This window comes from Bacillus cereus (assembly GCF_002561295.1).
Classification (GTDB): domain Bacteria; phylum Bacillota; class Bacilli; order Bacillales; family Bacillaceae_G; genus Bacillus_A; species Bacillus_A cereus_S.
In genome coordinates, this window is the sequence record NZ_NTUG01000002.1 from 57672 (window position 1) to 171987 (window position 114316).

Sequence of the window (114316 nt, forward strand, 5' to 3'; positions counted from 1 at the left end):
TTATGTAGAAGGGTTAGAAGACAATCAGTACAAAATTAAGCCAGAGCAGCTACGTGAGGCAATTACAGAGAAAACGAAAGCTGTTATTATTAATTCGCCAAGCAACCCGACAGGAATGATTTATAGCAAAGAAGAATTACAGCAGCTTGGAGAAGTATGTTTAGAGCACGACATTTTAATTGTTTCTGATGAAATTTATGAGAAATTGGTTTATGGTGGCGTGGAATATACTTCAATTGCCCAGCTTTCTAATGCATTAAAAGAACAAACACTTATTATTAATGGTGTATCTAAATCACATTCTATGACAGGATGGCGTATTGGCTATGCAGCAGGAAATAAGCAGCTTATTAAAGCGATGACAAACTTAGCAAGTCATAGTACGTCAAACCCTACTTCAATTGCTCAATACGGCGCAATTGCTGCATATGCTGGGTCACAAGAGCCTGTAGAAATGATGCGTCAAGCATTTGAAGAACGATTAAACATTATTTATAATAAATTAATTCAAATTCCTGGTTTCACTTGTATTAAACCACAAGGTGCATTTTATTTATTCCCAAACGTAAAAGAAGCTGTAACGTTAGCTGGATATACAACAGTAGATGAGTGGGCAACAGCGTTGTTAGAAGAAGAGAAAGTAGCTCTTGTTCCAGGAACAGGATTCGGCGCACCAAATAATGTTCGTTTATCCTATGCGACATCTCTTGAACAATTAGAGAAAGCGTTAGAGCGAATTCATACGTTTATGAAAAGTAAAGTACAGGCTTAAAAATTTTTTATGTATAAGTTACTTTAAACAAATGAAGATGACCTCCCTATCTATAGGGAGGTTTTTTGACGAATTGTGGCAAAAGGAAATTGCAGTAGGTGTGATATACTAGAAAGCGAGGTGTATGGTCATGAAGAAAAAAATGATGTTACAATGGTTTGAACAAGGAAGCATTGCAATTCCCAAATTACTTATGATGCAATATAAACAATTAGGATTAAATGAGACGGAATTTATGGTTGTACTCCATGTGCATACTTTTTTAGAATCGGGTAATTCTTTTCCGACTCCTTCAGAAATTGCGGAACGAATGACAATCACGGAAATGAAATGTATGGAAATCATTCAAGCGTTAATTCAAAAAGGTTTTTTAGCATTAGAAGGTAATCAAAAATCGGAAGCGATGATGTGTGAAAGTTATTCATTACAGCCACTTTGGGAAAAAATCTTGTATTTTTTAATGAATGAAACAATAGAGGAAGAAAAAGAAGAACAAAAACAACTTCAAGTAAATTTATATACAATTTTTGAACGGGAATTTGGTAGACCGTTATCGCCTTTTGAATGTGAAACGTTAGCGATGTGGCAAGATCAGGATCAACATCATCCAAATTTAATTCAAGCAGCCCTTCGAGAATCGGTAATGAGTGGGAAACTTAACTTTCGATATATTGATCGCATTCTCTTTGAATGGAAAAAGAACGGAATTAAGACGGTTGATCAAGCACAAGATCAGGGCCGAAAATTTAGAGCAAATCAAAACCGTTCACAGCAAGTAACAAAACAAGAGACAAAATATACAGGAAAAGTGCCCTTTTATAATTGGCTTGAGCAGTAATATAGGAGGAGAAGTATGTTAAATAAGACACAAATTCGTTATTGCTTAGATACAATGGCAGACATGTATCCAGAAGCACATTGTGAATTAAATCATGATAATCCATTTGAACTTGTAATTGCGGTTGCGTTATCTGCACAATGTACAGATGTCCTTGTAAATAAAGTAACGAAAAGTTTATTTCAAAAATATAAGACACCTGAAGATTATTTAAATGTGTCTTTAGAAGAGTTGCAACAAGATATTCGTTCGATTGGATTGTACCGAAACAAAGCAAAAAACATTCAAAAATTATGCCGAATGTTGCTTGAGGATTATAATGGAGAGGTACCACAAGATCGTGACGAACTAACAAAACTACCAGGAGTCGGTAGAAAAACTGCCAATGTAGTGGTTTCTGTAGCATTTGGTATCCCAGCTATCGCTGTTGATACACATGTAGAACGGGTAAGTAAACGCTTAGCGATTTGCCGCTGGAAAGATTCCGTACTAGAGGTAGAGAAAACATTAATGAAGAAAGTTCCGATGGAAGAGTGGGGAGTTACGCATCACCGAATGATTTTCTTCGGACGTTATCATTGCAAAGCGCAGCGACCACAATGTGAAGAATGCCGGCTACTAGAAGTGTGTCGCGAAGGTAAGAAGCGAATGAAGGGGAAATAATAAAGATGGAACAAGTTGTACAAATACCGAATGACTTTCGATGTATACCCTTTTTTGAAGGGGAGATAGATAAGATTATCTATCATAAAGATCAATCTTTTATCCAGTTGCTAAAAAATCATTATTTCTTATTTGATATAGAGAAACAATATGAACCGTGGAATGAGATAGAAGTAGGTATTCCAACTGTATTAGATATGTGGAAAGAAAAAAAAGAAGATATCTCGATACTTTTCCGGGATCGAAAACGAAAAGAAGCAAGAAACCCAATGATTCACTTTGCAGCTCATTTGTTATCGATTGTATATTGGCTAAATGGACAATCTGTGCCAGGGGTAAAGGGTATGAAGAATACGTTTGACGAGTTACAGGTAAAACCAATTAATTTTATAGAACGTTATTCATTTATTGTTGAGCAACCAAATCATTATCACTCTTATATTCAATTGGAGCAGTTGTATGTAGAAGTAGAGAAGTTATATGCAAAAGAAATAATTAAAAAAAAGAAGTCGCCATCTCGTTAGAGGAAGGTGACTTCTTTTTTTTATTATTGTGCTGGATTATCTTCAGGTGTTGGGCTCTCTGGTGTTGTATTAACCGTTTCACCATCAGTTGGTTGATCTGGTTTTGGTTTATTAGCTTCTTTTTCAGCCTTNNTCTTTAGCTTCTTTTTCAGCTTTGTTCTTAGCCTCTTCTTCAGCCTTTTTCTTAGCCTCTTCTTCGGCTTTCTTCTTAGCCTCTGCGTTTTCGCCAGGAACAGTGAAGGATACACCAGCTGCATCGCTTGTACCGGTTCCTTTTTTCGCTACAACGGAGAAGCTATAAGTTACACCAGGTTTCACTCCGCTAAGTGAAGCGCTTGTACCACTTACAGATAGGCTACCACTAGAACCGTCGTTTGCTTTATAGCTTGCAGAATAAGCAGAAACATCGGAAGGTCCAGACCAACTTAAGTTAATCGTATTAGATGCAGCATCATATGATGGTGTTACACCAGTTGGTGGATCAACTTTAATTTGCTTAATAGCATCTTTTTTCGCGCCTTTTACATACAATTCTTCATTTAGACGTTCTACAGAAGAAGGTTGTTCAAAGCGAGATGTATCTGTAGCGAACTTACTCATCATTTCTTTAAATATTTGCTGTGCAATTCGAACTGAAGATGACTTATCTGGAATATAGTTTTCTTCAGAATCTCTTTCATATCCTGTCCATACCGACATTGTATATTGCGGTGAATAACCCGCAAACCAACTATCTCTATTGGCGCTTTCTGGAATATTATATTTTTTTAATGTATCTGGATCAAAGTTTTGTGTTCCTGTTTTACCAGCTACATCAATTCCTGATACATAAGCTGTTGGACCTGTACCACCAGAACCTGGTTTTACAACGTCACGTAGAACATCCGTAATCATATATGCTGTGTAATCCTTCATTACTCGTTCTTCTTTAGGTTTAAAGTTCTTCTCTTTTCCATCAGGAAAAACAACTTTTGTTACAAAATGTGGCTTGTTATAATTCCCGTCGTTACCAAAAGCGGCATATGCACCAGCCACTTGTAATGGGGAAGCCTCATTACTACCAATTGCATCGGCTTCAACTGCCTTTCTAGAGAAAGGCATTCCAAGACCTTCAGCAAATGCTTGTGATTTGTCTAATCCAACTGCTTGTGCTGTTTTTAAAGCAGGGATGTTTAATGATTTTTTCAATGCCTCACGTAACGATACGTCACCTTTATAGCTATTAGTAGCGTTTCGGATTTTTTTACCGTTGGAATACGTATATTCTGAGTCATTTAATTGATGGTATGTTGACCATTGCATGTATTCAATAGCAGGACCATAGTCAAAAATTGGTTTCATAGTCGAACCGACTTGGCGCTGCAGATCAACGACCATATTATGTCCTTTAAATACAGTTTTATTTTCTTTACGACCAGCACCAATTGCACGAACTTCACCAGATTGTGTGTCCATGAATACGAAAGAGCCTTGGAAACGATCGTTTGGATAGTTAATAATATCTCCATCCAGTAATTGTTCAGCGTATTCCTGCGCGCCCTTATCAAGTGTCGTATAAATCTGTAATCCGTCAGATCCGATATTTACATCAGGCATTTCTTTTTCGATTTCTTTGAAAACTGCATCTAAAAAGGCTTGGTGAGGCATTTCGGTTACTTCTTTAGATTTTTGAAGCCCTTCTGTTACAGGGATTTTCATCGCTTCATCCATTTCTTGTTTTGAAATAAAGCCATGTCGATTCATTAATGATAAGACTGTATTACGACGTTTTGTTGCTCGGTCAATATTTTCTTCTTTTGTTGGATCATAAATATTTGGACCTTGAGGTAATCCAGCAAGCATCGCTGCTTCATGTAATTTTAACTCTTTTAAGTCTTTCGCATAGTAGTTTTGCGCTGCTGTTGCAACCCCATAAGAGCGATTACCAAGGTTGATTTTGTTCAAGTACATTTCTAAAATTTCATGTTTGGAATATTGTTGCTCTAATTTATAAGCTAAATACCATTCCTGTACTTTACGTTTAGATGTTTTTTCCATCGTTAAAAAATAGTTTTTAATGACCTGTTGGGTAATTGTACTACCACCTTGAGAACCAAAACCATCAGTGACATTTTCAAGAATTGCTTTTCCAGTACGTTTAAAATCGATGCCGTTATGTTGATAGAACCGAGCATCTTCTGTCGCTAGGAATGCACTTTCTACCACTTTAGGAACTTGGTCGTAAGTAATATTCGTTCGTTTTTCAGCACCATATTCATAAAAGAAGTTCTTGTCTTTATCATAAAATTTAGTTGATAGTGGATTGACAAGTTTTGCTTTATCTAGCTTCGGAGCATCCTTTACAATTACAAAAAAAGCGGAAACTCCAGCTATAAGACCAACAATGCCAAGAAGTAGGCAACCGATTAAAAACTTCTTGAAAAAGGAACCTTTTTTCTTTGGTTTCTCCGTTTGGTTGCTTTCCTGTTGTTGATGTTCTGCATGTTTTCGTTCTGTACGAGAACGATAATTTTCTGACATTATACTTTCTCCTACCTTTCATTTTCACCCCAAAAGTCGAAAAAAGAGCCTTATTGTTGACTCTATCACGAAAAATAAGCCATGTCTAGTACACGAATATAATCAATTCGGGGGTGATAACCGCATGATAACAAGTATCCGTGCTCTTCGATTTCTTGTTTCTTGATCGATTTGCGTCCACCAGCATCTTGGCGATTCCAAAATGAAATGACATGTTTTGCATCGAGTAAATAAAATTCATCATAAAGTGTAAATTTAATAATAACAAATGCGATTCCATGATGAGCTATTACTTGTTCCATATGCTTAATTTGATGAAGGTGGAAGTTTTGCAGTGGAAAACTTGTTTTATTTTTTGTTTCTTTCGCTTCAAAGTCAATGTATTTACCTTTGTATACACCGTTATAGTCTGTTGTGGAAGGTTGTTTAAAATAAGCTTCTTTCACAACTGCAGCACTTCGAGCTGGGTAATCTACTTTGACAATTTGAAGAGGTGTGGGTTTTTTATGTACACATGCGATATTATGGGTTAAATAATATTGATTTGTTTCATTTAATTCCTCTTCAAGAGACATCCCTCTATTGCCATAAGTATGATTTTTAAATTGTGTTTTTTGGGGCTGTAATGCTTGATTATACCTTTTTCCGTTTGGATAACGAATGGTCATAGTTTGTCCACTCCAACTTACCTAGAATTACTTACAAAGGTGATTATATCAAAAAAAACAAAAAAGATGCGATTTTTTTCAAGAGAGATGTGGTGATTCATGTATGCTTATGCAGAATGAGTATGAGGAAATCAATAGGGAGCGCAGAAAAGTTTCTTGTACAGTGGAAGAGAAGGACTTAATAGCGCATATTAAACAACAAACAGCTCTAGCGAATATAGATAATATTTCACGCACGTATACGTATCAAGAATATTACTTAAGAAATAAAGAGATTCGGTGGTCGTTTTTGGCAAGTATGGTTTCGCGGAATTCTGGATGGAACATGACAGATTTAGCAGGTGAATATTATAAAAATATTTTATCAGAAAGAATAAGAGCCCAAATCTTTCTTACATATGAAAGTGCAAATTGGCTTATTTTTTCAGATGCATACCCACAGTTGTTATTATATGAATACAGTAAGAATATGATGAAGCCTCTTTTTCATTTATTACAGTTTTTTAACGTATCTATTTTTATGGAGAAGGAATGGAAAAGTTTTTGGAATAATAGAGATCTTACTCGTCTTATTACAGCGCTTATTATTAATGAACAAAATAAGATTCAAAAACCAGTTATTGAGAACCCATATTTTCAAAAATACGTATTTCAAACTGTACTGTTTAAATTTCAAGAACTCTTTCATTTTAATGCTGTAATTTTCCCGACAACAAAAGGTAATCTATATGGTTTTTCGGTTTATCAATTTGAAAAGCTACAAAAACGTATAGAACTTGGGAAAAATTTGGCGTGGTTATTATTTCATCCTGAATATGAAGTATTATTTTATGATTTTTCCTTGCGAACATTTCCTACAGGATCAAGAATGGATTACGAGCAGTATTTTACACTGCAGAAAGAGAAGAGTACACCACGGTTAAGGGATGTTTTTTCAATTGTGTTGCACCAAAATAGCTTAGAAAAAGATTGGTTTCATCAAAAAATGGATATTGAGGCGTTGTTTTTGTTTCAGGAGCCGAAGGAAGAAGTTGAGATTACAGAATGGTTTCTACAAAAACAACATCAAGTATCTATTTTTTCCACATTGAATCGCTTTTTTAAAAGGAGTAATGACTTCATGATATAATAAGAAAAGTCCCGCCTTTTATTAGGAGGCGGGATTAATTGATTACATGAATGAATCGACATTATTTATATAGCTTCAGTTGAGACTGTATAAATAATGAAGGAAGCTAGGTGGAAGAACAAGAGTACCTCCGCTGATTAAAGTTTGGCTTTATGTAGCAGGAAAGTTTGGACCATCTAGCTTTGGGTTTCCGGTTTCAGGTTTATTTTGTTGTTTGTTTTGTTTTTTCTTCTTTTCGTTTTTATTTTTAGCCATGGAAAACACCTCCCTTTTGTATTGTTACCATTTCTATAAAACTCATACAAACCGATTTCTTTGCCGAATATCAACTAGTTTTGTCAGTCATGCAGGAGTGGTAAGTGAATCGTCGAAATAACATGACAAAGGAAAAGCAAAGAAGGAGGCGTTTTGTATATGGCGATGGTTCAGAAGGAAAATGTAATGAAAAAAATGGATCAAATGTTAAGTGCTCTTGATTTGCTGGAAATGAATGTTTCACTTAGAGTTAATCATTCTTTAAAAGATAAACGCGAAGATATATGTAATAGAGGAGAAATAACAGAAATGCACATGCAACATATGGAGGATAAATTAGTACATCATGAAGAAAAAGGAAGTTGGCTCCAAACGTTTCAAAACGTCATTGTGAGCGCATAAGAGGGTGGAAATAAATTGGATTATGGAACATTAATACAGTCTTCAATAAAATTAATACAGTACAACGATGAAACAATTATAAAAAAAAGAGAAGAGAAAGAATTTGATTTTTATCAAGATATGAAACCTTTTGTGGATATGGTTGATCAGGAGTTAGAAGTGTGGAAAGAATTAGCTTATCAATGGGTTAATTCTGAGAAGCCTAAGTATATACATGTGCAACAAATTGACCAAGTATATGAAAATTTACAAAATAATGCACTACAATGTTTTGTAAATAAGGGAAAAGGTAAACGGTTTTATGAAACACATCAAGCGATTTTATATACATTGCAAAATATAGTAGAACAATGTAAATGACAAGAGGGGAAACCCTCTTGTTTTTATGATTCTATAGCTGTATGAGTTGGTTTTGCCCCGTTTACTTCTAATTCACGTATTAGTGTTCGGTATTCTGAGATGCAGATTTTTCCTTCTAAATAGTGATGCCTAGCAAAATCAAGCAACTCATTCATATCTTCTGTAGCGTACCCCTTTTTTTGAGTGAAAGCTTGTTTTAAATCCCCTAATATCATGTTGATTCCTCCCCCATGAGAATCTTCTTCGTTACTATCGTAACATGAAAAGGCTTACTTTCTTATTTTTTTAAAAATTTAAACTTCCGACAAAAACAGACATTTATGAGGTTACACATTTTATTTTATAGGTACATATTCTATATGTAGAAACTTAGTTAGAGGGGGGAAATACATGTTTCAACAGCCAAATGGATATACACAACCAAATGGATACACTCAACCAAATGGGTATACACAACCAAATGGATACACACAACAAAATGCTTATCAATATAATGAGGATACATATTTACGTTATAATATGTATCCATTCGCTCCTTACTACGGAGATCAAATGAATTATTATCAGCCATTTGAAGTATCTTTTATGAATCAACAATCTTATGTACCGCAGCAACAGCAGCCTTTTATGAATCAGCAGTCAATGTTTTATCCACCAAAGCAGCCTTTTCAACCATATCCAACGATGAACAAACAAAAACAACAACAGCAGCCAAGTCAATTTTCTAGCTTTGTATCTCAATTTAAGACGTCAGATGGCAACTATGATGTCAATAAAATGATGAATACAGCTGGTCAAATGATGAATGCAATGAATCAGGTAACTGGAATTGTAAAACAAGTTGGGGGCTTTTTTGCTAAAGGATGATAGTTGTGTGTCCAAGTTATCGTATGTGAACAGCACCATATAGACAAATTTCCATTAAATAAATGGGTATATATAACAAGCGGCTTTTACCCCTTTCTCATATTGTAAAGTGTAGTCAGATTTTTTTAATGAGAGAGGAGAGAAAAAACTATGCATCATTGTCATCCTTGTTTTGGAGGGCATAAGCCTACAGGACCTATTTGTACAACGCCTCCTGTCGTTCATCCAACGAAGCAATGTGTAACACACACTTTTTCTACAACGGTGGTACCGCATATTCATCCAACTCATACAACACACGTTCATCATCAACAAGTTAAAAATCAACATTTCTTCCCACAAACAAATTCAAATGTGAATGTTGTAGACCCTGTTGATCCAGGATTCGGCGGAGTTGGTGGATTCGGAGGACNNCCTGGTTCAGTTGGTGGATTTGGAGGACCTGGTTCAGTTGGCGGGTTCGGCGGAGGGTGCGGGCCATGCGGTCACGGACCACAAGTATCCCCATTCGGACCAGGACCAAATGTAGGACCACAAGTATCTCCATTCGGACCAGGACCAAATGTAGGGCCACAAGTATCCCCATTCGGACCAGGACCAAATGTAGGACCAAACGTTGGTGGAATGTTTAAAAAGTAAATGTTATGTTAGAACTAGCAAAATGCTAGTTCTTTTTTTATGGAGTGTTGATATGAAAGTTGTAGCTATAACAGGTTATAAACCATTTGAACTTGGAATTTTTAAAGATGACCACCCAGGTGTTTTATGTATAAAAAAAGCAGTGCGCCGCAAATTACTCGCTTTTATAGAGGAAGGATTAGATTGGGTCATAATAAGTGGGCAGCTAGGAGTAGAGTTATGGGCTGCTGAAGTTGTTTTTGATTTACAGCTAGAATATCCAGATTTAAAGCTTGCTGTGTTTACTCCTTTTTTAGAACAGGAGAAAAATTGGAAAGAAGGAAACCGAGAACTATACGAGTTTATTTTAGGGCAAGCAGACCATGTGGATAGCATTACGAAAAGAAAATATGAAAGCCCAGAACAGTTTCGATTAAAAAATCAATTTTTTATTGAAAAAAGTGATGCCCTTTTAGCCGTATATGACGAAGAAAAACCAGGAAGTCCTAAATACATCGTAGAAGTAGCAAAGAAAAGAGGAGAAATAGAAAATTATCACAGTTATTTCATTCTTTTTTCTGATTTACAAGATATAATAGAAGAGGAACAGTGGAATAATGCTGAGTAATATGTCATATGGTTCACGTATATATGATTGACAAAAGACAATGTTTCTGAAAAAATTTAGTTAATGAAAGTTTTGGTAAAAATTTGAGGTGAAGAAAATGATTTCGGATAAAATTAAATTAACAGCGAAAGATATTTTGGAAAAAGAATTTAAAACGGGTATGAGAGGTTATCAGCAAGAAGAAGTAGATAAGTTTCTTGATATGATTATTAAAGACTATGAAGCATTCCACAAGGAGCTTGAGCAAGTGCAACAACAAAATGCTCGCTTGAAACGAGAATTAGAAGAACAAAAAATTGCAGCAGCGCAAGTTCCGCAGCAACCAGCTCCAACACCAGTTGCACAACCTGTATACAACAATACGAATACAGATATTTTAAAACGTTTATCTAATCTGGAAAAAGCTGTATTTGGAAGTAAGTTATACGAGTAATCTAAGGGAAGAAAAAGATTAAAGCATTCTACATATAAAAAAGCATTGCAAAATCTTTTTGTTTCCACTATACTAATGTTTGTCATAACGTTTGGGTAATCGCTGCAACGCCAACGTTGTAGAGGAAAGTCCATGCTCGCACGACCTGAGATGGTCGTAGTGTTCGTGCCTAGCCAATTCATAAGCTAGGGTATTCCGGCTGAGAGGCTGGTTTAACGGCAGGGAAAAAACCTAAGTCCTTTTTGGATATGGTTTGACTACCTTTAAAGTGCCACAGTGACGAAGTCCTTGAAGAAATGATAGGAGTGGAACGAGGTAAACCCCACGAGCGAGAAACCCAAATAATGGTAGGGGAATCTTTTCCAAGGAAATGAACGATGGAAAAGGACGGGCATTTCGCCCTGTAGATAGATGATTACCACCGGAGTACGAGGCGTGAGCCGTTTGCAGTACAAAGGAACAGAACATGGCTTACAGAACGTTATGAACCAATTATGGAATGACTCAGCTCTCCTTTGTAAGAGGAGGGCTTTTTATTTGTATGAAGTGATAGCTTGTGAGTTAAAATGGTAAATAAGAAAATACTTCGTAATATTTCATAATTAATAGACAGAAATGCTATTAATTATTGATTGATTATACATAAGAGGTGAATACAAATGGGAAAAGTTACTTTAATTGCAACAGCAGCAATGGGAATCGAAGCTTTAGTTGCAAGAGAAGTTCGCGATCTTGGTTATGAGTGCCAAGTAGAAAACGGAAAAGTAACGTTTGAAGCGGATGCAAAAGCAATTTGTCGTACGAATTTATGGTTACGAACTGCGGATCGTGTGAAAATTAAAGTTGGTGAATTTAAAGCAACGACATTTGATGAGTTATTTGAAAAGACGAAAGCGTTAAATTGGGGTGACTATATTCCAGAGAATGGTGAGTTCCCTGTTATCGGAAAATCATTAAAATCAACATTATTTAGTGTTTCAGATTGTCAACGTATTGTGAAAAAGGCAGTTGTTGAGAAGTTAAAGACAACGTATAGACGTACAACTTGGTTTGAAGAAGATGGTCCTCTATTCCGCATTGAGATTGCAATGTTAAAAGATATTGCAACACTAACAATTGATGCAAGTGGCGTTGGACTTCATAAACGTGGATACCGTGTTGATCAAGGGGAAGCGCCGTTGAAGGAAACACTAGCTGCGTCTTTAATTAAACTTACAAATTGGAAGCCAGATCGTCCGTTTGTAGATCCGTTTTGTGGTTCGGGAACAATTCCGATTGAAGCAGCATTAATTGGACAAAATATCGCGCCTGGTTTTAATCGTGAATTTGCATCTGATGGATGGGGCTGGATTGGTAAGCAAAATTGGAAAGAAGCTCGTCAAGAAGCTGAGGATTTAGCGAATTATGACCAACCATTACAAATTATCGGTTCAGATATCGACCACCGCATGATAAGAGTTGCGCAAGATAATGCGGATGAAGTTGGACTTGGCGACTTAATTTCATTTAAACAAATGCAAGTAAAAGATTTCACAACAAAAGAGGAATATGGTTATGTTGTAACGAATCCTCCATACGGAGAACGTTTAAGTGAAAAAGCGCTTGTTGAAAAATTATATAAAGAAATGGGCGAAGTGTTCCGTCCATTAGATACGTGGTCCATGTATTTATTAACAAGCTATGAGGCATTTGAAAAATGTTACGGAAAAGAAGCATCGAAAAAGCGTAAATTATTTAATGGTTTTATTCGTACAGATTATTATCAGTACTTCGGGAAACGTCCACCACGTAATTCATAGTATAAAACCTCTTTTCTGCGCATATACTGGCTATTATGTAATGTGCAAAAGGAGGAATCGATATGGATGGATTCCAAATGTCAATGATTCAAAAAGCGATTCATCATACGTATGATGAGCTTGGAAAAGAAATTGATCTTCACGGCGTGGCGGCAGATGGCATTTACAGAGCGCAGGAAGAGTATTTATCTGCCTTATCACATGAAACGCTAATTGATAAGCGTTACTTAAAGTCATTAATAGAGTAAAAAAGTTTTCCTTTAATAGAAAGGAAAACTTTTTTCACGCATTTCTATGTATTACAACAGGGGAAAGCAACTGCTATTTAGAGATAGCAGTTGCTATATCTTTTTATAGAAAAACTTTTTGGTTGGAGGCTGAGGATGTTTACTGAGAAGAGATTACCATTTGAAGTAGGGAAACAAGATAATTTTTATGATAAGTTGAATGAGTGGATTGGAGATGTATTTTACGATATCCTCCCGGAAAAAGGTTTTGAAGAACGTGATGAACAGATTTTTATGGCATTCCAATTAGAACGTGCGTTTCAAGAGAAAAAAGTAATGTTCGCAGAGGCTGGTGTAGGAACGGGTAAAACGATTGTGTATCTTTTATATGCAATTTGCTATGCGCGTTATACAGGGAAACCAGCTATTATTGCTTGTGCAGATGAAACATTAATCGAACAGCTTGTGAAAGAAGAAGGGGACATTGCGAAATTATCAGAAGCGTTAGGGTTATCTGTTGATGTACGTCTAGCAAAATCAATGGATAATTATTTATGTTTGCGTAAATTAGAAGATGTGATGAGTGGACGAGCTCCAGAAGTCATCGAAGACTTATATTATGAATTGCCTCAGTTTGTATTTGATCACGGAACAATGCAAAACTTTACACATTACGGTGATCGAAAAGAGTTCCCATTATTAAATGATGAAGAATGGTCAAAAGTATCATGGGATTATTTCCAAGATTGCTTCACATGTGATTCTCGTCATCGTTGTGGTCAAACACTTTCTCGTGAACATTATCGTAAAGCAGCAGATTTAATTATTTGCTCTCAAGATTTCTATATGGATCATATTTGGACATATGATGCTCGTAAGCGTGAAGGACAAATGCCACTTTTACCAGAAAGTAGCTGTGTTGTCTTTGATGAAGGACATCTTGTTGAGTATGCAGCGCAAAAGGCACTAACATACCGTTTAAAACAAACGATGATGGAACAACTCTTAACAAGATTATTACAAAATGATATTCGTGAAGAGTTTGCCCATTTAGTAGAAGAAACAATTTGGCAAACAGAGCGTTTCTTCGATGTATTAAAAGAAAGTAAAAAAGAAATTGCTGGATCAGATCGTTTAGAAATTACAGTAACAGAAAAAGTGACTACAGAAGCGAAACGACTTTATGCAAAAATTGCTGAAGTTGGTGACGCACTTGTTTTTGAAAGTGAAATGTATACAGTAAACACGTACGATTTAAATATCGTTGATGAGCATCTAGATGTATTAGAACATTCACTTCGTCTTTTCATGCATGAGAAAAATGTAATTACATGGGGAGAAGAGGCTGATGGTGCCTTCACGCTAGTTATTATGCCGCGTGCAGTAGAAGAAGTATTACAGGAGAAAGTATTCTCGAAAAAAATCCCGTATATTTTCTCTTCTGCTACACTATCTGAAAATGATTCATTCGCATTTACAGCAAATAGTCTAGGAGTAAAAGACTATTTATCATTCTCAGTAGCTTCTCCATTTGATTATGAAGAGCAAATGAAAGTGCACTTACCATCGTATAACGAGGAAAATGAATGGGAACGAAAATGTCAGTATACGCTTGAAAATATTCAAAAAACAAATGGACGTACACTTGTATTATTCCGTACAACAGGAGAGCTTGCGGCATTCAAAGAATATGTGAATAAAGAGCAAATGTCTGTGCCATTCTTATATGAAGGAGATCAAGAAATTAGCCAACTTGTTTCTCGTTTCCAAAATGAAGAGGAAACTGTACTTTGTGCGGTTCATTTATGGGAAGGTTTAGATATTCCTGGTTCTTCATTATCGCATGTTATTATTTGGTCACTTCCATTCCCTCCAAACGATCCTGTTTTTGAAGCGAAACGTAAGCACGTAAATGACCCGTTTTGGGATGTAGATGTACCATATATGATTTTACGTCTTCGTCAAGGAATTGGTCGTTTAATTCGTACAAGCGAAGATAATGGTGCTATTTCCTTATTCTTATCAGAAAATGAAAATGAAAAAGTTATTGAGGCTGTAAAAAAAGTGCTTCCAGTAGAAGGTAAGGTATTGTAAAAGCTTAGCGTTTGCTAAGCTTTTTTCTTTTTATCAGAAAAGGGTTTTATATCTTTATGTCGAAATATAGGTGAGATAGAAAAGGAGGCAATACAATATGACAATCACTACATATGAAGTAGAAAAAGAATTTTTAGCTCATGTGAAAAAGATAAATAATTATGGAGAGGCGCTAAGCCTTATATTTTGGGATTTACGTACAGGTGCACCGAAGCAAGGTGTGGATCAACGCTCTGAAGTAATCGGAATGCTGTCATCAGAGGTGTTCTCATTATCAACTTCTGATGAGATGGGAAGATATTTAACAGAATTAGAGCAACTAATAGCAGAGAATAAAATTTCTGAAAAGACAACGAAAATTGTAGAAGAGTGCCGAAAAGAATATGATCGAAATAAAAAAATCCCGCAAGATGAGTATGAAGAGTTTGTTAAGTTACAAGCAAAATCAGAAAGTGTTTGGGGAGAAGCACGTGAAAAATCTGACTTTGAAATGTTTAGACCTTACTTAGAAAAAATCGTTGAATATAAGAAGAAATTTATTACATATTGGGGTTATGAAACATATAAATATAATACACTTTTAGATATATATGAGCCAGGTATTACAGTGGAAGTGCTAGATCATGTTTTTGGTCAACTGCGTGAGCGTATCGTTCCACTTGTAAAAGAAATTTCTGAGTCTAATAAAGTGCTGAAAACCAATGCTTTATTTGAGCGCTTTTCAAAAGAACAGCAAAAGAATTTTACTTTAGAGTTACTGAAGCAATTGAATTATAACTTCGAGGCTGGTCGCCTAGATGAAACGATACATCCATTCGAAATTACATTAAATAGAGGCGATGTTCGTATTACAACTCGTTATGACGAGAAGGACTTCCGGATGGCGGTGTTTGGAACAATTCACGAATGTGGACATGCTGTATATGAGCAAAATGTTTCAGAAAAGTTAGAAGGGACACCGCTCTGCAGTGGGACATCAATGGGGATTCATGAATCGCAATCGCTATTCTTTGAAAACTTTATTGGACGTAATAAATCGTTCTGGAAGAAAAACTATGAACTATTAAAACAATTTAGCGACGGACAATTTGAAAATGTATCTGTAGACGAGTTCTATGATGCAATTAATGAATCGAAACCGTCCTTTATTCGTATTGAGGCAGACGAGCTTACATATCCATTGCATGTTATGGTTCGCTATGAATTAGAGAAAGAATTATTTGATGGAACATTAGAAGTAAAAGATTTGCCAGCAGCGTGGAATGATAAGATGGAAAGTTATTTAGGTATTCGTCCAGAAACGGATGCACAAGGAGTATTGCAAGATATCCATTGGTCAGATGGATCATTTGGTTACTTCCCGTCTTATGCGCTTGGTTATATGTATGCAGCGCAATTTAAAGATAAGATGCTAGAAGACATTCCGAACTTTGATGCATTGTTAGAAGCAGGGAATGTAACACCAATCCGTGAGTGGTTGACAAATAACATTCACCAATACGGTAAAACGAAAAAACCGTTAGACATTTTAAAAGATGTAACAGGTGAAGGGTTAAATGCAAACTATTTAGCAGATTATTTAGAAGCGAAATATAAAGAAATTTATGAGCTATAAAAAAAGAAAAAGGGCTGCCTGTATGCAGCTCTTTTTTACGAATAAAAGCCTTATCATACATGTGTTTAATGGGAGGAGATGCGGTGAAGTATACTTTTGGAGTGATGACACAAGAGCAAGCAGAAGAAATTGCGTATCATTGGCACTATGAGGGGAAGTATTCGTTTTATGATATGGAAGCTGATCAGGAAGATTTAGCTGAGTTTTTAGATTCGAATATACGTGGAGAAACGACTTTTGTAGTTTGTGAGGAGAAGAAAATCGTTGGCTTCTTTAGTTTTAATAGAGTAGATTTACATATAGTAGATATTGGACTTGGGATGAAGCCAAATTTGACTGGAAGGGGTTTTGGTGAAGCATTTATACGGAGTGGCTTAGAATTTTGTATGGAAAAATATCAACCGCGGTATATAACGCTTTCAGTAGCAACTTTCAATGAAAGAGCAATTAAAGTTTATAAAAAAGCTGGCTTTGAAGCGGTTGGAACGTTTGTTCAAGAGACAAATGGAAGTCGCTTTGAATTTTTAAAAATGATGTATCATACGGCTTGTAGGTAGTATAAGATCTAACTTGAAATTTGGTAAAAGGAAGTTAGCCGGATACTAGTTAACTGCAGAAGCGTTATTCGTAAAGGATCCTTTCAGCATATATAACGGGGAGGGGAATGGAAATGAGTAAATTAAGTGAAATAAATAGATTTGAAAATAGATTTACAAAAGAGATTATTGAGGTAGCAGCTGTTACAGGGGCATCGGGCGTTGGTGCTGGAAGAGCAGGTGACGCTATTTTGTGGGGGGCATCAATCCCTTTAATTGCATGGAAAGATTTATGTAGTGATGAGTTGATTATAGAAGAAAAGTTAAGGCTTGAATGGTTAGCTAATGATGCAGAATTGAAACAATCAAGAGAAATTTTACAAGAAAATACCGTTGTAAGATTGCTGGTACGTAGGGCGGAAAATGCGATGATGCTTGTTCAAGTTTTGGAGGACACATATAGAGATCATGAATTAGAAAAGATATTACAAGATTCAATGAAGCCAGTCTATTATCAAGATAAGATATTCGGCGAATTTATACTTGAGAAGAGTGTGGAGTTATTTGAAAAGCAAATTTCTTGGGCTGGTGAAACATGCAGTTTGTCTTTTGATTGGAATAAGGATGAGCGGATGATGACGGCGGCTTTAGAAACCGCATATGCACTTTTCGAGGAGAAAAATGAATGGAATAGAAAAATTAAACGGTTCGCAGCGACAGAATTAGTGGGGTTAGCAAATGAATGGTTACAGGATGATGATGAGGCAGAAATAGATGAGATTACACAGGAAATGTTTATTGATTTTATGGAATTAGAGAGTGTAAGTGTTTATTCAGACGGTGATTTTACAATATATTTTGCTGATGGGGATATGTTTTGGGGACATTGCATTGTTGTAGATGGAAATATTAATGGGACTCTTAATTCAGCTCATATTGCAGGGTAAATTTATTCCGCTATTTGCGGACAGTAAGACTCTCACTGATTAAAGTTTCACTTTATTTGGTGAAGCTAAGAGATTTCAAGATAACAAAAAGCAGAGGAGCTCCCTCTGCTTTTTAATTACCATAATTTAAATCCTTTTGAACCAGGCGGGGCATTTTGAATCATATCAATAAATGGAATTGTATAGGCGAATAAAATTAATAAAACTGTAATGCCAATCCATAGTTTCCAGTTATCAAAAACGACTGGTGTACGCTCAGATGCATCCGCTACTTCACCGATTGGGAATTCTGTTTGTCCTTTTGGTGCAAAGAAGACGAGATCTAAGTAGATGATAATTGCAATTAAAATTCCAACAAATAAAATCGCTCCACCAACTGCTTGCGCAATTTGATAGGGAATCCATTCAAGTGCTTGCTGTGAATTTCCATATGTAGAAAAAGCAGAGCGCCGAGGTGCGCCGAGTAATCCGGCAAAGTGCATACCAGCAGACATGAAGAACATACCAATCGCCCACACACAAGTTTGAATCATAGCAAGTCGATTCATTTCTTTTGTCATAACCCGTCCTGTTAAATGTGGGATGAGCCAATAACCAATTCCAAAGAACGTTAATACAACGGAAGTCGCTAATGTTAAATGGAAATGTCCAGTTACCCATACAGTGTTATGAACAACTTGGTTTAGCTGGTTACTTGCATTTACAAGACCACCGGCACCAGCTGGTATGAACATAAGCATACCGACAAATGGAGCGAAAAATCTCGCGTCTCCCCATGGGAGCATACGGAGCCAGCCAAATAGTCCGGTAGCGCCTTTTGAGCGTCCAAACTGTTCAAAAGTTGCAAATAAAGAGAAGGCAGTCATTAAAGATGGGATAACAACCATAAATGTTAAGACAACTTGTAAGTATTTCCATCCAGGGTCAATACCAGGTTCTGTTAATTGATGGTGAAATCCTACAGGCATAGAAAAGAGTAAAAATAAGATAAATGACAACCGCGCTAATGAGTCGCTGAAAATTTTTCCGCCAATAATTTTCGGTATAATGACATACCAAGCCATATAAGCAGGAAGGAGCCAGAAATAAACGAGTGGATGACCAAAGTACCAAAATAATGTTCGGCTCACAAGAACGTCAATTTTATCAGTGAGTCCTAAACTCCATGGAATAAATTGAATAAGTGCTGCAGCTGCAACACCAAGTGTCGCGACGAGCCAAAGTGCCATTGTTACAACAGCCATAAAGCTAAGTAAAGGACCAACTTTTCCTTTATTTTGTTTTTTCCATGTACGATATTGAGCGAACATTGCAAAGCCGCTAAACCAACTACCGACAATAACTAATGTAAGTCCAATATAGAATCCGGGGTGTGCTTGTAATGGGGCGTAGAATGTATAAAGAACAGTTGCTTTATTGAGTAAAATGAATATGGCGGTAATCGTTGTTCCGATCGTCATAAACCAAAAACCAATCCAACCTGTTTTTCGTACTCCTTTAGATAAAACACCGGTAGTTTTACTCATACAAGCAAATAAAAAGCCGATAATAAAGAAGGTTGTTAAGACAAGCCCTAGTAAAACGCCATGTGTAGTTAACACTTGGTAGTAGCCAATTCCAGCAGGTAAATTGAATTTTCCTGAGCGAACGAGAACTTGTAATAATCCACATAATCCACCTAAAAACAGAGAGATAAATGCGACATGTATGTGAGCCATTGCTAATTTTGCATCTCGTTTACTGATTTTATCTTGCAATGTAATCATTTTTCAGTCACCTCTACTTTCGCGCTCATCATATGATGGCCGGTACCACAGTATTCATTACAAACAATTAAATACTCCCCCGTTTTTTGGAAAACTTGTGAAGCGGTACTTACATATCCGGGCTCAACCATCATATTGACATTTGTCCCTGCGATTTCAAATCCATGAACAACATCTTTTGTTGCGACAACAAAATCTACTTTCGCTCCTTTTGGTACTTTAATTGTATTTGGTGTAAAAGAGAATGCTTGTGAAACGATAGTTACTTGATAATGATCCTTTCCAACTTGTTTCACGCCAGGTTGATCAAATGGTGCAGTTGCATGAACTTTTTCTGGATCAATTGTTGTTAAGCAACTAGGTGGCTTGTTACCCATATAAAAAGCACTAATTCCTAAAACAGCTAAAAATACGAACAGTGAACCAACACCGAAAATAAGCCAAATTTTTTCGTATTTATGTAAATGCATATCCCCATCTCCCTTTTTCAAAACAATATCTTATAGCCGATTAACAAAAATTTGATAGACACTAAACCATGTGAAAATAATGAAAAAGCCGACAAAAAAAACGGCGGTTAAAGTTCCTTTTAATGAACTTTTTTCATTCGTTTCGGATTCTGTTTGATGTAATTTATGTTCGCCCATGATACCCCTCCTTGGATAAATAAAAATCTTACATTTTTATAATACAAAAAATTTAGAAAATTTAACCGCATCCTAATATGCTTTCAAAAAGTGTTCATTAATACAATAAAAACTATGTCTATAATGAGAACTTGGAAGGTCGCGACTTCTTACAAGTTTTCGTATGTGAATTTGTGAAGAAAATGTGAAATGCTAACTCTTTTGAAATTCCTGGGAAGGTGTGTATGATTGAATTTGGATAACTTATACCGTGGGGAGCATAAAGCATGTGGATAGAAGAATATAATGAGGAGAGATGTAATGATTACGATAAAAACGAAAAAAGAAATCGATTTGATGCGTGAATCTGGGAAGTTGCTAGCTTCGTGTCATCAAGAACTTGCAAAGATGATAAAGCCGGGGATTACTACACTAGAAATTGATACATTTGTTGAAACGTATTTAGAAAAACATGGTGCATCGCCGGAGCAAAAAGGGTATAACGATTATCCATATGCAATATGTGCGTCTGTGAACGATGAAATGTGTCATGGTTTTCCTACTAATCAACCGTTGCATACAGGAGATATGATTACAATTGATATGGTAGTGAACTTAAATGGTGCGCTTGCTGATTCTGCATGGACTTATAAAGTGGGAGATCTTTCTACTGAGGCTGAAAAGTTACTGCTAGTAGCGGAAGATGCTTTATATAAAGGGATTGAGCAAGCGGTAGTTGGGAATTACGTAGGGGATATTGGGTATGCGATTGAAACGTATGTAGCTTCGAAAGGATTTTCTGTCGCAAGGGATTTTACAGGGCATGGAATTGGGAAGGAAATCCATGAAGAACCTGCAATTTTTCATTTTGGAAAGCCAGGTCAAGGCCCGGAACTGCAAGAAGGAATGGTTATAACGATTGAGCCTATTGTAAATGCAGGTATGCGATATTCAAAAGTAGATGTAAACGGCTGGACTGCAAGAACAATGGATGGAAAATTAGCAGCGCAATACGAGCATACGGTAGCCATTACAAAGAATGGACCATTTATTTTAACGAGTCTATAAGAGAGAAATACAAGATGTAAGAGTTTTCAAAACTCGAACGAAAAAGATGTTTTTATAAAATTTGTACGTGTTTTTTATGAGAAATGCTTTTCAAAATAAAAAAAGTGCGTTATAATCCATCTATAAAATAATAAGTTAGCTACACTCATATAATCGCGGGGATATGGCCTGCAAGTTTCTACCGAAGTACCGTAAATACTTTGACTATGAGTGAGGACGGATATATTTGCTAGTTTAGCATTCTTTTTTGCGAAACTCCAAAAACGCGTCTCTCACTTGTAACGAGTGGTGGCGACTTTTGGAGTTTTTTTATTGCATAAGAGGAGGAACAAACATGAAAGTATTACAAGAAAAGATTTTAAACGAAGGAACGGTTTTATCTGGTGATGTATTAAAGGTAGATGCCTTTTTAAATCATCAAATTGATCCAGTACTTATGCAAGAAATCGGAAAAGAGTTTGCACAGCGTTTTAAAGAAGAGAACATTACAAAAATCGTGACGATTGAATCTTCAGGAATTGCACCGGCAGTGATGGCAGCTTTAGAGCTTGGTGTAAAAGTAGTCTTTGCAAGGAAGCGTAAATCGTTAACGTTACAAGATAATATGTATGTTGCAAAAGTATACTCATTTACAAAACAAGAAACAAATGAAATTTCATTATCTAGAAATCACATCCATGAAAATGATCGCGTCTTAATCATTGATGACTTTTTAGCAAATGGCCAGGCAGCTTTAGGGTTAATGAGTTTAGTGGAGCAAGCCGGCGCAAGTATTGCAGGAATTGGAATTGTTATTGAAAAAGCATTTCAAGATGGGGGAAAGAAACTGCGTGAGAGCGGTGTTCGTGTAGAATCACTTGCAGAAATTGCATCACTTGATAACGGTACTGTTACATTTGTTCAGCATGAGACTGCGGAGGTGAAATAGTCATGAAGCAACACCCATTTAAAATCGCATCCCTTGGTATTCAGCATATGCTTGCGATGTATGCAGGAGCGATAATTGTTCCGCTTATCGTTGGTGGGGGACTTGGCTTAAATCAACGAGAATTAACATACTTAGTATCCATCGATTTATTAATGTGCGGTGTCGCAACAATTTTACAAGCTTTATCGAATCGATTTTTTGGAATTGGCCTTCCCGTTGTACTCGGTTGTACATTTACAGCAGTTGGACCGATGATTGCAATCGGTAAACAATACGGAGTTTCATCTATATATGGAGCAATTATTGCTGCTGGGTTATTCGTTGTTATTTTTGCGAAATTGTTTGGAAAGCTTGTAAAACTATTCCCGCCTGTTGTAACGGGCTCTGTTGTTACAGTTATTGGGGTTACATTAGTTCCGGCAGCGATTAATGATATGGCTGGGGGCGTAGGGAGTAAAGATTTCGGTAGCCTTGAAAACTTAGCGTTAGCATTTGGGGTTTTATTATTTATCATCATTATGTATCGTTTCTTTGACGGTTTTATTCGCTCTATTTCTATATTACTTGGTCTTTTGTTTGGTACAATCATTGCAGCATTTATGGGGAAAGTGAGCTTACAAGCGGTTGGAGAGGCTGATTGGTTCCATGGTATTCAGCCATTTTACTTCGGTACACCAACATTTGAGCTAACGCCAATTATTACGATGATTCTTGTTGCTTGCGTTGGTATTGTAGAAGCGACAGGTGTATACTTTGCCTTATCTGATATATGTAATAAAAAAATCGGTGAGAAAGAGTTAACAAAAGGTTACCGTGCAGAAGGATTAGCGATGGTTTTAGGCGGAATTTTCAATGCCTTTCCGTATACGACGTATTCTCAAAACGTAGGTCTTGTTCAATTAACAGGTGTACGAAACCGCGTTATCATTTATACGTGCGGTGGTATGTTAATCGCTCTTGGTTTTATTCCTAAAATTGCAGCTATCACAACGATTATTCCAAAACCGGTGCTTGGTGGTGCAATGTTAGCGATGTTTGGTATGGTAATGGCATATGGCATTAAAATGTTAAGCAGTGTAGACTTTGCAAAACAAGAAAATTTATTAATTGTAGCATGTTCTGTTGGTATTGGTCTTGGCGTAACTGTCGTTCCAACTTTATTCTCTCAGCTTCCAGAGAGCATTCGTATTTTAACAGATAACGGAATTGTACTTGGAAGCGCGTCAGCAGTGCTTCTGAATATCGTATTTAATATGGTTCCGCAGCGCAAAGCGAAAATAAAAGAAGAGCAAGTTCCCATGCAAAGTGCTGTAAGAGAAGCATAAGAAAAAGCAAGATCTCAGGAAGAGATCTTGCTTTTTTGTTTTAGTGGCATCAATTTTCCATAGGTACCTAATCGCCAAATGTATTCTAATGGACCATATCGATAATGAGAGAGCCACCAACGGCTAATAAAAATTTGTAGTGTATAAAATCCAATACAAAATAGTGGACCTACCCATAATGGAACCGGTAAATAATTTTTGAAAAATAGACCAAATACAATCAATGTTATTACTGTATGTGAAATGTAGTTAGTTAGTGCCATGCGTCCTACATATTGGAAAGGTTGCAATAATTTTTGCCATCTTTCTTTCTGTAGTAAACGCATAAGTGTAAAAATGTAAAAGATAAATAAAGTTTTACCACTAAACATTGTAAAACCAGTCATGTAGATTGGTTCATACGGTTGCTTTGTTACAAAGTAACGAAGCATAAAGAACCACATTGGAAGTGTTAAGAGAAACATAATGATTTGCCACTTTTTGAGTTTAGAATCTAATTCTTTTGCTCGGCGGAAAATGTCTTTTTTACCAGCGTATAGGCCGAGTAGGAATAACCCAACTGTTTCTGGAAGCATAGAAATATTTAACTCAATGGCTTCAGAATAAAAGGCATGCCAGCGATCTTGCACTTGTAAGCTCCAATTTTCTAATGGCATAATAGGTAGGGAAGAGGTTAATTCTTCTATTGGCACAAAAGCGATCATGATGCTAGCTAATAACATGAACAATTGGAAAAGACTTAATAGAATCAACGAGCATACTAAAATGGTATGTGGTTGTCTTTTGTAAAATAATAACAAGAAAAATCCTGCAATTGCATAACTATGTAAAATATCACCATCCCATAAAAGGACGTAATGCAAGAAGCCGAATAAGAATAAAATGAGAAGTCGACGGATGAATAATGTTTTTGGACGATCCGTTTTCGCTTCAGCACGCTGCATAAAAATGAAAAAGCCTAATCCAAACAAAAATGAAAAAATAGTATAAAATTTTGTTTGAATAAACATGTCATAAAACAGGCGGATATAACTGTTTATTCCTTCATAACTTCCTGTAATGTCACGAGCATCAACACCTGCAATAACGGGCCAGTTAACAAGAAAAATACCGAATACAGCAATTCCTCTAATAATATCAATAGAATGAATCCTCTCGCCCTGTGAAATATGTTGTGTCATTGTTTTCCTCCTTTAAGTCACTCACTTTTATTATACAATAATGGAAGGAAGAGGAGATGAGGGTATTTCCAATTTTTAAAACTGTTAAGATATTTATTATGAGATATAATAAAGGTGCACAGCAAGTTTTTCACTCCTTTAAAACAGGTAGTAAAGAAGCTCTTTATTTTCAAGGGGCTTCTTTTTTTAGAAAATAATATTGATAATGATTCTCTTTAATGATAAAATGTATGTAAAAGTGATAATCATTATCAAAAAGGCTGGTGTGTTAAATATGGTATATGCATTAGTTGCAGGAACGGTTGCTTTGTATGCTGTCGTTACAAAATATGTGTTAAATGGAGTCGAAGCAACAAAATGAACAAACTTACATAGAATCCCTTTCATTTGTAAAAAGAATGAAAGGGATTTTTTATTTTTAATGAGAATATCCTGAAAATTTAGTATGATAATAGGGTATATACATCTTGGAATAAAGGGGAACAAGGGGATGACAAACATAGTACAGACAAACAGTATGAAAAAACTTGTTTGTTTTTATGAAGAATGGCAAAAACATGAGGATACGGAGAATAGTTTGAAGTTGTTTGAAGTGATTCAAAAATATAAGCAAGAACAGCTTATGATTGCTTTTTGCGGTCATTTTTCTGCTGGAAAATCGACAATGATGAACCACTTATATAAAGCACAGCTATTACCAACAAGTCCGATTCCGACAAGTGCAAATGTTGTTAAAATTGAAAAGGGACCGGATCGTGTTGTTGTAACGGTGAAATCTGGAGAGCATTACGAATATGATGGTGCATACTCAGCAGAAGAGCTGAAGCAACTTTGTAAAAATGGAGACGAGGTAATAGGTGTTCACATTTATCGAAATGACGCACCGATTCCTGATGGTGTTATGCTTGTTGATACACCTGGAATTGATTCAACAGATGATGCACATCAATTAGCGACAGAATCAACACTCCATCTTGCAGATGTTATTTTTTACATGATGGACTATAACCATGTTCAATCTGAAGTGAATTTGCAATTTGTTAAAGAATTGAAGCAACGCAATAAAACGGTTTATCTTGTAATCAATCAAATCGATAAGCATAAAGAAAGAGAGCTATCATTTGAAGATTATAAGAAAAGTGTGAGCCAATCCTTCTCGAATTGGGATATTGAAGTAGACGGCATTTTTTATACTTCCTTACGAATGATGAACCATCCACATAACGAAATTCAAAGGTTAGAGAATTTACTTGCCTCTATTATGAAAGAGCGTGAGAAATATGTGGAAAATGGTATGGAGAGAGAAACAGAATACTTGTTACAAGAGCATTTTTTATTCATTCTTTCAGAAAATGAAAAACAATTAATGCCCTATCAAAAAGAACTAGCATCACCTTTATCGCTTGCAGACGTAATAGAAAAGAAAGAAGAACTTGCTGAAAATAAACGATGCGTTGCTAGTAAAGAATCGGATGTGAAAAATGAATTTATAAAAGGATTGCAAGCAATATTAGATAATGCTTACTTAATGCCATTTGAAATGAGGGAACTAGCAAATCAATATTTAGAAACAAAATTAACAAAATTTAAAGTTGGCTTGCTATTCGCGAAAGGAAAAACAGAGCAAGAAAAACAACGGCGTTTAGATGCATTTTATTCAGCGTTAGGAAAAACTGTTGAGACGCAGCTTGATTTTCATGTGAAAGAATTTATTGTAACTTTCTTAAAAAATAAAGAGATGTTTACAGAAGAAGTAGGGAAAGACATATATGCATTGCAAATTTCTTTCGGTCCAGAATTATTAGCAGAAGCTATTAAGCAAGGTGCAGGGTTTACAGGGGATTACTTGCTTCTTTATACAGCTGACGTTGCGAATGAGTTAAAGAAAAGATACTTTATGAAAGCACAGCAAATTTTCGAAAAAAGTGCGAGCGTTTTACAGCAACAGATGGTGAAAGAGATTGCTCATATTGAACAAGAAATTGAACAATATACGCTGCTACAAACAGCAAAAGAAACAAAATTACAATACATTGAGGCATACGATAAATACGAGAATTACTTACAAGCTGTTTGGAGCGAACATGTACCAGTACCAGATGGGTTGCAAGTAGAAAAAGTATTACAAGGTAAGAAGCAGGTTGTAAATGAGAAGTTTACGTTACAAGAACAAGAGATACAAAGCGAGAGCATTTCTTATCATGAAGAAAATATAAAAACAACGGCAACATTGAATATTCAGCGTATATTAGAACAAGTAAAAGATGCGGAAATGATACTAGAACCTCTTCCGACACTGAAACATTTACATCAAGAAGTCGTAGGGAAAAGAAAACGTGTTGAAACGAAGCAATTTACAGTAGCTTTATTTGGAGCTTTTAGTGCCGGGAAGTCGTCATTTGCAAATGCATTGCTTGGTGCGAATGTACTGCCAGTATCACCTAACCCAACAACGGCAACAATTAATCAGATTTTGCCGATTACAGAAGATAAACCTCACGGCACAGTAATGGTTCAGTTTAAATCGAAGCAGGCGCTATTAGAAGATATGAAAGCAGTTTATAAATTGTTTCATTATGAAATCGCGACATTTGAAGAAGCTCTATCACAAATAGACACAATCTTAAAATATCCATCACCAAGTGGAAAACAAAAAACAACGTTTAGTTTTTTACGTGCGGTACAAAGAGGATATCAAGCGGTTTCTAATCATTTAGGAGAACAAGTACAAGTGACGTTAGAAGCGTTCTCAGATTATGTAGCAAACGAAGAAAAATCGTGTTTTGTTGAATATATGGAACTGTACTATGATTGTGCTTTAACGAGACAAGGCGTTGCACTTGTTGATACACCAGGAGCAGATTCTATTAATGCTAGACATACAGACGTTGCATTCCAATATATTAAAAATGCTGATGCGATTTTATTTGTAACGTACTACAATCATGTCTTTTCAAGGGCGGATCGTGAATTTTTAATTCAGCTTGGTCGTGTAAAGGATACATTTGCGCTGGATAAAATGTTCTTCTTAATTAATGCTGCAGACTTAGCGCAGTCTGAGGATGAACTTGAAATGGTAAAAGGATATATTGCAGATCAACTTCTGCAATATGGTATCCGAAATCCACGTCTATTTGCAATTTCAAGTCTATGTGCACTTGAGGAGAAACAAGGAAAGCGTATAGAAAAAGAAAAGTGTGGGATTTTGAAAAATTCAGGGATTACAAAGTTTGAAGAAGCATTTACATCCTTTATGATGCGCGATTTAATGCTCGTATCTATCCATTCTTTATATAGTGCACTGCAGAGCGCAGATAAGCTTCTTACAAATATGATACAAGGAGCGAAGCAAGGAAATGATGAGAAAGAAAAACAAATAAAAAAATATGAAGCAGAACGTGAGCAGCTACTTCATATTATTTCATCGTATAGTGTACTTGCCGAAGAACAGGCAATGCAAAATGAAGTGAAAGAACTGTTATATTATGTAGAGCAGCGTCTCTTCTTACGTTATAACGATGTGTTTACTGAATTTATTAACCCAGCGTCCCTGCGAACAGATGGGAATGTGAAGGTTAAATTACAAGAATGTCTCATGGAACTTGTAGCGTTTATGCAACATGATTTATTACAAGAAATGCGAGCAACGTCGCTGCGTCTTGAAAAATGGATGGATGAAGCGATGCTGCGAGCAAGGGATGAAATTGCAGTGAAATGTAAGTTGGAGAATGAATCGGTTTCTATAAATGGCACAGCTGATTATGAATACAAAGTGATTATGCACAAAGAGCCGTTTCCTTCGATAGAGGTAAAGCATTTTAAAAAGGCATTATCTCATTTCAAAAATGAGAAAAGCTTTTTTGAAAAAAATGATAAAGCAGCAATGCAAGAAGATACGAAAGAGTCACTAGAGCCTGTCGTATCTCAATATATAGCAGATGAAGAAACATTATTTATTCATCATTATAAAGAGGAATGGGAAGTGAAATGGGACTTATTCCGAACAGTGATGCAGCAAGATGTTGGGCAGTATTATGAAAGTGTATTATTCGCTTTAGCAGAGACGATTGATGTGTCACTATATGAGAAAATTAAGGAACAATTGCAGAAACAGTTAACAGCAATCGAACAGGAAATGAAAATTTGATAAATCCTATGAAAAAAAGATACGCTCAATTTTCTTTTGGAGTACAGCATCTAGTGATTTTACGAATCCTGCAAATTCGTCTGTAGAAATCATATGGGTAAGAACTAAGCGTCTACCATCTGGTGTTTCACCGCATAAGACGAATGAAGAAAATTCATATGTTTTTCCATCTACAACTAATTTCGGATGGGAATATGTTCCGTTTTTCTTTTTCTTTCCATCAATTGAGATGACGTTGCACTTTTTCTCATTGTTGTCCATGGTGAATCCCTCCTTTGTATTACTTATGGTAGACAAGGAGGGTTTAGAACAAGAGAGAAAGGGGAATTTTTATGGGAATTGTAATAGAGCGTATTTCACAAGATAAGGCGCCAATGTCATTATTATTGCTTGCTGATCCAAGTGAACGTCAAATTAATTCATATTTACGTCGTGGTCATATCTATGCTGCGAAAAAGGAAGAAAACGTAATAGGAGTATATATATTACTTGAGACAAGGCCGCAAACAATGGAAATTATGAATATTGCTGTTTTGGAAGACATACAAGGAAAAGGCATTGGAAAACAATTGTTACAGCATGCGATTACAACTGCCAAAGAAAAACACATGCATAATCTTGAAGTAGGGACCGGGAATTCTAGTATTTCACAAATTGCTCTTTATCAAAAATGTGGTTTTCGTATTTTTTCTATTGATTTTGATTACTTTTCAAAGCATTATGAAGAAGAGATTATTGAAAATGGGATTGTATGCCGAGATATGATTCGGCTTACAATGGAACTCTAGTCATTTTCTTATGAAGCTACTTGGCAAGAAAGTATAAATTATTTAGGGGGAAGAGAAGATGGAAGTACATAAAGCAATTACAGCACATTCTCGTAAACAAAATGAAATTGTGACAACATTTTTACAACTAGAAGCACAGCGTGAAGCGGCAATTGAAGCGGCAGTAGCACTTGCGTCAAATGGAAAACATTTCTCAGTAGATGCGATTAACATGGTAACAAAGCAAATTAATGATCTTGCTAAACGAGGTGTCGCACCACAACGTAAAATTGTAACAGAAGATATGGTTATGGAGTATGTAGATCGTCTGCAAGAGAAAGAAGGTCGTTAAGTATGATTGTTACAATCGAATGGTTACGTGATCATATAGAAGATGAACATGTCCGAGTAGTCGATTGTCGTTTTGACTTAGCAGATCCAAAATGGGGTCGCAAGCAGTATGAACAAGAGCACATTCCGCATGCTTTATATTTTGACTTGAATCTTGATTTGTCGAGTTCTATTACAGAGCATGGGGGACGTCATCCACTTCCGGATATTGAGGAGTTTTCTGAAAAACTTTCTCAAGCTGGTATTGATGAAAATACAACAGTTGTCGCATATGATAGTCAAGCTGGTGCAATGGCCTCGCGCTTATGGTGGTTACTAACTTATGTAGGGCATGAAAAAGTATATGTATTAAATGGTGGTTTCCCAGCATGGAAAGAATACAATTTGCCTATTACAACGGAAGTGCCAACTATTGAACGGAAAAATTTTATTCCAAATGTACAAGATAACATGCTTGTAATGATGGAAGATGTAAAAGAAAAAATTCGTACAAATGTAGATATGACGTTAATTGATTCTAGAGAACCGAGACGTTATGCTGGAATTGAAGAGGCAGTAGACCATACAGCAGGTCACATTCCAACAGCAGAAAATTATTTTTGGAAAGATGGGATTACAGCAGAAGGAAAGTTTAACGACAAAACGAACCAAGAAAATCGTTTTCAACATTTGAACAAAGAGCAAGAAACGATTGTTTATTGTGGATCTGGTGTAACGGCATGTCCGAATATATTAGCGTTACAAATAGCTGGTTTTCGTAACGTGAAGTTATATGCGGGTAGCTGGAGTGATTGGATTTCTTATCCAGAAAATCAAATTGCAAAAGAGGACCAGTAATCTCTTGCATACAAAAATATTTTGTATTAAAATAAGGTCACAAGCAAGAAGTTCTTGCATAAACATTATATTTTACACATTGCAAACAATGTGATAAGATAACGACAAGTAAATAACACATCCTGCGGTGTGCGTAACTCATTTATGTCTAAAACCGATGTTAGTTATACGGAAGCTCAACATTTAGCAACCATCGTCAAGCCTTCCTTGTGGAGGAAGATGTACGGTAGCTGTGAGGGCATCCACCTGCGAGTAGCGGGTTTTTGGACATTTAAGAGGGACGGCACGTGCGGGGGTCTTATTTCAACTAATACTATATAAAATTCCTACGGTGTACGTAGCTTATGTATGTCTTAAACCAATGAGTATAATACGGAAGTTCAATATGTAAATGTAAACAGCATGCCATCTTTTTAAGAAGGAAACTGGAAGCATTTATGAGGACATCCACCTGTGAGAGCAGGTTTATGGACATCTAGAGAGAACGGCATGTGTGGGGCTATATAAAAAACCTTACGTTGTATACGTAAGGTTTTTATTTTTGTCATGATGAATGGGAAGCATAATTGTTTCCCTCAAAGCATAGATTTTGAAATATTATCTATGTTCACCTGTAAATTTTCCATAATAGACATAGCACTTTCGATCTTCGTCAATTTCTCTTGAATCTAAAATAAACTCCATGAATAACCCGTCTTTTTCAATATATATAATATCGGAATGGAGAGATGGTAAAATTTCTTCATGATTCCAAACTTCTTTACTTTTTATTACAGTCGAATCCTTTTCTTGTAGTTCTCTAATTTCAAAGCCTATATGGGAGTATACAATATCTGATGAATTACTAGGGAAACTTTCCTCTTCAACGTATAATACTGCTGTTCCGTCAGGGTCCATCGAGGTTGCTGTTACGACATATGTATCTCCTTCTTTCACGAAATACTCACAAGTCATTCTGGCGACGGTTTCGGAAACAGAAATATCTGCATAATTCCATAAGGCAGGGTAGTGCTTCTCTTCATCATTGAGTCGATATTCTAACCGCAATTGTAATCCCTCTTCCTTTTTCTTCTACTCTATCATGAATTCTTTTATAATAAAAATATAATATATAAAGGAGAGTTGGAAGGTGACGAAAACAAAATTGTTAGTAACAGGTGTTATTACTTCTTTAATGGCCAGTACTTTATCTGGTTGCGCACAAGATCTTCCTCCGAAACCAAAGGATAAAAGCTGTTCCGATTGGGATTGGGATGATGAGCTGGGTGTTTGGCGGTGTGATGATAATTATTCAAGTCGTGGTGGGCACTATTATTATGGTGGCAAATATTATCAAGATAAATCGTCCTTTAAAAACTCACCTGAGTTTAAGTCTTATCAATCTTCATCTAATTTTAAAGGGGGTATTGGCAGCGGTTCAAAAGGTGGATTTGGAGGTTAAATGATGTCTTCATACATAAAAGAAAGAAAAAGATTTTATTCAAGGTTCCCTCATTTTTGGTCTGATTTATACGGAGGTGAGTATAGCCTTTTTCATGTTTTTGAAATAGAAGAGCAAACCGTGCAAGAATTACAATTGGCAACAGAACGCATGGGGAAAGTATTTTTTAAAACTGCTAATCTTCTTCGGGATTTGTCTGATACTCAGCTTCTTGAACTTGGTTTTCCATCTTTAAGTTTGCCTTTTATTAGAATGGAGCAGTTCTCGCCAGAATCTATTATTTCGCGATTTGATTTTGCAATCACAAATGAAGGTATTAAAATGCTCGAGTTTAATAGTGATACGCCAACTTTTATTGTGGAATGTTTTCAAATGAACGAAGAAGTCTGCAAGAAATTAAATTATCATAACCCAAACAGCAATCAGGAGCGCCTTCTTGCCTCTGGAATCACAAAAGCTGTGATGGAAGCAACGAAAGGAATTGAAAAACCAAATGTCGTCTTTACCGCTCACCATGAACATATAGAAGATTGGAATACGACTAAGTATTTAAGTAAGTTATGCCGAGTCGAGAATAAAGTGGTGCCAATATCAGCGCTTAGAATTACGAAAGATGCTTTATTTGATAATGACGGTAAACCAATCGATATTTTATATCGACAAACATATCCGATTGAACATTTGGTTGAAGATCGTGATCCAAGTACTGGAGATTATGTTGGGATTGAATTGTTGCAACTTGTAAAAGAAGAAAAGTTATTCATTATAAATCCAATTTCTTCTTTTCTACTTCAGCCTAAATCGATTCAATGTCTAATTTGGGGGTTAGCTGAAGAAAACGCTTTTTATACGAATGAGGAATGCAAATGGATTAAAGAGTATCTGCTTCCAACTTATTTAGAAGCAGATACATTTTTAGGGGAAAGTTCCTTTGTTGAAAAGCCTTCATTTGGTAGAGAAGGTGACACGGTTACAATTCGTGACAAAGACACTAATATTGTAGTTAAAAATTCATACCAAACATATAAAAAAGAACTATCTATCTTTCAAAAATATACAAAGCTCCCTGTTATTTCTCTTGAAACTGAAAAAGGGCGTGAGGAGTTGTCATATGTGTTTGGTTCGTTTTTAATTGCAGGAAAGCCAAGTAGCATTGGTATACGTGCTGGTGAAAAAATTACGGGGAATGAATCTTATTATTTACCTGTAGGGATAAAAAAGGAGGATTAAAAATGATTAATTTCTTACTGTATTTAGCGGTCTCAATCGGTCTTTTATGTATTGGCCTTTTTCTTATGGAAGTTACGACGAAAGTGAAGGAATTTTCATTAATGGCGAAAGGGAATAAAGCAGCAAGTTACGCACTTGGAGGAAGAGTTCTTGGCCTTGCTATCGTTTTGTATTCGACGGCTGCTCACTCCGTTTCATTACTTGACATGGTTATATGGGGTGCAATTGGTGTTTTAGCACAAATTATTGTGTTTTATTTAGCTGAATGGTGCACACCACGCTTTAATATTAATCAAAGTATTGAAGATGATAACCAAGCTGTTGGCCTTTTTCTTATGTTTTTATCCATTTCGATTGGTGTTGTAATTGCTGGGTGTTTAACATATTAAAAAACCTTAAGCAGAAGGTGTTGACATCTATTTTAAATAGGAGTAACATTTTCTATGTAATAAAAAAATAAGTCTCTGTTAGGTGAGGCTCCTGTATAGAGAAATGCTACTGCCCAAAAATGTCGAGAGACGCCAATGGGTCAACAGGAATGATCGAATTAAGGTTTTTCTTAACGTAGCTGGTAATGTACCTATGCTATACAGTGCTAAAACTCGGCGAGGGAGAGGTTTGCAGATTTCTATGTTGATTAGGAATCGCTTATTTATGCATGTAATGACCTTTACTCGCTTATGAGTAGAGGTCTTTTTATTAACAAACTATGATGATTTTCATAGTATAAATACGAACTAAAAAATGAAAGAGGAGGTGAGGAGCATGTCAAATTCTGACTCGGTTCCGTTACCCATATACTGCAAAACAAAAATATATGATGTAGGCAGGAAACGACTTGTTCCTCCCTCTATATTTATCACAAGATAACGTTCAGCTATATTTGTTGTAAGTTGAGCGTGGGACACTTTAACAATACACGGTGTTTACAGACATGTATTGTTAAAGTGGGATAAATTGAGAAACAAAGCGTTTCTTCCTATGTTGTAAAGGAGGAGACGATAATATGTTATATGTAAATAAACTTGTGGGTAACATGTCACATAAACAAAGTAAAAGAATGATGAAAGAGCAATCTATGTTAAAACAAAATAAGGACTTGTTAATTGAAATTGCAACAAGAGATGTAAAGTCTGTATTTGCTTATTTTAAAACAACAAGAGACGGCCTTTCTATGAAAGAAGCACAAAAACGCATTCATGTTTACGGAAAAAATGAATTATCTGCAAAACGAGCGATTCTTTCTGATTTCATGATGAAATTAGGCGAAATCATTCCTATGTTTTCAAAGCAACGTATTCATAATGAAGCACAATGTGAAACAGTAACCGTTACAGTTTCTAGAGTAGAGGGATATGCAACTGCAGGAATGAATGGCGAATCAAAAATAATGAAACTTCCAGTTGAAGAGCTTGTTCCAGGAGATATGGTTTTCCTTTCAGCAGGTGATATAGTTCCAGCTGATGTACGTATTATTTATGCGGAAGATTTATTAGTAAACGAATCAATGTTAACAGGAAAAGAAACGAATATCGAGAAATTTGAAAGCTGTTACCATCTTGAGCGGAAACGTTTTATTCCGTTAAAACGCATGAAAGACTACAATCCACTTCAACTTGAAAATGTATGTTTTACAGGTACAAATATTGTAAGTGGAACTGCGAAAGCTGTAGTTGTTTCCACAGGTAAAAATACGTATTCTGGATTGCTTCATACATGCTGTAATCAAACATGTTGAACCGTTAATGATGCCAAATATACAAAAACATTGTATAATAGATAAAGTTGAACAGAAACGTAGAATGGTAATCTATTTATATAACCTTACGTATTAACGTGAGGTTATTATTTTTTGTTAGTAGGAGAGGAATTATGAAAAAAGTATTATTAGTTGATGGGATGGCACTATTATTTCGTGCTTTTTACGCAACAAGTGTTTATGGACAATTTATGAAACGACAAGATGGTACCCCAACAAATGGGATTCATGGTTATATGAAACATTTATTAACAGCAGCGCAAGCGATTGAACCGACGCATATTGTAACGTGCTGGGATATGGGAAGTACAACGTTCCGAACAGAATCGTTTTCAAACTATAAAGCAAACCGTGCGGCACCACCAGAAGAGTTAATTCCGCAATTTGATCTTGTGCAAGAGATGACTTCTAAGTTATCGATTCCTGTAATTGGGCTGAAAGGCTATGAGGCAGATGACTGTATTGGTACGTTAGCAAAAGAATATGCTAGTGAGGCGGAAGTGTATATTTTGACAGGCGATACAGATTTACTGCAACTTGTTGATACAAATGTTACGGTAATGCTTCTTCGTAAAGGAATCGGAAACTATGAGTATTATACACCAGAGAAGATTATGGAAGAAAAGGGTGTAGAGCCTTGGCAAATTGTCCATGCAAAAGCATTTATGGGTGATACAAGTGATAACTATCCAGGTGTAAAAGGAATTGGTGAAAAGACAGCATATAAACTAATTCAAGAACATGGAACAGTAGCGGCAGTGTTAGAAAATATGGCGGCTTTAACAAAAGCGCAGCGCACAAAAATTGAAAGTGATTTAGAAAATTTAAACATATCATTACAATTAGCAAAGATTCATTGCGAAGTTCCAATTTCCTGTTCGTTAGAGGAAGGTTTGCATACAATTGATGAAGAGAAAGTCCGTTTTGTTTGCGGAGAGATGAATTGGGGAAGACCTGAAATATTTATAAATATGTTATAAAAGTGAATTGCTAGAAAACGTGATTCATATGATCGTTAACGTCTAATCAAGTATGTGTTGATTAGACGTTATTTTTTGTACTCTCTTTCAAGTGAAGGAGTTGTCAGAAAAAATACTTAGTTTTCATTTGGAATTCAAATAGATTTCACACGAATCTTTTATTATAAAACTACACAGATAATTACTTATCTTTTATATAAATAATCCTTTGATAAGTTATTTGTAATCGTTAAGGAGGAAAAAACATGCGAAAAAAAATAAGAAAATCCTTTAAACAGTTATTGATAGAGAATAAACAATTATTATTAAGTGATAAAGAAAACATAAAAGAAATAGAAGAAAAAATTGAAAAGAGGCATGTGGCATATTCTGCATCAAATAATTGAATAAGATAAAGTGAAACTTTAATGAGTGGGGGAGGTCTTCCCCTCACTGATTTAGCCCTCACCTATCTTGCTTGGTACTTTTTGAATTTTGAGGTAGGGGTCTTACTGCCCGTTAATGCGGGATGAAAAATGATATAAAACCCCTTCATGTATAGTTCGAGGGGGTTTTATATATTGATCATGTTTAAGAACGGATTTGTATAGGGAAAGAAGGGGATGAAATGAGTGAGTTAATAGAAAAGATGGCGTTACAGTTAATACTTTCTATTCCATCAAAAAAACAAAGGATCGTTAACAAAAAGTTCAAGCTACTAAGACAACAAAAATGGTTTCAAGATAAATATGGTGCCATCGTTATGTTTCAACCAGAGATAAGAGAGTGTATTATGAACTACGATATTGAAAAGATGCTAAAAAGCGATTTAGAAATTATGATATTTCAGAAAGAATTGAATGGAATATTGATAAAGTAAATTGTTATGCTATTACATGTAAACAATAAATGTAAGTAGAAGATGAGGGGATAAAGCGAGAGGTACCGAGAAATTTCTAGTTATACGCAATATAATAAGTAGTGTGTGAATTTTAGAAATAAGGTTATCAGGATTAATAAATTCAGTTTATAGTAAAACAAAAGGTTCTTCATTTTATAGAAGAACCTTTTTCTATCTCTGTTTTAGTGGGGATTTTTATGGAAGCATGAACTACCTCTTTTGAAAAAAGGTTTTTAAAGAGTGTATGCTGTATATAGTTATTATTTACTTCATAAAAAAGTGAAATTTTAGGAGGGATAATAATGATTACAACAGAGAGAATTGAGGGGAAAGATATACCGTATCTTCTTCATTTATCCGAATCAGTTGGTTGGGACTATAGTTCAGAAGAAATTAAAACTATTTTTCAATCAGGAATTGTATATGGCGGAAAGAATATGAAAGGTGAAATTATTGCCAGTGCAGCTATCATCTTATATGGAGAGAAACTAGCATCTATTGGTATGGTTATTGTACATCCTTGGTATAAAGGAAAAGGGATTGGTAGAAAAATTACAGAGGCCTGTATAAGAAGTGTTTCAGAAAAGACATCGATTATGCTTATTGCTACAGAAGAAGGAAAACCTTTATATGAAAAATTAGGCTTTCAAGTGGTGAGTCATGTTTCGAAGTACATATGTAATCAGTATGTAACTCTTAAAGGTTACGATGGAAGTGAGCAATACATTTTTATGGACTATGATAAGGGAGATAGAAATAGAATTGTGGAGTTAGATGAAGCAGCTTTCGGTGTAAATAGGCACAATTTTATACAGAGAAGAATTGAACAATCTGAACAATTTGTAGTTGTAAAAGATAAAGAAAATTATATTGTGGGATATGGAATGAGCGTGCAAACTCCAGAAAATAGAATTATCGGACCAATCGTTGCCCTAAATGATAATATTGCAAGTGGGATTGTTCATCATTTGGCAAAAGATTATAATGGAAAACTTAGGGTTGATGTACCAGAAAGAAAAGAAATTTTTATGGAAGTACTCGAAAAGGCTGGATTTCAAAAGGTAAATCAACCACCAATTATGTTGAGAAACAGCAATCAATTTTTGAAACGAAACGGTGAATTATATGGAATTGCTGCACAGATATTTGGATGAAAAAAGATTCCCTTTAAAAAAGGAATCTTTTTTCATTTATAAATACCATTTTTCTATTCACGATATTGATTATGAATAGGGGAAAATAAATCTTCCTCGACATCTCTAACCATAGAAAAATGATCGACATTATAATGACCGTGTAGTGTTTTGTTGTGATGTTCAATAATTTGTTTGGCTGATAAAATTGTAGAATCGGTTGTGGAATGACCGTTTTTGATTAGGGTGACATCAAATCCTTGTACAGTTGCGGTCCTAACAGCGGTATCAATGCAATGCTCGGTTTTGCAACCGCCTATAACAAGATGACCAATTTCGTTCTCTTTTAAAATCGTATGTAAAGAGGTGTTATAAAATGAATTGGTTGCTTGCTTGTCTATGATTTGTACCACAGGTGGTATTTTAATTTCTTCATGTATTTGAAATCCTTTTCCTATACCCGAAGCAACATCAGTATCTCTAACGAAAATAATAAGAGCATTCGATTGAATCGCTTTTTGAATGGCTATGTTTATGTTCGTTAATAATTGATCTTTATGAAATACTGCAGATTCTTGCTCGTTACCGTCAATTAGTTCTTGTTGAGCATCAATAATTAATAGAGCTTGTTTCATTACATTTCTCCTTCTTATCTCATTATTTGTGGTAATAATATTTTTTCTCGATATGCAGAATAAATAAAGTTACACTTTATTTATTTCTTGATGCTGTAGATGAATCCTTTTTATATAATGGGATTATTTCATTTTCTTTATCTTCACATCATGTAACACCGTACAATGTAATTAAGGTAAGGGAAAGGAGGTGGAAATTTACGAATTAGCTATTGTTATTTTTAACTATTAGGAAATTAAGAAGTATATGAGCGATTGTCAAAGAAAATTCATTCTCATAAATCCTAAAAACGTGTATGATAGGAAGTGGAGAATTTTTTGGTAGGTGGGAACAACATGCAAACAGTACAAGATTATCTTTCATTCTTACACGCAAAAGGATTTAAACTATCGGAGGATGCACAAGGGTTTATTATGTTTGGTCAAGGGTATACGGGTGCATCTGATGGTCTTGTGAATGCGGCAATTGAGGCAACGATTAAGCATCAATTGCAATTTGATGGCAGTTATTTTATCGCTTTATTAGAACGTTTGAAAGAAGAAAAAATTACTGATAAAAAAAGCGCAAAGGCTTTTATGCGGACGTTACAAGCGTAACATCACGCAGCCTGCGCTTCTTTTTTTGTTTTTGAAGGAATCTCAACGAAGATCATTCCTAAGAAAATACAAAGACAACCAAGCACGGCAGAAATAGAAAGCTGTTCGTTTGCGAAAAGAACACCTGTTAATGCGGCGAAGACCGGCTCCATTGCGAAAATAATGGCAACTCTTGTTGGAGATGTATGCTTTTGTGCAGCTGTTTGAATAAAGAAAGCGATCGATGTTGCAAACACGGATGTTGCGAATAGAGCAAATAAAAAAGAATAATTCGTCCATAAGGAGATTGAGAATAATTTTTCCCAGTCTTCGAATAAAAAAGCGCAAATGGAAGAGAAAATTCCAACAGACAATACTTGAGATGTGCTTAATAATAAAGGCGATATCTTTTTAGAGAAGATGCCGTTAATGAGAATATGTGCTGCAAAGGCAATTGCGCAGCCGAGAACGAGTATATCTCCAATATTGAATTGAAGAGAGTCACCAGCGGTTAGTAAGTATAAGCCTCCTGTTGCAATAGTAATCCCCAGTAGGATGAAAGGTGTAGCCCTTTGTTTCAAAAAGAGAAATGAAAGAATGGGAACCATAACAATGCTAAGACCAGTTAAAAATCCTGCTTTAGAAGAAGTAGTATAGAGTAATCCGAATGTTTGTAATAAATAACCGACAAATAAGAAGAATCCGACAATTAAGCCGGCAATACTACTATGTTGTATTTCTTGTTTCGAAGTTTTTTTCGAAAAGATCAATTGAATCAATAATAAAATGATTCCAGCAAATAAAAAGCGAACACCATTAAACGTAAAGGGTCCAACAAATGACATAGCATTTTGAACGACGACAAACGTAGCCCCCCAAATAAAGGAGACAAATAATAAAGCGAGAGGAGCAATCCAACTTTTATTCACATGTAAACCTCCATTAATTTTGTAAAATGGCTTTTCTTGCTAATTCATCGGCAACTTTGTTTTGACTACTTGGAATCCACTTTATAAAGAAAAGGTCAAATTTTTTGATGTAAGCTAGTGCTTCTTCTAAAAGTGGTGCATATGTTTTGTTTTTTGCATATTCCTTTTCTACAGCGCGTTCAACAAGCTGTGAATCTGTACGAAAAGATACAGTGTTATAATTATGTTCTGTGCAATATTTTAATGCAGCGAGTAATGCATGATATTCTGCCTCATGGTTAGACATGATTCCGAGTGGTAGTGATAATTGCACAGGTGGCTGCACACCTTTAATAAAAACTCCAGCACCAGAAGGACCTGGATTTCCTTTTGATGCACCATCGATATATACTTCAATCAAAATTAATCCCCCATTGTTATATAGCGTTAATTGATAGTAATCCCCCGCCTAAAACATATATAGAGGTGGGGGATAGGAAAATATATTTTATCCTATTGTAATGCTATAGCGGCATGTGAATGTTTCGTTTGCTTGTAAGGATTGTACGCCTTTTTTCTCTTTGAAAGCTTTTGCTGGTTCTACCTCATCGGCAATGCCGTACCAAGGTTCAATACATAAGAAAGGAGCGTCGTTACCTGGTGTCCAAACACCAACAAATGGGAAACCTTCAAATGCTACTTTTACAAATTTATTATGTTTATGAGATCGAATAGCGATTTCATTTGTATTCATATTTTCAAAAATAAGGGCATCATTTTTGAATAAATCATATGTAAGTGGTAATTCTGCTTTGTTTTCAACGATTAGTTGTTTTTCTTTTGAAAGAAATGGTCCTTTTAAAATGCTTGTTTCTAAGTGTTCAAGGCCATTAAATGACAAATGGTAATCTGTAAATGATTCACCTTCTACTAAAGGGCAGTTGAAGCCTGGGTGTGCACCGATTGAGAAGAACATTTCTGTTGAATTAGAGTTATGAACTTCATACGTAACATGTATATTTTGTTCGTCTAGTTCATATGAAACACGTAACTCGAATTCGTAAGGATAGTTTTGTAGAGTTTCTGAGTTGCTCGTTACAGTATATGTAATTTTTGTTTCACTTTGTTCTGTCACTGCAAATGTAAGATCGCGAGCGAAACCATGTTGTGTTAATGAATATGGTTTATCATCTACATAATATGTATTATTCACTAATCTGCCGACAATTGGGAATAAAATTGGTGCACGGCGTCCCCAATACTTTTTATCACCTTGCCATAAATACTCAGTATTATCTTCTTTTAAGCGAATGCTTTGTAGCTCTGCACCTTGTTCAGAGATAGAAACGATCACTTTTTCATTTTGAATTGTTGTAGTCATGAAGTGGAACCTCCTAAATCTTTCATATTCCTTATTATACGTTGTCTATAAGAAAAAAGGTAGTGAATGAGAAGAATCTATTGACGAATGACTATCTATTGCGTACAATATAAAATTGTTGTTTAAAAACGAATCACGTGGTTCGAAACCATCCCACGTAAAAAAACTAAGGAGATTATGTTATGAATATAAAAACGTTAGTTGGTAATGGTATTTTAGCAGCGTTATATATTGCTGTTTCTGCACTTATTCAGCCATTTGGCTTTACAAATGTACAATTTCGTATTTCAGAGATGTTTAATCATTTGGTTGTATTTAATAAGAAGTCAATTTATGGAATTGTCTTGGGTGTATTTTTAACAAATCTCTTTTTTTCACCTATGGTTGCATATGATCTAGTATTTGGAGTGGGGCAATCCGTTCTTGCACTTCTTGCTACGATTATTTCTATGCGTTTTATTAAGGGTGTTTGGGCACGTATGATCTTTAATACAGTAATCTTTACAATTACAATGTTTATGATCGCGATTGAGCTTCACCTTGCACTTGGTTTTCCATTTTTATTAACATGGCTTACATGTGCAGCTGGTGAATTTGTTGTAATGGCGATTGGTATACCTGTTATGTATTGGATTAATAAACGCGTGCAATTTCAGAGATTTATGTAATATGGATAGGAAGAGCTGCTTACAATAGGAAGCAGCTCTTTTTGTATTTTAAGAGTTGACACTTGTTCAATTCGATTCGAATATAATACTATGACTATTGGTAAAATATAATAAAAAATACGAAGTCTTATATAAGGGGAATGAGAATGAAATATAAAATACATTGGCTATATAAAACAAAATCAAGTCTTCAAACAGAATTAACAACAGATTATATGAACATAGAAGAGGTGCTTCAGTTTGCAGAGGATTTTGAGAAAACCGGAAGAGTAAAAGAACTCGTATTTTATGATGAAATGGGCGTGGAATGGACGCAGAAAGAGTTAAAAAAGCTTAGCAAACAAGTAGAAGAAGAGCCGCAGGATATTCGCGTGTATTTTGATGGAGGGTTTGATATTGAAACGAAAGAAGCGGGAATTGGCATATGTGTTTACTATAAAAAAAATCAGAAAATGTACCGAGTTCGTCGAAATGCTTACATAGACGGTATACATGATAATAATGAAGCGGAATATGCAGCACTATTATATGGAATGAATGCACTTGAGGAATTGAGAATTAAATACGAATCCGTTACACTACATGGTGATTCTCAAGTTGTACTTCAGCAATTAGCTGGAGAATGGCCGTGCTATGATGAACATTTGAACCATTATTTAGATCAAATTGAGCAAAAAGCAAAACAAATGAAATTGAAGCTTGTCTGTGAGCCAGTAACAAGAAAACAAAATAAAGAAGCGCATCAATTAGCAACGCAAGCATTGGAAGGCACTGCAATTGATAGCCATAAAGAAATTACGGAATAGAGAGGTGCAGGGGTGAATAAGAAGCAGCTCATTATAGAAGTAAATGATTTATTAGAAGCGTATTGTGAAGGATGTTTTTTGCAGGAACATCATCGGAAAGCGCATAGTAAATATCATGCGCATTCTTTTTGTATTCGGCAATGTACTGTGGGAGAGAAATTAAAAGAATATGGAGAGCGATTATCGTAAAAAAACATCCAGAGACAACTCTGGATGTTTTTTTAATGTTTAGCTTCCTTCAATTGATGTTCACATAAACTTAATTTTTTTTCTTCATTCATTAAAAAAGGTTCATCTAAATCTGTAGCAACAGATTTCATTGTTTCAAGTTGAGAGCGTGCAGATTCGACTGCCGTTGTCGCATGCTCTAGTGATTCAGGATCCATTGTAATTGTTGCGGAACCTACCATCTTTTGTGCTGTTTCAACGCGGAATTTCACTTCTTCAAAATCATTTACATGTGAACCCATTATTGATTCCTCCTTTGTATTCTGACGCATTTCACATAGTTTTTACTCTGCAAAAAGGAAATATACAAAGGAATAGCAAAGGAGGTTACCAAGTTAGGTAACCTCCTGTTATAAGTTGAATTAAAGTTTTACTACGTTAGCAGCTTGAGGTCCACGGTTTCCTTCAACGATATCGAAAGATACTTCTTGACCTTCTTCTAAAGCTTTGTAGCCATCGCCTTGAATAGCTGAGAAGTGTACGAATACATCGTCAGCGCCTTCAATTTCGATAAATCCAAAACCTTTTTCGTTGTTAAACCATTTTACTTTTCCTTGCATGTTACAATTCCTCCTAGAAAACGATTACTTTTTCATTTAGTGAAATGTAGTTGAAAATAATTTGCGAATTCATAAAACTGAAAATGCGATATTATCGAATATTCTGCTAAATGACATTTTAAATATACACGAAATAGTAGATTTTAGTCAAGTAAGTGGTTTTATTTTTTTTTGTATTTTCAAATAATTTTTTATGGTATAGGACAAGCTCTTTTTTTAATATGTTTAAGTGAACGCTGTACATAATGAGGTGAGAGAATGAATCAGTCTTATTTATTGGATAATGAAGGAATGAAAAATAGGATAGATATACCAAGGTGGGTTTCGCAAGAATTTGCAAATTTTTCTAATGTTGTATTGGATCCAACTTTTCCTTGTTATTTTGGTTTAACGGCTTTAAAGAAAAATGAACTTCGCTACTCATTCTTGTCTCATGATGACTGGAGTCATTTACCGCAGACAATGCAATCATTTTTAGAATTGATGAAAGAACGACCTGTTGTAAGAAGAGGTTTTTTTCTTTTTGTTGAGCCAGAACGTGAAGAATGCTCAATCGAACATTATAGAGCGTATTTTTGGAGAGTACTACAATATTTACATGAAAAAGATGAACAATTATGGCCAAAGCAGATTCCAAAAAATCCAGATCATCATTTATGGGAATTTTCATTTGGTAGGGAGCCAATGTTTGCATTTGGGAATGCTCCAGCTTATAAACAAAGAAAAACGAGACATTTAGGAAGTTCACTCATTATAGGATTTCAGCCGAGAATTATATTTGACGGTTTAGAAGGAGATCGACCAAAAGGTGCTTATTCGCGGCAAATGGTCAGAGAAAGAGTAGAAAGGTGGGATCAATTGCCGAAACATCCGAATATTAGTCATTATGGCGACCCGAATCACCGTGAATGGAAGCAATATTTTATTGGAGATGACATTGAACCAATTGAAGGAAAATGTCCATTTCATCATAAAATAGAGAAATGAAAGCTGCTTTGTGGCAGCTTTTTTACATGTTTTGGATAAAAAAGGGCATTATATATGTATATTTTTCATAAAATCTAGTCTATTTTTAATCATCTTCTCATTAGTTAATAATAAAAAGATAATAGAAAGGATATAGCGATGTTTGGAGCGATCATACAGCAATTTATACTAGGAATTTCATTAGCTGCACCAGTAGGGCCGATTAATATTGAAATGTTAAAAAGAGGGATTGAACGCGGCTTTTGGCATGCTTGGCTTGTTGGAATAGGGGGGATGAGTGCAGATATTTTATTTATGCTTTTGATTTACTTTGGATTATCTTCTATATTTATGTATACATATGTACAAGCGTTTATGTACTGCATCGGATTTTTCTTATTGTTTTATTTAGGATTTCAAAGTGTAAAACAAGGAATTTTACATTCAAATATGGAATATAAAGAAGAAGAGATAGGTGGGCTTCGTCAATCTTTTATGGCAGGATTTTTAATTGCGATATCGAACCCATTAAATCTAGTCTTTTGGTTTGGTATATATGGGAGTACACTTAGCTCGCTACTTACGAAGGTAACGAAACAAGAAGCATTTTTATATAGCCTTTGCATCATTGGAGGTATTATTTTATGGAATTTAAATATTGCCTTTTCTGTTCATTTTGGACGAACATTGCTTAAGAAAAGGGCACTTGGTTATATTACAGCGGGAGCTGGATTGATTTTAGTTGGGTACTCAATTCATTTTGCGTATAAAGCATTACAGTTGTTCATATAAGACCGAAGGGGAGATTTCTATGTATCGAACCACAGTTAATGGAAAAGAAATTATTATTACATTAGCACCTAAAATTAGAAAAGAAGTAACGGATAGAAATCCTTTATATGAAGCCGTTCTTCAAACTATTGAAAGATTACTTCAAACAAAGCAACCAACATTTGCTGTAAATCATGAAACATTTGGACTTATTATTGGAGAGGTACAGAGGGGTGAAGTAACTGTTTTCGCAGTGGAACATATTATACCGAAACAAAATATATTTGGTTCACAAACTTTCTTCTCTACAATAGAACGGCGAGCAAATTTGTAATGAAAGAAGTATAATTATAGATAAAGTAGAAACAGTCGTAACGATATGTTACGGCTGTTTCTTTGAAATATGATTTTTTATTTGGCATGTATAAAGATGTTGAACTAAGTAGTACGGCACGTAACTTAGGAAACGAGAAAAATAAGGAAGTGGTGCGATGAGCGCTACTTCCTTATTTTACGAAAATATATTAGAAAATTGGGAAAATATGACGAAAAATGTCTATCGAAAAATCTTTGCAGAAGGGAAGAGATTGTCTAAAATTAAGTATAAGTTTCTGAATATTTATAAAATTTAGTTTTTATGTATGCGAAGGGATTGGGTTTAAAAGAATGAGGGAGAGGGGAGAGGCAAGTGAAAAGCGATAGTTCAGCGCATAAATTGCAAAGTGAGGTAAATTACACAGAAGTCGTTCAGTCAGCAGAATTTCAGTCATTGTTAGAACAGAAACGGAAATTTATTGTCCCGATGAGTATTTTCTTTCTAAGCTTTTTTATTACGTTGCCACTTTTGACGTCGTATTCAAAAGTATTGAATACACCTGTGTTTGGAGATGTTACGTGGGCATGGGTTTTTGCTTTTGCACAATTTGTTATGACGTGGGCGCTATGTATGATCTATAGCAAAAAAGCGGAATCATTTGATAAGGCTTCACAAAAAATTCTGCAAGATATGCAAAAAGGGAGAGGGTAAATTTGAACGTAACGGCGTTTGCACTATTTTTGATTATCGTTCTTGGTACGCTCGTCATTACATATTTTGCATCGAAAAAGACAAAAAATGCGAGCGAGTTTTATACAGCGGGAGGAGGCTTGACTGGGTGGCAAAATGGTTTGGCCATTGCAGGAGATTATATGTCGGCTGCTTCTTTTCTAGGAATTGCAGGAGCAATTGCGTTAACTGGATTTGATGGCTTCTTTTATAGCATAGGCTTTCTTGTTGCTTATTTAGTTGTATTATATCTTGTTGCTGAACCGCTTAGAAACTTAGGGAAATATACATTAGCTGATATGATTGCAGCTCGCTTTGATGCGAAAAAGGTGCGCGGAGTTGCAGCTTTAAATACGATGACAATTTCAATTTTCTATATGATTGCACAACTTGTAGGGGCAGGGGCACTTATTAAATTATTACTAGGAATTGAATACACGACGTCAGTTTTAATTGTTGGAACGTTAATGACTGTGTATGTAATTTTTGGAGGTATGACAGCGACAAGTTGGGTGCAAATTGTAAAAGCTGTCTTATTAATGGCAGGAACATTTATTATTTCGGTAATTGTATTTGCAAAATTTAATTTTAGCGTAACAGAAATGTTTGCACAGATGAAAACAGCGACACCATTAAAGGAAGCATTTTTAAATCCAGGTGTGAAGTATAAGGATGGATTGGATACGCTTTCTTTAAATTTAGGTCTCGTTCTCGGTACAGCAGGTTTACCCCATATTCTTGTTCGTTTTTTCACGGTTCGTGATGCGAAAACGGCGCGTCAATCGGTTGTATATGCAACATGGCTAATTGGTGCGTTTTACATTATGACAATTTTCCTAGGTTTTGGTGCCGCTGCATTCGTGGGGAATGCGGCAATTATTCAAGCAAACCCAGCTGGTAATATGGCAGCACCTTTATTAGCGAAGGCACTTGGTGGAGATTTCTTATTTGCTTTCGTTTCTGCAATTGCATTTGCAACGATTTTAGCAGTTGTGGCGGGGCTTGTTTTAACAGCAGCCTCTGCATTTGCACATGATTTTTATAATGAGATTATTCGTAAAGGTAAGTCCACAGAAAAAGAACAAGTATCAATGGCGCGTTATGCATCAATTGGAGTAGCGGTAGTGTCTATTATTTTAGCGTTATTCGCTCAAACATTAAATGTGGCGTTCCTTGTGTCGCTAGCATTTGCCGTTGCTGCAAGTGCGAACTTACCGGTTATTTTGTTTACAATTTATTGGAAACGATTTAATACAACAGGAGCGATTTGCGGAATGGTGGTTGGTTTAGTTTCAGCTATTGTATTAGTTGCACTAAGCCCGAATGTTTGGAGTCCTGAGGCTGGGAAAGCAATCTTTGTTGGAGAAGCATTATTCCCTTATACAACACCTGGAATTATTTCTATCCCACTTGGATTTTTGGCAGCATATTTAGGGACAATCTTCTCAAGTAAGAAGGAAGATGCAGCAAAATTTGATGAAATTCTTGTTAAATCTAATACAGGTCATGGTGTTAGTGACGTGTCTGCGCATTAAAAAGAGAAAGGGCTTTCTAGTTTTTGGGGAGCTCTTTTATTTTGGGATTTTGCTTAAAAATATTACGTTGCAGTTGGTAGGATTTGGCCCGTTCGTGTGGAATGAAAATAAATAGAGAAAAAGTTTGAGCTCATCATGGCACCAGCGCAGCTTGAAGAAATATAAGTTGGTTTGGAAGGTGGAATGTATGATGAAAACGAAGCAAACTGATGCGTTATTAGCAAAGGACGAAAAGTATGTGTGGCATGGAATGCGCCCGTTTAGTCCAAATAGTACGATGGTTGGGGCAAAAGCAGAAGGATGTTGGGTCGAAGATATAGAAGGGAAACGATACTTAGATGGTATGAGTGGGCTTTGGTGTGTGAATAGTGGATATGGGAGAAAAGAACTTGCTGACGCAGCATATGAGCAATTGCAAACATTATCCTATTTTCCAATGTCCCAATCACATGGACCGGCAATTCAGCTTGCTGAAAAGTTGAATGAATGGCTTGGAGGAGAATATGTTATCTTCTTCTCTAATAGTGGATCAGAAGCGAATGAAACAGCATTTAAAATTGCACGTCAATATTATGCAAATAAGGGTGAGCCACACCGTTATAAATTTATATCCCGTTATCGTGGCTATCATGGAAATACGATGGCAACGATGGCAGCAACTGGGCAGGCACAGCGAAGATATCAATATGAACCGTTTGCTTCAGGCTTCTTACATGTGACGCCGCCAGATTGTTACCGAATGCCAGAGATTGCAACGCAACATATTTATGATGTAGAGTGTGTGAAAGAAATTGATCGTGTGATGAAGTGGGAATTAAGTGAAACGATAGCTGGATTTATTATGGAGCCAATTATTACAGGTGGAGGTATCTTGATGCCACCGCAAGATTATATGAAAACAGTTCATGAGATATGTCAAAAGCACGGTGCATTACTCATTAGCGATGAAGTTATTTGTGGTTTTGGGCGTACGGGAAAAGCGTTCGGTTTTATGAATTACGATGTAAAACCAGATATCGTTACAATGGCAAAAGGGATTACAAGTGCATACTTACCTTTATCAGCAACAGCAGTGAGAAAAGAAATTTATGAAACATTTAAAGGAACAGGAGAATATGAATTTTTCCGGCATATTAACACATTTGGTGGCAATCCAGCTGCTTGTGCGTTAGCGCTTAAAAACTTAGAAATTATGGAAAATGAGAATTTAATTGAGCGTTCTGCACAAATGGGATCACTTTTATTAGAGCAGTTAAAAGAAGAGATTGGAGATCATGCGTTTGTTGGAGATATTAGAGGGAAAGGTTTACTAGTTGGTATTGAGATGGTAAGGGATAAAACAACAAAGGACCCGCTTGATAATGATACCATTACAAGTGTAGTGAACACTTGTAAAGAAAAAGGACTTATCATTGGGCGTAATGGAATGACAACAGCAGGTTATAACAATGTTTTAACTTTAGCACCGCCTCTTATTATTTCAAGTGAAGAAATTGCCTTTGTTGTTGGGACATTGAAGACAGCAATGGAACGGATTTTATAGTAAAAAAGCAAGCCGTATAATGGCTTGCTTTTTTGTGCTGCAATTATTTTATGCAGTTTGTTTTAATTGCTTATCTTTTAAACCGAACGTATATTTTAACATTGGCGGTGTAATCATTGTTGTTAAAATAACGACAATGACAATTGCTGTAAAGTAATCTTGTGCTAGTAGTCCAGAAGTAAGTCCCTGACCTGCAATGATAAGAGCGACTTCACCGCGTGAAACCATACCAGAGCCAATGATTGTAGAAGATTGTAAATCAAATCCTGTCATTCGTGCACCGAAGCCACAACCAATTAGTTTTGTTAACACAGCTATGATTGTTAATGCTAAGATAAACCATACTTTATCTCCGATACCTGCAAACGTAATGTTCATACCGATACTTACGAAGAAAATCGGAACGAACATGGCATAAGCAATTGGTTCTACTTTCTTTTCTACTTCATGTTTATAGTCTGTTTGAGAAATTGCAATACCTGCTGCGAATGCACCGATAATTCCAGCGATTCCTAGAATTTCACCAAAGTATGCGAAAGCGAAACAAATGATAAGAGCTGCACTAATGATAGATTCTGATACACGCAGTGGTGATAACCAGCGCATAATCATTGGAACGCCTTTCCAACCAATTAAGATAATAGATGCGAAGAAGACAACTTTCTTCAAAATCATTACAGTTAAGCTTATATCAGCTGATCCTAGGAAACTCATAGCGAAGGCTAGTAAAATAACAACGAGAATATCATCAAATACAGCAGCACCTAGCATCGTTGTACTTTCACGGGTCTTCATTTTTCCTAAATCACGAAGTGTTTGTACAGAAATACTAACACTTGTTGCACATAGAAGTAATCCTAAAAAGACTGCATTTGCTTGTTCCATTCCCATTACAAGACCTGCAAGGTAACCACCTGCAAATGGAAGGACAATACCGCCAACCGCAACTGCTAATGAAGAATTACGATTTTCATTTAGTTCTTTTAAGTCTGTTTCTAATCCGGCCATAAACATAAGGAGAATAACCCCAACTTCACTTAACTGTGTAAGTAAATCTGAATTGTTTACCCATCCTAGTACAGCAGGACCAATGACAATACCAACGATTAATTTTCCAAGTACAGAAGGTTGACCGAGTCTAACACTAATGTCACCAGCAATTTTTGTACTTAATAAAATTAAAGCAATTTGAAAGAAAAATTCCATCTCATCTCCCCTTTTCTTTTTTGTTTTTATGATACGATTTCTCGGAATTTGCTTAATGTAAAACTATGTAACACACATTAAACAAGAGGTCTTTATACGAGTTCTTTTGAACTTGTAATTTGAACCTGTAATAAATATATAATACATTTTAAGAAAAATCAATGTTAAATTGGCAGATTTTCATTGAGATCATTCATTTTGAATGAGGAATATATGTCTATATAATGAAAAGAAAGAAAATAAATTTGTTTAAAGAAATAAAATGAAACTTTAATCAGTGGGGGTTTTCCTTATCCCCACTGATTATCAGCCCGCGCACCCGACAGAGAGGCGCTTTTTGCCTCGTCCGAGGGGCGAAACGACCGGAGATTCTAGCCGCTAGAGCTGGACATTGCTTGTACCAAATTTTGAGGTGGGAGTATTACTGCCCGTTAGTGCGGGATAAATCTATTTGAAAGAAAAGGAGAAGGAAAGATGTTATTCAATCAACGTTTTACTATTGGTGAAATGGCAAAAATGCATAAGATTGCGGAGTCAACTTTACGTTATTACGATGAAAAAGGTATTTTTCATCCATCCATTGTTGATCCACAAACAAATTATCGCTATTATACAATCGACCAATTTTCACTTTTAGATACAATTAAATTTTTGCGGCAGCTAAATATTTCTTTAAAAGAAATTAAGACGTATATTGATGAGAGAAATCCATCTTATGCTTTAAATTTATTGGAAAAACAACAGGAAATGATGTTGAAGAAACAAAGGGAAATTGAATATACATTGGCAAAAATGAATCATAAAATTGAAATGATGAAAGAAGCTACTGCTTCAAAAGCGAATCATGTGACATTTAAGAAATTACCAAAGAGAAAAATTACAGCGTTAGCGATCGCACCGAATATAACAGATGATATGTTTGAGTACTATATCCACTCACTTCAAAAAAATATGAAGCAAATAGATGATAGTTTATTTTCAGGGGATTTAGGTGTGACGGTATCAAAAGAAGGGTTACTTCAAAATGAATTTCAATCTTATAATAGTGTTTTTATTCTTCTTGATTATATGCCGTTTCAAACTACTACTTCAGAGGAATTTAAAGAAGGGATGTTCGCTTGCTCTTTTCACCATGGACCATATGAAGAAACGGATGGAACTTATAAGAAGCTGTTAGGGGGTATTAAGGAGAAAGGATATGAAGTGTCTGGAGATGCAATTGAGCTTGCTTTAATTGACTGGTCTGTGACGGAAAATCCAAACGAGCAAGTTACAGAAATCCAAATTCCAGTAATAAAAAAGAAGTAAAAGGTTGTATAACAAAAATGCATGTTAAATTCTCACTTGACCTTCAAGTAACTTTAAGGTTTAAAATGTGAACAGAGAATTGTAAAGGAGCGTTTTGTTATGGAAACAACTGAGAAATTAAGAGAAAAACCAATCAAAAGTTTATTTATATCTTATTTAATACCAGCGGTTCTTGGAATGGTATTAATGTCAGTGAATATTGTAATCGATGCAGTGATGATTAGCAGAGGCGTTGGAGCGAATGGTTTAGCTGGAGTGAACGTTGCTGTACCGGCCTTTTCTATTTTCTTCTCTATATCATTGTGGATTGGAATGGGCGGGGCTACACTATACTCTATTGCACTAGGGGAAAATAAAATAGAGAGAGCACGGTCTGTTTTTACGCAATCGATGACAGTGGCTGTTGTAATTGTTGGTATATTAATGGCTATTTGTTTGTGGAGAATAGAGGATTTAGCTTATTTATTTGGAGCGAATGAAGTAATTCTGCCGTACGCATTAGACTATTTAACTGTACTATTAACATTTGGAATGATATACGTATTAGAAAACATTTTAAGCACGTTTATAAGAAATGATGGAAATCCAAATTTAGCGATGGCAGGACTTGTTGTAACAGCGCTATTAAATATTGTTTTTGATTATGTCTTTATTTATATATTTGGTTGGGGCGTAACAGGAGCAGCAGCTGCAACTATCCTGTCAGCAGCAATTGGTTTTCTTGTTTTGTTAAGTCATTTCTTTAGAAAAAGTAGTATTTTAAAATGGACGAAATTCCATTTTGAATGGGAGACAGTTAAACAAATTATGGTGATAGGTTTCCCAAGTTTTACAACAGAAATAACAGTAGCAATTGTAACAATTGGCTTCAATATAGCTTTTATGCAATATGCTGGAGAATTAGGAGTTGCTTCTTATGCGATGGTCAATAGCATTCATTCGATGACTCTGTTATTGTTCTTTGGTGTTGGAGCAGCTTTGCAACCAATTGCAAGCTTCCATTATGGTGCAAATTTACCCGAACGATTAAAAGAAGGACTACAATTAGCAGTGAAAATAGCTGTTGCACTTGGTTGTGTAGCAATTGTGATCGGGTTATTCTTTGGGAAATATATTATCGGTTTGTTTGATGTTCAGTCGACAGAATTATTAACGCTAACTGTAACAGGAATTAGCTTGTTCTTTATTCAATATGTATTTTTAGGTTATAACATCGTATACGGAGAATATTTTCAGTCAGTAAGGCAAACGACAAAATCCGTTTTTATTATTTTAAGTCGAGGATTATTGTTTATCATTCCACTGCTTTGGATTATGCCAAAACTGTTTGGAGTGAATGGAATTTGGCTTGTTATGCCAGCTGCGGAATTATTAACAGCAATTATTGTATTTGGAATGAATCGTATTGTCCATCCTGTATCCGTACGGAATATTGAAAGAGAACATGCAGTTTGATAGTAAATCCCCTTCATATATTAAGGGGATTTTTTATGTTTTAGGCTAACTGCAAAAGAACCGTCAATTTCTTGAACAGAAGCGAAAGCAATATTTTTTATGTTTGAAAATCCTTTTTCTAACAGCTCTTTACGGAGCCATTTTTCATTTTTATGGATTAATTTTAAATTATCATATTGGATTTGTGCATCAACGATAAGGGCAATTGGTAAACCTGCATATTTCACATCTATATGCATATCTTTCGGAGTGAGAGGAACAAGTTCTCTTTTAGGTAAAATACTAATCGCACCGTTGGCTTCTAAAATAGCATATTCAATTTCATATACGCTAGGATATCCTGCTACACGAAGGTTGGATAGCAACTCAGCAATTGGATATCTACTTTTCTTTAGGTTTTCGAAAACAATATCCCCATGTTTAATTAAAATAATAGGATGTCCAAGGATGAAACGATTTAGTTTATTTAGTAGGCTTAATTTTGTTATCAAAAGGTGAAGGCATGTGATTACAATCATCCCTGCAATAGCTTGCAAAGCACCATCAACAGGTATTGCTCGAAAAGCTAAATAGGATAAAAAGATAATCGCTCCAAAATCGTGTGGTGTAAGCTGTGCCAGTGCAGATTTTCCTAGCAGTTTTAGTGATATAAGAAATAATAAAAAGAAGAATGATACATTACATAAAAAAATAAACAATGTTTACACCCCTTAATGCGAATTCCTAGTATACTTTATCCAATATTCCATCGTTTCATACAAATATTACCTTTTGAGGTTAATTTAGGGTGCGTTAGGGATTTTATCTATGAAAATAAACGTAAGGATATTATGATGAGAGAAAAATAGGAGTAAATGTACATGATAAAGAAGAAAATTATAAAGTATAGTGTCATTGTGATGATCATGATAGTAAGTTATATGGGCGTTTTACAATATAACATTTATAAGCATGGTCACATGAAAGCACCAGATGATGCAGATTACATGATTCTTTTAGGGGCAAAGGTGAAAGGAACAGAGCCTTCTTATTCCCTGCAATATCGCATTGATAAAGCCGCGGAATATTTAAAGACACACGAACAAACCATTGTGATTGTATCTGGTGGTAAGGGAAAAGGTGAGGATATTTCAGAAGCTTTGGCTATGAAACAAGGATTAATGAAGCAAAATATTGCAGAACAAAGAATTATAATGGAAGATCGTTCAACAAATACAGATGAAAATATTGAATTCTCAAAGGCACTTATTCCGGCAGATAAGAAAAAAGGGATGATTGTTACGAATGATTTTCATATGTTCCGTGCAAAAAAAATTGCTAAAAAACAAGGACTAAAGGTAGATGGACTTTCTGCTAAAACGCCAAAGCCTATTATCGTTCAGTCTAATGTTAGGGAATACTTTGCAATTACACAGTATTGGTTAATGAATCGTATATAGTGATAAATCTTACAAAAGTGTAATCTGATTGAAAGGTAAAGCGATAGTTTCTAAAGTAGTAGCATGACATAATGAAGGTAACAAAACAACGGAACTTTAGGAGTGAATCGTATGAAAGGCAATAATATTTTATCTTCTCTTTGCTATCTTAGTATTTTCTTTGCACCATTTATATTCCCAATCATCGTCTACTTTATTGCAGAAGATGATGTGAAATATCATGCGAAAAAAGCATTGTGGACACACGTTTTCCCATTTGTAATTTTGTTTGGTGGACTGGCGCTTTCGGGTGTATTTGGTTTAAGTTTCGGAGAATCAGCAAGTGTTGGAATTGGTATGGTTATAACATATGTAACTTTTGCTGTTGTAGGAATATATTATTTCGTTTGGAATATTGTTAAAGGTGTTAGAGTACTGAGAACAGCTTAATATGTAAAAAAGGATCAATCGTAAAGATTGGTCCTTTTGTATGATTATTTCCCGATGAGCATATCCTTTGTATGTAGGAAAAGAATGTGTTACTTATTGAGTATTCAGATGATAAAGGGTGGGGTAAGTATGAATGAAATGATACATAAGATGGAACAACATGCATCAGTGCGGAAATATAAAAATGAATCAATTCCAAAGAATATAGTTGAAAGAATGGTACAAGCAGCGCAGCATGCAGCATCATCACATTTTGTTCAAGCGTATTCAGTTATGTATATTACAAATGAGAATTTAAAAGCGCAACTAGCAGAGCTATCGGGAAATCGTCATGTGAAGGATTGTGCAGCATTCTTTGTTTGTTGTGCGGATTTAAAACGTTTAGAAAAAGCATGTGAGAAACATGGAGCAGAGATAAAGAGTGATACTGTAGAGGACTTTATTGTAGCAACAGTAGATGTATCGTTATTTGCACAAAACTTAGCACTTGCTGCAGAATCACTAGGATACGGTATTTGTTATATTGGTGGAATTCGTAACAATCCAGAAGAAGTGAGTCAGTTGCTTCATCTACCAGATAAAGTGTATCCGGTGTTTGGAATGACAGTTGGAGTACCTAATGAAAGTCATGCAGTGAAACCTCGTTTACCAGTTGAAGCGATTTTACATGAAAACACATATGACGAAAATAAATATGATGAATTACTAGAAGAATATGATAGAACAACGAATGAATATTATAAGGGAAGAACTACGAATCAAAAAGATGTAACATGGACAGGATCAATGAGCGCTTTCATGTCAAAAGAGAAGCGAATGCATATGAAGGAGTTTTTGAATAAAAAAGGGTTTAATAAACGATAAGCTGAAATCATCAAACAACTTAATTTGTTTGACGAGGGGGAGGAGGAAGAAACACTTCTATATTTTAAAAACATAAAAAATCTTAGTGAAAAGACCTTTGCGTAAGCTTAGGTCTTCTTTTTTGTGAAAAATACTGATTTTCCATTGACGTTTACATCGTAAGTTGTTAATATACTGAATAATTTTGCAAAATTATAAAACTGATTCGTTAGAAAACGAATCAAAGAGGGGAGAAATTATGTCACAAGTTACATCATGGTTTCAACGACATGTCAAAGTTGTATATTCACCATTTCGCGAAATGCTAGTAAGTTTACATGTTCTATGTAATCCGGCTCATCATATGAAACGATTAGAGTGGGCGGAAAATGTATTACATCAAATGAAAGAAGAAGAAAGAGCGCTTATGCACGAAATTAATAATGCGAGTGATGATTGGTTTCGTTTTATAGATTGGTGCTCTGAGTTTCAGCAAGAAGCTTATGTAGAAGAAGGAATTGAAAAATTACGAGTAGCAGATAGAAAAAAGTTTCAGGAAATGTTCCCGAATTTAGAAAAAGAAATCGTTTGTGATTTTTTACTTCAATATCATCAACGTTATTTTGCACGCGAGTTGTTTCGGATTGAACCGTGGTTAGAACAATCTGTATACGATGTGAAAGAAATATTTAAGAGAAATCCGATGTCTCTTTCTAGAAAGCTGCATCCGAGGTGTTTAATTGATGAAAAGGAAATAACCTTTTTGAAAGCTCGTACGTGGCAGTATCGTTATGAGGATTTATCAGCAATTACGTTATATCCATCAACTTTTGTTGCGCCGCATTTACTAATAGATAACCTTATTTCAACACATATAAAAGTATATTATGAGGTGCAAATTGCATCGTCATTTGCAGATGAGGTACCAAAGGATCTTTTAGGAATTTTACAAGCGATATCAGATGAAACGAGATTAAAAATGTTAAGAGATTTATCTTTTCAATCTTTTTGTACACAGCAATTAACAGAGCGATATAGTCTTACAAAATCAACAGTTTCCAATCATTTGAAAACGTTAGAGTCTACAGGCCTTATACAAAAAGAACGAAAAGGTTACTACGTATTTTACAAAACAAATCGAGAACGATTAGAGCAAATTCGTGTTGATTTAGACCAATTTATGGATTTCCCAATTGTTCAAAAATCAGAGGAGGGAAGAACATGTGGTTAACGTTTAAAGCTACATTTCGCCGTGATTTCTATACGATGCGTAGAGCATACCCATGGTCATTTTTTCTAGGACATATTTTAACTGGTGTGTATATCGTATTGTTTGCTTATTTAACATATCATTTTATGTTTCAAGGAAAGTTAGATGCAAATTTTGCAAAGCTAGGAAAGACGGATGATTATCTTTCTTACGTTATATTAGGAGCTGTTTTTTATTCATTTGCTGTTTCTTTACTAATGATTGTGAGTCGGACGTTGATTACGGAACTGCGAGAAGGAACGCTGGATATTTTATTGCTAACGCCATCGTCTCGGCAAGGGTATTTTCTAGGAGCGGCAGCACAAGGTGTATTACGATTGGGACTTGAATTTCTCGCAATTTTTATTTTTGGTTTATTTTTTGGATTACATTTTCGAGAAGTGGACATGACCTCAATATTACTTTTATTCGTTATTTTCTTTTTTTCTATCTTTGCTCAAGCGTTAGTACTTGGCGCTTTTATGCTATATTTCCGTGATACGTATTTAACACAAAATACATTGTTTATTTTTATGAGCCTTGTAAGTGGTGTGTTTTTTCCAGTAGGTTATTTGCCTGCATTTTTACAGCCTATGAGTGTGTTGATGCCGTTATCACATGGTTTATCAGCATTTCGATTGTGCGTAATTGAGGGAGGGAATGTAGCTTCTATACAAATGGAACTGATGTGGTTATTGGGATTAGGAGCGGCGTATTTTATTGTTGGTGTATGGACGATGAAACGAATGGAGAAGTATGTAATTGAAAAACATTTTGCATAGGGGGAGAATTCGTATGATACAAGCAAAGCAACTTGTGAAGCGGTATGAGTTGAAAGAGAAAGTAGGTTTTTTTCGTAAAAAGAAAAGAGTGGTTGAAGCGGTGAATGGATTGGATTTAACCATTCAAAAAGGAGAGATTGTAGGATTATTAGGTGTGAATGGTGCTGGGAAGACAACAACGATAAAAATGCTAGCGACGCTTCTAGAACCAACTTCAGGTACGATTGAAATTGATGGGATGGATAGCATGAAGCAAGATTTACTTATAAAGAAAAAGATTAATATGATTGCAGGTGGAGAACGCATGTTATATTGGCGTTTAACAGGATATGAAAACCTGCAGTATTTTGGAAGTTTGTATGGATTAAAAGGAATTGAATTAGAAGAGCGTATTCAGTTTCTTCTGCAGCAAGTAGAGCTAAAAGAAGCAGCCCATACACCTGTAGAACGATATTCAAAAGGGATGAAGCAACGCCTGCAAATTGCCAGAGGCCTTATTAATGACCCGGACTATTTATTTCTTGATGAACCAACATTAGGGCTAGATGCACCTGTAGCAAAGAAGCTGAGAGAAATGGTCTATCGTTTGGCAAAGGAACAAAATAAAGGGATTTTATTAACAAGTCATTATCTTGAAGAAGTAGAGGAGCTTTGCGATCGTCTTTATATTATTGAAAAGGGGAAGTTATTGTACGAAGGAACCCCAGAGAATATTATTCAATCGATTGTTCGTGAATATCGTTTAGAAATTGTAATTCCAGAAATAAAGAGTGAAACTATAGAGCGATTTGAACATTCGTTAGGAATGAAAGAAATTCAATATGAGAAAGAATGTATGGGAGAACATATACGTTATCAATTGAAAGCATCTTTTGATATGACAGCAACGGTACTATCATTATTAACAAAATATCAAATTCGTATATTGCAGCTAGAAACACATAAAGCAAGATTAGAAGATGCAATATTACAAATTGCAAATGAGGTGAGTGCATGAATATGTTTTTGGCAGAATGGAAAAAGAGTCATCGCAATCATTTTCATAGTAAGATGGTCTATTTTTCTTTATTCATTTGGCCGGTATTACTCTTTGCAACTGCTTATTTTTCGGTAAAGCCATTCGATACATCAAGTAGTAGTCCACTTGCCAAATGGATGGATCCAACGCAGATTACCTTTTTTCTTCTTACAGGCTATATTGGATATGTTTTCTTTTGGAGCCTCGTGCAATCTGCATGGCAAATGTCATGGGAGCGTCAAAATGGCACACTTGAACTCATCTTTTTGACACCAGCATCACGCGTATGGATGATGTACTGCAGGGCCGGGGCGAATTTAATAGAAGGTGTTTGGATGTTCACGTTTTTTTCTATTCTCATTGCATTGTTTCTAAATGATAGTCCGGTGCCGCCGGTTGAAAATATGCTATTTGCCTTTCTCATTTTATGCATTTCAGCTGTTGTTTGGGGTGGTTGTTTAAATACGATTTTCTTGTTTTCACGAGATGCTAGCATTCTATTTACAATACTAGAGGAACCGATGCAGTTTTTTGCTGGTGTACGAATACCGATTGTTGTTTTACCACTATGGGGAAAAATACTAGCAGCACTCTTTCCATTAACATACGTACTTCAAATTTTTCGTTCATTATTAATGGAAGGGAAAAGTATTATAGATGTACTTCCAGAGTTAGGTTTATTAGCTGTCTTATTAATTGTTTTAGTTGGCGTATCATATGTGCTTGTTCGAAAAGCAGAAAAGCATGCGAAACGAACAGGAAATATGGTTTTATTTTAAGGGGGAAGAGAAATGGGGATATTTCAAGGGGCAGCGGCATTATGTAAAACTGATGATGGGAAATTGTTAATGGTATTGCAAGGGCGTCCAAATGTAAAAGAAGCAGAACTAAAATGGTCTGTTCCATCTGGTGGGAAATTAGAAGAGGAAACATTTGAGGAGTGTTGTATACGAGAGGTTAAAGAAGAAACGGGATATGATGTGCGTATCATTAAAAGTATGTACGAAAAGAAGGGAAATAGTAATGGATACGATGTTCACATTGTGTATTATGAGGTAGAAGTAATTGGAGGAAATAAAGAAATATATGATCCAGATGGATTGACTTATGAAGTAGATTGGAAAAGCAGTAAAGAAATAGAAGGTATTACCCTTTCTTTTCCAGAAGATAGAAAGTTATTGCAGAGATTCATAGAGTATACAGTAGGTGATGAAATGTAGGCTCTGATAAAGTGAAACTTTAATCAGTGGGGGTTTTCTTCATCCCTCACTGATTATTAGTTGAACCAATCAGACTTTTACGGGCAGTCTATCTCTCATCTATCTTCTTTGCTTTCGCTGAATTTTGAGGTGGGAGTACTACTGCTCGCAAATAGCGGGATAAATAGGAAGGGAAAGAAAAAGATGATATACGAATTGCAGAAAGATCAGTTTATAAATTGTAAACATCTTCTAAATAAGGAAAGACATATTGAAGTGCCAGCGATCATTGAAGGGAATAATTCCGGCCGTATATTTGTTGATAATGTAAGTGAACCACGGTCTGCTTTAGTTTGGCTAGGAAATTTAGACGGTTTTGTATTTATTGGTGATGCAAATCATACAATGTTTAACCTTGAAATAAAAAAGGTTTTAACGGAACAAATTGCACAAGAAGCAGCCCGCTTGGACTTGAAGTGGTTTGAAGGCTTTGGTTACCAAGTAGGATGGGATAATGCAATTAGAGAAATATTGTGTGAACAATCATACGAGGAATCCAATCAAAAAGTATACAAATTATATGAAAGTACGTATAAAACATATAATGAACCAGCGATTGATGCGACATATACAGTATTAAAAGTAACGAAGGAAAATATTGTGATATACTCTCTGCTCGAACAATCATTTTTCGTTTCACAAATTACATCATTTTGGGATTCGGTGGAATCATTTTTTGAAAAAGGAATTGGGCATGTGATTTTGCATGAGAATCAAGTGGTGAGTCTTTGTTTTTCAGGATTTGTAAGTGGGAATACACATACGGCAAATATTGAGACTATTCCGGAACATAGAGGGAAGAATCTTGCCAAGAAAGTCGCGCATGCTTTTGTTCAAGAATGTTTTAAACAAGGGTATGAGCCCTATTGGGACTGTATGGAAGTGAATAAACCTTCCATTGCTATCGCAGAGAGCTTAGGGTTTACAAACATTTTTGATTACACTGTATATGAGTATCAATTTTAATTTGACTTAAGAAAATAAAAATATACTATCATTTACAGCGACTTGAATAGAACAACTAAAAAGCTAGCATATGTATCATTTATGCTAGCTTTTTGGTTGCTTTTGTAAAAGCCCATCCCATTCTTCTAAAGAAAGTTTCTCTGTAATATGCTTTAATTCATCTGAAACATGAACGAAGCTGATAAACTCAATACTATTATCATCCGGATCTTTAAAATAGACGGAAGCATTGCCTTGGTTAGGGCGAACGAAAGGTTCGGTGGTTGTTCGATTACCAAATGGAACTGGCTCAATATTTCGATCTTTCAGCCACTGAATAGATGTATGAAGAAAATCGAAATCCACTTGAAATGCGATATGGCGAAGAGAAGGATGATACGGCGTTTTATATTCTTCTCCTTCCCAAAGTCCGAGCCAACTTTGCTCTTCTACGATCCAAAAGAAGGCAGTATCTTCATATCGTTTAAATAGTTTTAGGCCTAATGATTCATAGAATGGTATGGATGTTTCTAAATTGTGAACGGGTAGATGCGCTTCGTATAATCCTTTAATCATAAATATTCCTCCTTGTATGTTCTTGTGCTTTTATTTTAATCTATATATTTCTATATAAAATCGGTAAAAAGGATGGCATTTTTTCATACTTTTGTATGAAAAAAACAGCTCATTCTAAATGAGCTGTTCAAAGAGTCTAGAAATAAATTCATATTTTTGTGTCGTTATTTGACGAATAATCGCCGATAAAATTTCATTTATCATATTTATAATCATCTAGCTATATGACATTTCACATCATAGAGTGATTGTTTACTATTTACATGCCTCAACGTCAATGCCGGCAGCGATTAGTTTCTTTTCGCCTTCTTGTTCAATTATTTTTTGTAATTTGGATAGGAATGAATCAAAGTCTGTATGTTTAGCAACCTGGAATGTCATTTTATGTTCGATTGGAAGCCATGTATCGATGTCAGCTTCGTTATGCTGAATTTTAACTTCTAATTTATCAAGAGCGTTTGCCACTTTCGCTTCATATGTTTCTTTTGCTTCAAATTCCATCCATAAATCATACAGTTCATTCCCAAGAGGACCTTCTAATGTATGTTTAATATTTAAAATCGCTTTTTGTTCATTTTCTTGTTTTTGCAATTGTAATTGTTCGCTGTTCATTGTGTCAAAAGCAGGAATATCTCCAGCTTCTGCCTCTACAAGATCATGGATAATGACCATTTTTAAAAGTTTTTCCATATTTACTTTCTCATCTAAATAAGGTTGAACTAATACAGCCATAAGTGACATGCGCCACGTATGTTCGGCAACACTTTCTTGACGACCGTTTGAAAGCCAGCTATGTCTCATTTCATATTTTAGCTTTTCAGCTAATCCAATTACTTTTAAAATATTATGTTCCATGTAAATCCCCCTCACATTGCCATACAACAATCTTAATATAAAAATAGAATGTGTCAATTGCAGAAAGACATGAAAGTCTAAACTGAAATTTCATGAACAAACATTGATAAACAGTTATTATCTCAAACTTTGTAGGTACTTTCTTGTCGTAGTAAAGGGCATGAAACTCTAAACTATTTGTATCAGAACCTTAATGTTTCAGAGCCTTACCGCCTGCGAATAGCGAGGTAATATTAATTATAATATTTATATATTGACATTAAAAAGTTTTCAGCTTTCTACTTTTGAAAAAAATATTTTTATAAAAAAATATTTTTTTGACCCCCATAAAATTTTTATTTCCTTCGAATATATATTAGTAAGGAAAACAAATGGAAGAAAAATCATTATGAAAAAAGATTATTAAAAGGCACTATGGCAACTATGATGGTATGCAGCTCATTTCTGACGGGAACAGCAGCGTATGCGGTAAAAATAACGGAAACAACATCTAGATCAAGTGGAAAGTCCGATAGCAAAAGCTGAAATTACCAAAAATATAGAGAAGAGTTTTTCAAAAGTTGTAGCTAAAATAGAGAAAGAGCAAGAAAAGCAAGCGGACGTTATTGCAAAAGAAAACAAGAAAGCAGATCACAATACAGAAGTAACTCCAAAACAACTAGCACATTCAACATATAAACCGGCTGTTTCTCATGAGAGGCATGAGCAATTAAACCCAAAGGGTCAAACAGAAAAGAATGATCATCAAGAAGGCAAGCCTAAAGAAAAGTAGTAAGAAAATGTGATTAAATGGTCACTTCTTTAGTGACCATTTTGTTATTTGAAGCAAAAGGAGGGAGGGGGATTACTAGTGTTGAGTTTAGTGATGAAGATTATAAAAAAACCGAAAATAGAAGATGTCATATTTAACATACAAAACAACGGGGGAGATAGGGAAGATTTTATCGAACAGTATCAGCCGTTTATTAGAAAATCAATCTCGTCTGTCTGCCGCCGGTATATTACGGAGCGGGATGATGAATATAGTATTGGATTGTTTGCGTTTAATCAAGCAATCGAACAGTATTCATATAAAAAAGGAAAATCTTTTCTAGCGTTTGCTGAGCTTCTTATAAAAAGAGATGTAATTGACTATATACGCAAGGAGTCTAAGCATAATCTCGTCTTTTTAAAAGAAGACCAGCAAGAGGAAATGATAGAAATGCAGGTATCGCTTACGGAGTATATGAAAGAGATGGAAAACAGTAACCGTAAGGAGGAAATTCTTCATTTTCAAATTGTGCTAACTGAATTTAAAATCACATTTTCAGAGCTTGCTAAGGAATCTCCAAAGCATCGTGATACGCGTGAGCACCTAATAGAAATTGTAAAAATGATTATAAAAGAAGAGGAAATGATGGAAGAGCTGTTCCGAAAGAAAAAGTTACCGCTCAAACATATTGAACCGCGTGTTCGGGTAAGTCGTAAAACGTTGGAGCGGCATAGAAAATACATTATTGCAATGTGTATTATCTTTGCAAACAACTATACATATATTCTTGATTATATAAGAGGGGGGAACCAGGATGAATAAAGGGATTGTGATGGATATAAAAAAACATAACGTAGTTGTTTTAACTTCAGGTGGAGAGTTTATTACGTTTAAAAGAAAATCGCACGCTTATATGATTGGAGAGGAAATCTCGTTTAACAAACAGGAACAAAGAGTGCCGCATTTTTCAATCTCTTCTTTCTTAAAGCCGGCATCATTACTTGTTGCTTGTTTTCTATGTGTGTTCCTGTTTTTCTACAACCAACCGGAAGAAAAAGCACTCGCTTATGTTTCAATTGATATTAATCCAAGTTTAGAGGCGAGTGTAACAAAGGATCTTCGTGTTATAGATTTGCGAGCTTGTAATGATGATGGAAAGCACATTTTAAAAGAAATGAAACGATGGGAAAATGAACCTTTGCAAGACGTAATACGCACCATTGTCAAGCAAAGTCAAGAAGATGAATACTTAACGAATGACAAGCAAGTTATGTTAACAGCTGTTACAAGGGACAAGTCGCTAGAACCACAGTTGGAAAAGGCTATGCAAGAATTAAAGAAAGAGTATGAGACAAAGCATGTTACAGTCGTATATCAAAGTAGTACGATGAAAGTGCGAGAGAATGCCAAGAAAGCAGGAGTCGGCACAGGTGTCTATATAAAGCAGGAGAATGAAAAGAAGAAATCTCTTACTCCTCCTGCATCGCCGTCTAATCAGGAGGAACACCCTCAGGAGATACATTTGCAACCAAAGTCATCTCCCGATGCATCATCGAATTTGTCTCCTGTAAAAGAAGAAAGATATGAGAAGCAAGAGCAAATAGAACAAAAGAAATCCGAGGAACAGCAACCTCAGCAATCAAAAGGAAATAATGGACATCAGCAAGAAAACAACGGTAAAGAGTATCAACAAGAAAACAAAGAGTCTCAGCAAGACAACAATGGAAAAGGGTATCAACAAGAAAATAAAGAGTCTCAGCAAGACAACAATGGAAAAGGGTATCAACATGAAAATAGAGAGTCTCAGCAAGACAATAACGGAAGAGGGTATCAACAAGAAAATAAAGAGTCTCAGCAAGGCGACAACGGAAAAGGGTATCAACAAGAAAGTAAAGAGTCTCGGCAAGACAATAACGATAAGGGGTATCAACAAGAAAATAAAGGAAATATAAACGAAAACAACGGACATAAAAAAGAAGACAAAAATGTTTCTGCCACACAACATCAGGGGAAAGAAAAGAAAAATCTATAGAATATTGAAGAAGAGGGTTCGTTCCATATTAGGATTGAAATCATTTCGTACAGCAACCTTGATTTTGAGAGGTATCGAAGCCATGCATATGATGAAAAAAGGGCAGTTTCACCAAATTGTGAAATCTGCCCAAAACGAGGTTGAAGTCATTCATAAGTTATTTGGATTAGTCGTTTGATTTCAAAGTTAACAGGAAATTACTGTTCTATATTCCTATTAAGCTATTTTCACACCAGAACCCTAGAAGGTGTATCAATTGAAATAGTTTGCGTTGTACCTAGATTGAACTACTCCCACCTATTTGTTGTTGCTATCACACCTTCACGAAAATGGAGGAGGGAGTCTTCTAGTCTTCTGTGGGAAAATGATAAAAAGAAAAGGAGTATGTAAAAAAATAATGGAGAAAAAAATTCAACAAGAGAAAGATAACTCAAAACCCGTTTTTTATGATCCTAAAGGAAGAAGAAAAATAGCTTTCAGTTGGTTTCTATGTATCTCAATAGTTAGTATAAGTATTGTATTTTATTTTTTCTTTCGAAGTATTTTTTCAACACCAGAAATTCCAAATATGAATCCTTCTGTAAAGCAAGATACTAAACTTGTACCTATTAATCAAAAACTTAGTGACCAGCAGTTAAAGAAGGAAGAATTCAAATCTCCTAATACCGAAATGAATAATAATAAAAATTTAGGGAATTCAACAGGAAAGGGAGAACAACATAAAGAAGTTTATGGTTTTTATGTAAACTGGGATGAAAATAGTACTGCTTCTTTAAAAGAAAATATTGATTCATTAACCATGTTAGTACCAGAATGGTATCATTTAAATGAAAACTTAACAATTAGGAGTGAGATTAAACCTGAGATTGTACAGTTAGCAAAAAAGCATGACGTGAAAATTATGCCTTTACTGACTAACTTTACTCAAAAAGCTTCTGGGCCTGATAGCGCACTTATTCATAAGTTATTAAATGCTCCAGATCATGTACAGACAAAATTTATTAATGATTTAGTCAAGCGAGTTGAAGAGAATCAATTTGCGGGTATTAATATTGACTTTGAGTCAATACCTGAAGGCGATAGAAATAAATTAACAGATTTTATGAAAGAACTTACTACAGTCTTTCATAAACATCATTTGCTCGTAACGCAAGATGTCCCAGCTAATGATAAAGCCTTTGATTATGGTGCATTAGCCAAACTCATAGATCGCATGATTGTAATGATGTACGATGAGCACTATGGGGCGGGGACACCAGGACCAATTGCTTCAAATAAATGGTTTGAACATACGCTCAATAAACTAGACATTCCTTCTGAGAAACTTATAGTTGCTTTCGGGAATTATGGATATGATTGGGAAGTAAAGAGCAAAAAACCTGCGAAGTCTTTAACTTTCTCAGAAGTTATGACAATGGCATATGATTCAAATATCAAAATTCAATGGGATAAGATTAGTGGAAATCCTTATTTTCGATATAAAAAAGAAGGGAAAGAACATACTGCTTGGTTCTTAGATGGTGTTACTCTTTATAATCAAGTAAAAATCGCAATGAACAACAATGCAAAAGGATTTGCATTATGGAGACTAGGAGCAGAAGATCCTACTGTATGGAAAGCTTTAAAAAATCCTATTGAGGTCCAAAAAAATCCTGATGCATTACATAAAATCGCTAGTTTAGATGAAGTGAATTATTCTGGACAAGGAGAAATTTTACAGATTGAGAATGAAAGACAAGATGGATTGAGAGATTTTAAAGTAGGGAAAGATGGTTATCTTACAGATGAAGTGTATCAATCACTACCATCTGCATATCAAGTGCAGCGCTATGGAAAACCAAAAGGAAAACAAGTAGTACTAACATTTGATGATGGACCCGATCCTAAATATACACCGGAAATTCTAGATATATTAAAAGAGAATAAAATAAAAGCTGCCTTTTTTGTACTTGGTGAAAACGCTCAACTAAATTCTAGTATTGTTAAAAGAATATACGATGAAGGTCATGAAATTGGCAATCATACTTTCAAACACCCTAACGTAGCTGATACGTCTTTACTACGAACAGAAGTAGAGTTAAATACAACTCAGCGCTTGATTCAGGAAATAACTGGACATTCTACGGTTTTATTTAGGCCACCATATGAAGCGGATGCTAATCCGGATTCATCAAATGAAATATTGCCGATTTTGCGTGCACAAAATATGAACTATACAATGGTGGCAGAAAATGTTGACCCTGAGGACTGGGCGACGCCGTCAACAAATGAATTGGTAAGGCGGGCTGTGACTCCCATTTATAAGGGGGAGGGAAATATTATTCTTCTCCATGATGCAGGAGGGAATCGTACCCATACGGTAGAGGCGCTGCCAATTATTATTAAAGACCTTAAAAAGCATGGATACAGTTTTGTGACAATTTCAGATTTAATGGATAAAGAACGAGATGAAGTTATGCCTCCCGTTTCTTCTGAGGATAAGCAATATATACTTTACAACAAAGCTGTTTTTTCTGGAACGGGATATTTTAAGCATATATTAACAACTATTTTTTATATTGCTATTGGATTAGGGATTTTTCGATTCCTATTTTTAATTTATTTTGCATTCAAACAAAAAAGAAGAACAAGATCTCGTTTATTTAGCAATTCATCTTATCAACCTTTCGTGAGTGTTGTAATAGCAGCGTATAATGAAGAGAAGGTTATAACCAAGACGATTCGCTCAATTTTGGATAGTGATTATAGAGAGTTCGAAGTTATTGTTGTTGATGACGGATCGAAAGATGGTACGTCAAAAGTAATTCAAGAAGCATTCCATAAACATCCTAAAGTTCGTTTGATTCAGAAAGAAAACGGTGGGAAATCATCCGCAATGAATTTAGGATTTCAAAAATCACGAGGAGAAATCATTGTCACTTTAGATGCGGATACTATTATTGCGCAAGATGCTATTTCTCTAATGATTAGACACTTTGAAGATCATAATGTAGCGGCAGTTTCAGGCAATGTCAAAGTAGGAAATAGACGAAATCTGTTAACTACTTGGCAACATGTTGAATACATTACAGGATTTAATTTAGAACGCAGAGCTTTTGATGATTTGAATTGTATCACGGTAGTTCCTGGAGCTATTGGGGCATGGCGTAAAAAGAATGTAGTTGAATCTGGATATTTAAGCGAAGATACACTTGCAGAAGATACGGATCTTACTATAACATTTTTACGTCAAGGGCATCGAATTGTATATGAAGAAAAAGCATATGCCTATACGGAGTCGCCTGAGGATGTGAAAAGTCTCATTAAACAGCGATATCGTTGGTCGTATGGTACACTCCAATGCCTTTGGAAACATCGAAAGGCGTTGTTTAATCCAAAGCATAAAACATTAGGGTATGTTGCATTACCTAATATGTGGGTGTTCCAGTATGTCCTGCAATTCATTGCTCCTTTAGCAGATATATTAATGATTATGGGGCTATTTGGTAGTAATCCGCTAAAAGTTTTAGGATTTTACCTTGTGTTCTTTGCAATAGATCTTATCGCTTCTCTTTTTGCATTTAAATTAGAGAAGGAGAATCCTAAACCATTAGTTTGGCTAATTTTACAACGCTTTATTTATCGTCAATTTATGACTTATGTTGTAATTAAATCTGTATTTTCATCTATTCGAGGGGTAGCAGTAGGATGGAATAAACTAAAGAGAATAGGGAGTGTTAAGCATTCCTCTGAACATAATGAGGCATCATAAGAGAGCAGACGACCTGCTCTCTTCTTTTTGTTATAGGGCCTCATCGTATCAAAAAAGAAAAAGTACCCTATAGTGTAAGAATTTTATGTAGGTTATTTTCATAATTCTAAAGAATATTGACTAATAATTCGGAAATATTATAAAATATTTTTATAATATTTTTTTATTTTTATAAAAGAGAAAAAAGAAGTTGAAATTGCAAAAATGTTGAGTGGGAGTGGAATGTAAATGTACCAACAGACAGCAATTCATGTACTAGATCTTTTGAAAAATATTACAAATGGAACAAAAAATATTCAAATGGTAGAAGAGGAATGCAGAAAAATAGAGAGAGAACTCCATGTAACGTATGAAGAATTAATGGATTTATATAATAAAATGATAACTTTTCAAAGAGATGTTGAAAAAATGGGTGGTTTATTTGCATATGAACATTCTCAAATCATGTGGTTGAAATCTGAATTAGAACTTTTATATGCTACGTATCAATTTTGTCAGCAGCACCATTTAAATATTGCAGGTACTTCAAAGGCGATTAGTAAGGAACAGTTGCAATTATTTCCGAAAACTGAAAGTCAACTGCAAAATACGTATTATAAGTTAAAGAACAAAGAGCTATTATTTGAAAACATCAAAAAGGGAAAGCCAGGGCGTAAGAAAAAGCATGAGTCAGAACAGGTTGTGAATGAGGCGGAAGTAGAAAGTGTAGTGGTGCAAGGTGAAAAGACAGAAGTCAATCTAGTTACTATATTATCAGGGATTGTGAACAATTTTGAAACAATTGGTACAGAGGGGAAAAAGCAAGAACTATATCAATTTATGGAAGGTATTTATACACTTTCAAGTATGGCAGCTGGGCATATAAAAGAAGATAATACACACGATATACAGAAAGAGCTTCAAAACTTACGTGCTGAAAACGAAAGATTGAGGAAGGAAAAAGAAGGGCTGATTGCTAGTATGGGCGAAATGACAAATCAAATGAATCAGTTTATTGAGAGTTCAGATATTGATCAAATTCGAACTTTACCATCTTTTGTGAATGTATGTAAGCAATATTTAGAGAAAAATAAACATCAGTATGGCAAAATGGATGTAAAAGAACAAATAGAACCTATGAAACAATGAGAGCTGCTTTCTATTGGTTTTTATGAAGCTGATAGAAAGTAGCTCTATTATTTTTTAGGCTAAAATCAAAAGATAAATGAAAGGAGAAAAGTTAATATGAATCAACAATTATATCCACGTGTCGGTGTTGGGGCATTTATTTTAAACGAGCAGGATGAATTGCTGCTTGTGCAGCGAAAGAAAGCACCGGAGCAAGGACACTGGAGTCTTCCTGGTGGGAAAGTAGAATGGATGGAAACAGCGGAAGATACAGTGATTAGGGAAATTGAGGAAGAGGTAGGACTAGAGATCGAACTTACATCGCTATTATGTGTGACGAATCACATTTTACCTGATGAAGAAGCGCATTGGGTATGTCCGACGTATATTGCAAAAGTAACGAATGGGATCGCAGAAAACTTGGAAAAACATGCTATTAGTAAAATTGGATGGTTTTCATTAAGGCGTCTTCCAGAACCATTAACCGTAACTCTACAAAATGCTTTGAAAGAATATAAGAAACTGAAATAAGTATATGAGAAGTTAGTAAGAGACGGGAAAGAAGAGCTGATTGCCATAGTACATCTTGGACTGTAACAACGTATGATCTAGCATTAGTGCTTGTCCCAACAGAATATGTGCGTCATGATATTAGGATCGAAGAAATTACTCGGGAATTTGGCCCGGATAAGCTAGATGCACTATGGTGTTGTAATACAAATTTCGTTCACGTTGTAACGGGTAAACGCGTGATGCACGAAACGAAGGGGGAAGAGTGATGGCGAGAGCTGAAGTGCAGGTGTCAATGGATAGGAATGAAACATTTCAGCAAGGTGTGAAAGACTGTTTGCCAACTGTACTGGGTTATTTAAGTATTGGTATAGCAGCTGGTGTAATTGAAAAAACAGCAGGGTTTTCGTTAGCAGAAATTGCGCTCATGTCTACTTTGATTTATGCCGGGTCTTCACAATTTATACTTGCTGGTATGTTTGCAGCTGGAGCACCAGCATCTGCAATTATATTCACCGTATTCTTTGTTAATTTACGTCATTTGTTAATGAGTGCTGCACTGGCACCATATTTAATGAAAGTCCCTTTCTTGAAAAATATGATTATTGGTTCACAAATTACAGATGAAACGTTTGGACTTGCAGTTCAGCAAGCATCAAAACAGCAATATTTAAGTGAGAGATGGATGCTAGGATTAAATGTGACAGCGTATGTAAACTGGATTATTGCGAATATTATTGGCGGTATTTTTGGTGAATGGATACCAAACCCTCATACATATGGTATGGATTATGCATTACCTGCTATGTTTATTGGACTATTTGTTCTACAGTTAATGAGTAGTCATCCAAAAGTAGGAATTCATCTCACTGTAGCAATTGTAGCAATTGTAATCGCATATAGCATACATTTCTTTGTTCCAGCAAGTGTAGCTGTAATTATTGCAACATTGACAGCAGCAACGATAGGGGTGGTGATTGAAAAATGGAAGTAAGGTTAGATGTGTTATTACTTTTAATTGGAGCAGGTGTAGTGACGCTAATTCCACGTCTATTACCACTCATTGTATTTAGTAAAATACAAATTCCAGAATGGGGTTTAAAATGGTTAAGTTATATACCAATCGCAATACTCGCAGCGCTTCTTGCCGAAGTATTATTTATGAATAAAACGATGCAATGGGATTATTTAATTGCGGCAATCCCGACATTCTTTGTTGCGATCTATACACGCAGTTTATTAGGGACGGTATTAACAGGCGTGATTGTGATTATTTTGTTACGTTTGTTCCTATAACAAGGATTTCGCTCATATTATATCGAAAAGTGTAATATCTTGATTTTAAAAGGGGTGGTGTTATGCTCATTTTAACAATAGGTGTTATTCTGTTAACGTTATTTATCTTCTTTATTATTGGCCTACTTACTTTTACGATGCTCGTTAATAAAGCAACTCCGCAAATATATTACACACCTTGTGATTCTATGACTATGCAATCCCATAAAAAAACGAGAGGAAAGAGAAGTTGATTTTAGGCTTTTCTTTCTCTTTTTATTTGTTTGATTTTTCTGTATAAGTAAGTTAGTTATTTAACTAACTTACAAATAGGAGGGACAAAATGGCAAAGCCGAATGTTGTAAATAAGCAACAATTGCTACGATCAGCAAAAGAGATGATTGCTGAACAAGGTATGGAAAAGCTAACGTTAAAAGCAGTTGCAGAAAGAACTCATGTTACACAAGGGACTGTATATTATCATTTTAAAACAAAAGAACAACTGTTACTTGAAGTAACGGAGTCATTTTGCAAATCATCATGGTCACAGGTTGAAACAGATTTTTCGATAGAAAAAGCGTTACATTCCGCTAAGAGTAGATGCACACAAGATTCTATGTACCATCATTTGTTTTTTCAATTAGTAGCCAGTGGATTGCAAAACGAAATGATAAAAGAGAGACTTGGTGAATTACTAAATTATGAAAATCAAGAATTACACAAGGGACTAGCGCAAGTATGGGGAGAATCATCACTGATTGAAGGGATTTCAAATGAAACTTGGAGTGTTATGTGTAATGCATTAATTGATGGTTTAGCATTGCAAGCATTATTGAATCCCGCTTTTAATATAGAAAAAATGTATGGTGGGTTGGAAATATGTATAGAAAAGGCGATGGCCTTACAGGAAGGGAAAGAAAATAGTGAAGAATAAATGGTGGGTTACTATTTTGTTTTCTGTAGGTATTTGGTTTGCAGCATCAACATTTTTTTACGTATTTGGAGCAGCTGTTTTAGTAGAAATATCCGCACCTTCATTTATAAATAGTCTGCTTCTTCTAGAAATTAGTACAGCGATATGCTTATATGCTGCAATGTGGCTGTATCGAAAAATAGATTCATCACGAAACGCTCTTATAAAACTAGGGATCTTTGGGACTGCGATAGGATTGTTGTTAGATACTTTCATTCTCTATTATTCTGCTAGTATTTTTCCAGCACTTTCATCACAGCAAATTCTATCTTTTACAATTTGGATGGTTATTGCGTATGCACTATATTTATTCATTCCTCTTTGGATGGAACGTAATCATTTTTTATTGAGATAATAGGGACAGTGCTATAGAAAAGGAGCTGATATCCAAAGTTCAGCTCCTGCAACACAAATTTACATTTTTGAAATTCCTTGTAATAGCATGCCAAAAAGCAAACTAATAAAAGAGAAAGCACCGACGGATACAGCAATGATTCGGTTATTTTTCCATTCTTTTATGAAGACCATAAACCCTAAAATACAAAGAAAATACCAGATTGGTAGAAAAATAAAATTGCTAACATTGTCAGGGAGTAAGGTATAAAAACTAGTCAAAACTAAAACCCAATGTCCAAGAAATAAAGCGATAACAACAAGGGAATGTCGATAAGGACGGTTTACATATGTTCGATTTTTAAGGGTGATGAAAATGAAAGTTAATGTGATGAGAATGATTAAAAAAACGACAGCGAGTAAAAGTAATGTAAATGTCATATTAAACCTCCTTTAATGCATTTGGTTCATTATAGAATTTTTAAGAAATGAATCTATTATTTTATATGCTTGTTTTGTAGATTCTTTGTTATATTTTACAGTGTAAGGATCTAGAAATCCATGTTCTCCTGGAAGCTGCTTTATATGTAGAGATGGATTGTTTTGTTCTTGTAATGTTGTAATAAGAGAAGAAATGGAACAGTTTAATTCTGTTTCTGGAAAAATTAAAAGAGTAGGACAGGTAGGGATTATATAAGAATAGTCTCGTATGCGAGAGCCATAGCAACCGATAATAAACTGAAGTTTTGGGTTGTTACTGCATAGCCAAGAGATGGTTGCCCCAATACTGAAGCCTATGAGTCCTATATATGAATAGGATTTTGAAAGTGTTTCAATCATTTCTTCAATTTTCTCTTTTCCATGTTGGAATCCAATGTTTTGCATAAAATGGGAGTAAGCTTTTTGTTCATCATCATAATGAAAAGGAGAATCTAGTTCTAAAAGATTCGGACAGAATACATCAATCAGTGTTGAAGAAAAATTTGATATTATATCCTGCATATGTTCATTTACGCCGTATATTTCATGTACAACAATAAGAGCTATTTTTTGATTCATAAGTTACAAACCTTTCCTATGGAAGTCATATTCTTTTTCAACAAGACAAATCCGCATATGGAACTGTTCGTACCATTGTTCACGGCCTCTTTGTCTTGCTATAGTATGTGCTGCGTTTTCTCTCCATTGTTTAATTGCTTCAAGTGATTCCCAGTATGAAATGGTAATACCAAAGCCAGAGTGATCCCGTACGCTTTCAACGTCTATGAATCCAGGTTGCTCTTTAGCGAGTGTCTCCATTTCTTCAGCTACATCGCTATAATCAGTCGTGTCTTGTGAAAGCTGGGAAGTGAATATGACTGCATAATAAGATTTATTACTTTGCTTTGTATCCTTCATCGTATCCCCCCAATTATACTTATGGATTGTATCATATCATAAAGATTGAATAGTGTGTCTTTTGCGTATGAAGATGTTTTGTAAAATATCACGTACCGTATAGATATTAAAAAATAGAAAGGCACTTTTTTTGTGTAGTGATAGTAAAAATATTTATTTCATACGGTACAAAAGAAAAAAACCACTTCAAATAAGCTGAAGTGGAATTTCTTATAGTTCCTCTAGACTATTAATTGGAACAGTTAACTCACGTTCTGGGTTGGTTGCATCATATATTCGAGCGGTTTCATTGCTTTCATCAACATGTTGAATCATAACAGGTAGGCCTTGAAAACTAACATGCGCTTGTTCTGATGACTCGGACAGCTCTTTTGCACGTTGTACATTCATTCTTACATTCCTCCCATCTTTATTATTGTTGCTTAAAGAGAGGGGTAATATACCAATTTTAGGCTAATTTAAGAATTTTGTATCATTTGTAACGTTTCTTTAATAAACACGGTAAATGTCGAATCAGGAAATTCTTGTATCGCATGAAAGGCTCCGGTTGCTTCTTGAAGCGCTTTTTGCTTATTTTGGAGCTCCATATAACAAAGGGCACGGTAAGCTCTGCCGGTGATGATCCATGCTTGATCGAGTGGATGGAACATGTAGTCTGGAATTGTTGCCCGCTCTAATGCTTTTAACGCCTCTTCGTATCGTTTGAGACCATATAAAGATTTTCCTTTTTCAACGTAATATGCACCATCTTCTCGGAACAGATGTTCATCTTGGAGTTTTTTTCTGAACATTTCCAGATGTTGTAGGGCTAATGTATATTCATTTGTAATTGTGTTGTAGTAATAAGCTTTTAATATGTCTACAATCGCAAGGGATAAAGTGTTTTCTGTAAAAATAGCAAATTGCTCGGATTTTTTTATATAGTGTAAATATTTCTTTTTATCAGCTACTAGTACATTTTGATAAGAGAGAATTCGATAAAATTCGTCTGTCTTATAATACACTTGATTTTCTTTTGAGAAATCAAGGGCTTGTAAGATGATTTTTTCGCATCCCTCATAATTACCATATGCGAGTAAAACAACGGCTTCACATAAGAAAAGTTCTATTTGTATAATTAGGTCCATTTCCAATTGTTTTTCTTCATATTCTTTGCGTATAGAGGTAAGAAGCTGTAGACATTCTTCATATTTTTTTTGAACAAATAATAAATAACAAAATTTTAAACTAGTTTGAGTACTCTCACGATATAAAGTATATTTTTGAAAAGTTTCTACGGCTTTTTCAATATAGGAATGAATATTGTAATCTTTCATATGAAATGCAACGCTTATAAATTGTTTATATAAACGAGCTGTACTTAAAGTAGGTGGCAGCTCTTTTTGAACAATAGGTAGCAGTGTGTGATACACTTCCTCAAATTGATTGTTTTTTATAGCTTGTTCCATTTTTGGAATCAGCTTTGTTACTTCTTCATTGTCTTCCTCAAGTAAAAAACTTGCTTCACATTCAAGCTTACTAGCAAGATATTGTAATGTCTTCATGGAAGGAGTTGCTTTCCCATTTTCAATTTGACTCAGCATGCTTTTCGTTAGCTCTGAGCCAGCTAATTCTGTTTGCGTAAGACGCTTTTCTTTTCGTAATGCTTTAATTTTCTCACCAAGAGTAGCCATATAGTTGCTCCTTTATTATAAAAAGTTAAATATAATTAAACTTTTTGTTGTAAAAAATTGAAAAATGATTATATAATAAGTTTAACACAATTTAACTTTTAAGGGGAGAGTGGCATAATGACGGATGCGAGTATAAGTCAAAATGATTTAAGAATGAAAATCGCAACGAGAAATATTATTTTAATGATGATTGGAAAAATGACTTCTTTATTAGGTGCAGGGATTTATACGTTTGCAATGGGGTTATATGTATTAAAAACGACGGGGTCAGGAGTTGGATTTGCAATTACACTTATTTGTGGTTCTATTCCAAGAATGGTATGTGGACCAATTGCAGGAGCTGTGGCAGACCGTGTGAATCGACGATGGCTTATTATTGGTATGGATGTATTAAGTAGTTTAACAATGATCACAATGTTTATTCTTTCTACTATATTTGGATCATCACTTCTATTTATTTATATTTCGGCGGCACTATTATCAATCTGTGCAAGTTTCTACTCTGTTTCATTCACCTCTTCCATTCCAAATTTAGTAGATGTGGAGCGGATTCAAAAAGCAAGTGCTTTAAATCAGACAGCTGATTCATTATCAAGAATTTTAGCACCGATAATCGGGGGAGTAATATTTGGTTTATTTCCCATTACATCCTTTTTTCTTTTAAATGGAATTACATTTTTCTTAGCTGTTATTGTACAATTATTTATCGTATTTGATTTGTATAAAAAAGAAGTGGAAGAGGAGAAAGGAGATTTTTTTGCGAGTATAAAAGAGGGGTTTTTATATGTGAAACAGCAGCATGAAATATATGGACTTATGAAGATTGCTCTTTGGGTAAACTTTTTTTCTAGCGCACTTTTTGTTGCGCTTCCCTATATTATTGTGCAGAGCTTACATTTAACTTCTAAGCAACTTGGCACTGTAGAAGGTATGCTGGCGGTTGGAATGTTAATTGGTGCAATTGTTTTGTCTGTTCGTAAGGAAGTAAATAACCCATTTCGATCTATTTATATTAGCTTGTTTTTGTTTGCAAGTTTAAGTTTATTTACCGTTTTTCCATTAATCGTTGCGCTTCCAAAGATAGTAAGTTTTATTTATTATATTGTTTTTATGCTTCTGAGTGGTATATCAATGATAGCAGTAAATATCCCAATGCAAGTGCATATTCAAAAAACAACAGATCCAGGATATTTAGGGCGGGTTTTTGGGCTACTTGAAACAATTGCTACTGCAATTGCCCCGCTTGGGATGATTTTGTTTGGGTTTTTATTGGATATACTCCCAACGAGTGTCGTAATGTTAATATTAGGAACTGGCCTACTTTTAGTAGTTCTTGTTGGAATGAAGCAATCTAGAATGAAAAAACAAGTAGACGTGTCGGCTTAATTTATGAATGAATTATATTTATATGTAAGAAAACATCATCTAGTTATATGTACTGGATGATGTTTCTTTTTGAAAGTATGTTTTAGCTATGATACATTTAATAAAGTGTGTAACAAAGAAAGAGGAGAAAAACAGTATGAGAAAAATAAGTTTTGTTATGTTTTGTTTATTTTTTCTAATGGCTGGCTGTAGTAACTACGATACGTATATTGAAACAGGGATGAAATCATTGCAAGATGAAAAATATAGTGATGCAGTTATGTGGTTTGAAAAGGCTGAAGAAGAAAAATTTACGGAAGAAACAAAATCCTATAAGGATGTTGCCAAGCTAATGGATCACGGTGCATCGGCGTTAAAAGATGGTAAATATTTAGAAGCAAAAGATGATGCAAATCAAGTATTACAAAAGAAAAAGGATGCATCCCTTGAGAAATCCGTAAAGTCAAACGCAGAAAAGATGCTTCAAAAGGCAAATGACATTGAGGAAAAAGAAAAAGAAAGAATTGCAAAGCAAAAAAAAATAGATGAAGAAGGCATTGATAAAGTAATCAAAGCAGTTGATAGTATTGATGAAGCAAAGGAAAAACAGAAAAAAGTCGGAGAAGCATTAGATAAGGCTGAAAATGCAAAAGAAAAAATAGAAGAGAAGAAAAATCAATAAAAATCATATTTGATATGCATGAGCTGTCGTTTCTTACGACGGCTTTTCTTTTTGAACTTTTTTTGACAAATTAAGTAATTCAAAAAACGTTAGGGAATATTTGGTATGATGGGATTGTTGAGAAAGTTTTCTACAAATCATAAGGGGGTTATGAAATGGGAAAATTAGATGGGAAAGTAGCTTTTGTTACTGGCGCTGCAATGGGAAATGGGGCTGGAATTGCTCATGTGTTTGCAGAGTTAGGAGCGAAAGTGTTACTTGTTGATATTTCTGAAAAGGTTCATGAAACGGCAAAGGAGATTGTTAGTAAAGGGTTAGAAGCAGCAAGTTATGAAGTAGATGTTACTGATTTTGCTGCTGTAAAAGAAATCACAAAAGATGCATATGAGAAGTATGGAAAAATTGATATATTAGTGAATAATGCAGGAGTCATTCGACTCGCTAATTTTTTAGATATGTCAGATGAGATGCGCGATTTTCAATTTCAAGTGAATATTAATGGTGTATGGAACTTTTCGAAAGCCGTTTTGCCATACATGATTGAGAAAAATTACGGAAAAATCGTAAATATGTCTTCTGTGACAGGGACGTTAGTTGCAGATGAGGGAGAAACAGCGTATGCAACGACAAAAGCAGCAATTTGGGGATTTACAAAAGCGCTAGCACGCGAAGTAGCCAAGCACCGTATTACGGTGAACGCGATTTGTCCAGGATATATTATGACGCCGATGGCAGAGCAAATTGCAAATGAATCTGATCCAAATGAACCGAATACTGTTATTGACGGAATCGCTTCAGGCGTTCCGTTAGGACGTTTAGGAAAAATTGAAGAAGTCGGACAGTTAGCTGGTTTCCTTGCATCTGATGAGTCCAGCTACATAACAGGTACACACATTGTAATTGATGGTGGGAGCACATTGCCAGAAACGGTTTCTGTTGGTGTAGAATAATATTTTAAATATAGGGGAAACCTTAATTTCTTATGGTTTCTCCTATTAACGGTAATGTATTTTATATAATTAGAAAAATTAATTTTGTTACAAAAACTTGAATTCGCACTATTTCATCAAAAAAAGGAATATAATAAACACATAACCTATTACAAGGAAGTGTAACTTATGAGTACTGTAGTTATCGTATATGGTATTATTCTTTCTACTATTTTCACTTTATTTGTTGTTGGAGTATCGCGTTATATCCATAAATGGAAAGAAGGGATTGCAAAGTTAAATCGTATTGAAGAAGAATTCGAAGATTTAATGTTACATCACAGTAAGTAATATGGTGTTATTTTTTAATCAAACAATGTGAAGTATATCACAAAACATGCTGGCATTTTGGAGCATGTTTTTTGTTATATAAAAACATAGATAGGCACATCAACTACATTCCTTTTACTATAGATATATTCAGTGCTGTAGGAGTATTTGTGATTGTTTATATTCTCTATTTAATTGTGCATTATTTATTCACAAAGGTGATCAGCCGAACAATTTAATTTATATAGTAACGATATTTTCAAAAAATATTTAAAGATAATTTTATTATGTAAACAAAAGGAATTGATCTAGATGGAATCGAAATGATTGAAATAGAAAATAAAAGGAGGAATTTTATGACACAAATATATTTTGTTCGCCATGCTCATTCTACATATACCCCGGAAGAAAGAGAACGACCACTCTCTGAAAAAGGATGGAAAGATGCACAAACTGTGATAAATCTATTAAAAGAGGAACAAATAGATGTTGTATTGTCTAGCCCATATAAACGGGCGATTCAAACCGTTCAAGGAGTCGCACAACATTTTGATTTATCCATACAGATTGAAGAAGATTTACGGGAGAGACTATTAAGTAAAGAGCCAGTAATAGACTTTGAGAAAGCAATGATGAAAGTATGGGGGAATCCAAACTTTTCTTTTGAGGGGGGAGAATCAAATGATCTGGCGCAGAAGAGAGGAATTCAATGTATACAACATATATTAACGCAATATAAAGGGAAAAATATCGTAATTGGAACGCATGGGAATATTATGGTGCTAATAATGAATTATTTTGATGCTCAATACGGTTTTGATTTTTGGAAAGAATTAGAGATGCCAGATGTATATAAATTATCATTTGTTGGAGAAAAGCTTATATCTGCGAAAAAGATGGAAGTGAGTAAGACAGTACAATAATCCGGTCATCTGTTGAATATTTTGTAATTTTTTATCAAAAAAGAAGGAAAGAGGGCGGTTATTAGAGAAGTATACTTTTGTAACATAAAAATGCGTGATAAAGGAGGCTGTTTACATGTTTGAGAAAGAGAAGGGGTTAGTAGATCATCGAGAAGGACTCATTGAAGTTCATAACGTATATGAAGTTGTGCCACCAGATGGAACAATTATTGGCATGGCAACACCAGAAGAGATAGAAGTTGCTGCTGAACTAGAACTACAGCACTATGCCTATTCTCGTTTACTAGAAGCAAATGTTCAGTTAGACGGTTCCTCCTATAAAGATATACTTCAGGAATTCCAGGAGTATGAAAGAAAGTCAATGACATTTTGGCGTGCGTTACATAAACGCTTAGCTGTACCTTGGGCATGGGTACTTCGTGTTGATGTTGCCAATGGACCTATATATGTGAATAATGGAAACCTGTATTATGATGATGATGAAAACGAGGAAGATTATGAATAGATGAGTGGGGAAGCAGTGAGAACTGCTTCCTTTTTTCTAGTTTCAATTGAAACATTCATGGTTTCTAATGTGATTTTTCTCGCCGCCTTGTAGGGAATAAATTGCATCAATAATAATATCTGGTCTATCATGTTCAATCCCGTGGCTAGCATGTTGAGCGAGGATGTACCTGCTATTTTGAGAGAGCATCAGTTGTTCGTGAATAAGTTCTTGCCACATCTCTTCAAGCTTTATTGCTTCTTCAGAGGGCATTCCACTTTCAATCATTTGTTTAATGGAGTAATTTGGGTCCCGTCCGATGATAATAAATGGAGTTTGTAATGTTCCTTCAAATTGTTTTATGTTCTGTGCACAGGCTTTCCAATTTAAAAGCTCTGAAGCAGTCGCCTTATATAGTGAGGGCGAAGTAGAGAAATTCATATGTTGTTTTTGTTTATGGGATTCTAAATGGCTATATTGGTTTGATAATATAGGTTGTAATTCTGTATAGAGAGTACTTTGATCCATCTTGGAATAAGCTATGTATTTTTGTAACCATATTTCATCCGATTCGGTTTGATTCGAGACAGGTAAATCAAGATCATCTAATCGATGTAAGTTCATAGAAGTAGAATCAACAAGGACAACAGCTTTTAATTCTTCCGAGTGCAACATAGCAAACTGCTGTGCGCATAATCCTCCATAAGAATGCCCAACTAAAATAATCGGTTGTCGAATCGTAAGCATATGTAATAATTCGCGCAATTCTTTTGCTGCTTGTAGTGTTGTACGCGGTTCATCACCAATTTCACTTTTCCCGTAACCAGGACGATGAAAGAGAATAACTTTATAACTGTGAGCAAGCTTCTCTGCAATGAACATCCAATCATAAAAAGAACAACCCATTCCGGTTTGAATCACAACGGTCTGAGAGCCATGTCCCAGTGTACAAACTTCTATCTTCTTTCCAAGTACTTCTACAAAATGATTCATCTTAACCCTCCACTAGGATTGAAATAATTTTTGACAAGCGAAAACGATACACCAGATGCCGATACCGAATAGTATAGATGTACTTAGTGAAAAAGAATTTTTTAATCCGATATAAACGATAAATAATAGGAGTGCTGATGCAGGAAATCCGTATAATACTCCTAAAGCAAATTGACTTAACTCTTGTTTACCCCCGCCTTCAACAGAAATCCAAAACAAGCTAAGCAAACTAATGAGAGGAAGTGCTGCGATAAAGCCACCAAGTGTACTATAATGTTTGGCAAATTCAGTTACACCGCCGATGATAAGGGCGGAGACAATGACCTTAACGAGGAAATGCATACTTTGACTCCTTTGCTAGTAATGAAAAAGCTTTTTCGATTAATTGTTGTTCTTCTTTTGAAAATTGAGATTCTAATACTTTTAATTTTTCTTCATCTAATAATGTATGTTTCGCTAACGCTTCCTTACCTTCAGTAGTCAATGCAAGGTTAACGACTCGTTCATCTTGTTTATTTCGCTCCTTTATAACGAATCCTTTTTGAATTAGGCGTTTTACATGTTCTGATGCTGTATTATGGGATAATCCTAATTCAGATGCGATGTTCCCGATAGTAGTTTCCGTTTCTCGGGAAATGATTTGCAGAATTCGAATGGCTTGGTGAGAAAGATTATCTTCATATTCATACCGTAAGTGATAATAAATGGTTTCCCAATTCTGATTGACATTTTTCATGGTAATGGTCCTCCTGGTTTTTTTATATCGTATGTTAAGATATATTCGTTTTATAAGATGTAAAATCCTTTTATTTCACATGAAAATATTCAAAAAGTTTATTTTTCTTGCAATATACGGTACTCTTAGTGTAAAGGCATACAAATAGCAAGAGAGAGGATGATCGAAGTGCATACATTTAAATGGATTAGTCATGAAAAGATGTATTTAGACCAAATACATGTTGAAAAATGTGGTCCTCTTTCAGTTGGTATATATGGCGGGAATCAAGAGAGTGATGCGTATGAAAGAGGAGATGCAGTACTAGCTTGGTGGGACCCACAATTTGAATTTGTTATGATTTTTGACGCTCATCATAAAACGAAAAATATACATTATATAATAGATGCAATTTCTGAAAGAAAAGAGAAGTTACAAGAATTATTCTCGTATCCCATCCATCTGGCATTTCATCATACACATATGTACTTATTAGCGTTATTTACAGATGAATCGTTTATTGAGAAAAGTGAACAAGAAAATGAAGAATTAGCTTGTTTAATTTGTTTAAGAAAAGGTGAGTTCTTATATTGGTTATCAGTTGGAGAGTGCTTTGCTTACTTATTCCATGCGGAACAATTAAAGAACGGAAAAGGAAGATTAAATAAGCGTAAATTTTATGAGTATATTGGAAGAAAAAATGTGTTTGCTGCTAATACACCTTGTTTCACTTCTGGCGTTCGTGGATTAGAGAAGGGGATGAACCATATTGTTTTAGCGACAGATGGTGTGTTAGAGTGTGATAAACAGTCGTTTGATGAGGATCAGTCTTTATTTGAAGTACTCTATAATGGGGATGCTCTTCAGATGGAGCCTGTATTGGCAAACGTGCTCGAATGGAAGGGAAGAGATTGTGCGACGATTATCGGATGGTCCATTGATACGGAAAAGAGAGAATGTGCAAATTAATATGGTTTACAAAGTGAGCTTAGGATGGATCTTAAGCTCACTTTATTTTTTGAATAGATAAGAATGCGAGTGAGATTCAAATAATTTAATATACATTTATATTAAAATTAAGAAAATAAAAAGATGAGAAATGTGAGAGAAAAAATAATTTTGTACGTTATATAAGGTGTAAAAGCTTTTACAAAAAAATAAGGGGAATCGCTACATGAAATCAAATGAGAAAAATTTTATAAAAAGGTTGCAACGGCAAAAAGAAGATGCGCTAGAGTTTATTGTGGATACATATTTGCCATTAATAAAGGGGATAACACACAAGGTTCTCATTCCGTTAAAAAACGATGGATTGATAGAAGAGTGTATCAATGATATTTTTCTTTCGGTTTGGCATAACGCAAACAAGTTTCATGGAGAGGCGGAAGATTTTCAGAAGTGGATTGCAGCAATTGCGAAATTTAAAGCGATTGATTATTACAGGAAAGTGAATAAGGAAGTTGAGATTACTTCAGATGATTTGGATGTAAATAAAGGAAGATCCGCAGAAGATGAATTCATTGTAATAGAAGATAGAAATGAACTTGTGAAGATAATTAATGAATTAGAGCCTGTGGATCAAAAGATTTTTATCATGAAGTTCCTCCTAGGATTCAAGACGGAAGAAATAGGAGAAAAGCTAGGTTTAACGAGGGCTGCGGTTGATAATCGAATTTATCGTGGGAAAAAGAAATTACAAAAAAATGCTACGAATCTTAGTTTAGGAGGTAGTGTAATATGAAAGACATCTACGAGCTATTAAATGACATTGATATAGATGAAAAAGAATTAGAGGAAATGAAGGCTTATGAATTTGAAAGAGAAAAAGTGAAGCGTAATTTAAAACAATCGATACACCAAAAGAAAAAAATGAAGAAATGGAAAAAGGGTGTCGCTGCTGCATCGATTTTAGTAGGGTTGTCAGTTGCAACACTTGGAATTGGATTTCCTACTTATGCAGGGGGGCTTCCAATAGTAGGTGATATTTTTCGTTTTTTAGATAATGGAAGAACGGGACTGTATGAAAATTATAAAGAATTTTCTACTGAGTTAAATATGACGAGAGAAAGTAATGGGGTTAAGATCACAATTAATGATGCTGTTTTTGATGGTAGAACTGTAGCGATAACGTATTCTATTGAAAGTGATAAAGATTTAGGGGAGAACCCGAACATATTTGGTTTCCCGCAGGTGATGGGTTTTAATGGTGCGGGAGGAAGTTCTAAAGTTACGAAAGTGGGAGAGAAAAAGTATGTAGGTATGACTACAATAAGTGGTCATAGTAGTAAAAGACTGGACGTTGCAAATGTTAGATGGGATATGGAAGCAATTGATATGCATGAGGAAGAAAAATCAATAAAAGGAAACTGGAACTTTGCGCTTAGTTTAAAGGCAATGGATAGTAAAGAAATTAAGCTCCAAGGAAATTCGGAAAAAGAAGGCATAAAAGTGAATGTAGACAAAATGGAAGTGACTCCAATGTCATTTATCATTTTTTACAATCAGGAAGAATCTAAAGAATTAAGAAGTATATGGGATAGTGCAGATGTTGAATTGGAAATAAAAGATGATTTAGGAAATCGATATGTAGGTGAAGGTAATGGTGGAACAAGTACAGTAGCAGAGCCACATAAAAGTAGTTGGAGTGCTACATTCCAAAAGTTGAACGAAAATGCAACGAAGCTTATTGTTACACCTCATGTGAACTTACGAGTGCATACGCCTGAAAATCATGGTGGAGTGGAGTATGTTGATGGGAAAGAGAAAAAAATTGAAGTACCTAAAAAAGAAGCAAAAAGTAAAGATATTGTTTTAGATGCTATCGTAATTGATTTAAAAAAGTAAGAGAGGAAAGGACTGTCTTGATAAATTGACAGTCTTTTTTTATTACGAAATTGTCAGGAAGAAAGCGTGGTGATGCTTTGTTTTATATTCTTCTTTGTATTTCTTAACAGTATGAAAGAATATGAGAAGAAGGGGGCGCATTTTTATTTTCGGCTGAGAAAAAAGGGAAAAATAGCAGAGATAAAGAAATGGGTATAAGTGAATCGACTTGGATGAATGAGTAATATTTGTCACAAAATAGATTGCAGAAATTATTGGCGGATTTGTAACGAATAGTTTAGCACCTTTATCAGATGCTGGGCATATGCTAAGTGACGCAGTCTCTCTTGCTTTAAGCTCGCCTTTAAAATTGAAGAAAAGCATAAAAAGCCACTTTGCGAAGTATGAAAGAAAAAAGATGATAAAAGGTGTCATATACTTCCTAGGGAAACATACATATATATAATGTGGCCACAAACAGTTTGTAAGGTAAATATTGCATAAACTTACTTTACTTATAAAGTATCATCTTTTATAATCAAAGTGGTAATTGATAAAGATTATCATTTTCAATGTTTGTAGAAAGGAGTTTTTAAAAGATGAGTAGTCAACTCCGTTTTGCTGTTGAAAAGCGTAAGAGGCAGTTAATCGATCAGTTAATTGGGGCAGGGGTGTTTAAAGTTCTCGATCGACAATTATACGAGCTTTCCTTAGAAGAACTAGAAAAAGAGTATAGGGACATTGAGAAATATGCCGAGATTCGCGCATAGTCATATAAAATTATAAAGGAAGAGCCGTTTACGTTAAGAAAACACGTAAACGGCTCTTTTCATTATTTCACAGAGATTATTTTTTTGATTTCTTTCATTGGTCGTAACCAGTTTTGAGACATGATTTTTTCTATTTGTGCCGTATCTTGTTTTTTTAATGCCTCAATAATTAAAGTGTGTTCTTCAATTGATTGACGTGCAGGAATGAAGTTCTGGAAAAATAGATATTCAAGACGTAATACATGGAGCTGGATATTTGCTAAGAACGGTTCGATGTATGTATTTTTAGCGATTGCTACGATTGTGTTATGAAATTGTATATCTAAATGTAAAGCTTGTTTTGAGTTTTTTTCATTTATGGCATTTTCGAATGCTGCATTTATTTCAGAAAGTTTTATTAGATCTGCTTCTATTATTTGATGAATGGCTTGTTTTCCAACAATAGTATGAAGACCAGCAATCGTTTCATAGATGACAGATACATCTTCTAGTTTTATAGGGGCAATTTTTGTTTTTTGTCCTGGAACCATTTCTACCAATCCGGAGAGTTCTAACACTTGCAACGCTTCTCTAACAGGTGTTCTACTCACACCTAAAGCTTCGGCTAGCTCCCCGTCATTAATTTTTTCATCAGGCTTTAAAACACCCTCAATAATCCAATCTTGTAATTGATTTAACACAAGTGACTTAGCGGATACTCTTTCTTGCTTACGATAGTTTTGAGGAATAGGCATGACTAGACAGTTCCTTTCATTTTATGTTTTGTTTTTTTGTCTCGACAAGTCGTAGTTTCGGTTTTCCTTCATCAGGCTTTTGACTCAGTACAAGTACCATTACAATAACACAAAGAGCGCCTAATAATTGAAAGGATTGAAACGGAACATGCAAAATGAGAATAGAAGAAATGATAGCTGCAAGCGGTTCTGTACAACCAAATAGTGTCGTCTCTTTAGGTGTAAGATAGCGGATACTATCTAAATATAAGTAGAACGCGATGAGTGTTCCGAAAATAACAACGAATGCAATGAGAAACAGATTGTTAAGTTGTAAATATTTCATGCCTGATAATAAGATAAACTCGTTCGTGGAGAAAAAGTGTAAGATGGTTACACCAACTCCCCCAATAATCATGCCCCATCCAACAATGACAGATGAAGACGATTTCTCTAATAATTCCTTTGAATAAAGGCTGTAGAATGCTAGTGACAGACCAGATAAAATGCCCCAAATGATAGCTGGAGTTGAAACAGCTAAATTATCAATAGAGCCATTTGTTAGTAAGAAAAAGGTTCCGATTAAAGAGAGTGCGATCGAAATAAAATCAATTTGCGTAGGACGAATATTCCATTTAAAGATAAGATAAACAGTTATAAATATTGGTGCTAAATATTGTAACAATGTTGCGACTGCAGCATTTCCCTCCTTAATAGAAGCAAAATAGGTGTATTGCACTGCAAGCATACCTAACAATCCAAATAGAATCAGTTTGTTTGCATCCTTCTTTTGTTTCCAAATACCGAGCACTTCTGATTTTTTACTGCCAAATGAGGAGAATAAGAGCAAAATACTTCCGGATATAAGTAAGCGAATTGTCACTAACCATTCTGTAGAGACATGTTCTTGTTGAAAAAGTTGTTGTGCAGCAGTTCCGGATAATCCCCATAAACTTGCACCTGTAATAACCATAATAATGCCTTTCAACCGTCCTGAATCCAAAGATAGGTCCTCCTTTCAAAAGGGAATCCAATTGAAATATGAAATACAATATGCAATATATCACAAGTGACATTAAAAATAAACAGAATTTTTAAATAGCAAAACAGACAAGTGGTGGTTATGATTATGGTAAAATATTGTAAAGGGGGGATTTGATGATCGGCGGATTCATAATTTGTTTTCTTGTAGGCATGTTAATTATTATTTTGAGATACCAGATTCACATAAAAAAGAGATTATTTCTTCTTGCAGGATATCAGGAAGAGACGTTTGTAGGGGATAAAGAAAAGCTTGCAAAAATAGCAGGGATTTTTTCTTATGTAATAGGAATTACTACCGCTTTGTTACCGTTTGGATTAGAAACAATAGGTGATGCTACGGGAATTGGTTATGGGATTTTTGTTGTTATAAGTACAATTGCACTTGTTATATGGGGTAATGTAATAAATAAGCCTAGTAATTCTAAAGAATAAACGAAAACAAGATGGTAACCTTTTAGGGAAACCATCTTGTTTTTTTGCTTTGCATTATGATGCTACGGTAAAGGGAGGGATCGGATCAACAAAATCATCCCAATCCAGTCTCATTTCTTCCTCGGTTAACAAGCATGTATCTAAAGAGTGTTCAATATCATATTGATTCATTTCGACACCAATAAAGACTAGCTCTGTTAGTCGATCCCCGTACTGCTCATCCCAAGTTTTTAGTATTCCTGGCTCTTCTATAAGTATTTGCTGCTGCTCAGCTTCAGGTAATGCTGCAACCCATTCGCCAGCTCCTTGGATGGTAATCGAAGAACCAGCTTGAGATAGAAGTCCCATCATATGATTACGAGATGCGAGCCAGAAAAAGCCTTTCGCTCTTACTACGTCTAGTGGCCAGCTTTGTAGCCAGTTCATAAGACGAGTAGGATGAAATGGACGTTTGCGACGATAAACGAATGAACCAATGCTGTATTCCTCTGTTTCTGGTGTGTGGTGTTCGCTATTTAATTCTTGAATCCAACCAGCTGATTGACTAGCCTCATCATAGTTGAATGAATTTGTATTTAAAATTTGGTTTAATGGAACCTGACTAAATGAAGATTCAATGATTTTAGATTCTGGATTTAACCTTTGTAATAGATGATGGAGTTCTCTAACATCCTCTTTTTCTAATAAATCAACTTTGTTTAGAACAATAACATTTGCAAACTCAATTTGATCGATTAATAGATCGATAACCTCTCGTGTATCACTTTCATCGATTGCTTGTTTTCGGTCTAGTAAGCTTTCACCAGCTGCAAAATCATCCCAAAATCGATTGGCATCGACTACAGTAACCATTGTATCAAGGCGACATTTGTTCGTTAAATCAATTTCTAGTGCCTCATCTACATAAGTAAATGTTTGTGCAACAGGGATAGGTTCGCTAATGCCGGAAGATTCAATTACAATGTAGTCAATATCTCCAGCTTCTACAAGACGATTTACTTCTATAATTAAGTCTTCTCTCAGAGTGCAACAAATACAACCATTTTGAATTTCTACTAATTTTTCTTCTGTACGAGAAAAGCCTCCTTGTTTTACAAGTGCGGCATCAATATTTACTTCGCTCATATCATTTACTATAACAGCTACTTTTAAGCCTTCTCTATTTGTCAAAATATGATTTAATAATGTTGTTTTTCCAGAACCTAAAAAACCACTTAACACGGTAATGGGTACTTTTTTCACTGTATATTCCTCCTTGTAAATCGTAATCATTACGTTTTATAATAAATGAACTTAAAAAGAAATGCAAGAATAAATCATAATGATTACGATTTGTGAATAGAAATGAAGTATAAAAAATGTTTGGGAATTGTCATAGAAAAAAAGGACAAGCATACGTTTAAATATGAATAAAGTGGAGGCGAGGAAGTTGGTTTTTAATAGAATATCAAAGGAGTTAATTGGTACGCTTCTCATTGCTATTTTTCTTTTTTTATTCTTTTTTGTAGATTTCACAAACCTAGCAAATTTGCATAAGACTATTCCAAAAGAATGGTTGAACGTAAATACAATTTTTTTAAGCATTTTCTTTGAGGCAGTACCTTTTATTTTATTAGGAGTTCTCGTTTCTTCTGTCATTCAAGTATTTGTGACAGAGGAGATGATCCAAAAAATATTACCAAAATCAGCAATTGTTGCAATGGTTCCTGCGGCATTTGTTGGTGTCCTTTTTCCAATGTGTGAGTGCGTCATCATTCCGGTAGTAAGACGGCTTATTCAGAAAGGTTTGCCCTTGCATGTAGGAATGGTGATTTTAGTAAGTGCCCCGATTTTAAATCCAATTGTGTTTTTATCAACGTATTATGCATTTCGAACGAATCCAAATGTTATATATGCTCGTTTTGGGTTAGCATTATTTGTTGCATTATTGATAGGTTTAGTGGTGTATTATGTATACCGTAATAAAAGTATTTTAAAAGAACAAAAAGTGATCCCTCATGATGAGAAGAAAAAAAGTTGGCGAGATGTCATAAGTCATGGAGTGGATGAATTTTTTGATACAGGTAAGTACTTATTAATTGGTGCGTTTTTAGCAAGTTTATTTCAAACATTTTTAGATCGTAACGTGCTTGCAGAAATTGCAACTAGCGAAGTAATTTCACCTTTTGTTATGATGGCATTTGGATATGTACTATCACTTTGTTCAGAGGCAGATGCATTTATCGCAGCGTCATTTGGACATATATTTTCTGTAAAAGCACTCGTTGCTTTTCTAGTATTTGGTCCGATGTTAGATTTGAAAAATACATTGATGTTATTTGCTTACTTTCAAAAAAGATTTGTTTTCTTCTTTATTGGAATTGTCACGATTAGTGTATATATCGTTGTTCAGTTTGCAATGAGTTAGGAGATGACGACAATGAAAAAGCAAAGTAAACAAGAATTTCATGCATATATTCGGGGGATTATTTTACTTGGGTTTGCAATACTTCTATTTAAACTACTAGTAACAGGAAATATTGATAATTTTATCGCACCCAAAATGATAAAGTTTATCTATTTCGCGTTTTTTCTTTCGCTCATTCTAGGTTGCTTACAAATATGGAATGGGAATGGGGAGAAAAAAAGAAAATGTAACTGTTGCGAAAATCCTACAGTGCCAAAATCAAAAATTGGAATTTGTATGTTATACGCAATTTTTCTTATTCCGATTGTGAGTGCATTTTTATTTTCTAATGTGACGATTGATGGTAGTGTAGCAGCGAAACGTGGTATGAATCAAAGTGCAGGAGCGAAGCAACAATCCGAAAATTCGGATTGGAGGCAGCTATTAGTTGATCAAGAAGAAGAACCTGTTCAAAACCTTCCTATCCCAAAACAGTCACAAGAAGCCTTAGAAAAAAGCATAATGAAACAAAATACAATCCAAGTAGATAATCAAAATTATATTCAAACGATGAATGTAATTGGTCAAGATGTGCTTGGATTTAAAGGGAAAGAAATCACATTTACGGGTTTTATTTATCATGATAAAGAAGTAAAGGGAGATCAAGTAGTAGTTGCTCGTTATGGAATTACGTGTTGTGTTGCTGATGCTTCTGTTTGGGGAATGATTGTTTCAGGAGAAGATGTGAAAAGTCTTCCGGAAGAAACGTGGGTGAAAGTAACAGGGACACTGGATGAGACGACATATAAAGGGACGCTATTTCCACTTGTAAAACTAAATAAAGCAGAAAAAATAGAAACGCCGAAGAACCCATACGTATATGATGCTTTGCCGCAGTGATAATTTGAAAAAGTGATTAGAATTGCTCTGGAAGTTTAAAATTATCTGAAATTCTTATTTCATTTTTGATTACACCAAGTCTCATGAGAAAATTTTGAATCATGATGGCGCACTTTTAGGAGTTGGGATTTTAGTTTTCCACTTTTCGATTTTTCTAGCATTAAGTTTGTATGATATTAAAAGAAAAGACATTGTGCATGAATGGATATTCTCTGTTATAGAGTAAGGAAATATTTGTATTGTAAAATGATAAAAAGCGAAAAACTGTTGACTAATGTAGGTCAACGGTTTTTCGCTTTTTAGGCTGTTTTTAGGGGAATATAAATAAAAATACGGTTTTTTAATAATTTTTATTGCGAAATATCGGCTCTACTTTTACAATGGAAAAGGTGTATATTTATTATACTAAAAAAACAAATCGGAATAATGTGAAAATTATAGTTTGTCTTTGTGCATGATATACAAAAGTACATATTAGGCGACATACATCATGTTATCGACTTGTAAGGAGAGAAGCAAATGAAAAGTGTAAGATTACCATCGATTCCAGAAATCATTATTCTTTTATTACTGTTTCTGACTGTTGTCTTTTCCTTTCAAACGATCTTTAATTTGCCGATTCAATTAGCGCTATTTATTTCATGGTTTTTAGTAATTGCGCTTGGATTAAGATTAGGGTTTCGTTATCAAGAGTTGCAAGATGCAATTACAAAGGGAATTTCAAACGGATTAGAAGCTGTGCTCATCTTAGTTGCTGTAGGAGCACTAATTGGAACGTGGATTGCTGGCGGCGTTGTACCGACATTAATCTATTACGGATTAGAATTTATTCATCCAAGTATATTCTTATTAGCAACGTTAATTATTTGTTCGATTACTTCTCTTGCAACAGGTACGTCGTGGGGAACAGTTGGTACAGCTGGTATTGCGATGATGGCAATCGGTGAAGGTCTTGGTTTACCACTTCCATTAGTTGCCGGAGCAGTACTTTCAGGGGCATACTTTGGGGACAAGTTATCTCCACTTTCTGATAGTACAGTACTTGCTGCTTCTATGGCAAAAGTAGATGTTATTGCACACGTTCGTGCGATGCTTGTGCTAGATGTTCCAGCATATATTATTACTGGAATTATGTTTACAGTTGCTGGTTGGATGTATGGTGGGGACAACGTTGACTTAAACAAAGTTGAATTTTTAAAAGAGGCATTATTAAAAGAATTTGATATTAAAATATGGATGCTTGTTCCAGCGGTTATTGTTATTATACTATTAGCAATGAAAAAACCATCCATGCCAACAATTGCAATGGGTGCGCTTCTCGGTGCAGTTTGGGCAACCTTGTTCCAAGGTATGCACTTTGGAGATGCAATTGGAACAGCATATAATGGATTTTCTATTAAATCAGGTGTCGATTTCATTGATAAGCTGTTAAATCGAGGCGGAATCAATGGTATGCTTGGTTCAGTAGCGGTTATTATTTTTGGATTAGGTTTCGGAGGATTACTTGAAAAACTAGGTGTTTTAAAAGTAATCGTATCAAAATTTGAGAAGAAACTAAATTCTGCAGGAAATGTAACGCTATCCACATTAATCGTTGCTTTCTTGGCAAACGTATTCGGTTGTGCAATGTACGTATCACTTATTTTAACTCCAAAAATTATGCAAGACAGCTATGATAAATTAAAACTAGATCGCCGTGTATTAGCGCGTAACTCAGAAGTAGGTGGAACGCTAACTTCAGGTATGGTTCCATGGTCTGATAATGGGATCTTTATGGCTGGTATACTAGGCGTTACAACATTATCATATATTCCATTCATGTGGATGAGCTTTGTGTCATTAGCACTAGCAATTATATACGGATATACAGGGAAATTCATTTGGTATGTTGATGATGCTGAAAAAGGAAAGCAAGCGTCATAATAACTAGGATTATCTCTTTCCATACTACAACAACCCGTAAGTTCAATGAGAACTTACGGGTTGTTTCGTTTCTAGTGATATTCGTATATTTCCCCTATCAGAAAGCAAAATATATAGTATCAAAAATAGGAGGAGAGCTATGACTGAATCATTATTGCTGGAGTACGGGGGAGTTATATTAATTTTGATCGCATTAGAAGGTGTTTTATCTGCGGACAATGCTCTTGTACTTGCTATTATGGTTAAGCACTTACCTGATGATGATAGAAAAAAGGCATTATTTTATGGATTATTTGGGGCGTTTCTATTTCGATTTGGATCATTGTTTTTAATCTCATTCCTTGTAGATGTGTGGCAAATGCAAGCAATTGGTGCAGTTTATTTATTGTTTCTTTCGGCGAGAAGTTTAGTTAAAATATATCGAAAAAAAAGGTGGCAAAGAGAAGGGCATGGAGAACAAGAGAAAAAGGTTGAGAAAAATAATTCGAAAAAGAGAAGTGGTTTTTGGTTAACAGTTCTTAAGGTAGAAGTTACAGATATCGCGTTTGCAATTGATTCTATTTTAGCTGCGGTAGCTCTTACATTGACAATTACCCCATTGAATAAAGGGATGATAGGTGGCCTTGATGCAGGAAGGTTTTTCGTTATTTTAACAGGTGGAATGATTGGTTTAATCATTATGAGGTTTGCAGCTACTTATTTTGTAAAGTTATTGCGCGCCAGACCTGGTCTTGAAACGGCAGCGTTTATGATTGTTGGATGGGTTGGCGTTAAATTAATTGTTTCAACGCTAGCGCATCCTATGGTCGGAATCATCGATGAGGAGTTTCCTCAGTCTGTTACGTGGAAAGCTATTTTTTATATCGTATTAATTGCAATTGGTGTTTGCGGTTGGTTTTTCTCTCCTGATCCATCTGAAACATAAAGTGAAACTTTAATCAGTGGGGGTTCCTCATCCCCGGCTGATTTTTGAGGTAGGAGTATTACGACCCGTTCGTGCGGGGGAATTTTTCAAATATAGAAATTATGAATAAATAAGAGTGAGAATCCTTATCATTTGAGGGGAAGTCTGTTACAATAAAAAATGTAGCGATTCTATTTTCAAGGGGATGAAAACATGGAGTACAGAATTGAAAGAGATACTTTAGGAGAAATGAAGGTTCCAGCTGATAAACTATGGGCAGCGCAAACACAACGCAGTAAAGAAAACTTTCCGATTGGAACGGAGCATATGCCACTTGAAATTGTGCAAGCATTTGCGATTTTAAAGAAGAGTGCAGCAATTAGTAACCAGAAGTTAGGGAAGTTATCTGAAGAGAAGGCTCATGCAATTGTAGAAGCAGTTGATGAAATTTTAGCAGGAAAATGGAATGAACATTTCCCACTTGTCGTATGGCAAACAGGTAGCGGTACACAATCAAATATGAATGTGAATGAAGTAATCGCAAACCGTGGGAATCAAATTTTAAAAGAAAAAGGGCTTGATGTACATATTCATCCGAACGATGATGTCAATATGTCTCAAAGTTCAAATGATACATTTCCAACAGCGCTTCACGTTGCTTGCGTGATAGCGGTAGAAAATCAAGTGTTACCAGCAATTATAAAACTAAAAGAAACGTTAGAGAAAAAAGTAAATGAATTTCAAAATATTATTAAAATCGGTCGTACGCATTTGCAAGATGCAACACCGCTTACATTAGGACAAGAAATTAGTGGATGGCATCGTATGCTTGAGAAAACGGAGCGTATGGTTGCTGATAGCAATACATATATGAAAGAACTTGCAATTGGTGGTACTGCAGTTGGCACCGGAATTAATGCGCATCCTAAATTCGGTGAGATGGTAGCAGGGGAAATTAGCCAGTTTACAGGTAAGCAATTTGTGTCTGCGCCAAACAAGTTTCATGCATTAACAAGTCATGATGAAGTTGTGTTTGCACATGGAGCGTTAAAGGCATTAGCAGCTGACTTAATGAAGATTGCAAACGACGTCCGTTGGCTTGCAAGTGGCCCGCGTAGTGGTCTTGGTGAAATTATTATTCCTGCAAATGAGCCAGGTAGCTCAATTATGCCAGGTAAAGTAAATCCAACGCAAAGTGAAGCGCTGACAATGGTGGTGGCGCAAGTTATGGGAAATGACGCAACAATCGGATTTGCAGCGAGCCAAGGTAATTTTGAGTTAAACGTATTTAAGCCAGTGATTGCATATAATTTCTTACAATCAGCTCGTTTATTAGCCGATGCAACAGTTTCGTTCAATGATAAATGTGCGGTTGGTATCGAAGCGAACGAAGAAGTCATTAACCAAAACGTAAATCGTTCTTTAATGCTTGTTACAGCATTGAATCCACACATTGGTTATGAAAATGCAGCGAAAATTGCGAAGCATGCTCATAAAGAAGGATTAACGTTAAAAGAAGCAGCGCTGCAATCAGGGTTATTAACAGAAGAACAGTTTGATGAAATTGTAGATCCAGCGAAAATGATTGCACCGAAAGAATAATTAAAATGGACAATAAAAGGCCAAGATTCTATTTGAATCTTGGCTTTTTTCTTGAATACGAATATTTTTTCGTTTTTCTTAAGACGTTCGAATGAGAATAGGCTAACATGTGATAGAAATTAGCCTAAAGGTATAATCAATATTTAAATTGTGGTTCGGTTTGAAGATAATAGCCATTTCTTACATGACCAGTCCAATTTGCAAAGAACTGTCTCGATGAAACACTGCTAAAGAATGAATCTATGGATTGTGTTTCAGAATGAAATGTCACGAGAAATCCCTCTTCGAATTTGTTTGATATCAAGTTCAATTACCTAATCTTTCTGTATAAGGGTAGGGATGTTTTTAGAAATAGTCACCTTTGATTTTATGATATGAATAAACGTTTTTTAAAAAAGTTTGCAAAATAGGTAAACAATCAATTGAAATGTCTGATTTATTCGTGATAAGATAATGGGGTAGAAAGTAGACGATATCATAATTTGTTTGTTTTATAACAAACTGTTTGGAGGATTGTTTAGTATGAGTGATATTTCGGAGAAGTTCTGGGATGCATCTATTGAAGAATTGAAGAAGGGATATATATTTGAAGAGGATACAGAAGAATACATTTGTTTAGCTTGTGGAGAGAAGTTTATAAAAGGTATTATTTATCAAAACCAAAATGTTTTATATGAAGCAGAGAAATTTGTTCAACTTCATATAGAGAATGAACATGTGTCTATGTTCGAATATTTATTAAATCTTGATAAGAAATTTACAGGTTTAACGGATTTACAAAAGAAGATGGTTCAGTTTTTTTATATGGGTCTAAATGACAAAGAAATTGTGAAAGAAATGGAGGGAGGAAGTACATCAACAATTCGCAATCACCGCTTTACATTGAGAGAAAAGATGAAACAGGCTAAGGTGTTTTTAGCACTGATGGAACTATCGGAAGAAAGATCGAAAGCACATCCTAAATTTTTGCCAATTCACAGAACAGCTACAATGGTAGACGACAGATATAATATTACGGAAGATGAAAATGATGAAGTACTAAAGTTGCATTTTACAGAGGGGTTAGATGGACCGCTTATTAAATTCCCAAAGAAGCAAAAGCGCAAACTAATCATATTGAGACATTTAGTGAAAAAATTTGATAGTAATAAGAAGTATACGGAAAAAGAAGTGAATCAAATTTTAGAAAATGTGTATCCGGATTTTGTAACTTTGAGAAGGTATTTAATTGAATACGGTTTTCTAGATCGAACTGCTGATGGAAGTAAATATTGGGTTAAGTTATAAGGAAAGATAAAAGAAAGAAGAATGGGAAATGAATAGAAGAGAAGTGGCTGGAGGATTGTAGCTATGTGGAGCGTGCGGGTATAACCGAGCAATCTCTTAATAAAGAAGAAATGAAATTTGAAATCAGGGGTAGATAATATGCAAGAGGGTGCAGAATCACAAAATCAACAAAAGGAAGGGAAACCGATATGGAAATCCATGTCCTTGTTTTTAGTTCCCTTACTTTTAAGTAATGTATTACAATCAGTTGGACAATTATTTGGGATGGTAGTGGTAGGGCGGTGGCTTGGTGAACAAGATTTAGCTGCTATTTCAGCATTCTTCCCATTATTTTTCTTACTTGTCTCGTTTGTAATTGGAATTGGCTCTGGTAGTTCTATTTTAATTGGGCAGGCTTTTGGAGCGCGTAATGAGGAGCGTTTAAAGGCTATTGTTGGTACAACACTTACATTTACTTTTATCATAGGAGTTGTTTTGGCGGTAGTAGGAAGTATATTTGCCATGGATATTATGCGCTTTATGGGGACGCCGGAAAATATTATTGATATGAGTGTACATTATGCGCGTATTTTATTTATCTCCATGCCAGTTCTATTCTTATATTTCGCATATACAACATTTATGCGCGGGACAGGAGATTCTAAAACGCCATTTTATTTCTTAATTGTTAGTACAGCATTGAACATGATATTGTTACCTGTTCTTATTTTTGGCTGGATTGGAATGCCGAAACTTGATGTGTATGGGGCAGCTTATGCTTCGGTTATATCAACAATTATAACCTTCGTTGTCATGTTAATGTATTTAAAAAAGAAAAATCATCCATTGCAATTGGATGAAACAGTGCGAAAATACCTTCGTATGGATGGGGAATTATTAAAATTATTGCTACGCCTTGGTATTCCAGCGAGTATTAATATGATATTAGTTTCGTTATCTGAAATTGCAGTTATTGCATTTGTAAATCGCTACGGTTCTGATGCAACCGCAGCCTATGGAGTCGTGAATCAGGTGGCAAGTTATGTACAGATGCCAGCAGTCAGTCTTGGAATTACAGTATCTATTTTCGCTGCACAATCTATTGGTGCGAATCAATTTGATAAGCTACAGAAAGTTGTTCGAGCGGGGATATTGATGAACTATATCATTGGTGGTATATTAATTGCTTTCATTTATTTATTCTCAAGAGAAATTTTATCTCTATTCTTAACAAATCCGAATACAATCGAAATCGCGCATAGTTTAGTTATGATTACATTATGGAGCTATTTAATCTTCGGTCATGCTCAAATTATTGGTGCAACGATGCGAGCGAGTGGAACCGTATTATGGCCGACTGTTATTGGTATCGTATCCATCTGGCTTGTGGAAGTTCCAGTGGCCTACTATCTTTCGTATCACACAAATCTTGGTATAAAAGGCATATGGATTGGATACCCAGCAGCGTTTATTGTGAGCTTACTGTTACAATATGGATATTATAAATTTTCATGGAAGAAGAAACGGATTACAAGACTGGTTAGTTAACTAAAAACAAATAAAAGTGTCTCTAAGCATTCGCATTTAGGGACACTTTTATTTTTATCCTGCTATTCGAGGGCAGTAAGACCCCCACCTCAAGATTCAGAGAGAAATAAGAAAGGTAGGAGAGTGAGTTACATACTAAGGACCACACAGATTAACGTTTTACTCTATATCAGTACTCATAAATAACTTTTTAAAGTTACATCAAAATGGTGTTTCATGAGTTTTCCATCATATATATAGAATTCCCAAGCTTTCTCAGGATCACCTATAATCTCAAAGGAATGTTCTGTGATATATAAAGCGCAATTATCTTCTAAAGCAATTCCATCTGCATTATATGCATGGTTTTGTAAAAATAAATGAAAAGCAGTCGCTCTATCTGGCTGATTATAATGGGGACAGAAGTGTTTGTTTATGATATTCCAGCCATCACTTTCGAGGTAGCCGTCCCCTTTATAATGAGAGCGAAGCCCGGTTGTAAACCAGCACATAGCACCGGAGCTATACCCTGCAATAAATGTTTCATTGTGCAAGGCCGCAAGTAACTTTTCATCTATTTTGTATTCTTTCCATTTTTCAAGCATATTGATATAATTTCCTCCGCCTAGATAGATAAGGTCAGCAAACTGAATCATTTCATTTATTGTATCTTCACTAGGGTTTTCTTTTATGCAGCGTAGAATGTGAACATCACACTGTAGCTGTTTTTCGAAAGTTTCTCTAAAGTCTTTTATATAATCTTCATCATCATTGCTTGCCGTTGGGATAAACAATACGTTTGGAGAGTGTTTCCCTGTTAACTCTATAAGTCGTTGATTTAAATGGAAATGATCTGTTTGTTCAAAGTAACCTCCACCAATTACAGCTAACTTCATAATGAATCACCACCTAATAGATTTTTGTTATTGATAAAGTTTCGCTACAGGAGAGTGGCTTTCCTTCTATAACAAAATATGAAAATGGGAAAGTACTTTGTATATAAAGTGAAGAAATACACGGTATAGAAATGTAATGAAAAATTATGTTGTAGGAATCATAATTCCATATTTGACCTTTTGTGTATTATATACTACAATCTGTAGTGTGAAAGGAGACATGATATGTTTACTCAAAACTATAAATTGAATGAACAAGGATTAAATCATTTCTTTGGACCGCTCGAAGCGAAGATTATGGAGATTATTTGGAATAAACCAGATCGTACAATTAAAGAAGTTCAGCAACAACTCAGTGAAGAGTCTTCTATAAACTTTAATACAGTAATGACTGTGATGAATCGGTTAGTAGAAAAAGGTCACCTAAAAAAACAAACAGTAAAACGAAGCGGTGTATATTGTACCATACAAACGAAAGAGTCCTTTTTATCCAACCAAACAAAGAAAATGACACAGGAATTAATGGGGGAGTTTGGAGATCTTGTTGTGAATCACATGTTAGATGAACTAGACCAAGCTGATCCAGTTTTAATAAAGAAGTTAGAAGCAAAACTAAATCAACTGAAAAAAGAGGATTAGTATGATGAAGTGGCAAATACGAAGAATGGTATTGTTAGCGAGCATCATAAGTATTCTCTTTTTCGCTATGTTAGTGTACTACGTTACATATCCATTTCTCTTTGGGGATAAAGCTCTTTTTTTATCGCAGTTTTGTCTCTTTGAATTACAACAACATATGAGAGAATTATCCATCATTCGCATTGTAATGGGAGGTTTGCTAGTATTCACCTTATTTGTTGTGTGTAAAAGAGTATGGAGGCAGTTTTTCTATAGCAAAAAATTAAAGCGAAATCTAGTTGAGATTACTCATAAAGGGAAACAACTGTACTTGCTGCCGTCATTAGAAGTTACGGCATTTACAATTGGATTGATGCAACCGCAGATTGTTCTTTCGGAAGGTGTTTTTCAATCATTTACAGACGAAGAAATCGATGCGATTGTTTTACATGAAGAATACCACCAAAAAAATCGTGATCCGCTTAAATTGTTTCTTTTTACGGTGCTAGCGGAAGGAATGATGTATATTCCGGTATTGAAAGGGATGTTACAGCGTTATCATGTGTATCAGGAGCTATTAGCGGACAAATATGCGATGGATCAAATGAAATCATCGTTTGGGTTAGGTAGCGCGTTATTGAAATTAATGAAAATAAAAACAGCATCTAATCCATTTATAACAGCTTCTTTTGCGAAGACAGCAATCAATTTACGTATTGAACAAATTGTTAGCCCATCATCTATAAAGCTTAGCATGCCGTTACATACGAATTCTGTTTACATGACAATGGGGCTATTTCTTATTTCGTTTGTACTGATTATTGGAGAGTGCATATAGCCTCTTTTTTTAATATTAAACACTACTTTATGTAGTGTTTTGTAGGAGGAGTAAAATGAACGCAGCAGACTTGACGATATGGCTTGTAGTGGGTGCGGGGATTCTTTCATTTGTATCTCCTTGTTCACTGCCGCTATATCCATCTTATTTATCGTATATTACAGGTGTTTCTATTCAAGATTTAAAAGAAAATCGCGGTATGATGCAGAAATCAGCACTGATGCATACATTGTTTTTCATAATTGGTTTTTCCGTTATATTTTATGCGTTAGGTTTATCGGTCAGTTGGATTGGTGTAACATTTTCATCCAACCAAAGACTCATTCAACAAATCGGTGGAATTTTTATTATTATCATGGGTTTATTTATGACAGGGCTCATTCAACCGAAATGGCTTATGTCTGAAAAGAAATTTCATTATAAAAGTAAATCAACTGGGTATATTCGTTCTATTTTTGTTGGCATGACATATGCAGCTGGATGGACACCGTGCGTAGGGCCAATATTCTCTGCAGTATTAATGCTTGGTGCAACTAATCCAGATGAGGCTCTTCTTTATATTACAGCTTATACACTTGGATTTGCAGTGCCATTCTTTATCATGGCATTTTTTATAGGTAAGGTAAAATGGATCGTTACATATGCGGGCGTCATGATGAAAATTGGCGGGAGCATGATGATTTTGACAGGTATTTTACTTTATACGAACCAAATGACGAAAATAACAGCATTCTTTATCAGATTATTTGATGGATTTACAGGATTTTAAAAATAGGGGGAACGAACGTGAAAAAACTAATTGCAATTATACTGGCTGGGGCACTTATTTGGGCTGGGGTTAACTTTTATAATTCTAAGCAAGAAGAAAAAGAACGGAAAGCAAAACAAGCGGCACTGCAAGAGAAGGAAGTGTTACCACAAGTAGGATTTAAAGCGCCGAAAATCACATTAAAAGGATTAGATGGAAAGCTTTATTCATTAAATGATGCAAAAGGAAAACCGTATATTATTAACTTTTGGGCATCATGGTGTGGTCCATGTGAAATGGAAGCACCGGACTTAGTACGCCTTTATGATACATACAAAGGAGAAATCGAAATTTTTGCGGTGAATGCAACGGTTAGTGATCCAGTATCAGAAGCAAAGGCATTTGCAGATCGTTTCGGATTTAAGTTTCCTGTTTTACTAGATATAGATGGAGTGGCTGGACTTGATTATAAAGTTTTTTCATTACCAACAACGTTTTTTGTTGATAAAGATGGAATCATTGTAGACCAAGTGCGCGGCGTATTACCTCCAGATCAGTTGGAAAAGAAATTTAAGAAATTAATTAAGAAGTAAAAGGGGACATCGTAATGATGATGGACTGGATGGTAAAAATACAGCCGGTTTCTCCCATAGTAGGGAGTTTGTTTGGACTCATGCTCATGAAATTAAAAATGAAAAGTCAAGGTCTTTTATATGAAAGAATGATGGATGCCGTAACAAATGGATTTTTAATCATCATTTTAACATGGAAATTTGTGCCAGTAATTTTGAATCCAGGTTGGGCTTTTCAATCGCCATGGCAAGCGTTATTAGCTGTAGGGAGTACTCAGCACATTATAATTGGTTGTTTCATTGCAAGCGGATATATTGTATGGAAATGTAAAAGGGATAATTTCTCGCTTTCTGTTTTACTAGATATACTTCCATTTGGGATAGGGAGCATCATCATTTTCTATTTTTTATTTCATCAAAAGGTTGGTTTGCAGACAACAATGCCGTGGGGAATGAAACTTTATGATTCAAAGTTTTCTTATCACCCTATATACATGTATGAAATCATTATAGCAATTTGTCTAATGGGCTGGTTGTGGGGACAAAAAGAGAGGCTAGGAACTAGAAAATACATAAGTTATTTTCTAATCGTAGAAGGAACTGCTCATATTTTTATTTCGCTTATAAACGAGCAGGTCCCGTTATTATTCGGTCTTTCTATACAGCAGATACTTATTTTTGTTGTGATTAGTACAGGGATTGTGTTACTTCCAAAAAAGAAAGTGAAACTTTAATCAGTAGGGGACTTCATTTTCCCCACTGATTATCAGCCTTCACCAATCAGACTTTTATGAGCGACCTTTTCCGCCGAATTTCTGACTATATCATAACTATGTTGCTTCAAAAAAGAAGGGTAATACATATTATTTATGTATTACCCTTTTACTATGTTTTGAGCTGAATGTATTAGAAGATAGGTGGGGTAACTGAAAATAAGACAATTGCATTTTGACTAAAATTATTTATCCACTTATGTTTTAAATACGCTGGTATTTTGACACTATCACCAGTTTCTAATATATACTCTTCTTCACCTAAATACACCGTAATTTTCCCATCTAAAACAAATGCTAATTCTTCTCCTTTATGCTCTAGGAGATTTTCCGAGGAAGAAGTGTTCGGAGGCACAGTCATAATTGTTGTTGCTAAATTTCCTGTGAAATCTGGTGATAACAATTCATAGGATAAATTATCAATAATCATTTTTTTTCGTTTATTGGAACGTACGATTAAATCGTCTGTATTTGTTTCTTCAAGTAAAAAACTAAATGTTGGAACATCAAGAGCTTTAGCTAATACTTTCAATGTTTGAATGGAAGGATTAGCGGAACCACGTTCAATTTGACTTAGCATAGACGGCGTAATTTCAGCCATATTTGCTAGTTCTTTACTACTCAAACCTTTCGCTTTTCGTTGTTTTTCGATCTTTTTACCGATATCTATATTTTCCATGATACATTCTCCTTACTGGATGTTTAATTATATTTAAAAAAATTAAATTTAAATTAACGAAAATGTGATTTTATGTTAAACTGTATTAAAATTAAATTAATTATAATTTATTATATAGCTGGCCACAAGGACATAAGGAGGAAGAGAAATGAAGGGGATAGAGGAATTGAAAGAACAATATCCACTATTAAACAATCTAATTGCATTGGAAGAAATATTTTGGGTGAATCCGAACATTAGAAATTTCCAAACAGCGATACAAGCCTCCCCGCTTACGGAGGACGATGTAAAAGGTGCTGAAGAGAGATTAAAGCGTTTCGCACCATATATTGCAAAAGTATTCCCAGAAACGAAAGGAACGAATGGAATTATAGAATCTCCTTTAGTGAGAATACCTTCTATGAAACATTCTTTGGAGAAAAATTACGGGCAAGCTCTATTGGGAGAAATAGTATTAAAATGTGATAGTCATCTTCCGATATCAGGCTCGATCAAGGCTAGAGGTGGCATTTATGAAGTGCTGAAACATGCAGAAGAATTAGCTTTTCAGCACGAAATGTTAACGGAGCAAGATGATTATTCAATTTTAGATAGTAATAGATTTAGAGATTTTTTCGCAGAGTATTCTATTGCGGTAGGATCAACGGGGAATTTAGGTCTTAGTATCGGTATTATGAGTGCTAAGTTAGGCTTTAATGTAACGGTTCACATGTCAGCTGATGCAAAACAATGGAAAAAAGATTTACTAAGAAGTAAAAATGTAACGGTTATTGAATATGAAGCGGATTATAGTAAAGCGGTAGAAGAGGGGAGATTGCAAGCAGAGGCAGACCCTCATTGCTATTTTGTTGATGATGAAAATTCACATGATTTATTTTTAGGGTACGCGGTGGCAGCATCTCGATTGCAAAAACAGCTAGAAGAGTTAGAAATTGTAGTAGATGAAGAACATCCTTTATTCGTTTACCTTCCGTGCGGGGTAGGTGGGGGACCTGGAGGAGTAGCATTTGGCTTAAAGTTATTGTATAAAGACAATGTTCATTGCTTTTTTGCAGAGCCTACTCATTCACCATGTATGTTACTCGGCTTAATGACTGGGCTTCATGATAAAATTGCAGTTCAAGATATTGGTATCGATAATGTAACAGATGCGGATGGTCTTGCGGTAGGAAGAGCATCTGGATTTGTTGGTAAAACGATGGAACCATTTTTAAGTGGGAGTTACACAGTTAGTGATGAAGAGTTATATAAGTTGTTAAAAGAGCTTGCTGATACAGAAAAAATCTACTTAGAGCCTTCTGCACTAGCAGGGATGATTGGACCGGTTAAATTATGTAAAGAAGAAAAAGAGTATTTGCAAAAGCATCATGTAACAGAAAAAGCAAGAAAAGGTACACATATCGTTTGGGGAACTGGTGGTAGCATGGTTCCTGAAGAAGTGATGATGCAATATTATCAAAAAGGTTCGGATTTAACGTTAGAGGAAAAGAAGTAAAAAAGATGAGGCTTAGATGGCCTCATCTTTTTTATTTAAGCAAAATTACCTCTAAGAGTATATGGAAATCAGTTCAATTTACTGTATATCGAATGAGTCATTCTAATAAATACTAAAATTCTTTGTTATTTTTAACGCGGTTCATTATAGTATAGGTATAAGCTTTTATAAAATATAAAGAGTTACGAATATAGATTGAATATAATGAAAAAGTTTCATTTCACAGAATTTGTGAGCGCAGGAAAGCCCACACGCTTTAGCTGTGGGAGTGGTCAAATAACAAGAGGGTGTGTATATAATGTCAGTACAGTCAAAATATTTAGCGGGTATTTCACTTGGGGTGATGGGAGTAGGGTTTGCGGCGACTATACCATTCCAAGGTTCAATGGTAGGAGCAATTGTACAGGGCGGATTTGAAGCAGGATTAGTAGGAGGACTGGCCGACTGGTTTGCAGTTACAGCGTTATTCCGCCATCCGATGGGGATCCCAATTCCACATACAGCGCTGCTCCCTAAAAATCGAAAACGGGTTACAAAAGGGCTTATTTCTACACTGGAAAATGAGTGGCTAACGAAGGAAAGTATAACAAGTAAAGTGAAAGAAATGCAGTTATCACAAATGGTGTTACAGATTGCAGAAAGAGAGTTGCAATCCGATAGCGTGAAAAAAGGAATTGTGACAATTGCTGAAAAAGCGATTCTTCAAATTGATACCGAAAAGTTAGCGGTTGTAATTGAAAAAGAATTAAAAACATATTTACATACGGTTAATACAGGAAATATACTGCAAGTCCTGATCGATCAATTAGTTGTACAAGAATACGATGAAAGAACACTTGATTACATGTTAGTCAAAGCGAAAGAGTGGACGGCTCAGGATGAAGCTCGTTATCAGCTTGGAAGCTTAGGAATGAAAGCGATGGAAAATATAAAGGTAGATGGATTTTTGCAGTTTACTCTTAAATCGTTCATGAATATTGTAGATGAAGATAAAATTGGAAGTATATTGCAGAAGTTTGTAATTAGTAATATTAGTAGTTTGCAGGATCCTGCTAATAGTACAAGACAGCTTATATTAATGAAAATTCGTCAAGAACTTATCAATGTTAAAGAAAATGAAGCAGTATTACAAGAACTAGAGAAGTGGAAGGATAATTGGATTACAAATTGGAATGCTGCTGAGCGAATAACAGAATTGTTAGGACATGTACAAGAAAAAGCAGTCGATTTTATTAAAAAAGAAGAATTTGCAGATCAATATCTTCTTCCGTTCTTAACACGTCAAATGAACAAAGTGAAAGAAGATCCAGTAACAGTTCAAAAAATAGAAGACTGGTTGCAAAAGCAAATTGTAAACCTTGTTGAAAACAATCATTCTAAGATTGGAAAGCTCGTACAAGAAAATCTTGATAAGTTAGATGATAAAACGCTAATTGAAATGATTGAAAATAATGTCGGCAAAGATTTGCAGTGGATTCGAGTGAACGGTGCTGTTTGTGGGTTTATGATTGGGTTAGTTCTGGAGGGATTAAAGGCTGTTATATAGTTATATATGTAGTATTGAAAAACATCTTCGGTTTATCGGGAAGGTGTTTTTCTTATTTTGTATAATTATTTTTAAGTAGAGCTATTTCATATATATGTAATACAATCTGAAAGGAAGTACAGAGTGGGAAATGTGAGATGAAAGGATGTGAATGTTAGTAGGAGAAGGTCCATACTAACAAACATGAAAATAAAAATATTAATAGCCGATGATAACTCGTTTATTAGAGAAGGCATGAAAATTATTTTAAATACATATGAAGAGTTCGAAGTATTAGATACTGTAAATGATGGAAAAGAAGCAGTAGCGTATTGTAAAAAGCATGAAGTCGATATTGCGCTTTTAGATGTTCGTATGCCAAACATGAATGGGGTAGAGGCGACGAAGTTAATTTGTGAAGAGACGAAAACGAAACCGCTTATTTTAACGACGTTTGATGATGATGAATATATTTTAGAGGCAGTAAAAAACGGAGCAAAAGGTTATTTGTTAAAAAATAACGATCCGGAGCGTATTCGTGATGCAATAAAAGGAGTGTACAACGGCCAAACTGTTATGCAAGATGTTGTTCTTGATAAAATTAAGAGTAATTTACTCGAAAATAAAGAAGCGGAGTCTAAAATAGATAAGAGCCTTTTCACAGAAAGAGAGCTTAGTATTATCGCATTAATTGCAAAAGGTTTCTCGAATAAAGAAATTTCGAAGCAACTTTTCATATCAGAAGGAACCATTGCAAATTATATTACATCTATTTTAGGAAAAACTGGACTAGAACATCGTACGCAAATTGCGATTTATTATTTAACGGGGAAAGTAGATTAATCTTATGGAATTTTGGTTAACTGTAAGTAAATTCATTGTCTTTTTATATATTGTGTTCAGTTACATTCACTCAAATGTTACGAACTTACCGTGGATTATATTTACGTTACTTTTATATCTTTCTGTAAACGTGACGATTTCTATATTAAAGAAAGATGCGTATAAAAAAGTATTAATCTGTGCGTCAATAGGTGTAGTCATACTATTCACATGGAAGGTTCATCCATCTTTTATTTTGTTTTTACCTTTGAACTTATACGAAGTCGTAAGTTATTACATTGAAAAGAAGTGGAAAATCTTTTTCATAATGATCCTTCCTATCATTTTTATAGGTGATGATCTTCAAATGACGTATGGGCTCATTAGCGCATTTTGTTTTCTCGCTTTAACGATAGCAGATCGTTATATAGCGCGCTTAATAAAATTAGAAATGCAAAATGATAAGATGCGAAAAGATATGCAAAGACTTACGAAAAGTTTAAATGAAAATAAAGAGTACATAAGGCAATCAGAATACACATTTAAGTTAGAAGAGAGAAACAGGTTATCACAAGAAATTCATGATAAAATTGGGCACTCGATGACAGGCGCACTGATTCAAATGGAAGCGGCAAAGAGATTGATGGAAATGGATAAAGAGAAAGCGGCGGAGTTATTGCAAAATGCGATTCATATTTCTAAAGATGGGATTGAAAGTATTAGAATTACTTTAAAGAATATGAAACCACCAACTGAACAAGTTGGAATTCATCGTATGAAATTATTCATAGATGAATTTGCGAGCAAGCATGATGTAAAGATTCCTTTCGTATATAAAGGGAATTTAGATATGATTTCCCCGATTCAGTGGAAAATCATCGGTGAAAATGTTACAGAGGCGTTAACAAATGCGATGAAGTATGCAGATGCAACGGTCATTTCAATTGATTTACATGTTCTTAATAAGGTAATTAAAGTGCAGGTGAAAGATAATGGGAAAGGGGCATCTCTTGTGAAAAAAGGACTTGGTATTATCGGGATGGAAGAGAGAACAGCATCAATTAACGGGAAGATAATTGTAGATGGAACGGATGGTTTCTCGGTAACGACGCTATTACCAATTTCCTAAATGAAGATTGTAATGAATGATCTCATATGAAAAAAGTGAATATTCTCATGTGAAAAGAATGAACTTCTGCACTGAGCAGGTTCATTCTTTTTGTTTATAATAACAGCAGAGAAACCGAAATAGGGGTGAAATGATGAATACATTGGAAATTAAAAATTTAACGAAAAAATTTGGTGATTTCATCGCAGTAGATAATATGTCTTTATCAATTAAAGAAGGAGAAATATTTGGATTTTTAGGATCGAATGGTGCTGGTAAGAGTACAACAATTAATATGATTGCTGGCTTGTTAAGAAGTAATGAAGGTGAAATTAGCATACTAGGAAAAAATATAAAGAAACATAATCGATTTGCGAAAATGAACATCGGCATTGTTCCGCAAGATATAGCGATTTATGAGGAGCTAACCGCCTATGAAAATGTGAAATTTTTTGCTGGATTGTACGGACTAAGAGGTGCTGAACTAAAAGCGAGAGTGGAGGAAGCACTTCAATTTGTAGGGCTTAGTGATAAGCAGAAAAGTTATCCGAAAAACTTTTCTGGCGGGATGAAAAGAAGGCTGAATATCGCTTGTGCAATTGCGCATAGACCGAAGTTGATTATTATGGATGAGCCGACAGTTGGGATTGATCCGCAGTCAAGAAACTATATTCTTCAGTCTGTCCGAAAATTAAATGAAATGGGAAGTACGATTATTTATACGAGTCACTATATGGAAGAAGTAGAAGAGATTTGTACAAAAATAGCGATTGTAGATCACGGTAAAGTGATTGCAGAAGGTACGAAAGAACAGTTAAAAGCGATTATTACCGATACGAAAGATATTTGGATTGAAGTGAAGTCGGTAGAAAATCTAGACGTAGAAAAATTAAAAGAAATAAATGGTGTGAAAGCTGTTCAAATTGAGGAGAACATAATTAAAGTAAATTCTGATGCAGGATTGAACAATTTAAACAAGATTATAGGGCACTTTATTAATCATGACATTGAAATTCGCTCGTTAGAGGAGCAGGCTCCGAATTTAGAAACAGTATTCCTTACATTGACCGGAAGAAACTTACGAGATAAATAAAGTCATATGAAGAAGAGAAAAGGGAGGTTCATCGATTGAATATCTTCAATATTGTAATTATGCACATTAAAAGAGATTTCAGGGACGTAAGAACTTTAGTTTTTATGTTAGCATTTCCAATTGTGCTTATGCTTGTGTTGGGTACAGCGTTAAGTAATGCATTTAATAGCGATAGTCATTCTCTTAAAGATATACAGGTGCTATACAAAGATGAAGCGAGTAGTACATTTTCGCAATCATTTGAAACGTTTGCGAAAGAAGTAAGTAAATCGGGTATTCACTTTAAGAAAGCTTCCGAAGGTATAGATGGAAAAGAAGAAGTGAAGCAAAATAAATATGCTGCTTATGTGGAATTAAATAAAGATGGTGTGAAATTTTACGGAAGTGACAGAAGTAGTGTTGAGGGAAGTATTATTGAAGGAATACTGACGGCGTTTGTTGATAAGTATAATGTAGCCGTTGAAGTTGCGAAAGTAGACCTTAGTAAAGTTAACGAAGTTATTTCAAATGGAAATCATAATGATTATATAAAAGAAACGTCATTACAAGCTGCTAAAAAACCAGGTTCGATGGATTACTATGCAGTTGTAATGACGACGATGATTGCGCTGTATGCTGCAATGGGAGCGAGTTTTCTAATTCGTGGAGAACGATTACGTAAAACAGGAGATCGTCTCATTGCAGCCCCTATAAGTAAAGCTGAAATTTTCATTGGGAAAGTGCTCGGTAGTCTTGTAGCAAATGCACTTTGTCTATTACTCGTCGTTTTATTTAGTAAATTTGTTTTTCAAGCGAACTGGGGCGACCATCTTGGAATCATATTTCTTATTTTACTAACAGAGGTCTTTCTAGCGATAAGCTTCGGTTTAGGAATCGGATATATGACAAAAACAGGTGAGTCATCTAGAGCGATTATTATGATTGTTGTACAATTGGCTTCTATTTTTGGTGGTGCGTATTTCGTAGTGGAAGAAAATTTCGTTACGAATTTATCACCATTAACGTGGGCGAACACAGCCGTTATGAAAATAATATATGCAAATGACATAGGAGCGGCATTACCGGTAATCTCTTTAAACCTCGGAATATCAGCACTCTTTTTATTCATTGCGATTATTGCATTACGTAGACGGGAGGGGCTATAGTATGAAAGATATTTTATGGCTCATACAAAAAACGTTATCTGTACTTTTGAAAAATAAAAAAGGGTTATTAATAATTATTAGCTTGCCGATAATAGGAACAATTATTTCTTTTTCGATATATGGAAATGTAGGGCAAGGGACTTTAAATATCGGGGTTATAAATAAAGAAAATCAGCCGATAGCAAATGATACAGTAAAATTTTTAGAAGGGTTAAATCATGTAAATGTAAGTAAAGTTAAGGAGTCTGAAGTGGAAGATAAACTCACTTCAAAAAAACTTGATGGCGTTATTACACTACAGTCGGGCTTTTCGGAAAGTGTTCGAGAAGGAAAGCCAAGTCACATTGAAATTTCATCGATTAAAGGCGATCAAGTAACAGCATTTATAAAATCGTATTTATATAACTATATTGATAATATCGCAGCGATTAGTAAAGTGGCAGGGGCTGATCAAAGTACGTTTAATAGTCTGTACGCTGGGTATCAAAAAAGTTCATTTAAAGTAAAGGCTGAGACGCTTGAAGATACGTCAAAAAATAATGATATGACAAATCAAACGATGGGTTATCTTATCATGTTTATGTTATTTTCAGCGGTGAACTTATCAGGATTTATTTTAAAAGAAAAAGAGAATAGAACGTATTTTAGATTGTTATCAACACCGATAGATGGAAAGAAATTTATATTATCTAATGTCGCGGTAAATATGATGATATTAACAGTGCAAATCGTTATTGCAGTATTATTTATGACAAATGTTTTTCACACAAATATCAATATGCCTTTCATAGTGATGATTGGTGTACTCATGCTATTTGCTTTAATCGCAATTGGCTTGTCATTAGTCATTGTGTCTTTTTCAAAAAGTTCAACTGCTGCAAATGCGATGCAAAATATAGTTATAGTACCAACATGCTTGCTCGCTGGATGCTATTTTCCATATGACATCATGCCGAAAGCAGTACAAAAAGTAGCTGATTTCCTCCCGCAGCGATGGTTATTAGACACAATATCAAAATTACAGCAAGGTATTCCATTTTCTGAGTTGTATTTAAACATTTTAATTTTATTCGCTTTCGCGATTGCATTCTTCCTAATTGCCATTTATAAATTCGGAAGAAATAATGATGCGAGGAATTTTATTTAATAAAAGGGGTGCAGTATAATGCTGCATCCTTTTTTGTAATTGTTCATAAAATATAATCTCTATTGAAATACTATCTGAAGACAATTATTTTGTGCGGAAGGAAAACGAAATGGTGAAAAAGATATTACGTATTATTCTTATTATCGTGAGCATAGTAATTTTTCTCTGTACTTGGATGCATATTGATGTAACTCTGGGGAGAAAAATAGAGGCTGAGAAAAATCAACCGAAAGAATATGCTCCTCATTATAGTGATTTTCAATTATATGTAGAGGGGAAACCGCTATATAGTCAATTGTTTTCTGATATAAAAGAAGCAAAGCGTTCTATTTTTACTTATTTCTATATTATTTCGAATGATAAAAGTAGCCACACTTTCTTAAATTTGTTAAAAGAAAAAGCAAAAGAAGGGGTACAAGTATACTTATCAGTCGATTGGATCAATGATTTATCTTTCGAAAGAAAATATAAAAATGAATTGCAGGCAAGTGGTGTCCATTTTACATATAGCAGGAAACCAGAGCTCCCATTCTTTTTTTATTCGCTCCATCATCGCAATCATCGCCGTATTACAACGATAGATGGGAAAATAGGGTATAGTGGTGGATTTAATATAGGTGATGAATACTTAGGTAAAGATAAGCGTTTTGGATATTGGCGAGATTATCATATTCGATTGCAGGGAGAAGGGGTAACGGATTTAGAGGAGCAGTTTGTAATAGATTGGAAACGAGATGCTTCAGAAGAAATTGTGAGAACAGCTGAGCCTGTTAGTAAAGGGAAAACGTTACACACTATGTCTAGTTATAATGGACATAAAGTAGTTACGAAGTATATGGAATTAATACAACAAGCGAAGCGTTCTATCGTAATCGCCACACCTTATTTTATACCAAGAGATAAAGAACTTATGAATACTTTAATTCAGGCACGAAAGCGGGGAGTATCGATAAAAATACTTTGGTCTTACAAACCTGACGTGCCGCTTATTAAAGAAGCAGCGTATCCATATATTCGTCAGTCGATTGAGAATGGAATCGCTG

Annotated in this window: 127 protein-coding genes, 3 other RNA genes, 6 pseudogenes and 3 riboswitches (2 of these 139 only partly in view); of the genes and pseudogenes, 104 read left to right on the plus strand and 32 right to left on the minus strand. The window is 35.1% G+C overall.

All coding sequences use genetic code 11. The features are described from left to right. The 4 genes from aspB to CN373_RS00885 form a co-directional block, all read left to right on the plus strand. A protein-coding gene (gene aspB, locus CN373_RS00870; RefSeq protein WP_000761543.1) for an aspartate transaminase AspB crosses the window boundary here: on the plus strand, nucleotides 1–772 show its 3' portion. 416 nt of this gene lie to the left of the window's left edge; only the last 772 of its 1188 coding nucleotides appear in the window; its start codon lies off the left edge, out of view; the stop codon is at nucleotides 770–772. 130 nt (nucleotides 773–902) lie between these two features. Continuing rightward, a complete protein-coding gene (gene dnaD, locus CN373_RS00875) occupies nucleotides 903–1610 on the plus strand; it encodes a DNA replication protein DnaD (RefSeq protein WP_000728553.1) in 708 nt (235 codons plus the stop codon). Nucleotides 1611–1625: 15 nt separating this feature from the next. Beyond that, the gene (gene nth / locus CN373_RS00880) at nucleotides 1626–2273 is read left to right on the plus strand and encodes an endonuclease III (RefSeq protein ID WP_000933032.1); all 648 of its coding nucleotides are present in this window, start codon (nucleotides 1626–1628) and stop codon (nucleotides 2271–2273) included. A 5-nt stretch (nucleotides 2274–2278) separates the two neighbouring features. Next, entirely contained in the window at nucleotides 2279–2797 is a 519-nt protein-coding gene (locus CN373_RS00885) for a YpoC family protein (RefSeq protein WP_098358629.1), read from the plus strand. 135 nt (nucleotides 2798–2932) lie between these two features. Here CN373_RS00885 and CN373_RS00890 read toward each other — a convergent pair. Beyond that, nucleotides 2933–5317, minus strand: a pseudogene (locus CN373_RS00890) (PBP1A family penicillin-binding protein); the annotation flags it as partial. A 65-nt stretch (nucleotides 5318–5382) separates the two neighbouring features. Beyond that, on the minus strand, nucleotides 5383–5985 hold the full coding sequence (gene recU, locus CN373_RS00895; RefSeq protein ID WP_000155585.1) for a Holliday junction resolvase RecU: 603 nt from the start codon (nucleotides 5983–5985) through the stop codon (nucleotides 5383–5385). Nucleotides 5986–6088: 103 nt separating this feature from the next. On the opposite strand from recU, the gene CN373_RS00900 reads away from it, so the two are divergent. The 3 genes from CN373_RS00900 (at nucleotide 6089) to CN373_RS00910 (ending at nucleotide 8131) form a co-directional block, all read left to right on the plus strand. Continuing rightward, a complete protein-coding gene (locus tag CN373_RS00900) occupies nucleotides 6089–7114 on the plus strand; it encodes a DUF2515 family protein (protein WP_098358630.1) in 1026 nt (341 codons plus the stop codon). Between the two features lie 414 nt (nucleotides 7115–7528). Next, nucleotides 7529–7771 carry a hypothetical protein gene (locus CN373_RS00905; protein WP_001252044.1) on the plus strand — a complete coding sequence of 81 codons (243 nt, stop codon included), beginning with the start codon at nucleotides 7529–7531 and terminating at the stop codon, nucleotides 7769–7771. 15 nt (nucleotides 7772–7786) lie between these two features. Beyond that, nucleotides 7787–8131, plus strand: coding sequence for a YppE family protein (locus CN373_RS00910; protein WP_000384445.1), 345 nt, complete (start codon nucleotides 7787–7789; stop codon nucleotides 8129–8131). A 23-nt stretch (nucleotides 8132–8154) separates the two neighbouring features. Here CN373_RS00910 and CN373_RS00915 read toward each other — a convergent pair whose 3' ends face one another. After that, the gene (locus CN373_RS00915) at nucleotides 8155–8346 is read right to left on the minus strand and encodes a YppF family protein (protein WP_000600246.1); all 192 of its coding nucleotides are present in this window, start codon (nucleotides 8344–8346) and stop codon (nucleotides 8155–8157) included. 175 nt (nucleotides 8347–8521) lie between these two features. On the opposite strand from CN373_RS00915, the gene CN373_RS00920 reads away from it, so the two are divergent. The 11 genes from CN373_RS00920 (at nucleotide 8522) to CN373_RS00970 (ending at nucleotide 17895) form a co-directional block, all read left to right on the plus strand. After that, nucleotides 8522–8998: a YppG family protein gene (locus CN373_RS00920; RefSeq protein WP_098358631.1), complete on the plus strand. Its 477-nt coding sequence runs from the start codon at nucleotides 8522–8524 to the stop codon at nucleotides 8996–8998. A 150-nt stretch (nucleotides 8999–9148) separates the two neighbouring features. After that, nucleotides 9149–9637: a CotD family spore coat protein gene (locus CN373_RS00925; RefSeq protein WP_098358632.1), complete on the plus strand. Its 489-nt coding sequence runs from the start codon at nucleotides 9149–9151 to the stop codon at nucleotides 9635–9637. 52 nt (nucleotides 9638–9689) lie between these two features. Next, nucleotides 9690–10244 (plus strand): DUF1273 domain-containing protein, encoded by a 555-nt coding sequence (locus tag CN373_RS00930; protein ID WP_098358633.1) that lies wholly within the window; start codon nucleotides 9690–9692, stop codon nucleotides 10242–10244. 97 nt (nucleotides 10245–10341) lie between these two features. Next, nucleotides 10342–10677: a cell division regulator GpsB gene (gene gpsB / locus CN373_RS00935; RefSeq protein WP_000622434.1), complete on the plus strand. Its 336-nt coding sequence runs from the start codon at nucleotides 10342–10344 to the stop codon at nucleotides 10675–10677. An 87-nt stretch (nucleotides 10678–10764) separates the two neighbouring features. Continuing rightward, an RNA gene (gene rnpB, locus CN373_RS00940) (RNase P RNA component class B) lies at nucleotides 10765–11156 on the plus strand. Between the two features lie 180 nt (nucleotides 11157–11336). After that, nucleotides 11337–12476, plus strand: coding sequence for a THUMP domain-containing class I SAM-dependent RNA methyltransferase (locus CN373_RS00945; protein WP_000521219.1), 1140 nt, complete (start codon nucleotides 11337–11339; stop codon nucleotides 12474–12476). A gap of 62 nt (nucleotides 12477–12538) precedes the next feature. Continuing rightward, nucleotides 12539–12724 carry a DUF3921 family protein gene (locus CN373_RS00950; protein WP_000348617.1) on the plus strand — a complete coding sequence of 62 codons (186 nt, stop codon included), beginning with the start codon at nucleotides 12539–12541 and terminating at the stop codon, nucleotides 12722–12724. Between the two features lie 135 nt (nucleotides 12725–12859). Then, the gene (locus tag CN373_RS00955) at nucleotides 12860–14797 is read left to right on the plus strand and encodes an ATP-dependent DNA helicase (protein WP_000493687.1); all 1938 of its coding nucleotides are present in this window, start codon (nucleotides 12860–12862) and stop codon (nucleotides 14795–14797) included. 97 nt (nucleotides 14798–14894) lie between these two features. Then, nucleotides 14895–16412 carry a carboxypeptidase M32 gene (locus tag CN373_RS00960; protein ID WP_098358634.1) on the plus strand — a complete coding sequence of 506 codons (1518 nt, stop codon included), beginning with the start codon at nucleotides 14895–14897 and terminating at the stop codon, nucleotides 16410–16412. 83 nt (nucleotides 16413–16495) lie between these two features. Beyond that, entirely contained in the window at nucleotides 16496–16969 is a 474-nt protein-coding gene (locus tag CN373_RS00965) for a GNAT family N-acetyltransferase (protein WP_000877914.1), read from the plus strand. 113 nt (nucleotides 16970–17082) lie between these two features. Then, complete coding sequence (locus CN373_RS00970; protein ID WP_000040985.1) at nucleotides 17083–17895, plus strand: DUF2262 domain-containing protein; 813 nt, start codon at nucleotides 17083–17085, stop codon at nucleotides 17893–17895. A 116-nt stretch (nucleotides 17896–18011) separates the two neighbouring features. Here the strand turns inward: CN373_RS00970 and CN373_RS00975 are convergent, their stop codons facing one another. From CN373_RS00975 to CN373_RS00985, 3 genes are read right to left on the minus strand one after another with little or no spacing between them, the layout of a single operon-like run. Next, entirely contained in the window at nucleotides 18012–19661 is a 1650-nt protein-coding gene (locus tag CN373_RS00975; protein ID WP_000631749.1) for a b(o/a)3-type cytochrome-c oxidase subunit 1, read from the minus strand. Next, complete coding sequence (locus CN373_RS00980) at nucleotides 19658–20131, minus strand: cytochrome c oxidase subunit II (RefSeq protein WP_000550114.1); 474 nt, start codon at nucleotides 20129–20131, stop codon at nucleotides 19658–19660. The genes CN373_RS00975 and CN373_RS00980 overlap by 4 nt, the downstream gene beginning before the upstream one ends. A gap of 30 nt (nucleotides 20132–20161) precedes the next feature. Then, nucleotides 20162–20308 carry a cytochrome c oxidase subunit 2A gene (locus CN373_RS00985; RefSeq protein WP_098358635.1) on the minus strand — a complete coding sequence of 49 codons (147 nt, stop codon included), beginning with the start codon at nucleotides 20306–20308 and terminating at the stop codon, nucleotides 20162–20164. 300 nt (nucleotides 20309–20608) lie between these two features. Between CN373_RS00985 and CN373_RS00990 the strand changes: the two genes are divergently transcribed. The 3 genes from CN373_RS00990 (at nucleotide 20609) to pbuX (ending at nucleotide 23608) form a co-directional block, all read left to right on the plus strand. After that, nucleotides 20609–21355 (plus strand): type I methionyl aminopeptidase, encoded by a 747-nt coding sequence (locus tag CN373_RS00990; RefSeq protein WP_000628411.1) that lies wholly within the window; start codon nucleotides 20609–20611, stop codon nucleotides 21353–21355. Between the two features lie 125 nt (nucleotides 21356–21480). Continuing rightward, nucleotides 21481–21582: riboswitch (purine riboswitch) on the plus strand. A gap of 107 nt (nucleotides 21583–21689) precedes the next feature. Continuing rightward, on the plus strand, nucleotides 21690–22283 hold the full coding sequence (locus CN373_RS00995; RefSeq protein ID WP_000866499.1) for a xanthine phosphoribosyltransferase: 594 nt from the start codon (nucleotides 21690–21692) through the stop codon (nucleotides 22281–22283). Between the two features lie 2 nt (nucleotides 22284–22285). Beyond that, nucleotides 22286–23608 carry a xanthine permease PbuX gene (gene pbuX, locus CN373_RS01000; protein ID WP_000809207.1) on the plus strand — a complete coding sequence of 441 codons (1323 nt, stop codon included), beginning with the start codon at nucleotides 22286–22288 and terminating at the stop codon, nucleotides 23606–23608. Between the two features lie 14 nt (nucleotides 23609–23622). Here the strand turns inward: pbuX and CN373_RS01005 are convergent, their stop codons facing one another. Next, nucleotides 23623–24789 (minus strand): DUF418 domain-containing protein, encoded by a 1167-nt coding sequence (locus CN373_RS01005; protein WP_000191882.1) that lies wholly within the window; start codon nucleotides 24787–24789, stop codon nucleotides 23623–23625. A 205-nt stretch (nucleotides 24790–24994) separates the two neighbouring features. On the opposite strand from CN373_RS01005, the gene CN373_RS25435 reads away from it, so the two are divergent. Both CN373_RS25435 and CN373_RS01010 read left to right on the plus strand, forming a co-directional pair. Then, nucleotides 24995–25150 (plus strand): hypothetical protein, encoded by a 156-nt coding sequence (locus CN373_RS25435; RefSeq protein WP_165770988.1) that lies wholly within the window; start codon nucleotides 24995–24997, stop codon nucleotides 25148–25150. Nucleotides 25151–25279: 129 nt separating this feature from the next. Further along, a complete protein-coding gene (locus tag CN373_RS01010) occupies nucleotides 25280–28936 on the plus strand; it encodes a dynamin family protein (RefSeq protein ID WP_098358636.1) in 3657 nt (1218 codons plus the stop codon). Nucleotides 28937–28942: 6 nt separating this feature from the next. Here CN373_RS01010 and CN373_RS01015 read toward each other — a convergent pair whose 3' ends face one another. Continuing rightward, nucleotides 28943–29197 (minus strand): DUF3931 domain-containing protein, encoded by a 255-nt coding sequence (locus CN373_RS01015; RefSeq protein ID WP_000369734.1) that lies wholly within the window; start codon nucleotides 29195–29197, stop codon nucleotides 28943–28945. 71 nt (nucleotides 29198–29268) lie between these two features. On the opposite strand from CN373_RS01015, the gene CN373_RS01020 reads away from it, so the two are divergent. The 5 genes from CN373_RS01020 to ssrS (CN373_RS01040) all read left to right on the plus strand — a co-directional run bounded on the left by CN373_RS01020 (nucleotide 29269) and on the right by ssrS (CN373_RS01040) (nucleotide 31395). Continuing rightward, nucleotides 29269–29724: a GNAT family N-acetyltransferase gene (locus CN373_RS01020; protein ID WP_000513323.1), complete on the plus strand. Its 456-nt coding sequence runs from the start codon at nucleotides 29269–29271 to the stop codon at nucleotides 29722–29724. A 58-nt stretch (nucleotides 29725–29782) separates the two neighbouring features. Then, nucleotides 29783–30055: a DUF2533 family protein gene (locus CN373_RS01025; protein WP_000451805.1), complete on the plus strand. Its 273-nt coding sequence runs from the start codon at nucleotides 29783–29785 to the stop codon at nucleotides 30053–30055. A gap of 2 nt (nucleotides 30056–30057) precedes the next feature. After that, the gene (locus CN373_RS01030) at nucleotides 30058–30891 is read left to right on the plus strand and encodes a sulfurtransferase (protein ID WP_000637381.1); all 834 of its coding nucleotides are present in this window, start codon (nucleotides 30058–30060) and stop codon (nucleotides 30889–30891) included. 116 nt (nucleotides 30892–31007) lie between these two features. Then, nucleotides 31008–31190, plus strand: a non-coding RNA gene (gene ssrS / locus CN373_RS01035) — 6S RNA. 21 nt (nucleotides 31191–31211) lie between these two features. Further along, a non-coding RNA gene (gene ssrS / locus CN373_RS01040) (6S RNA) lies at nucleotides 31212–31395 on the plus strand. A gap of 93 nt (nucleotides 31396–31488) precedes the next feature. Here ssrS (CN373_RS01040) and CN373_RS01045 read toward each other — a convergent pair. Further along, nucleotides 31489–31938 (minus strand): hypothetical protein, encoded by a 450-nt coding sequence (locus CN373_RS01045; protein WP_098358637.1) that lies wholly within the window; start codon nucleotides 31936–31938, stop codon nucleotides 31489–31491. Between the two features lie 82 nt (nucleotides 31939–32020). Between CN373_RS01045 and CN373_RS01050 the strand changes: the two genes are divergently transcribed. The 8 genes from CN373_RS01050 to CN373_RS01085 all read left to right on the plus strand — a co-directional run bounded on the left by CN373_RS01050 (nucleotide 32021) and on the right by CN373_RS01085 (nucleotide 38335). After that, nucleotides 32021–32332: a hypothetical protein gene (locus CN373_RS01050; RefSeq protein ID WP_000167960.1), complete on the plus strand. Its 312-nt coding sequence runs from the start codon at nucleotides 32021–32023 to the stop codon at nucleotides 32330–32332. 3 nt (nucleotides 32333–32335) lie between these two features. After that, nucleotides 32336–33562, plus strand: a complete 1227-nt coding sequence (locus CN373_RS01055) for a glutathionylspermidine synthase family protein (protein ID WP_098358638.1) — start codon at nucleotides 32336–32338, stop codon at nucleotides 33560–33562. A gap of 2 nt (nucleotides 33563–33564) precedes the next feature. Continuing rightward, on the plus strand, nucleotides 33565–33951 hold the full coding sequence (locus CN373_RS01060) for a DUF350 domain-containing protein (protein WP_000606848.1): 387 nt from the start codon (nucleotides 33565–33567) through the stop codon (nucleotides 33949–33951). Nucleotides 33952–34018: 67 nt separating this feature from the next. Continuing rightward, nucleotides 34019–34182, plus strand: a riboswitch (M-box (ykoK) riboswitch). 386 nt (nucleotides 34183–34568) lie between these two features. Further along, nucleotides 34569–35300 carry a cation-transporting P-type ATPase gene (locus tag CN373_RS01065; RefSeq protein WP_000967615.1) on the plus strand — a complete coding sequence of 244 codons (732 nt, stop codon included), beginning with the start codon at nucleotides 34569–34571 and terminating at the stop codon, nucleotides 35298–35300. Nucleotides 35301–35434: 134 nt separating this feature from the next. Next, a complete protein-coding gene (locus CN373_RS01070) occupies nucleotides 35435–36301 on the plus strand; it encodes a 5'-3' exonuclease (protein WP_000757044.1) in 867 nt (288 codons plus the stop codon). A 245-nt stretch (nucleotides 36302–36546) separates the two neighbouring features. Beyond that, nucleotides 36547–36687 carry an FbpB family small basic protein gene (locus tag CN373_RS01075; RefSeq protein ID WP_001227601.1) on the plus strand — a complete coding sequence of 47 codons (141 nt, stop codon included), beginning with the start codon at nucleotides 36547–36549 and terminating at the stop codon, nucleotides 36685–36687. A 221-nt stretch (nucleotides 36688–36908) separates the two neighbouring features. Next, the gene (locus CN373_RS01080; protein WP_001292221.1) at nucleotides 36909–37160 is read left to right on the plus strand and encodes a hypothetical protein; all 252 of its coding nucleotides are present in this window, start codon (nucleotides 36909–36911) and stop codon (nucleotides 37158–37160) included. A 323-nt stretch (nucleotides 37161–37483) separates the two neighbouring features. Next, nucleotides 37484–38335 carry a GNAT family N-acetyltransferase gene (locus tag CN373_RS01085; protein ID WP_098358639.1) on the plus strand — a complete coding sequence of 284 codons (852 nt, stop codon included), beginning with the start codon at nucleotides 37484–37486 and terminating at the stop codon, nucleotides 38333–38335. 53 nt (nucleotides 38336–38388) lie between these two features. Here CN373_RS01085 and CN373_RS01090 read toward each other — a convergent pair whose 3' ends face one another. Beyond that, nucleotides 38389–38949: a cysteine hydrolase family protein gene (locus tag CN373_RS01090; RefSeq protein WP_098358640.1), complete on the minus strand. Its 561-nt coding sequence runs from the start codon at nucleotides 38947–38949 to the stop codon at nucleotides 38389–38391. Nucleotides 38950–39285: 336 nt separating this feature from the next. On the opposite strand from CN373_RS01090, the gene CN373_RS01095 reads away from it, so the two are divergent. After that, complete coding sequence (locus CN373_RS01095) at nucleotides 39286–39546, plus strand: DUF6123 family protein (RefSeq protein ID WP_001195329.1); 261 nt, start codon at nucleotides 39286–39288, stop codon at nucleotides 39544–39546. 2 nt (nucleotides 39547–39548) lie between these two features. Here the strand turns inward: CN373_RS01095 and CN373_RS01100 are convergent, their stop codons facing one another. The 3 genes from CN373_RS01100 to CN373_RS01110 all read right to left on the minus strand — a co-directional run bounded on the left by CN373_RS01100 (nucleotide 39549) and on the right by CN373_RS01110 (nucleotide 41814). Continuing rightward, the gene (locus CN373_RS01100; RefSeq protein WP_098358641.1) at nucleotides 39549–40454 is read right to left on the minus strand and encodes a DMT family transporter; all 906 of its coding nucleotides are present in this window, start codon (nucleotides 40452–40454) and stop codon (nucleotides 39549–39551) included. Between the two features lie 13 nt (nucleotides 40455–40467). Continuing rightward, nucleotides 40468–40854 carry a reverse transcriptase-like protein gene (locus CN373_RS01105; protein WP_000573875.1) on the minus strand — a complete coding sequence of 129 codons (387 nt, stop codon included), beginning with the start codon at nucleotides 40852–40854 and terminating at the stop codon, nucleotides 40468–40470. 87 nt (nucleotides 40855–40941) lie between these two features. Beyond that, a complete protein-coding gene (locus tag CN373_RS01110) occupies nucleotides 40942–41814 on the minus strand; it encodes an aldose 1-epimerase family protein (RefSeq protein WP_098358642.1) in 873 nt (290 codons plus the stop codon). A 131-nt stretch (nucleotides 41815–41945) separates the two neighbouring features. Beyond that, nucleotides 41946–41990, plus strand: a riboswitch (PreQ1 riboswitch). A 6-nt stretch (nucleotides 41991–41996) separates the two neighbouring features. On the opposite strand from CN373_RS01110, the gene CN373_RS01115 reads away from it, so the two are divergent. From CN373_RS01115 to CN373_RS01125, 3 genes are all read left to right on the plus strand, one after another. After that, nucleotides 41997–42482, plus strand: coding sequence for a QueT transporter family protein (locus CN373_RS01115; RefSeq protein WP_001022817.1), 486 nt, complete (start codon nucleotides 41997–41999; stop codon nucleotides 42480–42482). 146 nt (nucleotides 42483–42628) lie between these two features. Further along, nucleotides 42629–43288, plus strand: a complete 660-nt coding sequence (locus CN373_RS01120) for a ribonuclease H family protein (RefSeq protein WP_000875562.1) — start codon at nucleotides 42629–42631, stop codon at nucleotides 43286–43288. Nucleotides 43289–43300: 12 nt separating this feature from the next. Then, on the plus strand, nucleotides 43301–43477 hold the full coding sequence (locus CN373_RS01125; protein WP_001036041.1) for a zinc-finger domain-containing protein: 177 nt from the start codon (nucleotides 43301–43303) through the stop codon (nucleotides 43475–43477). Between the two features lie 32 nt (nucleotides 43478–43509). On the opposite strand, the gene CN373_RS01130 is transcribed toward CN373_RS01125, so the two are convergent. Then, entirely contained in the window at nucleotides 43510–43758 is a 249-nt protein-coding gene (locus tag CN373_RS01130; RefSeq protein WP_098358643.1) for a DUF2564 family protein, read from the minus strand. A gap of 120 nt (nucleotides 43759–43878) precedes the next feature. Further along, complete coding sequence (cspB, locus tag CN373_RS01135) at nucleotides 43879–44076, minus strand: cold shock-like protein CspB (protein ID WP_001161726.1); 198 nt, start codon at nucleotides 44074–44076, stop codon at nucleotides 43879–43881. A gap of 258 nt (nucleotides 44077–44334) precedes the next feature. Between cspB and CN373_RS01145 the strand changes: the two genes are divergently transcribed. From CN373_RS01145 to CN373_RS01170, 7 genes and pseudogenes are all read left to right on the plus strand, one after another. Beyond that, nucleotides 44335–45063 carry a YqcI/YcgG family protein gene (locus CN373_RS01145; protein WP_001076756.1) on the plus strand — a complete coding sequence of 243 codons (729 nt, stop codon included), beginning with the start codon at nucleotides 44335–44337 and terminating at the stop codon, nucleotides 45061–45063. A gap of 138 nt (nucleotides 45064–45201) precedes the next feature. Next, on the plus strand, nucleotides 45202–45834 hold the full coding sequence (locus CN373_RS01150; RefSeq protein WP_000466550.1) for a LysE family transporter: 633 nt from the start codon (nucleotides 45202–45204) through the stop codon (nucleotides 45832–45834). Nucleotides 45835–45853: 19 nt separating this feature from the next. Continuing rightward, nucleotides 45854–46147: a hypothetical protein gene (locus CN373_RS01155; RefSeq protein WP_000286385.1), complete on the plus strand. Its 294-nt coding sequence runs from the start codon at nucleotides 45854–45856 to the stop codon at nucleotides 46145–46147. 68 nt (nucleotides 46148–46215) lie between these two features. Continuing rightward, nucleotides 46216–46308 (plus strand): annotated as a pseudogene (locus tag CN373_RS26100) (sterol desaturase family protein); the annotation flags it as partial. A 193-nt stretch (nucleotides 46309–46501) separates the two neighbouring features. Then, nucleotides 46502–46840: a DUF485 domain-containing protein gene (locus CN373_RS01160; protein ID WP_000834110.1), complete on the plus strand. Its 339-nt coding sequence runs from the start codon at nucleotides 46502–46504 to the stop codon at nucleotides 46838–46840. Nucleotides 46841–46842: 2 nt separating this feature from the next. After that, a complete protein-coding gene (locus CN373_RS01165) occupies nucleotides 46843–48393 on the plus strand; it encodes a solute symporter family protein (RefSeq protein WP_001103250.1) in 1551 nt (516 codons plus the stop codon). Between the two features lie 187 nt (nucleotides 48394–48580). Then, nucleotides 48581–49936 (plus strand): aspartate aminotransferase family protein, encoded by a 1356-nt coding sequence (locus CN373_RS01170; RefSeq protein WP_002056322.1) that lies wholly within the window; start codon nucleotides 48581–48583, stop codon nucleotides 49934–49936. Between the two features lie 48 nt (nucleotides 49937–49984). Here CN373_RS01170 and CN373_RS01175 read toward each other — a convergent pair whose 3' ends face one another. Next, nucleotides 49985–51142 carry a cation:proton antiporter gene (locus CN373_RS01175; protein WP_000394056.1) on the minus strand — a complete coding sequence of 386 codons (1158 nt, stop codon included), beginning with the start codon at nucleotides 51140–51142 and terminating at the stop codon, nucleotides 49985–49987. Between the two features lie 474 nt (nucleotides 51143–51616). Here CN373_RS01175 and CN373_RS01180 point away from each other — a divergent pair, with 474 nt between their 5' ends. Continuing rightward, a complete protein-coding gene (locus tag CN373_RS01180) occupies nucleotides 51617–52450 on the plus strand; it encodes a MerR family transcriptional regulator (RefSeq protein ID WP_000898390.1) in 834 nt (277 codons plus the stop codon). Between the two features lie 99 nt (nucleotides 52451–52549). Next, nucleotides 52550–53905, plus strand: coding sequence for an MATE family efflux transporter (locus CN373_RS01185; RefSeq protein WP_000450337.1), 1356 nt, complete (start codon nucleotides 52550–52552; stop codon nucleotides 53903–53905). A gap of 20 nt (nucleotides 53906–53925) precedes the next feature. Here the strand turns inward: CN373_RS01185 and CN373_RS01190 are convergent, their stop codons facing one another. Continuing rightward, entirely contained in the window at nucleotides 53926–54603 is a 678-nt protein-coding gene (locus CN373_RS01190) for a DUF421 domain-containing protein (RefSeq protein ID WP_000469569.1), read from the minus strand. A gap of 162 nt (nucleotides 54604–54765) precedes the next feature. On the opposite strand from CN373_RS01190, the gene CN373_RS01195 reads away from it, so the two are divergent. The 10 genes and pseudogenes from CN373_RS01195 (at nucleotide 54766) to CN373_RS01240 (ending at nucleotide 61890) form a co-directional block, all read left to right on the plus strand. Then, a complete protein-coding gene (locus tag CN373_RS01195) occupies nucleotides 54766–55344 on the plus strand; it encodes a YdcF family protein (RefSeq protein ID WP_000592095.1) in 579 nt (192 codons plus the stop codon). 111 nt (nucleotides 55345–55455) lie between these two features. Further along, nucleotides 55456–55773: a DUF4870 domain-containing protein gene (locus tag CN373_RS01200; RefSeq protein WP_000678059.1), complete on the plus strand. Its 318-nt coding sequence runs from the start codon at nucleotides 55456–55458 to the stop codon at nucleotides 55771–55773. 129 nt (nucleotides 55774–55902) lie between these two features. Beyond that, nucleotides 55903–56637, plus strand: coding sequence for an oxygen-insensitive NADPH nitroreductase (gene nfsA / locus CN373_RS01205; protein ID WP_098358644.1), 735 nt, complete (start codon nucleotides 55903–55905; stop codon nucleotides 56635–56637). Beyond that, nucleotides 56638–56742: pseudogene (locus tag CN373_RS25750) on the plus strand (glutamine amidotransferase); the annotation flags it as partial. A gap of 133 nt (nucleotides 56743–56875) precedes the next feature. Then, complete coding sequence (locus CN373_RS01215) at nucleotides 56876–57847, plus strand: ArsR/SmtB family transcription factor (RefSeq protein WP_000084743.1); 972 nt, start codon at nucleotides 56876–56878, stop codon at nucleotides 57845–57847. Continuing rightward, nucleotides 57838–58647: an ABC transporter permease gene (locus CN373_RS01220; protein ID WP_000266749.1), complete on the plus strand. Its 810-nt coding sequence runs from the start codon at nucleotides 57838–57840 to the stop codon at nucleotides 58645–58647. Before CN373_RS01215 ends, CN373_RS01220 begins: the two co-directional genes overlap by 10 nt. 13 nt (nucleotides 58648–58660) lie before the next feature. Then, nucleotides 58661–59644 (plus strand): ABC transporter ATP-binding protein, encoded by a 984-nt coding sequence (locus CN373_RS01225; RefSeq protein WP_000613618.1) that lies wholly within the window; start codon nucleotides 58661–58663, stop codon nucleotides 59642–59644. After that, nucleotides 59641–60444 carry an ABC transporter permease gene (locus CN373_RS01230; protein ID WP_001055814.1) on the plus strand — a complete coding sequence of 268 codons (804 nt, stop codon included), beginning with the start codon at nucleotides 59641–59643 and terminating at the stop codon, nucleotides 60442–60444. The genes CN373_RS01225 and CN373_RS01230 overlap by 4 nt, the downstream gene beginning before the upstream one ends. A 12-nt stretch (nucleotides 60445–60456) precedes the next feature. After that, nucleotides 60457–60885: an NUDIX hydrolase gene (locus tag CN373_RS01235; RefSeq protein WP_098358645.1), complete on the plus strand. Its 429-nt coding sequence runs from the start codon at nucleotides 60457–60459 to the stop codon at nucleotides 60883–60885. A 183-nt stretch (nucleotides 60886–61068) separates the two neighbouring features. Next, nucleotides 61069–61890, plus strand: coding sequence for a GNAT family N-acetyltransferase (locus tag CN373_RS01240; protein ID WP_000638825.1), 822 nt, complete (start codon nucleotides 61069–61071; stop codon nucleotides 61888–61890). An 84-nt stretch (nucleotides 61891–61974) separates the two neighbouring features. On the opposite strand, the gene CN373_RS01245 is transcribed toward CN373_RS01240, so the two are convergent. Together CN373_RS01245 and CN373_RS01250 are read right to left on the minus strand one after the other, a co-directional pair. Then, entirely contained in the window at nucleotides 61975–62445 is a 471-nt protein-coding gene (locus tag CN373_RS01245) for a VOC family protein (RefSeq protein ID WP_000589695.1), read from the minus strand. Nucleotides 62446–62700: 255 nt separating this feature from the next. Next, nucleotides 62701–63300, minus strand: a complete 600-nt coding sequence (locus CN373_RS01250) for an HD domain-containing protein (RefSeq protein ID WP_000400748.1) — start codon at nucleotides 63298–63300, stop codon at nucleotides 62701–62703. A 499-nt stretch (nucleotides 63301–63799) separates the two neighbouring features. Between CN373_RS01250 and CN373_RS01255 the strand changes: the two genes are divergently transcribed. From CN373_RS01255 to CN373_RS01315, 13 genes and pseudogenes are all read left to right on the plus strand, one after another. Beyond that, a complete protein-coding gene (locus CN373_RS01255) occupies nucleotides 63800–64072 on the plus strand; it encodes a hypothetical protein (protein ID WP_000445626.1) in 273 nt (90 codons plus the stop codon). A 78-nt stretch (nucleotides 64073–64150) separates the two neighbouring features. Then, nucleotides 64151–64873, plus strand: a complete 723-nt coding sequence (gene sigI, locus CN373_RS01260; protein WP_000950299.1) for an RNA polymerase sigma factor SigI — start codon at nucleotides 64151–64153, stop codon at nucleotides 64871–64873. Further along, nucleotides 64866–66083 carry an anti-sigma-I factor RsgI family protein gene (locus tag CN373_RS01265; protein WP_001032383.1) on the plus strand — a complete coding sequence of 406 codons (1218 nt, stop codon included), beginning with the start codon at nucleotides 64866–64868 and terminating at the stop codon, nucleotides 66081–66083. The genes sigI and CN373_RS01265 overlap by 8 nt, the downstream gene beginning before the upstream one ends. Beyond that, nucleotides 66079–66261: pseudogene (locus CN373_RS01270) on the plus strand (IS6 family transposase); the annotation flags it as partial. The gene CN373_RS01265 and the pseudogene CN373_RS01270, both read left to right, overlap by 5 nt. 219 nt (nucleotides 66262–66480) lie before the next feature. Further along, nucleotides 66481–69834 (plus strand): glycosyltransferase, encoded by a 3354-nt coding sequence (locus CN373_RS01275; protein WP_033664660.1) that lies wholly within the window; start codon nucleotides 66481–66483, stop codon nucleotides 69832–69834. 228 nt (nucleotides 69835–70062) lie between these two features. Further along, complete coding sequence (locus CN373_RS01280; protein ID WP_000284770.1) at nucleotides 70063–70962, plus strand: DNA-binding domain-containing protein; 900 nt, start codon at nucleotides 70063–70065, stop codon at nucleotides 70960–70962. A 96-nt stretch (nucleotides 70963–71058) separates the two neighbouring features. Continuing rightward, nucleotides 71059–71472, plus strand: a complete 414-nt coding sequence (locus CN373_RS01285) for an NUDIX hydrolase (protein ID WP_001075960.1) — start codon at nucleotides 71059–71061, stop codon at nucleotides 71470–71472. Between the two features lie 47 nt (nucleotides 71473–71519). Continuing rightward, nucleotides 71520–71720: pseudogene (locus CN373_RS01290) on the plus strand (TrmB family transcriptional regulator); the annotation flags it as partial. Further along, on the plus strand, nucleotides 71720–72445 hold the full coding sequence (locus CN373_RS01295) for an AzlC family ABC transporter permease (protein WP_000090045.1): 726 nt from the start codon (nucleotides 71720–71722) through the stop codon (nucleotides 72443–72445). The pseudogene CN373_RS01290 and the gene CN373_RS01295, both read left to right, overlap by 1 nt. Next, nucleotides 72436–72747, plus strand: a complete 312-nt coding sequence (locus CN373_RS01300; RefSeq protein ID WP_000453814.1) for an AzlD domain-containing protein — start codon at nucleotides 72436–72438, stop codon at nucleotides 72745–72747. The genes CN373_RS01295 and CN373_RS01300 overlap by 10 nt, the downstream gene beginning before the upstream one ends. 62 nt (nucleotides 72748–72809) lie before the next feature. Continuing rightward, on the plus strand, nucleotides 72810–72980 hold the full coding sequence (locus CN373_RS01305; RefSeq protein ID WP_000906475.1) for a DUF3951 domain-containing protein: 171 nt from the start codon (nucleotides 72810–72812) through the stop codon (nucleotides 72978–72980). Nucleotides 72981–73069: 89 nt separating this feature from the next. Beyond that, nucleotides 73070–73660, plus strand: coding sequence for a TetR/AcrR family transcriptional regulator (locus CN373_RS01310; RefSeq protein WP_098358646.1), 591 nt, complete (start codon nucleotides 73070–73072; stop codon nucleotides 73658–73660). After that, the gene (locus CN373_RS01315; protein ID WP_000792520.1) at nucleotides 73650–74054 is read left to right on the plus strand and encodes a DUF5367 family protein; all 405 of its coding nucleotides are present in this window, start codon (nucleotides 73650–73652) and stop codon (nucleotides 74052–74054) included. The genes CN373_RS01310 and CN373_RS01315 overlap by 11 nt, the downstream gene beginning before the upstream one ends. A gap of 59 nt (nucleotides 74055–74113) precedes the next feature. Here CN373_RS01315 and CN373_RS01320 read toward each other — a convergent pair whose 3' ends face one another. The 5 genes from CN373_RS01320 to CN373_RS01340 all read right to left on the minus strand — a co-directional run bounded on the left by CN373_RS01320 (nucleotide 74114) and on the right by CN373_RS01340 (nucleotide 77103). Further along, nucleotides 74114–74473, minus strand: coding sequence for a hypothetical protein (locus CN373_RS01320; protein ID WP_000144694.1), 360 nt, complete (start codon nucleotides 74471–74473; stop codon nucleotides 74114–74116). A 12-nt stretch (nucleotides 74474–74485) separates the two neighbouring features. After that, complete coding sequence (locus tag CN373_RS01325) at nucleotides 74486–75091, minus strand: dienelactone hydrolase family protein (protein WP_001072134.1); 606 nt, start codon at nucleotides 75089–75091, stop codon at nucleotides 74486–74488. A gap of 3 nt (nucleotides 75092–75094) precedes the next feature. Then, the gene (locus CN373_RS01330; RefSeq protein ID WP_098358647.1) at nucleotides 75095–75430 is read right to left on the minus strand and encodes an antibiotic biosynthesis monooxygenase family protein; all 336 of its coding nucleotides are present in this window, start codon (nucleotides 75428–75430) and stop codon (nucleotides 75095–75097) included. A 210-nt stretch (nucleotides 75431–75640) separates the two neighbouring features. Next, nucleotides 75641–75820 (minus strand): H-type small acid-soluble spore protein, encoded by a 180-nt coding sequence (locus tag CN373_RS01335; RefSeq protein WP_001102752.1) that lies wholly within the window; start codon nucleotides 75818–75820, stop codon nucleotides 75641–75643. Between the two features lie 68 nt (nucleotides 75821–75888). Further along, nucleotides 75889–77103 (minus strand): helix-turn-helix domain-containing protein, encoded by a 1215-nt coding sequence (locus CN373_RS01340; protein ID WP_098358648.1) that lies wholly within the window; start codon nucleotides 77101–77103, stop codon nucleotides 75889–75891. 117 nt (nucleotides 77104–77220) lie between these two features. On the opposite strand from CN373_RS01340, the gene CN373_RS01345 reads away from it, so the two are divergent. From CN373_RS01345 to CN373_RS01370, 6 genes are all read left to right on the plus strand, one after another. After that, a complete protein-coding gene (locus CN373_RS01345) occupies nucleotides 77221–78489 on the plus strand; it encodes an MFS transporter (RefSeq protein ID WP_000128737.1) in 1269 nt (422 codons plus the stop codon). A gap of 136 nt (nucleotides 78490–78625) precedes the next feature. Further along, on the plus strand, nucleotides 78626–79150 hold the full coding sequence (locus CN373_RS01350) for a DUF4398 domain-containing protein (protein WP_098358649.1): 525 nt from the start codon (nucleotides 78626–78628) through the stop codon (nucleotides 79148–79150). A 155-nt stretch (nucleotides 79151–79305) separates the two neighbouring features. After that, entirely contained in the window at nucleotides 79306–80100 is a 795-nt protein-coding gene (gene ucpA, locus CN373_RS01355; protein ID WP_098358650.1) for an SDR family oxidoreductase UcpA, read from the plus strand. Between the two features lie 168 nt (nucleotides 80101–80268). After that, nucleotides 80269–80430, plus strand: coding sequence for a peptidase (locus CN373_RS01360; protein WP_098358651.1), 162 nt, complete (start codon nucleotides 80269–80271; stop codon nucleotides 80428–80430). Nucleotides 80431–80765: 335 nt separating this feature from the next. Next, complete coding sequence (locus CN373_RS01365) at nucleotides 80766–81332, plus strand: histidine phosphatase family protein (RefSeq protein WP_098358652.1); 567 nt, start codon at nucleotides 80766–80768, stop codon at nucleotides 81330–81332. Nucleotides 81333–81447: 115 nt separating this feature from the next. Further along, nucleotides 81448–81837, plus strand: coding sequence for a hypothetical protein (locus tag CN373_RS01370; protein WP_098358653.1), 390 nt, complete (start codon nucleotides 81448–81450; stop codon nucleotides 81835–81837). A gap of 42 nt (nucleotides 81838–81879) precedes the next feature. Here the strand turns inward: CN373_RS01370 and CN373_RS01375 are convergent, their stop codons facing one another. The 3 genes from CN373_RS01375 to CN373_RS01385 are packed head-to-tail and all read right to left on the minus strand — an operon-like array spanning nucleotide 81880 to nucleotide 83545. Then, entirely contained in the window at nucleotides 81880–82809 is a 930-nt protein-coding gene (locus CN373_RS01375; protein WP_098358654.1) for an alpha/beta fold hydrolase, read from the minus strand. Between the two features lie 12 nt (nucleotides 82810–82821). Further along, nucleotides 82822–83151 (minus strand): DUF3147 family protein, encoded by a 330-nt coding sequence (locus CN373_RS01380; RefSeq protein WP_098358655.1) that lies wholly within the window; start codon nucleotides 83149–83151, stop codon nucleotides 82822–82824. Continuing rightward, on the minus strand, nucleotides 83135–83545 hold the full coding sequence (locus tag CN373_RS01385) for a MarR family winged helix-turn-helix transcriptional regulator (RefSeq protein WP_000800270.1): 411 nt from the start codon (nucleotides 83543–83545) through the stop codon (nucleotides 83135–83137). Before CN373_RS01385 ends, CN373_RS01380 begins: the two co-directional genes overlap by 17 nt. Before the next feature lie 159 nt (nucleotides 83546–83704). On the opposite strand from CN373_RS01385, the gene CN373_RS01390 reads away from it, so the two are divergent. From CN373_RS01390 to fbpA, 5 genes and pseudogenes are all read left to right on the plus strand, one after another. Then, a complete protein-coding gene (locus tag CN373_RS01390) occupies nucleotides 83705–84493 on the plus strand; it encodes a protein phosphatase 2C domain-containing protein (RefSeq protein ID WP_000573585.1) in 789 nt (262 codons plus the stop codon). A gap of 205 nt (nucleotides 84494–84698) precedes the next feature. After that, entirely contained in the window at nucleotides 84699–85265 is a 567-nt protein-coding gene (locus CN373_RS01395; RefSeq protein ID WP_098358656.1) for a sigma-70 family RNA polymerase sigma factor, read from the plus strand. After that, complete coding sequence (locus CN373_RS01400) at nucleotides 85262–86368, plus strand: DUF4179 domain-containing protein (RefSeq protein ID WP_098358657.1); 1107 nt, start codon at nucleotides 85262–85264, stop codon at nucleotides 86366–86368. Before CN373_RS01395 ends, CN373_RS01400 begins: the two co-directional genes overlap by 4 nt. 241 nt (nucleotides 86369–86609) lie before the next feature. Further along, nucleotides 86610–86696: pseudogene (locus CN373_RS01405) on the plus strand (hypothetical protein); the annotation flags it as partial. A 250-nt stretch (nucleotides 86697–86946) separates the two neighbouring features. After that, the gene (fbpA, locus tag CN373_RS01410) at nucleotides 86947–87117 is read left to right on the plus strand and encodes a Fur-regulated basic protein FbpA (protein ID WP_000098299.1); all 171 of its coding nucleotides are present in this window, start codon (nucleotides 86947–86949) and stop codon (nucleotides 87115–87117) included. A gap of 62 nt (nucleotides 87118–87179) precedes the next feature. Here the strand turns inward: fbpA and CN373_RS01415 are convergent, their stop codons facing one another. After that, complete coding sequence (locus tag CN373_RS01415; protein WP_098358658.1) at nucleotides 87180–87851, minus strand: GntR family transcriptional regulator; 672 nt, start codon at nucleotides 87849–87851, stop codon at nucleotides 87180–87182. Between the two features lie 16 nt (nucleotides 87852–87867). Then, nucleotides 87868–88833, minus strand: a complete 966-nt coding sequence (locus CN373_RS01420; RefSeq protein ID WP_111901880.1) for a DMT family transporter — start codon at nucleotides 88831–88833, stop codon at nucleotides 87868–87870. A gap of 155 nt (nucleotides 88834–88988) precedes the next feature. Between CN373_RS01420 and CN373_RS01425 the strand changes: the two genes are divergently transcribed. Further along, nucleotides 88989–89306 carry a DUF3784 domain-containing protein gene (locus CN373_RS01425; protein WP_098358659.1) on the plus strand — a complete coding sequence of 106 codons (318 nt, stop codon included), beginning with the start codon at nucleotides 88989–88991 and terminating at the stop codon, nucleotides 89304–89306. 54 nt (nucleotides 89307–89360) lie between these two features. Here the strand turns inward: CN373_RS01425 and CN373_RS01430 are convergent, their stop codons facing one another. Continuing rightward, a complete protein-coding gene (locus CN373_RS01430; RefSeq protein WP_098358660.1) occupies nucleotides 89361–90548 on the minus strand; it encodes a GTP-binding protein in 1188 nt (395 codons plus the stop codon). Between the two features lie 187 nt (nucleotides 90549–90735). On the opposite strand from CN373_RS01430, the gene CN373_RS01435 reads away from it, so the two are divergent. From CN373_RS01435 to CN373_RS01465, 7 genes are all read left to right on the plus strand, one after another. After that, entirely contained in the window at nucleotides 90736–91713 is a 978-nt protein-coding gene (locus CN373_RS01435) for a permease (protein WP_111901879.1), read from the plus strand. 12 nt (nucleotides 91714–91725) lie between these two features. Continuing rightward, nucleotides 91726–92592: a TIGR03943 family putative permease subunit gene (locus CN373_RS01440; protein WP_098358661.1), complete on the plus strand. Its 867-nt coding sequence runs from the start codon at nucleotides 91726–91728 to the stop codon at nucleotides 92590–92592. A 519-nt stretch (nucleotides 92593–93111) separates the two neighbouring features. Continuing rightward, nucleotides 93112–94515, plus strand: coding sequence for a Na+/H+ antiporter NhaC (gene nhaC, locus CN373_RS01445; protein WP_098358662.1), 1404 nt, complete (start codon nucleotides 93112–93114; stop codon nucleotides 94513–94515). Between the two features lie 139 nt (nucleotides 94516–94654). After that, entirely contained in the window at nucleotides 94655–95440 is a 786-nt protein-coding gene (locus CN373_RS01450) for a TerC family protein (protein ID WP_098358663.1), read from the plus strand. Nucleotides 95441–95632: 192 nt separating this feature from the next. Then, nucleotides 95633–97021, plus strand: coding sequence for a class II fumarate hydratase (gene fumC / locus CN373_RS01455; protein WP_098358664.1), 1389 nt, complete (start codon nucleotides 95633–95635; stop codon nucleotides 97019–97021). Nucleotides 97022–97543: 522 nt separating this feature from the next. Then, the gene (locus CN373_RS01460; protein WP_098358665.1) at nucleotides 97544–98308 is read left to right on the plus strand and encodes a DUF2087 domain-containing protein; all 765 of its coding nucleotides are present in this window, start codon (nucleotides 97544–97546) and stop codon (nucleotides 98306–98308) included. A gap of 138 nt (nucleotides 98309–98446) precedes the next feature. Next, nucleotides 98447–99835 (plus strand): MATE family efflux transporter, encoded by a 1389-nt coding sequence (locus tag CN373_RS01465; protein ID WP_186322211.1) that lies wholly within the window; start codon nucleotides 98447–98449, stop codon nucleotides 99833–99835. Nucleotides 99836–100011: 176 nt separating this feature from the next. On the opposite strand, the gene CN373_RS01470 is transcribed toward CN373_RS01465, so the two are convergent. Continuing rightward, a complete protein-coding gene (locus CN373_RS01470) occupies nucleotides 100012–100710 on the minus strand; it encodes a Type 1 glutamine amidotransferase-like domain-containing protein (RefSeq protein ID WP_000762148.1) in 699 nt (232 codons plus the stop codon). A gap of 225 nt (nucleotides 100711–100935) precedes the next feature. Here CN373_RS01470 and CN373_RS01475 point away from each other — a divergent pair, with 225 nt between their 5' ends. From CN373_RS01475 to CN373_RS01495, 5 genes are read left to right on the plus strand one after another with little or no spacing between them, the layout of a single operon-like run. Next, the gene (locus CN373_RS01475) at nucleotides 100936–101349 is read left to right on the plus strand and encodes a BlaI/MecI/CopY family transcriptional regulator (RefSeq protein WP_000495056.1); all 414 of its coding nucleotides are present in this window, start codon (nucleotides 100936–100938) and stop codon (nucleotides 101347–101349) included. A gap of 4 nt (nucleotides 101350–101353) precedes the next feature. Next, complete coding sequence (locus tag CN373_RS01480) at nucleotides 101354–102166, plus strand: M56 family metallopeptidase (RefSeq protein WP_033664664.1); 813 nt, start codon at nucleotides 101354–101356, stop codon at nucleotides 102164–102166. 55 nt (nucleotides 102167–102221) lie between these two features. Next, nucleotides 102222–102935 (plus strand): cytochrome c biogenesis CcdA family protein, encoded by a 714-nt coding sequence (locus CN373_RS01485; protein ID WP_000990451.1) that lies wholly within the window; start codon nucleotides 102222–102224, stop codon nucleotides 102933–102935. Nucleotides 102936–102952: 17 nt separating this feature from the next. Beyond that, nucleotides 102953–103507, plus strand: a complete 555-nt coding sequence (locus CN373_RS01490) for a TlpA family protein disulfide reductase (protein ID WP_000733166.1) — start codon at nucleotides 102953–102955, stop codon at nucleotides 103505–103507. Nucleotides 103508–103524: 17 nt separating this feature from the next. Then, nucleotides 103525–104220, plus strand: a complete 696-nt coding sequence (locus tag CN373_RS01495; protein ID WP_111901883.1) for a prolipoprotein diacylglyceryl transferase family protein — start codon at nucleotides 103525–103527, stop codon at nucleotides 104218–104220. Nucleotides 104221–104392: 172 nt separating this feature from the next. Here the strand turns inward: CN373_RS01495 and CN373_RS01500 are convergent, their stop codons facing one another. Next, nucleotides 104393–104938: a helix-turn-helix domain-containing protein gene (locus CN373_RS01500; RefSeq protein WP_000427627.1), complete on the minus strand. Its 546-nt coding sequence runs from the start codon at nucleotides 104936–104938 to the stop codon at nucleotides 104393–104395. Between the two features lie 148 nt (nucleotides 104939–105086). On the opposite strand from CN373_RS01500, the gene CN373_RS01505 reads away from it, so the two are divergent. The 8 genes from CN373_RS01505 to cls all read left to right on the plus strand — a co-directional run. After that, nucleotides 105087–106433, plus strand: a complete 1347-nt coding sequence (locus CN373_RS01505) for a D-serine ammonia-lyase (RefSeq protein ID WP_098358668.1) — start codon at nucleotides 105087–105089, stop codon at nucleotides 106431–106433. A gap of 298 nt (nucleotides 106434–106731) precedes the next feature. Further along, entirely contained in the window at nucleotides 106732–107979 is a 1248-nt protein-coding gene (locus CN373_RS01510) for a DUF445 domain-containing protein (RefSeq protein WP_000116139.1), read from the plus strand. A 183-nt stretch (nucleotides 107980–108162) separates the two neighbouring features. After that, nucleotides 108163–108801 carry a response regulator transcription factor gene (locus CN373_RS01515; protein WP_000694088.1) on the plus strand — a complete coding sequence of 213 codons (639 nt, stop codon included), beginning with the start codon at nucleotides 108163–108165 and terminating at the stop codon, nucleotides 108799–108801. 4 nt (nucleotides 108802–108805) lie between these two features. Further along, nucleotides 108806–109909, plus strand: a complete 1104-nt coding sequence (locus CN373_RS01520) for a sensor histidine kinase (RefSeq protein ID WP_000397653.1) — start codon at nucleotides 108806–108808, stop codon at nucleotides 109907–109909. Nucleotides 109910–110042: 133 nt separating this feature from the next. After that, complete coding sequence (locus tag CN373_RS01525; RefSeq protein ID WP_001093817.1) at nucleotides 110043–110981, plus strand: ABC transporter ATP-binding protein; 939 nt, start codon at nucleotides 110043–110045, stop codon at nucleotides 110979–110981. A gap of 35 nt (nucleotides 110982–111016) precedes the next feature. Continuing rightward, entirely contained in the window at nucleotides 111017–112126 is a 1110-nt protein-coding gene (locus CN373_RS01530) for an ABC transporter permease (protein ID WP_098358669.1), read from the plus strand. Between the two features lies 1 nt (nucleotide 112127). After that, nucleotides 112128–113273 carry an ABC transporter permease gene (locus CN373_RS01535; protein ID WP_000651869.1) on the plus strand — a complete coding sequence of 382 codons (1146 nt, stop codon included), beginning with the start codon at nucleotides 112128–112130 and terminating at the stop codon, nucleotides 113271–113273. A 109-nt stretch (nucleotides 113274–113382) separates the two neighbouring features. Further along, a protein-coding gene (gene cls, locus CN373_RS01540) for a cardiolipin synthase (protein ID WP_000239308.1) crosses the window boundary here: on the plus strand, nucleotides 113383–114316 show its 5' portion. Its footprint extends 278 nt past the window's final position; 934 of the gene's 1212 nt are visible here — the first part of the coding sequence; the start codon lies at nucleotides 113383–113385; its stop codon lies off the right edge, out of view.

Excerpts from the sequence above, each read along its gene's own strand:
- dnaD (WP_000728553.1), top strand. The coding sequence starts at position 903 with ATGAAGAAAAAAATGATGTTACAATGGTTTGAACAAGGAAGCATTGCA.
- nth (WP_000933032.1), top strand. The coding sequence starts at position 1,626 with ATGTTAAATAAGACACAAATTCGTTATTGCTTAGATACAATGGCAGAC.
- CN373_RS00885 (WP_098358629.1), top strand. The coding sequence starts at position 2,279 with ATGGAACAAGTTGTACAAATACCGAATGACTTTCGATGTATACCCTTT.
- recU (WP_000155585.1), bottom strand. The coding sequence starts at position 5,985 with ATGACCATTCGTTATCCAAACGGAAAAAGGTATAATCAAGCATTACAG.
- CN373_RS00900 (WP_098358630.1), top strand. The coding sequence starts at position 6,089 with ATGCTTATGCAGAATGAGTATGAGGAAATCAATAGGGAGCGCAGAAAA.
- CN373_RS00905 (WP_001252044.1), top strand. The coding sequence starts at position 7,529 with ATGGCGATGGTTCAGAAGGAAAATGTAATGAAAAAAATGGATCAAATG.
- CN373_RS00915 (WP_000600246.1), bottom strand. The coding sequence starts at position 8,346 with ATGATATTAGGGGATTTAAAACAAGCTTTCACTCAAAAAAAGGGGTAC.
- CN373_RS00920 (WP_098358631.1), top strand. The coding sequence starts at position 8,522 with ATGTTTCAACAGCCAAATGGATATACACAACCAAATGGATACACTCAA.
- CN373_RS00930 (WP_098358633.1), top strand. The coding sequence starts at position 9,690 with ATGAAAGTTGTAGCTATAACAGGTTATAAACCATTTGAACTTGGAATT.
- gpsB (WP_000622434.1), top strand. The coding sequence starts at position 10,342 with ATGATTTCGGATAAAATTAAATTAACAGCGAAAGATATTTTGGAAAAA.
- CN373_RS00945 (WP_000521219.1), top strand. The coding sequence starts at position 11,337 with ATGGGAAAAGTTACTTTAATTGCAACAGCAGCAATGGGAATCGAAGCT.
- CN373_RS00950 (WP_000348617.1), top strand. The coding sequence starts at position 12,539 with ATGGATGGATTCCAAATGTCAATGATTCAAAAAGCGATTCATCATACG.
- CN373_RS00955 (WP_000493687.1), top strand. The coding sequence starts at position 12,860 with ATGTTTACTGAGAAGAGATTACCATTTGAAGTAGGGAAACAAGATAAT.
- CN373_RS00960 (WP_098358634.1), top strand. The coding sequence starts at position 14,895 with ATGACAATCACTACATATGAAGTAGAAAAAGAATTTTTAGCTCATGTG.
- CN373_RS00970 (WP_000040985.1), top strand. The coding sequence starts at position 17,083 with ATGAGTAAATTAAGTGAAATAAATAGATTTGAAAATAGATTTACAAAA.
- CN373_RS00975 (WP_000631749.1), bottom strand. The coding sequence starts at position 19,661 with ATGATTACATTGCAAGATAAAATCAGTAAACGAGATGCAAAATTAGCA.
- CN373_RS00980 (WP_000550114.1), bottom strand. The coding sequence starts at position 20,131 with ATGCATTTACATAAATACGAAAAAATTTGGCTTATTTTCGGTGTTGGT.
- CN373_RS00985 (WP_098358635.1), bottom strand. The coding sequence starts at position 20,308 with ATGGGCGAACATAAATTACATCAAACAGAATCCGAAACGAATGAAAAA.
- CN373_RS00990 (WP_000628411.1), top strand. The coding sequence starts at position 20,609 with ATGATTACGATAAAAACGAAAAAAGAAATCGATTTGATGCGTGAATCT.
- CN373_RS00995 (WP_000866499.1), top strand. The coding sequence starts at position 21,690 with ATGAAAGTATTACAAGAAAAGATTTTAAACGAAGGAACGGTTTTATCT.
- pbuX (WP_000809207.1), top strand. The coding sequence starts at position 22,286 with ATGAAGCAACACCCATTTAAAATCGCATCCCTTGGTATTCAGCATATG.
- CN373_RS01005 (WP_000191882.1), bottom strand. The coding sequence starts at position 24,789 with ATGACACAACATATTTCACAGGGCGAGAGGATTCATTCTATTGATATT.
- CN373_RS25435 (WP_165770988.1), top strand. The coding sequence starts at position 24,995 with ATGATTCTCTTTAATGATAAAATGTATGTAAAAGTGATAATCATTATC.
- CN373_RS01010 (WP_098358636.1), top strand. The coding sequence starts at position 25,280 with ATGACAAACATAGTACAGACAAACAGTATGAAAAAACTTGTTTGTTTT.
- CN373_RS01015 (WP_000369734.1), bottom strand. The coding sequence starts at position 29,197 with ATGGACAACAATGAGAAAAAGTGCAACGTCATCTCAATTGATGGAAAG.
- CN373_RS01020 (WP_000513323.1), top strand. The coding sequence starts at position 29,269 with ATGGGAATTGTAATAGAGCGTATTTCACAAGATAAGGCGCCAATGTCA.
- CN373_RS01025 (WP_000451805.1), top strand. The coding sequence starts at position 29,783 with ATGGAAGTACATAAAGCAATTACAGCACATTCTCGTAAACAAAATGAA.
- CN373_RS01030 (WP_000637381.1), top strand. The coding sequence starts at position 30,058 with ATGATTGTTACAATCGAATGGTTACGTGATCATATAGAAGATGAACAT.
- CN373_RS01055 (WP_098358638.1), top strand. The coding sequence starts at position 32,336 with ATGTCTTCATACATAAAAGAAAGAAAAAGATTTTATTCAAGGTTCCCT.
- CN373_RS01060 (WP_000606848.1), top strand. The coding sequence starts at position 33,565 with ATGATTAATTTCTTACTGTATTTAGCGGTCTCAATCGGTCTTTTATGT.
- CN373_RS01065 (WP_000967615.1), top strand. The coding sequence starts at position 34,569 with ATGTTATATGTAAATAAACTTGTGGGTAACATGTCACATAAACAAAGT.
- CN373_RS01070 (WP_000757044.1), top strand. The coding sequence starts at position 35,435 with ATGAAAAAAGTATTATTAGTTGATGGGATGGCACTATTATTTCGTGCT.
- CN373_RS01075 (WP_001227601.1), top strand. The coding sequence starts at position 36,547 with ATGCGAAAAAAAATAAGAAAATCCTTTAAACAGTTATTGATAGAGAAT.
- CN373_RS01080 (WP_001292221.1), top strand. The coding sequence starts at position 36,909 with ATGAGTGAGTTAATAGAAAAGATGGCGTTACAGTTAATACTTTCTATT.
- CN373_RS01085 (WP_098358639.1), top strand. The coding sequence starts at position 37,484 with ATGATTACAACAGAGAGAATTGAGGGGAAAGATATACCGTATCTTCTT.
- CN373_RS01090 (WP_098358640.1), bottom strand. The coding sequence starts at position 38,949 with ATGAAACAAGCTCTATTAATTATTGATGCTCAACAAGAACTAATTGAC.
- CN373_RS01095 (WP_001195329.1), top strand. The coding sequence starts at position 39,286 with ATGCAAACAGTACAAGATTATCTTTCATTCTTACACGCAAAAGGATTT.
- CN373_RS01110 (WP_098358642.1), bottom strand. The coding sequence starts at position 41,814 with ATGACTACAACAATTCAAAATGAAAAAGTGATCGTTTCTATCTCTGAA.
- CN373_RS01115 (WP_001022817.1), top strand. The coding sequence starts at position 41,997 with ATGAATATAAAAACGTTAGTTGGTAATGGTATTTTAGCAGCGTTATAT.
- CN373_RS01120 (WP_000875562.1), top strand. The coding sequence starts at position 42,629 with ATGAAATATAAAATACATTGGCTATATAAAACAAAATCAAGTCTTCAA.
- CN373_RS01130 (WP_098358643.1), bottom strand. The coding sequence starts at position 43,758 with ATGGGTTCACATGTAAATGATTTTGAAGAAGTGAAATTCCGCGTTGAA.
- cspB (WP_001161726.1), bottom strand. The coding sequence starts at position 44,076 with ATGCAAGGAAAAGTAAAATGGTTTAACAACGAAAAAGGTTTTGGATTT.
- CN373_RS01145 (WP_001076756.1), top strand. The coding sequence starts at position 44,335 with ATGAATCAGTCTTATTTATTGGATAATGAAGGAATGAAAAATAGGATA.
- CN373_RS01150 (WP_000466550.1), top strand. The coding sequence starts at position 45,202 with ATGTTTGGAGCGATCATACAGCAATTTATACTAGGAATTTCATTAGCT.
- CN373_RS01155 (WP_000286385.1), top strand. The coding sequence starts at position 45,854 with ATGTATCGAACCACAGTTAATGGAAAAGAAATTATTATTACATTAGCA.
- CN373_RS01170 (WP_002056322.1), top strand. The coding sequence starts at position 48,581 with ATGATGAAAACGAAGCAAACTGATGCGTTATTAGCAAAGGACGAAAAG.
- CN373_RS01175 (WP_000394056.1), bottom strand. The coding sequence starts at position 51,142 with ATGGAATTTTTCTTTCAAATTGCTTTAATTTTATTAAGTACAAAAATT.
- CN373_RS01180 (WP_000898390.1), top strand. The coding sequence starts at position 51,617 with ATGTTATTCAATCAACGTTTTACTATTGGTGAAATGGCAAAAATGCAT.
- CN373_RS01185 (WP_000450337.1), top strand. The coding sequence starts at position 52,550 with ATGGAAACAACTGAGAAATTAAGAGAAAAACCAATCAAAAGTTTATTT.
- CN373_RS01195 (WP_000592095.1), top strand. The coding sequence starts at position 54,766 with ATGATAAAGAAGAAAATTATAAAGTATAGTGTCATTGTGATGATCATG.
- CN373_RS01200 (WP_000678059.1), top strand. The coding sequence starts at position 55,456 with ATGAAAGGCAATAATATTTTATCTTCTCTTTGCTATCTTAGTATTTTC.
- nfsA (WP_098358644.1), top strand. The coding sequence starts at position 55,903 with ATGAATGAAATGATACATAAGATGGAACAACATGCATCAGTGCGGAAA.
- CN373_RS01215 (WP_000084743.1), top strand. The coding sequence starts at position 56,876 with ATGTCACAAGTTACATCATGGTTTCAACGACATGTCAAAGTTGTATAT.
- CN373_RS01220 (WP_000266749.1), top strand. The coding sequence starts at position 57,838 with ATGTGGTTAACGTTTAAAGCTACATTTCGCCGTGATTTCTATACGATG.
- CN373_RS01225 (WP_000613618.1), top strand. The coding sequence starts at position 58,661 with ATGATACAAGCAAAGCAACTTGTGAAGCGGTATGAGTTGAAAGAGAAA.
- CN373_RS01230 (WP_001055814.1), top strand. The coding sequence starts at position 59,641 with ATGAATATGTTTTTGGCAGAATGGAAAAAGAGTCATCGCAATCATTTT.
- CN373_RS01235 (WP_098358645.1), top strand. The coding sequence starts at position 60,457 with ATGGGGATATTTCAAGGGGCAGCGGCATTATGTAAAACTGATGATGGG.
- CN373_RS01240 (WP_000638825.1), top strand. The coding sequence starts at position 61,069 with ATGATATACGAATTGCAGAAAGATCAGTTTATAAATTGTAAACATCTT.
- CN373_RS01245 (WP_000589695.1), bottom strand. The coding sequence starts at position 62,445 with ATGATTAAAGGATTATACGAAGCGCATCTACCCGTTCACAATTTAGAA.
- CN373_RS01250 (WP_000400748.1), bottom strand. The coding sequence starts at position 63,300 with ATGGAACATAATATTTTAAAAGTAATTGGATTAGCTGAAAAGCTAAAA.
- CN373_RS01265 (WP_001032383.1), top strand. The coding sequence starts at position 64,866 with ATGAATAAAGGGATTGTGATGGATATAAAAAAACATAACGTAGTTGTT.
- CN373_RS01275 (WP_033664660.1), top strand. The coding sequence starts at position 66,481 with ATGGAGAAAAAAATTCAACAAGAGAAAGATAACTCAAAACCCGTTTTT.
- CN373_RS01280 (WP_000284770.1), top strand. The coding sequence starts at position 70,063 with ATGTACCAACAGACAGCAATTCATGTACTAGATCTTTTGAAAAATATT.
- CN373_RS01285 (WP_001075960.1), top strand. The coding sequence starts at position 71,059 with ATGAATCAACAATTATATCCACGTGTCGGTGTTGGGGCATTTATTTTA.
- CN373_RS01295 (WP_000090045.1), top strand. The coding sequence starts at position 71,720 with ATGGCGAGAGCTGAAGTGCAGGTGTCAATGGATAGGAATGAAACATTT.
- CN373_RS01300 (WP_000453814.1), top strand. The coding sequence starts at position 72,436 with ATGGAAGTAAGGTTAGATGTGTTATTACTTTTAATTGGAGCAGGTGTA.
- CN373_RS01305 (WP_000906475.1), top strand. The coding sequence starts at position 72,810 with ATGCTCATTTTAACAATAGGTGTTATTCTGTTAACGTTATTTATCTTC.
- CN373_RS01310 (WP_098358646.1), top strand. The coding sequence starts at position 73,070 with ATGGCAAAGCCGAATGTTGTAAATAAGCAACAATTGCTACGATCAGCA.
- CN373_RS01320 (WP_000144694.1), bottom strand. The coding sequence starts at position 74,473 with ATGACATTTACATTACTTTTACTCGCTGTCGTTTTTTTAATCATTCTC.
- CN373_RS01325 (WP_001072134.1), bottom strand. The coding sequence starts at position 75,091 with ATGAATCAAAAAATAGCTCTTATTGTTGTACATGAAATATACGGCGTA.
- CN373_RS01330 (WP_098358647.1), bottom strand. The coding sequence starts at position 75,430 with ATGAAGGATACAAAGCAAAGTAATAAATCTTATTATGCAGTCATATTC.
- CN373_RS01335 (WP_001102752.1), bottom strand. The coding sequence starts at position 75,820 with ATGAATGTACAACGTGCAAAAGAGCTGTCCGAGTCATCAGAACAAGCG.
- CN373_RS01340 (WP_098358648.1), bottom strand. The coding sequence starts at position 77,103 with ATGGCTACTCTTGGTGAGAAAATTAAAGCATTACGAAAAGAAAAGCGT.
- CN373_RS01345 (WP_000128737.1), top strand. The coding sequence starts at position 77,221 with ATGACGGATGCGAGTATAAGTCAAAATGATTTAAGAATGAAAATCGCA.
- CN373_RS01350 (WP_098358649.1), top strand. The coding sequence starts at position 78,626 with ATGAGAAAAATAAGTTTTGTTATGTTTTGTTTATTTTTTCTAATGGCT.
- ucpA (WP_098358650.1), top strand. The coding sequence starts at position 79,306 with ATGGGAAAATTAGATGGGAAAGTAGCTTTTGTTACTGGCGCTGCAATG.
- CN373_RS01360 (WP_098358651.1), top strand. The coding sequence starts at position 80,269 with ATGAGTACTGTAGTTATCGTATATGGTATTATTCTTTCTACTATTTTC.
- CN373_RS01365 (WP_098358652.1), top strand. The coding sequence starts at position 80,766 with ATGACACAAATATATTTTGTTCGCCATGCTCATTCTACATATACCCCG.
- CN373_RS01370 (WP_098358653.1), top strand. The coding sequence starts at position 81,448 with ATGTTTGAGAAAGAGAAGGGGTTAGTAGATCATCGAGAAGGACTCATT.
- CN373_RS01375 (WP_098358654.1), bottom strand. The coding sequence starts at position 82,809 with ATGAATCATTTTGTAGAAGTACTTGGAAAGAAGATAGAAGTTTGTACA.
- CN373_RS01380 (WP_098358655.1), bottom strand. The coding sequence starts at position 83,151 with ATGCATTTCCTCGTTAAGGTCATTGTCTCCGCCCTTATCATCGGCGGT.
- CN373_RS01385 (WP_000800270.1), bottom strand. The coding sequence starts at position 83,545 with ATGAAAAATGTCAATCAGAATTGGGAAACCATTTATTATCACTTACGG.
- CN373_RS01390 (WP_000573585.1), top strand. The coding sequence starts at position 83,705 with ATGATCGAAGTGCATACATTTAAATGGATTAGTCATGAAAAGATGTAT.
- CN373_RS01395 (WP_098358656.1), top strand. The coding sequence starts at position 84,699 with ATGAAATCAAATGAGAAAAATTTTATAAAAAGGTTGCAACGGCAAAAA.
- CN373_RS01400 (WP_098358657.1), top strand. The coding sequence starts at position 85,262 with ATGAAAGACATCTACGAGCTATTAAATGACATTGATATAGATGAAAAA.
- fbpA (WP_000098299.1), top strand. The coding sequence starts at position 86,947 with ATGAGTAGTCAACTCCGTTTTGCTGTTGAAAAGCGTAAGAGGCAGTTA.
- CN373_RS01415 (WP_098358658.1), bottom strand. The coding sequence starts at position 87,851 with ATGCCTATTCCTCAAAACTATCGTAAGCAAGAAAGAGTATCCGCTAAG.
- CN373_RS01425 (WP_098358659.1), top strand. The coding sequence starts at position 88,989 with ATGATCGGCGGATTCATAATTTGTTTTCTTGTAGGCATGTTAATTATT.
- CN373_RS01440 (WP_098358661.1), top strand. The coding sequence starts at position 91,726 with ATGAAAAAGCAAAGTAAACAAGAATTTCATGCATATATTCGGGGGATT.
- nhaC (WP_098358662.1), top strand. The coding sequence starts at position 93,112 with ATGAAAAGTGTAAGATTACCATCGATTCCAGAAATCATTATTCTTTTA.
- CN373_RS01450 (WP_098358663.1), top strand. The coding sequence starts at position 94,655 with ATGACTGAATCATTATTGCTGGAGTACGGGGGAGTTATATTAATTTTG.
- fumC (WP_098358664.1), top strand. The coding sequence starts at position 95,633 with ATGGAGTACAGAATTGAAAGAGATACTTTAGGAGAAATGAAGGTTCCA.
- CN373_RS01460 (WP_098358665.1), top strand. The coding sequence starts at position 97,544 with ATGAGTGATATTTCGGAGAAGTTCTGGGATGCATCTATTGAAGAATTG.
- CN373_RS01465 (WP_186322211.1), top strand. The coding sequence starts at position 98,447 with ATGCAAGAGGGTGCAGAATCACAAAATCAACAAAAGGAAGGGAAACCG.
- CN373_RS01470 (WP_000762148.1), bottom strand. The coding sequence starts at position 100,710 with ATGAAGTTAGCTGTAATTGGTGGAGGTTACTTTGAACAAACAGATCAT.
- CN373_RS01475 (WP_000495056.1), top strand. The coding sequence starts at position 100,936 with ATGTTTACTCAAAACTATAAATTGAATGAACAAGGATTAAATCATTTC.
- CN373_RS01480 (WP_033664664.1), top strand. The coding sequence starts at position 101,354 with ATGAAGTGGCAAATACGAAGAATGGTATTGTTAGCGAGCATCATAAGT.
- CN373_RS01485 (WP_000990451.1), top strand. The coding sequence starts at position 102,222 with ATGAACGCAGCAGACTTGACGATATGGCTTGTAGTGGGTGCGGGGATT.
- CN373_RS01495 (WP_111901883.1), top strand. The coding sequence starts at position 103,525 with ATGATGGACTGGATGGTAAAAATACAGCCGGTTTCTCCCATAGTAGGG.
- CN373_RS01500 (WP_000427627.1), bottom strand. The coding sequence starts at position 104,938 with ATGGAAAATATAGATATCGGTAAAAAGATCGAAAAACAACGAAAAGCG.
- CN373_RS01505 (WP_098358668.1), top strand. The coding sequence starts at position 105,087 with ATGAAGGGGATAGAGGAATTGAAAGAACAATATCCACTATTAAACAAT.
- CN373_RS01510 (WP_000116139.1), top strand. The coding sequence starts at position 106,732 with ATGTCAGTACAGTCAAAATATTTAGCGGGTATTTCACTTGGGGTGATG.
- CN373_RS01515 (WP_000694088.1), top strand. The coding sequence starts at position 108,163 with ATGAAAATAAAAATATTAATAGCCGATGATAACTCGTTTATTAGAGAA.
- CN373_RS01520 (WP_000397653.1), top strand. The coding sequence starts at position 108,806 with ATGGAATTTTGGTTAACTGTAAGTAAATTCATTGTCTTTTTATATATT.
- CN373_RS01525 (WP_001093817.1), top strand. The coding sequence starts at position 110,043 with ATGAATACATTGGAAATTAAAAATTTAACGAAAAAATTTGGTGATTTC.
- CN373_RS01535 (WP_000651869.1), top strand. The coding sequence starts at position 112,128 with ATGAAAGATATTTTATGGCTCATACAAAAAACGTTATCTGTACTTTTG.